The 115,343-nt window shown below is 38.4% G+C and carries 98 protein-coding genes and 1 tRNA gene (2 of these 99 cut by a window edge); 62 read left to right on the top strand and 37 right to left on the bottom strand.

Annotation, left to right across the window (positions count from 1 at the left end):
• The 9 genes from GTH25_RS15875 to GTH25_RS15835 all read left to right on the top strand — a co-directional run.
• A protein-coding gene (locus GTH25_RS15875) for an EscR/YscR/HrcR family type III secretion system export apparatus protein (protein ID WP_075673511.1) crosses the window boundary here: on the top strand, window positions 1-409 show its 3' portion. Its footprint begins 251 nt before the window's first position; 409 of the gene's 660 nt are visible here — the last part of the coding sequence; the start codon falls outside the window, past its left edge; it ends in the stop codon at window positions 407-409.
• Window positions 409-666, top strand: coding sequence for an EscS/YscS/HrcS family type III secretion system export apparatus protein (locus GTH25_RS15870; protein ID WP_075673510.1), 258 nt, complete (start codon window positions 409-411; stop codon window positions 664-666). Before GTH25_RS15875 ends, GTH25_RS15870 begins: the two co-directional genes overlap by 1 nt.
• Window positions 667-671: 5 nt before the next feature.
• A complete protein-coding gene (gene sctT / locus GTH25_RS15865) occupies window positions 672-1,445 on the top strand; it encodes a type III secretion system export apparatus subunit SctT (protein ID WP_164530741.1) in 774 nt (257 codons plus the stop codon).
• Complete coding sequence (locus GTH25_RS15860; RefSeq protein ID WP_156734195.1) at window positions 1,438-2,499, top strand: EscU/YscU/HrcU family type III secretion system export apparatus switch protein; 1,062 nt, start codon at window positions 1,438-1,440, stop codon at window positions 2,497-2,499. The genes sctT and GTH25_RS15860 overlap by 8 nt, the downstream gene beginning before the upstream one ends.
• Before the next feature lie 149 nt (window positions 2,500-2,648).
• Window positions 2,649-3,155, top strand: coding sequence for a type III secretion system translocator chaperone SicA (sicA, locus tag GTH25_RS15855; RefSeq protein ID WP_075673505.1), 507 nt, complete (start codon window positions 2,649-2,651; stop codon window positions 3,153-3,155).
• 1 nt (window position 3,156) lies between these two features.
• Entirely contained in the window at window positions 3,157-5,373 is a 2,217-nt protein-coding gene (sctE, locus tag GTH25_RS15850) for a type III secretion system translocon subunit SseC family protein (protein ID WP_164530740.1), read from the top strand.
• 37 nt (window positions 5,374-5,410) lie between these two features.
• The gene (locus tag GTH25_RS15845) at window positions 5,411-6,244 is read left to right on the top strand and encodes a type III secretion protein (protein WP_099660482.1); all 834 of its coding nucleotides are present in this window, start codon (window positions 5,411-5,413) and stop codon (window positions 6,242-6,244) included.
• Window positions 6,245-6,248: 4 nt separating this feature from the next.
• Window positions 6,249-7,472, top strand: a complete 1,224-nt coding sequence (locus GTH25_RS19265; protein ID WP_223673892.1) for an IpaD/SipD/SspD family type III secretion system needle tip protein — start codon at window positions 6,249-6,251, stop codon at window positions 7,470-7,472.
• A 106-nt stretch (window positions 7,473-7,578) separates the two neighbouring features.
• Complete coding sequence (locus tag GTH25_RS15835) at window positions 7,579-8,637, top strand: IpaD/SipD/SspD family type III secretion system needle tip protein (RefSeq protein ID WP_164530739.1); 1,059 nt, start codon at window positions 7,579-7,581, stop codon at window positions 8,635-8,637.
• 104 nt (window positions 8,638-8,741) lie between these two features.
• Here GTH25_RS15835 and GTH25_RS15830 read toward each other — a convergent pair whose 3' ends face one another.
• From GTH25_RS15830 to GTH25_RS15805, 6 genes are all read right to left on the bottom strand, one after another.
• On the bottom strand, window positions 8,742-10,694 hold the full coding sequence (locus GTH25_RS15830) for a TonB-dependent receptor plug domain-containing protein (protein WP_164530818.1): 1,953 nt from the start codon (window positions 10,692-10,694) through the stop codon (window positions 8,742-8,744).
• Window positions 10,695-10,967: 273 nt separating this feature from the next.
• Window positions 10,968-11,816: a ModD protein gene (modD, locus tag GTH25_RS15825; RefSeq protein WP_159363597.1), complete on the bottom strand. Its 849-nt coding sequence runs from the start codon at window positions 11,814-11,816 to the stop codon at window positions 10,968-10,970.
• A complete protein-coding gene (locus tag GTH25_RS15820; protein ID WP_075673499.1) occupies window positions 11,813-12,637 on the bottom strand; it encodes a class I SAM-dependent methyltransferase in 825 nt (274 codons plus the stop codon). Before GTH25_RS15820 ends, modD begins: the two co-directional genes overlap by 4 nt.
• Entirely contained in the window at window positions 12,624-13,418 is a 795-nt protein-coding gene (locus GTH25_RS15815) for an ABC transporter ATP-binding protein (RefSeq protein ID WP_164530738.1), read from the bottom strand. The genes GTH25_RS15820 and GTH25_RS15815 overlap by 14 nt, the downstream gene beginning before the upstream one ends.
• Window positions 13,418-14,413 carry a FecCD family ABC transporter permease gene (locus tag GTH25_RS15810; protein WP_075673506.1) on the bottom strand — a complete coding sequence of 332 codons (996 nt, stop codon included), beginning with the start codon at window positions 14,411-14,413 and terminating at the stop codon, window positions 13,418-13,420. Before GTH25_RS15810 ends, GTH25_RS15815 begins: the two co-directional genes overlap by 1 nt.
• Window positions 14,410-15,441, bottom strand: coding sequence for an iron ABC transporter substrate-binding protein (locus GTH25_RS15805; protein WP_164530737.1), 1,032 nt, complete (start codon window positions 15,439-15,441; stop codon window positions 14,410-14,412). Before GTH25_RS15805 ends, GTH25_RS15810 begins: the two co-directional genes overlap by 4 nt.
• A gap of 232 nt (window positions 15,442-15,673) precedes the next feature.
• On the opposite strand from GTH25_RS15805, the gene gntR reads away from it, so the two are divergent.
• The 4 genes from gntR (at window position 15,674) to GTH25_RS15785 (ending at window position 19,964) form a co-directional block, all read left to right on the top strand.
• Window positions 15,674-16,669, top strand: a complete 996-nt coding sequence (gntR, locus tag GTH25_RS15800; RefSeq protein WP_109419979.1) for a gluconate operon transcriptional repressor GntR — start codon at window positions 15,674-15,676, stop codon at window positions 16,667-16,669.
• A 316-nt stretch (window positions 16,670-16,985) separates the two neighbouring features.
• Complete coding sequence (gene gntK, locus GTH25_RS15795; RefSeq protein WP_075673495.1) at window positions 16,986-17,540, top strand: gluconokinase; 555 nt, start codon at window positions 16,986-16,988, stop codon at window positions 17,538-17,540.
• Window positions 17,537-18,874 carry a gluconate transporter gene (gene gntU / locus GTH25_RS15790; RefSeq protein WP_075673494.1) on the top strand — a complete coding sequence of 446 codons (1,338 nt, stop codon included), beginning with the start codon at window positions 17,537-17,539 and terminating at the stop codon, window positions 18,872-18,874. The genes gntK and gntU overlap by 4 nt, the downstream gene beginning before the upstream one ends.
• Before the next feature lie 151 nt (window positions 18,875-19,025).
• Window positions 19,026-19,964, top strand: coding sequence for a methyl-accepting chemotaxis protein (locus tag GTH25_RS15785; RefSeq protein WP_075673493.1), 939 nt, complete (start codon window positions 19,026-19,028; stop codon window positions 19,962-19,964).
• A 68-nt stretch (window positions 19,965-20,032) separates the two neighbouring features.
• Here GTH25_RS15785 and GTH25_RS15780 read toward each other — a convergent pair whose 3' ends face one another.
• The 7 genes from GTH25_RS15780 to GTH25_RS15750 form a co-directional block, all read right to left on the bottom strand.
• Window positions 20,033-21,265 (bottom strand): SGNH/GDSL hydrolase family protein, encoded by a 1,233-nt coding sequence (locus GTH25_RS15780; protein ID WP_099660475.1) that lies wholly within the window; start codon window positions 21,263-21,265, stop codon window positions 20,033-20,035.
• Window positions 21,240-22,442, bottom strand: coding sequence for an SGNH/GDSL hydrolase family protein (locus GTH25_RS15775; protein WP_075673491.1), 1,203 nt, complete (start codon window positions 22,440-22,442; stop codon window positions 21,240-21,242). The genes GTH25_RS15780 and GTH25_RS15775 overlap by 26 nt, the downstream gene beginning before the upstream one ends.
• Complete coding sequence (locus GTH25_RS15770) at window positions 22,429-23,847, bottom strand: MBOAT family O-acyltransferase (RefSeq protein WP_075673490.1); 1,419 nt, start codon at window positions 23,845-23,847, stop codon at window positions 22,429-22,431. The genes GTH25_RS15775 and GTH25_RS15770 overlap by 14 nt, the downstream gene beginning before the upstream one ends.
• A 163-nt stretch (window positions 23,848-24,010) precedes the next feature.
• Window positions 24,011-24,805 carry a protein bax gene (locus GTH25_RS15765; RefSeq protein WP_075673489.1) on the bottom strand — a complete coding sequence of 265 codons (795 nt, stop codon included), beginning with the start codon at window positions 24,803-24,805 and terminating at the stop codon, window positions 24,011-24,013.
• A gap of 275 nt (window positions 24,806-25,080) precedes the next feature.
• Window positions 25,081-26,235 (bottom strand): DUF4056 domain-containing protein, encoded by a 1,155-nt coding sequence (locus GTH25_RS15760; protein WP_075673488.1) that lies wholly within the window; start codon window positions 26,233-26,235, stop codon window positions 25,081-25,083.
• Window positions 26,235-27,377 (bottom strand): BamA/TamA family outer membrane protein, encoded by a 1,143-nt coding sequence (locus GTH25_RS15755; RefSeq protein WP_164530736.1) that lies wholly within the window; start codon window positions 27,375-27,377, stop codon window positions 26,235-26,237. Before GTH25_RS15755 ends, GTH25_RS15760 begins: the two co-directional genes overlap by 1 nt.
• Window positions 27,377-28,366 (bottom strand): hypothetical protein, encoded by a 990-nt coding sequence (locus tag GTH25_RS15750; RefSeq protein ID WP_164530735.1) that lies wholly within the window; start codon window positions 28,364-28,366, stop codon window positions 27,377-27,379. The genes GTH25_RS15755 and GTH25_RS15750 overlap by 1 nt, the downstream gene beginning before the upstream one ends.
• 356 nt (window positions 28,367-28,722) lie before the next feature.
• Between GTH25_RS15750 and GTH25_RS15745 the strand changes: the two genes are divergently transcribed.
• The 4 genes from GTH25_RS15745 (at window position 28,723) to caiF (ending at window position 32,273) form a co-directional block, all read left to right on the top strand.
• Window positions 28,723-29,178, top strand: coding sequence for a regulatory protein RecX (locus tag GTH25_RS15745; protein ID WP_075673485.1), 456 nt, complete (start codon window positions 28,723-28,725; stop codon window positions 29,176-29,178).
• A gap of 319 nt (window positions 29,179-29,497) precedes the next feature.
• Complete coding sequence (locus tag GTH25_RS15740) at window positions 29,498-30,109, top strand: lytic polysaccharide monooxygenase (RefSeq protein ID WP_164530734.1); 612 nt, start codon at window positions 29,498-29,500, stop codon at window positions 30,107-30,109.
• Window positions 30,110-30,401: 292 nt separating this feature from the next.
• Complete coding sequence (gene fsa, locus GTH25_RS15735) at window positions 30,402-31,064, top strand: fructose-6-phosphate aldolase (protein WP_164530733.1); 663 nt, start codon at window positions 30,402-30,404, stop codon at window positions 31,062-31,064.
• 816 nt (window positions 31,065-31,880) lie between these two features.
• Window positions 31,881-32,273, top strand: coding sequence for a carnitine metabolism transcriptional regulator CaiF (gene caiF, locus GTH25_RS15730; protein WP_164530732.1), 393 nt, complete (start codon window positions 31,881-31,883; stop codon window positions 32,271-32,273).
• Window positions 32,274-32,345: 72 nt separating this feature from the next.
• Here the strand turns inward: caiF and caiE are convergent, their stop codons facing one another.
• The 6 genes from caiE to caiT form a co-directional block, all read right to left on the bottom strand.
• A complete protein-coding gene (caiE, locus tag GTH25_RS15725; protein WP_075674369.1) occupies window positions 32,346-32,939 on the bottom strand; it encodes a carnitine operon protein CaiE in 594 nt (197 codons plus the stop codon).
• 39 nt (window positions 32,940-32,978) lie between these two features.
• Window positions 32,979-33,764 carry a crotonobetainyl-CoA hydratase gene (gene caiD, locus GTH25_RS15720; RefSeq protein WP_098941836.1) on the bottom strand — a complete coding sequence of 262 codons (786 nt, stop codon included), beginning with the start codon at window positions 33,762-33,764 and terminating at the stop codon, window positions 32,979-32,981.
• Window positions 33,765-33,840: 76 nt separating this feature from the next.
• Window positions 33,841-35,397, bottom strand: a complete 1,557-nt coding sequence (caiC, locus tag GTH25_RS15715) for a crotonobetaine/carnitine-CoA ligase (RefSeq protein WP_075673856.1) — start codon at window positions 35,395-35,397, stop codon at window positions 33,841-33,843.
• Window positions 35,398-35,469: 72 nt separating this feature from the next.
• Complete coding sequence (caiB, locus tag GTH25_RS15710; protein ID WP_075673857.1) at window positions 35,470-36,690, bottom strand: L-carnitine CoA-transferase; 1,221 nt, start codon at window positions 36,688-36,690, stop codon at window positions 35,470-35,472.
• Window positions 36,691-36,759: 69 nt separating this feature from the next.
• Window positions 36,760-37,902 carry a crotonobetainyl-CoA dehydrogenase gene (caiA, locus tag GTH25_RS15705; RefSeq protein WP_164530731.1) on the bottom strand — a complete coding sequence of 381 codons (1,143 nt, stop codon included), beginning with the start codon at window positions 37,900-37,902 and terminating at the stop codon, window positions 36,760-36,762.
• 41 nt (window positions 37,903-37,943) lie between these two features.
• Window positions 37,944-39,458 (bottom strand): L-carnitine/gamma-butyrobetaine antiporter, encoded by a 1,515-nt coding sequence (gene caiT, locus GTH25_RS15700; RefSeq protein ID WP_075673858.1) that lies wholly within the window; start codon window positions 39,456-39,458, stop codon window positions 37,944-37,946.
• Window positions 39,459-40,058: 600 nt separating this feature from the next.
• Here caiT and GTH25_RS15695 point away from each other — a divergent pair.
• The 16 genes from GTH25_RS15695 to GTH25_RS15620 all read left to right on the top strand — a co-directional run bounded on the left by GTH25_RS15695 (window position 40,059) and on the right by GTH25_RS15620 (window position 57,517).
• On the top strand, window positions 40,059-40,832 hold the full coding sequence (locus tag GTH25_RS15695) for an electron transfer flavoprotein FixA (protein WP_099659736.1): 774 nt from the start codon (window positions 40,059-40,061) through the stop codon (window positions 40,830-40,832).
• 11 nt (window positions 40,833-40,843) lie between these two features.
• A complete protein-coding gene (locus tag GTH25_RS15690; protein ID WP_164530730.1) occupies window positions 40,844-41,782 on the top strand; it encodes an FAD-binding protein in 939 nt (312 codons plus the stop codon).
• A 57-nt stretch (window positions 41,783-41,839) separates the two neighbouring features.
• Window positions 41,840-43,132, top strand: coding sequence for an FAD-dependent oxidoreductase FixC (gene fixC, locus GTH25_RS15685; protein ID WP_075673861.1), 1,293 nt, complete (start codon window positions 41,840-41,842; stop codon window positions 43,130-43,132).
• Complete coding sequence (gene fixX, locus GTH25_RS15680) at window positions 43,129-43,416, top strand: ferredoxin-like protein FixX (RefSeq protein ID WP_075673862.1); 288 nt, start codon at window positions 43,129-43,131, stop codon at window positions 43,414-43,416. The genes fixC and fixX overlap by 4 nt, the downstream gene beginning before the upstream one ends.
• Before the next feature lie 84 nt (window positions 43,417-43,500).
• Window positions 43,501-44,823, top strand: a complete 1,323-nt coding sequence (locus GTH25_RS15675) for an MFS transporter (protein ID WP_164530729.1) — start codon at window positions 43,501-43,503, stop codon at window positions 44,821-44,823.
• A 470-nt stretch (window positions 44,824-45,293) separates the two neighbouring features.
• Window positions 45,294-46,931, top strand: coding sequence for an AMP-binding protein (locus tag GTH25_RS15670; protein ID WP_159241816.1), 1,638 nt, complete (start codon window positions 45,294-45,296; stop codon window positions 46,929-46,931).
• Between the two features lie 66 nt (window positions 46,932-46,997).
• Window positions 46,998-48,233 (top strand): CaiB/BaiF CoA transferase family protein, encoded by a 1,236-nt coding sequence (locus tag GTH25_RS15665; protein ID WP_164530728.1) that lies wholly within the window; start codon window positions 46,998-47,000, stop codon window positions 48,231-48,233.
• A gap of 36 nt (window positions 48,234-48,269) precedes the next feature.
• Window positions 48,270-49,097: an acyl-CoA dehydratase activase gene (locus tag GTH25_RS15660; RefSeq protein ID WP_075673866.1), complete on the top strand. Its 828-nt coding sequence runs from the start codon at window positions 48,270-48,272 to the stop codon at window positions 49,095-49,097.
• A complete protein-coding gene (locus GTH25_RS15655; RefSeq protein ID WP_036934372.1) occupies window positions 49,094-50,335 on the top strand; it encodes a 2-hydroxyacyl-CoA dehydratase subunit D in 1,242 nt (413 codons plus the stop codon). The genes GTH25_RS15660 and GTH25_RS15655 overlap by 4 nt, the downstream gene beginning before the upstream one ends.
• Window positions 50,335-51,468, top strand: a complete 1,134-nt coding sequence (locus GTH25_RS15650) for a 2-hydroxyacyl-CoA dehydratase subunit D (RefSeq protein WP_164530727.1) — start codon at window positions 50,335-50,337, stop codon at window positions 51,466-51,468. The genes GTH25_RS15655 and GTH25_RS15650 overlap by 1 nt, the downstream gene beginning before the upstream one ends.
• A gap of 131 nt (window positions 51,469-51,599) precedes the next feature.
• Window positions 51,600-52,868, top strand: a complete 1,269-nt coding sequence (locus tag GTH25_RS15645; RefSeq protein WP_238795294.1) for a GntP family permease — start codon at window positions 51,600-51,602, stop codon at window positions 52,866-52,868.
• Window positions 52,869-52,963: 95 nt separating this feature from the next.
• Window positions 52,964-54,103, top strand: a complete 1,140-nt coding sequence (locus GTH25_RS15640; protein ID WP_109420078.1) for an acyl-CoA dehydrogenase family protein — start codon at window positions 52,964-52,966, stop codon at window positions 54,101-54,103.
• A gap of 53 nt (window positions 54,104-54,156) precedes the next feature.
• Window positions 54,157-54,933 (top strand): putative electron transfer flavoprotein FixA, encoded by a 777-nt coding sequence (gene fixA, locus GTH25_RS15635; RefSeq protein ID WP_164530726.1) that lies wholly within the window; start codon window positions 54,157-54,159, stop codon window positions 54,931-54,933.
• A gap of 11 nt (window positions 54,934-54,944) precedes the next feature.
• Window positions 54,945-55,886: an FAD-binding protein gene (locus GTH25_RS15630; protein ID WP_156734153.1), complete on the top strand. Its 942-nt coding sequence runs from the start codon at window positions 54,945-54,947 to the stop codon at window positions 55,884-55,886.
• Window positions 55,887-55,949: 63 nt separating this feature from the next.
• Entirely contained in the window at window positions 55,950-57,236 is a 1,287-nt protein-coding gene (locus tag GTH25_RS15625) for an FAD-dependent oxidoreductase (RefSeq protein ID WP_099659729.1), read from the top strand.
• Window positions 57,233-57,517 (top strand): ferredoxin family protein, encoded by a 285-nt coding sequence (locus GTH25_RS15620; protein WP_075673872.1) that lies wholly within the window; start codon window positions 57,233-57,235, stop codon window positions 57,515-57,517. Before GTH25_RS15625 ends, GTH25_RS15620 begins: the two co-directional genes overlap by 4 nt.
• A gap of 73 nt (window positions 57,518-57,590) precedes the next feature.
• Here the strand turns inward: GTH25_RS15620 and GTH25_RS15615 are convergent, their stop codons facing one another.
• From GTH25_RS15615 to aspA, 11 genes are all read right to left on the bottom strand, one after another.
• Window positions 57,591-58,556: a helix-turn-helix domain-containing protein gene (locus GTH25_RS15615; RefSeq protein WP_075673873.1), complete on the bottom strand. Its 966-nt coding sequence runs from the start codon at window positions 58,554-58,556 to the stop codon at window positions 57,591-57,593.
• 667 nt (window positions 58,557-59,223) lie between these two features.
• The gene (locus tag GTH25_RS15610) at window positions 59,224-64,158 is read right to left on the bottom strand and encodes a DNA repair ATPase (RefSeq protein ID WP_164530725.1); all 4,935 of its coding nucleotides are present in this window, start codon (window positions 64,156-64,158) and stop codon (window positions 59,224-59,226) included.
• 90 nt (window positions 64,159-64,248) lie between these two features.
• Window positions 64,249-66,444 (bottom strand): flotillin family protein, encoded by a 2,196-nt coding sequence (locus tag GTH25_RS15605; protein WP_099659727.1) that lies wholly within the window; start codon window positions 66,442-66,444, stop codon window positions 64,249-64,251.
• An 86-nt stretch (window positions 66,445-66,530) separates the two neighbouring features.
• Entirely contained in the window at window positions 66,531-67,166 is a 636-nt protein-coding gene (locus GTH25_RS15600; RefSeq protein WP_075673427.1) for an OB-fold-containig protein, read from the bottom strand.
• Window positions 67,167-67,468: 302 nt separating this feature from the next.
• Window positions 67,469-68,116, bottom strand: a complete 648-nt coding sequence (locus tag GTH25_RS15595) for a CPBP family intramembrane glutamic endopeptidase (protein ID WP_164530724.1) — start codon at window positions 68,114-68,116, stop codon at window positions 67,469-67,471.
• A gap of 310 nt (window positions 68,117-68,426) precedes the next feature.
• The gene (locus GTH25_RS15590; RefSeq protein ID WP_075673429.1) at window positions 68,427-68,900 is read right to left on the bottom strand and encodes a type II toxin-antitoxin system YhaV family toxin; all 474 of its coding nucleotides are present in this window, start codon (window positions 68,898-68,900) and stop codon (window positions 68,427-68,429) included.
• A 6-nt stretch (window positions 68,901-68,906) separates the two neighbouring features.
• Window positions 68,907-69,242, bottom strand: a complete 336-nt coding sequence (locus GTH25_RS15585; protein WP_075673430.1) for a type II toxin-antitoxin system PrlF family antitoxin — start codon at window positions 69,240-69,242, stop codon at window positions 68,907-68,909.
• Between the two features lie 275 nt (window positions 69,243-69,517).
• Window positions 69,518-69,593, bottom strand: a tRNA-Phe gene (locus GTH25_RS15580).
• 295 nt (window positions 69,594-69,888) lie between these two features.
• Window positions 69,889-70,461, bottom strand: a complete 573-nt coding sequence (gene dicD, locus GTH25_RS15575; RefSeq protein WP_075673431.1) for a division control transcriptional repressor DicD — start codon at window positions 70,459-70,461, stop codon at window positions 69,889-69,891.
• Window positions 70,462-70,644: 183 nt separating this feature from the next.
• Window positions 70,645-71,970, bottom strand: coding sequence for an anaerobic C4-dicarboxylate transporter (locus GTH25_RS15570; protein WP_036934359.1), 1,326 nt, complete (start codon window positions 71,968-71,970; stop codon window positions 70,645-70,647).
• Window positions 71,971-72,128: 158 nt separating this feature from the next.
• On the bottom strand, window positions 72,129-73,553 hold the full coding sequence (aspA, locus tag GTH25_RS15565) for an aspartate ammonia-lyase (RefSeq protein ID WP_072069056.1): 1,425 nt from the start codon (window positions 73,551-73,553) through the stop codon (window positions 72,129-72,131).
• A gap of 374 nt (window positions 73,554-73,927) precedes the next feature.
• Here aspA and GTH25_RS15560 point away from each other — a divergent pair, with 374 nt between their 5' ends.
• From GTH25_RS15560 to GTH25_RS15540, 5 genes are all read left to right on the top strand, one after another.
• Window positions 73,928-74,434 carry an FxsA family protein gene (locus GTH25_RS15560; RefSeq protein WP_075673432.1) on the top strand — a complete coding sequence of 169 codons (507 nt, stop codon included), beginning with the start codon at window positions 73,928-73,930 and terminating at the stop codon, window positions 74,432-74,434.
• A gap of 169 nt (window positions 74,435-74,603) precedes the next feature.
• The gene (locus GTH25_RS15555; RefSeq protein ID WP_036914050.1) at window positions 74,604-74,897 is read left to right on the top strand and encodes a co-chaperone GroES; all 294 of its coding nucleotides are present in this window, start codon (window positions 74,604-74,606) and stop codon (window positions 74,895-74,897) included.
• A gap of 52 nt (window positions 74,898-74,949) precedes the next feature.
• Window positions 74,950-76,596: a chaperonin GroEL gene (gene groL, locus GTH25_RS15550; protein WP_036934353.1), complete on the top strand. Its 1,647-nt coding sequence runs from the start codon at window positions 74,950-74,952 to the stop codon at window positions 76,594-76,596.
• A gap of 189 nt (window positions 76,597-76,785) precedes the next feature.
• Complete coding sequence (locus GTH25_RS15545) at window positions 76,786-78,417, top strand: Na+/H+ antiporter (protein WP_075673433.1); 1,632 nt, start codon at window positions 76,786-76,788, stop codon at window positions 78,415-78,417.
• A gap of 324 nt (window positions 78,418-78,741) precedes the next feature.
• Window positions 78,742-79,086 (top strand): DUF4156 domain-containing protein, encoded by a 345-nt coding sequence (locus GTH25_RS15540; RefSeq protein WP_023582946.1) that lies wholly within the window; start codon window positions 78,742-78,744, stop codon window positions 79,084-79,086.
• A gap of 106 nt (window positions 79,087-79,192) precedes the next feature.
• On the opposite strand, the gene epmB is transcribed toward GTH25_RS15540, so the two are convergent.
• Complete coding sequence (epmB, locus tag GTH25_RS15535; RefSeq protein ID WP_075673434.1) at window positions 79,193-80,221, bottom strand: EF-P beta-lysylation protein EpmB; 1,029 nt, start codon at window positions 80,219-80,221, stop codon at window positions 79,193-79,195.
• Window positions 80,222-80,265: 44 nt separating this feature from the next.
• Between epmB and efp the strand changes: the two genes are divergently transcribed.
• The 14 genes from efp (at window position 80,266) to hycI (ending at window position 94,685) form a co-directional block, all read left to right on the top strand.
• Complete coding sequence (efp, locus tag GTH25_RS15530) at window positions 80,266-80,832, top strand: elongation factor P (RefSeq protein ID WP_036934346.1); 567 nt, start codon at window positions 80,266-80,268, stop codon at window positions 80,830-80,832.
• A gap of 730 nt (window positions 80,833-81,562) precedes the next feature.
• Window positions 81,563-82,039: an RpiB/LacA/LacB family sugar-phosphate isomerase gene (locus GTH25_RS15525; RefSeq protein WP_075673435.1), complete on the top strand. Its 477-nt coding sequence runs from the start codon at window positions 81,563-81,565 to the stop codon at window positions 82,037-82,039.
• A 156-nt stretch (window positions 82,040-82,195) separates the two neighbouring features.
• The gene (locus GTH25_RS15520; protein ID WP_164530723.1) at window positions 82,196-83,092 is read left to right on the top strand and encodes a pirin family protein; all 897 of its coding nucleotides are present in this window, start codon (window positions 82,196-82,198) and stop codon (window positions 83,090-83,092) included.
• A gap of 318 nt (window positions 83,093-83,410) precedes the next feature.
• Window positions 83,411-84,031: a 4Fe-4S dicluster domain-containing protein gene (locus GTH25_RS15515; RefSeq protein WP_075673437.1), complete on the top strand. Its 621-nt coding sequence runs from the start codon at window positions 83,411-83,413 to the stop codon at window positions 84,029-84,031.
• A 1-nt stretch (window position 84,032) separates the two neighbouring features.
• Window positions 84,033-86,048 (top strand): hydrogenase 4 subunit B, encoded by a 2,016-nt coding sequence (gene hyfB / locus GTH25_RS15510; RefSeq protein WP_088494541.1) that lies wholly within the window; start codon window positions 84,033-84,035, stop codon window positions 86,046-86,048.
• Window positions 86,049-86,060: 12 nt separating this feature from the next.
• Window positions 86,061-87,011, top strand: coding sequence for a respiratory chain complex I subunit 1 family protein (locus tag GTH25_RS15505; RefSeq protein WP_069369756.1), 951 nt, complete (start codon window positions 86,061-86,063; stop codon window positions 87,009-87,011).
• 6 nt (window positions 87,012-87,017) lie between these two features.
• On the top strand, window positions 87,018-88,469 hold the full coding sequence (locus tag GTH25_RS15500) for a hydrogenase 4 subunit D (protein ID WP_075673439.1): 1,452 nt from the start codon (window positions 87,018-87,020) through the stop codon (window positions 88,467-88,469).
• 12 nt (window positions 88,470-88,481) lie between these two features.
• The gene (gene hyfE / locus GTH25_RS15495; RefSeq protein WP_036934333.1) at window positions 88,482-89,132 is read left to right on the top strand and encodes a hydrogenase 4 membrane subunit; all 651 of its coding nucleotides are present in this window, start codon (window positions 88,482-88,484) and stop codon (window positions 89,130-89,132) included.
• A 4-nt stretch (window positions 89,133-89,136) separates the two neighbouring features.
• Window positions 89,137-90,705, top strand: coding sequence for a hydrogenase 4 subunit F (locus GTH25_RS15490; RefSeq protein WP_075673440.1), 1,569 nt, complete (start codon window positions 89,137-89,139; stop codon window positions 90,703-90,705).
• A 1-nt stretch (window position 90,706) separates the two neighbouring features.
• Window positions 90,707-92,440, top strand: coding sequence for a hydrogenase large subunit (locus tag GTH25_RS15485; RefSeq protein WP_075673441.1), 1,734 nt, complete (start codon window positions 90,707-90,709; stop codon window positions 92,438-92,440).
• An 11-nt stretch (window positions 92,441-92,451) separates the two neighbouring features.
• Window positions 92,452-93,006: a hydrogenase 4 subunit H gene (hyfH, locus tag GTH25_RS15480; RefSeq protein WP_075673442.1), complete on the top strand. Its 555-nt coding sequence runs from the start codon at window positions 92,452-92,454 to the stop codon at window positions 93,004-93,006.
• The gene (locus GTH25_RS15475; protein ID WP_072069032.1) at window positions 93,003-93,785 is read left to right on the top strand and encodes an NADH-quinone oxidoreductase subunit B family protein; all 783 of its coding nucleotides are present in this window, start codon (window positions 93,003-93,005) and stop codon (window positions 93,783-93,785) included. The genes hyfH and GTH25_RS15475 overlap by 4 nt, the downstream gene beginning before the upstream one ends.
• Window positions 93,778-94,188 (top strand): formate hydrogenlyase maturation HycH family protein, encoded by a 411-nt coding sequence (locus GTH25_RS15470; protein WP_088494545.1) that lies wholly within the window; start codon window positions 93,778-93,780, stop codon window positions 94,186-94,188. Before GTH25_RS15475 ends, GTH25_RS15470 begins: the two co-directional genes overlap by 8 nt.
• Entirely contained in the window at window positions 94,185-94,685 is a 501-nt protein-coding gene (gene hycI / locus GTH25_RS15465) for a hydrogenase maturation peptidase HycI (RefSeq protein ID WP_164530722.1), read from the top strand. The genes GTH25_RS15470 and hycI overlap by 4 nt, the downstream gene beginning before the upstream one ends.
• Window positions 94,686-94,806: 121 nt before the next feature.
• Here hycI and GTH25_RS15460 read toward each other — a convergent pair whose 3' ends face one another.
• Together GTH25_RS15460 and GTH25_RS15455 are read right to left on the bottom strand one after the other, a co-directional pair.
• Complete coding sequence (locus GTH25_RS15460) at window positions 94,807-95,184, bottom strand: helix-turn-helix transcriptional regulator (RefSeq protein ID WP_098941871.1); 378 nt, start codon at window positions 95,182-95,184, stop codon at window positions 94,807-94,809.
• The gene (locus GTH25_RS15455) at window positions 95,181-96,554 is read right to left on the bottom strand and encodes a type II toxin-antitoxin system HipA family toxin (protein ID WP_098941872.1); all 1,374 of its coding nucleotides are present in this window, start codon (window positions 96,552-96,554) and stop codon (window positions 95,181-95,183) included. Before GTH25_RS15455 ends, GTH25_RS15460 begins: the two co-directional genes overlap by 4 nt.
• Before the next feature lie 382 nt (window positions 96,555-96,936).
• Here GTH25_RS15455 and GTH25_RS15450 point away from each other — a divergent pair, with 382 nt between their 5' ends.
• From GTH25_RS15450 to GTH25_RS15425, 6 genes are all read left to right on the top strand, one after another.
• Window positions 96,937-97,926 carry a glycosyltransferase gene (locus GTH25_RS15450; RefSeq protein WP_156734136.1) on the top strand — a complete coding sequence of 330 codons (990 nt, stop codon included), beginning with the start codon at window positions 96,937-96,939 and terminating at the stop codon, window positions 97,924-97,926.
• Between the two features lie 405 nt (window positions 97,927-98,331).
• Entirely contained in the window at window positions 98,332-99,915 is a 1,584-nt protein-coding gene (locus tag GTH25_RS15445; RefSeq protein ID WP_164530721.1) for an ABC transporter substrate-binding protein, read from the top strand.
• Window positions 99,900-100,883 (top strand): nickel ABC transporter permease YntB, encoded by a 984-nt coding sequence (locus GTH25_RS15440; RefSeq protein WP_075673449.1) that lies wholly within the window; start codon window positions 99,900-99,902, stop codon window positions 100,881-100,883. The genes GTH25_RS15445 and GTH25_RS15440 overlap by 16 nt, the downstream gene beginning before the upstream one ends.
• Complete coding sequence (locus tag GTH25_RS15435; protein WP_075673450.1) at window positions 100,880-101,692, top strand: nickel ABC transporter permease YntC; 813 nt, start codon at window positions 100,880-100,882, stop codon at window positions 101,690-101,692. The genes GTH25_RS15440 and GTH25_RS15435 overlap by 4 nt, the downstream gene beginning before the upstream one ends.
• Window positions 101,686-102,483, top strand: coding sequence for a nickel ABC transporter ATP-binding protein YntD (locus GTH25_RS15430; protein WP_075673451.1), 798 nt, complete (start codon window positions 101,686-101,688; stop codon window positions 102,481-102,483). The genes GTH25_RS15435 and GTH25_RS15430 overlap by 7 nt, the downstream gene beginning before the upstream one ends.
• 59 nt (window positions 102,484-102,542) lie before the next feature.
• Window positions 102,543-103,187 (top strand): ATP-binding cassette domain-containing protein, encoded by a 645-nt coding sequence (locus GTH25_RS15425; RefSeq protein ID WP_075673452.1) that lies wholly within the window; start codon window positions 102,543-102,545, stop codon window positions 103,185-103,187.
• Window positions 103,188-103,263: 76 nt separating this feature from the next.
• Here the strand turns inward: GTH25_RS15425 and GTH25_RS19260 are convergent, their stop codons facing one another.
• From GTH25_RS19260 to GTH25_RS15405, 4 genes are all read right to left on the bottom strand, one after another.
• Window positions 103,264-106,668, bottom strand: coding sequence for an autotransporter domain-containing protein (locus GTH25_RS19260; protein ID WP_238795293.1), 3,405 nt, complete (start codon window positions 106,666-106,668; stop codon window positions 103,264-103,266).
• A gap of 151 nt (window positions 106,669-106,819) precedes the next feature.
• Window positions 106,820-107,686, bottom strand: a complete 867-nt coding sequence (locus GTH25_RS15415; protein ID WP_075672715.1) for a YjjW family glycine radical enzyme activase — start codon at window positions 107,684-107,686, stop codon at window positions 106,820-106,822.
• Window positions 107,658-109,199 (bottom strand): YjjI family glycine radical enzyme, encoded by a 1,542-nt coding sequence (locus tag GTH25_RS15410; protein WP_099660239.1) that lies wholly within the window; start codon window positions 109,197-109,199, stop codon window positions 107,658-107,660. The genes GTH25_RS15415 and GTH25_RS15410 overlap by 29 nt, the downstream gene beginning before the upstream one ends.
• 237 nt (window positions 109,200-109,436) lie before the next feature.
• On the bottom strand, window positions 109,437-110,153 hold the full coding sequence (locus GTH25_RS15405; RefSeq protein ID WP_075672713.1) for a YtjB family periplasmic protein: 717 nt from the start codon (window positions 110,151-110,153) through the stop codon (window positions 109,437-109,439).
• A gap of 109 nt (window positions 110,154-110,262) precedes the next feature.
• Here GTH25_RS15405 and serB point away from each other — a divergent pair, with 109 nt between their 5' ends.
• The 4 genes from serB to GTH25_RS15385 all read left to right on the top strand — a co-directional run.
• On the top strand, window positions 110,263-111,240 hold the full coding sequence (gene serB, locus GTH25_RS15400) for a phosphoserine phosphatase (protein ID WP_075672712.1): 978 nt from the start codon (window positions 110,263-110,265) through the stop codon (window positions 111,238-111,240).
• A 37-nt stretch (window positions 111,241-111,277) separates the two neighbouring features.
• A complete protein-coding gene (gene radA / locus GTH25_RS15395) occupies window positions 111,278-112,669 on the top strand; it encodes a DNA repair protein RadA (RefSeq protein ID WP_075672711.1) in 1,392 nt (463 codons plus the stop codon).
• 11 nt (window positions 112,670-112,680) lie between these two features.
• A complete protein-coding gene (nadR, locus tag GTH25_RS15390) occupies window positions 112,681-113,925 on the top strand; it encodes a multifunctional transcriptional regulator/nicotinamide-nucleotide adenylyltransferase/ribosylnicotinamide kinase NadR (RefSeq protein WP_075672710.1) in 1,245 nt (414 codons plus the stop codon).
• Between the two features lie 381 nt (window positions 113,926-114,306).
• Window positions 114,307-115,343, top strand: partial view of an ElyC/SanA/YdcF family protein gene (locus GTH25_RS15385; protein WP_083629087.1) — the 5' portion only. It continues 103 nt past the right edge of the window; only the first 1,037 of its 1,140 coding nucleotides appear in the window; the start codon lies at window positions 114,307-114,309; its stop codon lies off the right edge, out of view.

Genomic DNA, 115,343 nt, shown 5'->3' with positions numbered 1-115,343 from the left:
CCCTGATTCGTTTGAACGCTTTTCTGATGATGCATTAGCGGAATATAAGCGTTATTTGTACAAATATTCTGAGCCAGAACTATTAGATTTTTTTGAACAAGCACAAGGTAATCGGCCCAATGGTTATGGGGATCAAGAAAGTATAGAAAATTCTTTATTATCGTTGCTTCCTGCATATGCTTTAAGTGAAATCAAATCTGCTTTTATTATTGGTTTTTATCTCTACTTGCCTTTTATTGTTATTGATTTAGTTGTCTCTTGTATTCTACTGGCTCTAGGTATGATGATGATGAGTCCAATTACATTATCAGTACCTTTGAAATTAATTTTATTTATCGCTATGGATGGCTGGACCCTTTTGGCTAAGGGATTAATTAATCAATATCTTGATCTCATGGCGGTAAGATAATGGATATGGTTTATGCGGCGAATAAGGCGGTGTATTTAGTCATATTGCTTTCGGCTGCGCCTATCGCCATCGCAACATTTATTGGGCTGGCAATTGGCCTTTTACAAACTATCACTCAAGTACAGGAACAAACATTACCTTTCGGTGTAAAACTTGTCGGTGTTTTTGTTTGCTTATTAATTATGATGGGGTGGATGGGCGATAAAATATTAGTGTATGCCAAAGAGATGATGATGTTAGGATTAGCCGCAGGATAAATAACATGTTAATACTGCTAGGGTATATACAGGTTTATTTAATTGACCTTTTCTTATTGGTGACAAGATTATTTCCTATTTTTCTTTTTATTCCTTTTTTAAATAGCCGAGTGCTAAATAGTCAATTGTTAAAATATATTATTATTTTTTATATTGCGATGGGAATAAGACCAAGTATTACAATCACTGACGAAATAAGAAATACTTGGGAAATAGTATTATTGAGCGAATTAGTGCTTGGGATTTTAATCGGATTGTTATTTGCAACACCCTTTTGGATAGCCTCTGCATTTGGTGAATTTGTTGATAATCAGCGAGGAGCAAGTATCGGTGATACAATTAATCCAACAACAGGAATCGAATCTTCTGAATTTGCCTCATTAACAGGGTTATTTTGTGCTGCTTATTTTTTATCTAGTGGAAGCTTAACGTTGTTAATGAGCTCAATAAAAGATAGCTATGATGTATTTCCTATTGGTTATTTTAATAAAGAAATTGGCTATTCATTTATTGGTCATTGGCTTAATGACATGATCCGCACTGCTATCGTTTTAGTTTCACCCGTTCTTATTATTATGTTTTTGAGCGAAGTGGCATTAGGGGTTTACTCATTATTTTGCCCTCAATTAAATGCATTTTCCTTATCATTGTGTATCAAAGGTATTATTGCATTTATATCACTACTTCTTTTTTTTGCTCCAGCAATGACTTCAGAGCTTTATGAGTTTTTTAATGATAGATACTTTTATACAATTTTTATGAGTATTTATCATGGCTGAAAAAACAGAAAAACCAACTCAGAAAAAACTCGATGATTCTTCAAAGAAAGGGCAAAGTTTCAAGAGTAAAGAGTTAACATCAGGACTGGTTTATCTGATTGGTGTTATGTATTTATTCCATCAGGTTAACTTAGATGAGTTTAGCCGTTTTTATCAATCTCTTTTGTTGCATCCAACAAATATCACACTAAAAAGTTACGTCAATGTTATATCGAAATTATTCTTTGATATTATATTGCCAATACTTACAGTGACTTTTTTATCTGGCGCAATTCCTTCACTATTCGAATCTCGTTTTAAACTTGCTACGGAAGCGATTAAATTTGATCTTAACCATATAAATCCGATTTCTGGATTTAAAAAGATATTTAGTATAAGAACAATAAAAGATCTTTTAAAAACATTATTATTTATAGTTATATTTTTAGTTACTTGTTATGTTTTTGTTATTTTACATGGCCACGAAATATTTATATTATATCGCTCTAGCCTGAATGTTATTATTGATAAATGGTGTTCGCTTGTCATTGAATTTATATTTGTTTTTTTTATCCTCTCAATACCCATTCTTATTTTAAATATTATTGCCGACTTCTTTATTTTTATGAAAGATATGATGATGGAGAAACATGAAGTTAAGCAAGAAAATAAGAATATGGAAGGTGATCCTGAAATAAAATCAACACGCAGACAGTTACATCAAGAATTACTTGATGAACCCATGAAAAAAGTTATTCGAGATTCATCAGCTGTGATTGTTAATCCAACTCATGTAGCGATAGGTATTTATTTTGATCCCGATAATGGCATTATGCCACTCGTTTCCCTCAAGTGTATTAATGATAAAGCATTGGCTGTGAAAGCTTACGCTAAAAAAGTGGGTACACCTGTTGTTCGTTATCCTGAACTTGCGAGAAAACTTTATCATAAATATCATTTGTTTGATGTAATGATAGATCAGGATTTATTGGATGTTATGGATATTCTTATTTGGCTTAAGAAAATAGAAATTGAAGGTTTGTTGAGAGATGAAATGGATTATACGTGCCACTAATAGATCTATTATCCGCATTCACATATTAATTATAAAAATAATATATTTATATTTATAAATATAGACGTGTGTTTTATTAAAGTAATTAATTAATAATTACTTTAGAATTTTACTATTAATTATTCATCATAGATGAAAGGATTAACATTATGTCAGTATATGAAAAAATGTCAGAAAAAGAACTTGATCAATTAGCAAACTATATTGTTTCTATTGTTCAAAACGGGACATCACTAAAGGATGAAGGCGCTATCCCCGAAGGATTTATGGAAGGAATTTATTCATTTGCATATGACTTTTACCAGAAAGGAAAACTGGATGAAGCAGAAGCTATTTTTAAATTTTTATGCCTCTATGATTTTTATAATGTTGACTATATTATGGGGCTCGCTGCAGTTAAACAACTAAAAAAACAGTATCAAGCAGCAATTGATCTTTATGCATTAGCTTATTTAAACGCAAAGAATGATTACCGGCCTGTTTTTTATGCAGGACAATGTAATCTATCATTAGGTGAAAAAGAAAAAGCAAAATATTGTTTTGATCAGGTTTCAAAGAATATCAATGATACCGCTATAAAAGAGAGGGCTAATGTTTATTTAGAATCATTAAAAGATATTCCTCTTATTATTTTGAATACCGAGAAGGAAGAATAGTATGATTATTCATAATGAAAATTCAATTCTATCTACACCTTTAGTATCAAAAGAAGTAGATAAAGTTACTAAAGATACAGTACAGCAAGCCCAAAAAATTAATGCTGCAAGTGAACATCTTGTAGCATCTCAGCTTAAAGATAAAGAAAATAATTTTTTGGCACCTTTTCTTCGTGCACCTATTGAACAAAAAAGAAATAATCAACGAATTAATGTTCAAGATGATGCTCAATATAAAATAAATGTTTTTTTAACACAAAAAGAAAATGAAAGGTTAAACTCTAATGGGAATGATAGGTTAAATGAGGCGGAGTTAAATAAAACTGAAAGTGAAAACAAAAAGCTTGATATTCTTACTAATAAGAAGCACCTATATGATCAAAAATTAGAAAATAATATTAATATATCTGAAAATAAATCATTGTCATCTATACCTTTAGAAATAACTCAATCAGAAAATAAGAAAAAAAACAAAGACTATGATTTCTTATTTTTACAATTATCCTACCAAAATATTATTAATAAAAATGTTTTAGATAGAATTAAAGATCCTAATAAGTTTGATTATTACCTCAACAAGCTGAATGTTTTATCTAAAGGTGTTGATGGTTTAAGAAACCAAATGAAATCAATACTGGATGAAATTAAAAATAATAAAGGTGCTATCATTGACTATTGGATGGAAGTATATAATCAAATAAAAGAAAATAAACTAAAAACAGAATCAGAAGTTGAAAGTTTCTTAAATAATAAGGAGGTTCCTGCTTCCTTAATAAAAAAATTGCTTTCTGGAAAAATAAAATCTAAAGAGGAAATGGGAAAGTTACTTGAAAAGACTTTTCCATTTTTAAGTTTTCCTAATGATATTTCAAAAATATCATTAGATAATATAGATCTTTTATATGAAAAATTATCCAGTTTCTTTAATAATGCTTTCCAGTATATGCCTAATGTTCCTATGGATGACGATAAGATAAATAAAATTACGTCACATAAAGAGGAATTAAAGGCATTAATAAATAAGAAAGAAAATGAGTCAATAAAAGGTAAACTGGAAAAAGCGAAAGAAACCTATAGAACACTGTTTTCTTCACAAAGTGCATTAGAGATTGAAATAGTGTCTGATTCATTATCAGGAATAGCATTATTAACGTTTCTGTTAGCGAAAACAAGAGAATTAACATTACAAGTAATGTTGCAGCGAACTCAGAGTGAGCAAAAACTTTTTGAAGAAATGCAGGAAGTAACAGAAAAATCATTAAAAAATAAAATTGAAGAGCAAAAGGCTCAAATTAAAAAACAAGAGGAAATTCAATATTGGGCAGGCATCGGCTTAAAAATTTTAGGAGGATTGCTTGCACTTGTCGCAGGTATTGCTTCTATTTTTACGGCGGGTGCATCAATGGCATTAATGGCCGTAGCGGTAACATTATTTGTTGCTGATGTAGCATTAACGGTGGCTGATGAAGTGTATCAAGCTATACATGGCAAATCATTTATGGATGAAATCATGCAACCTATTTCTAATGCTATTATGGATGCAATAGATAAAATTGTTGATTTTCTGGTTGACGTGATAAATAGCACATTAGAAGGATTAAAAGTATTTGGTATAGATAAGAAAGTTATTGAGGATATGAAAAACTCAATTCAAGAAAAATTAAAAATGGCACTAAAAATAGCCATTACTATTATTCTATTTGTTGCCGCAGTGGCATTAAGTTTTGTTATTGGACCTGCAGTAAAAGGTCTTACAAATGTTGCAAAGAAAATATTTAATCAACAGGTAAGAGAGACATTAAAAAGAGTATTACATGATGCACTAGAAGTTATGCTTGGTAAAATGATCAAAGAGATAATTGTTCAGGCATTTGAAGAAGCAATAGAAAAAATTAATAAACAATTAGCTAAAGATATTTCACAAAAAGCAATTACCATGCTAAATCGTACAGTAGTTATTTCTCAATTGGCAAACTCAACAGCAACTAATGCAGTTAATATTTATAGTAGTGTCATTTCAGCTAAAATATTGCAGTCTATGGCAGACAGTAAAAAATTAGAAACTATATTAAATCTTATTCAAAAATTAATGGATAAGATAATGGAAAGTTATCATGAAAATATTGATACTTTAACTGAAATATTAAAAAATATGAGTGAAAAAACGTCCGTTAGTAATAAGTTAAGATCTGATGTAATAAAAAGTATATCTATTTAATTCTATTTAATAAAGTCTATTTTATTGAGGTTTTTATATGAACGTAAAAGTAAATGTTGATAATTCTAATTTGTTTAATAATTATAAGTTAGATAGTGATGAGGTTGGTGGTAATAAAGGTTCTATTGATAAAAATAAATTAAGAGAGTTAATTGAACCGAAAGTTAAAGCGTTTATAGAAAAAACGAAAAACAACATAAATCCTATTTTATCAGAACCTGAAATAAAAACGCCTAATATAAAAGAAATATTAAAATCACTTGAGGTAGATAATGATAATGATGTTTATGATAACATTAAAACGGAGAATTTAGGAACATTTAATTTTATTTCTGATGATATGATGAAGTTAATTAATTTAATGGTTAAATACCTCGTGTCGATGATTAAGAAGTTTGAGGTATCCAGAGATATGGGTATTATGCTAATGAATGTGGAGTTAAATATAGCAGAACAAATAAAAGATAATTTAAATAAAAAAGCGAATATTATGATAGGTGCTGCTATTACTAGCGCAGGTATTTCAATGGCAATTCATGGCATGGGGGCCTTTATTTCTATTAAAGGAATGGGTGAAAATCTAATAGGGCACTCTAATCCTACTATGGTCATAGGGAACCTAGTGACTTCAACAGCTGATCCTTTGGCAAGAGTTGCAGATCAAACTATGCAATCTCAAGGAATTATACTTGATGGTAAACAAAAAGTATTAGAAGCAAGAGGTAGTATTAATAATCATGTTATTAATAATAACAATGAAATGTTAAGAGAAATCACAGAAGTAATAAAGGCCTTATTGCAAGCTATTGAAGCTGTTATTCATGCTCAACAAGACGCGGCTTCTGTTATTGGTTCAAATGTAAAAGGATAATTTTATGAATCAGACTATTAATTCAAGAATGGCTGGCATAGCTCATTCTTTAACAAACCATCCTCCAACGGTGGAGCCGACTCTTGTTGAAGAAAATAAAAAAGAGTTTCTTAATGATATTGAGAATTTAATCATTAATATAAGACGGGAGCATAAGAATTTCGATCTTGATAGTTGGAAAAGTTGTAATAATTTAAATAGAAAAACAGAGAAGGAAATATTTATTTTACTCTCTGAACAATATAATAAAAATCTCATTGGACATAATAAATGCCTGAGTTTATTGGATAAATCTTCTCCATTAATAAAAAATAATTATTCTAATAAGAATTACCCCACTGATTCATTGAGTGATTTCTTTTCTGAGGTAAAACAATCCATTATTGTTGGTAAAAATGATTATTTAGATGTATTAAAAACAATCTTTTCAAATTATATGGAATATATAAGGGGGCTAAGAGAGAAATTAACATCTATAGGAAAATATACTAAAGCAGGTGATAAGGATGGGACTCTATCAGTTAATTTTTGTGACTTTAGACTGGAATTAGAAAATTTTAAAAAAGAGTACAATGAAAAATTAAAAGATGAGAAGTTTTTTTATATTGAGATGTTATTTGTACGTGAAAACAAAGGTAGTTATAGCAGGAAGATAGATAAACAGAAAATATTTTATAAAAATAAAGAACAGATTAATAGTGCAATCAGTGTGATGGAGAAATTTTTAAAGGAGATAAAGGGTATTAAAGTAGAGAAATCAGGTAAAGATATGAATTTTAATTTTATCGGCTCTATAGAATTTGCAGACTTTGATAAATTTATAAATATGATAAAAGAAAAAGAGTCGAAAGAAAAAAAACTGACAGAAGAAGAGTTACAACAAAAAAGAAAAGATTATATAAAAGATCTTAAGGATGATTTTTTTTACAAAATGAGTTATGGAATGACAAAAAAAATTCTGGAACAATCATTTGAAGCTCAGGCAGATGAAAAAATGAAAGAATGGAGAAAAGAGAATGATGAAAAAGTAATGAGTCATATTTTACAAACAGAGTTTGATCTCTTTAAAAAATCACTTGATGCATTAGAAAAGAAGATGAATACAAATCTTGATGAATTATCTAAAAAATACAGCTCAGCAAATAGTAATTATGATAATTTTGTAAAGATAGTCAGTAGTAGCATGAATACATTATTAGAAATGGCAAAAGGTTTCTTACGTTTCTAAACTATATTAAAAATAAATAAACGGTATTTTATAGAAAATAAACTAATATTTCTAATAGTATATAGCTTTATTTGTTACAGTTTTACTATGACAAAAGGTTAATATTATGGTTACTGTTAGTAATTTAATTAATATAAATGATAATTTAAATGTAGGGGAGCATTTTTATACTAAGGTTGATGTTAATAATCCCTCTAATAGAATAGAGAGCGAAAAGTTTTATAATGAAGTTGATTATTTATTAGCAAAAGTAAAAAGAGAGTACCAAGATATTTGTATTGACAAATATCAAATTAATAAAAATCTAGAAAATATATCAAATAGTAATATGGCTCTTTTTCTAAATGAACAATATGTAAAGAATTCTATTAATCAAAAGAACAGTCTGAATACAATCAGTAGTGTTGCTCGTTCTATTGCAAATGCACAACCGAGTAATAGCTATCCCACTGATTCACTAAATGATTTATTTAATGATGTAAAACAATCGATTACAGCTGGTAAGAATGATTATCTAGATGTTTTAAAGAATGTTTTTTCTCAGTATATGGACTTTGTAAAAATGGCGAGAGAAGCATTATCTAAACTAAGTGAGTCAGTAAATGCGGGTAGTAAGGATGGATATATAAACATAAGTACTTCTTTTATAATTTATAATTTGAAGAATCTAAGGACATCTTTTAAGGATAAGGATATTCTCAATCTTCAAACGTATTTTAAAAAACAGAGTGATGGTCGATTTTATAGGGAAATTAATGGGGAGAAAATATATTATAAAAATAATCTTGAAGTAGATAAGGCTGCTATTGCAATAGAAAAATTACTGAGTCAAATAAAAGGAGTAACTTCAGAAAAAATAGATAAATCATCATCTGTTCGGCCTGATATTTCTTTTTTGTTTAATGTAAATATAAATTCATTTGAATTAGATAATTTAATTCTTTATTTAGAAGGGATACCTGAAGATCCTCATGATATTTTACAAACGGAATTTGAGCTAATTAAAAAAACATTAGATACCTTTGAGAAAAATATTAATACTAATTTAGATGAACTTTCTAAAAAATACAGTTCAGTAAATAGTAACTATGATAATTTCGTAAAAATAGTCAGCAGCACTATGAATACATTATTAGAAATGGCAAAGGGGTTCTTGCGTTTTTGATTTTTTTGTAGAGTGATATTATGGAAAATAAATCTATTTTAGGGATAACAAAGAGCTGATATATTAATAATATCAGCTCTGGAATCTATAAATAATGGCTTAAATTAGAATTTATACTCGATACCTAACCAGTAATTACGACCATCTTCCATATAACCTTGAGTGTATTCATAAGACTTATCAAAAAGATTATTAACAGAAGTATTAGCAGAAACACCATAACCAAAATCATAATCTAAACGTAGATCTGTTTTAGCATAGCCTGCTAATTTGGCATTTTCATCGATACGGTTATAAGTCCAACTTTGCGCTTCTTCCATAATCGTAAAGCGAACTTGTTCAACAGGAATAAATGTTATCCACATATAGGCTTTATGTTTTGGTAAACCTTCAACATGTGCTACTTGTTTAGGATCACTATGGATATAGCTATAGTTTAAGCCAAGCTCTAACCAATCAGTCACGTTTCCTTTCGTACCTAAGTCAAGGCCAACATAGTCAATACGTCCGCTATTTTGGTTTTGGAAGAATGCGTTGCCACCACGATAAACGGTGTGTGCCATAATTGCATCACTGACGCGGTTATAGTAAATGCTGGTTTGGTAACCCCATTTATCCGTAATATGTCCTTCATAGGTTAAGTCGAAAGATAATGCGCGTTCAGGATCTAAATCGGGATTGATGATCCCTTTAGAGCCATCTTTAGGTTTTTCAGTTGTGTAACGCTCTTTTTGTGTAGGGAAACGGCTACGATCAGATATAGAAAAGCGAATATTATCATTATTCGCTAATGAATATTTCGCCATCATTTCCCAGTTAAAGGCAGTTTGTTTGTTATCATCAGCGCCTTTATCAGTCTCAATGCTATCGCGCCAGTCATAGCTAATTGCACCCACTAAATCGAGATCATTAGTAGTAGCCCATTGGTATTCTGTTGCTAAAGACCATGTTCTGTCTTTATAACGCATCCAATCACCATTTTTCTCTTTTTGAGAACGGTGAACGTCATCTTTCCAGTGCGCGGCAAAGGAGAGCAGATCATTTTCACGTGTATCGATACCTAATTGTAATGCTGCACCTGTGCTGTAGTCGTCATAGTGACTGTAATCGGGTGTATTACCTTTTTTAGGGTACATATAAAGGGTATTTTCGAACTTATCGTGGTATGCACGGCTTTGTAATTTCATACCATCAGTGATTTGTGTGATACCGCTATAGTAATAGCTCTCTTTGTTGTAATCCGGCCATGCCCAATATTTATATCTACCTTTAGCATTAGCAGAAGTATTTGGTGGGCTGTTTTTTTCACCGTTTTGTTTTACATAAGTTAGGGTATATTCGTCAGAAGCACGTGGCGTCCAACCCACTTTGATCATGCCACGTTTATCATCAGTTGCTGAATTATCACGACGTCCATGAGTACCCGCAGCCGCATTATTTTCATCAGTACCAGGAATTGGCGTAAAGCGTTGTTTTAATTGGCTACCACTGATTTGAATAAATCCTAAATCATTACGCGCACCTAAGCGTGCACTCATATTGTGTGCATAATCAGCACCACGAGCAAAACCTTGAGAATAAGCAATGCTTCCTTCTAGTGGTTTTTTCGGTGTCGCAGTAGTGATATTAATTGCGCCCCCCATTAAGTTAGGACCTTGCAGTAATGAGGTATAGCCTTTGTTAACTTCGATACTTGCCAGATCGTTTGTGGTAAAGCGTGCCAAGTCTAAATTGCCATCATAAGGAACATACGTTGGAATACCATCAAAGAATACAGGCACTTGACGGCTATCAAAACCACGCACTTTAATCGTGTATTCATTACGGTTGCCTGATTTTTGCATAACAATACCGGGTAATGTTGCAATGGCTTGTGCTGCATTCACTTTATTTTGTTCAAGCATCTGCTCTTGTGTTAATACGTCTGGATTTGCAGCAATAGGGCTACTCCAAACGGTTAATAAATCAGGCGTTGATTGTCCATAAGTGGTTTCAGCAAGTGCAATATTTGGCAATAGAGCAAGTGATAAACAGTAGCATAGAGGTTTTAATTTCATCATTCCAATCTCAGTTTATAACCACTATATAATTATTTATATAGCGATATACGTAAAAATAAATGAATAAAAAGAGCGCTAACAATCTGTTAGCACTTAGTTTTTATAAAATAAAGCAACAAACTTATATAAAAGAAGCTCAGCAAAGATGTTCCTCTATGCCACGACAACCATTTCCTTGTTATAACTTCTTTTACATTGAGTCGATGTTGTCTTTATTTATTATTGATTAAATATGTAAATACTCACTTACTTATAAGTTGTTATTTTTATTTAATCTTTTGGGTGAAGGCGAACTTTGATATCCGCCGGTGGTGCATAATAAGGTGCTGACGTCACCATTAAGGTGATGCCTGTTTGTGCATATTTTTCGATAGTATTGAGGTTTATACCACCCGCCACAGATAAGTGACAATAAGGTGCAATGTGGGGCGCTTCTTGTTGTAACTGTGCAATATCTTCAATCGAGAACTTATCAAGCTGTAAAATATCAGGCTGTGCTTTTAACGCCTCTCTTGCTTGTTCAATATCATCCGCTTCTACAACAATACATTTTTCAGGTGCTGCTTGGCGTAACTGCTTAACATGTTGCGCCCAATTATCAGGCTCTGATAAAAATCGACGATGGTTAGCAAAGAGCAAAATAGTTTCAGAGCAACCTTGACGATGAATAACACCACCGCCAGCAAGTACCGCTTGAGTTGCCAGTAATTTGGTATTAGGTATATTTTTACGCGTACACGCAATTTGCCCTTTAGGTTGATAGCGGTGATAGATTACTAGCATTCTTGCCATATAGTCACTAACGCCACAACTCCACTCAAGCACGTTTTGTACGACTTTCCAGCCTTGGTGTAGTGCATCAGCACGACCTTCAGCGGTGATTAAGCAATCGCCTTTATCGGCAAGTTCACCATCTTGTAGATGTGCTGTTACTACCAATCCTAATTTTTCTAGTAAACGACAACCTAGTGTGATCCCACTGACACAACCGGCTTTACGACGGGTAAATGTCATTGTACCTAGCTGATCACTGATATTGAGTGCTCGGCTGGTAAGATCGCCATATTGAATATCTTCCATCAATAAATTATCAAGAAAGGCATCAGGATAATAAATCATAGAGTTAGCTCACTTTCAGGAACAACATCCCAAGAAACCATCGCCCAATCACGAGTGGGTGAAATCAGTGAAACGCCTTTTTCAATGCTTTCATGATAGTAATTTGTTAGGCGTGCAATTTCGTCTTCGCTTAAAGGCCCTACGGAGAAATTAATGCCCTCAATAAATTGCTCAAGGCTATTGAAATTACTCTGACAATTACGGCTACGGATATAATCCACTTTAGGGTGAATACCCATTTGGTTTAGCATATTTACAGCATAAATGTACGTTGGAAGCGTGGGTACATCACGACCCAATAAGCGAATAATACGTTGGTCAACAAAGGTTGGAGAAACCGTGTGAGTGGTATAAACACGTAATTTAGCTTGGCGATTCAGCTTTAAGAGAGCGGCTTGCAAATCCATCACTAAAGTTGAGCGTGAAGCAACGGCGATATCACAACGAGGAAGAGCATCCCAACTATCTTCCCATGAACAAGTGATAAACTCAGCGTGGTTGATACCAGCTTGTTCAGCTCTACGTTTAGCAACAGCTAACATGCCTGTACTGTAATCAATACCAATTGTTTTCTTGAATTTATCTGCCACATGAATGCTGATAGAGCCAGGGCCACAACCTACATCTAATAGGGTTTCAGCACCGGTAAAATCCATCATTTCACGAAATTTTATTAAATAAGGATCATTAGGATTAGCACAAGTTTCTGCCATTTTTTCGGCACGTTTATCCCAATGTTCAGGCTCTTTTTTGGTTCTTTCCGCCTGTACCATGTGGTTTTTATAAAGTTCAGCAAAATCCGTGGTTTCAATAGTGTTCATATTCTTGCCTATGGTCATTTTTATTGTCAGAGTAGGCGTGAAAATGCGCCTGAATATCTGTGGGTTGTACACCATAAAGGTGCGCTAAATTATCGGGTGTTAGTAAAACTTCAGGGCTGTTTTGCAAAACAGGGGTATTAGGTGTCAGTAAAATAACATCATCCGCCAAAGAGGCAGCATGTTGAGGGTGATGTGTAGACATAAAAACACTGATCCCCAATGCTTTTAATGCCTTAACTTGGGTAAGCAGTTTGATTTGATTACCAAAATCAAGGCTTGCTGCAGGTTCATCCATGATCAGCAACTTAGGTTGTTGCACTAACGCGCGTGCAATCAAGACCATCTGTTTTTCACCACCACTTAAAGTATCAAAAGTTCGATGAGCAAGATGAGAAAGCGAGAGCATTTCTAAGGTTTTCATTGCCATCGCTCTATCTTGCGAGCTAGGCATAGAGAAAAAGGAGAGATGTGCACTTCGCCCCATCACAACCATATCGATGACATTGAAAGAAAAGGGGATATGTGTGGCTTGAGGAACATAGGCTACGACTTTAGCAAGCTCTGTTGGTGACCACTCACTTAATGTTTTGCCCGCAATATTAATCTCACCATCAATACACGGTATTAGCCCTAATAGTGTTCGCATTAGCGTCGTTTTACCGCAGCCATTGGCGCCTAATAAGCAGATGATTTGCCCTTGTTCGATATAAAATGAGAGATCTTTAATTAAAGTTTTGCCTTTATAACCAATGGCGAGCTGTTTCGCATTAGCAATGATCATCAGCCTTTCCTCGTTCTCAGTAACAACATTAAGAAGAATGGCGCACCAATGGCAGATGTTAAAATGCCTAGTGGAAGTTCAATATTGGCAATTGTGCGAGCTAATGTATCTGTAATTAACAACATTATGGCTCCCACCAGTAAGGAAACAGGGAGCTGTTGACTGAAGTTTGCACCCACTAACAATCTTGCAATGTGGGGAACAATTAAACCTAGCCACCCAATAATACCCGCGATAGAAACCGCACTTGCGGTGATTAATGTGGCTGACAAAATAAAGACAAGCCGGGTTACTTCGACGTTTAAACCTAACGCTCTGGCTTCTTCGTCAGATAAGCTGAGAATATTCATACGCCAGCGTAATAAAATGAGTGGAATAAATCCGACTAACATTAAAGGCGCAACAGAAATTAAATCAGAAGCCGTAATGGTCGAAAGCCCGCCTAAGAGCCAAAAGGTAATGGAAGGCAATTGAGTATAAGGATCAGCGAGAATTTTCATTAATGAGATTGCTGAGCCACATAACGCACTGATAGCAATACCAACCAACACAAGAGAAAGCACTGGATCGTGTTGTTTTGCAAGCCTTGCAATAAAATAGACTAGGGCAACGGTCGCTAAACCGCCAGCAAAGGCAAAAAGCTGGATCGACAACATGGAATGGCCAAGAAAAATACCTAATACAGCACCCACGCCTGCACCTGATGAAACCCCAAGAATATCGGGTGAGACTAAAGGATTACGGAACATACCTTGATAAGCAGCACCCGCAATTGCAAGTCCTCCACCAATTAAAATTGCCGCCAGAACGCGAGGAAATCTTATTTGCCAGAAGACAGTTTCAGTGCGGTTATACTCTACATTGCCCGTTAATTTATTACTTACCAGTGTCCACAGCTCACTAGTAGTAAGTGAATACTTACCACTAGTAATCGCAATTAACGCAACGATGGAGAATAATGCAAATAAAAGCGTGATGCGTACCGATTGACTCATGAATACCTCAGCAATTGCTGACATTGTTCAGCACTTAATTGCGTATGATAAAAATGAGCAAAGTAATTTTGCAGATCTTGAGCAGCTTGTTTTTCTATTCGAGCGTCAAAATGGCTTTGTAAGCGACGCATTCCCATTAAACGGTTGATCCCCGGAGGGCCATCTAACCAACCAAATGGTAAGCCTTTAAACAGGAGGACTTTGTTGTTTTTAACGGCTTGAATACTTTTCCATACAGAGTTTTGCATAATTTGCTGATAGGCATTTTCATCTTGTGTGATGATAATTTCAGGGTCCCACATCAGTAGTTGCTCTGGTGAAACATCCGTTAACCCAGTGAAATTCGGAATATCTACTACGTTTTTAAAGCCTAATGTTTCAATCGCTTCGGTATGAATAGATCTTTTTGCACCTGTTTGTAATCCTTTTGCTCCACGAGCAAGGTAAAAACGAGGGCTTATGTTTTGTGTAGAAGCAAATAAGGCTGCATCACTAAGATATTGCTCTGCAATCAGCGCTAATGTTTCTGCTCTTTCTGAAACGCCTAATAGAGCACCCGTTTGACGCAACTGAGCTGGACTATCTTTTAATGTGCCATCAATTAACAAATAAGGTACACCCGTTTGGTCAGAAACACGTTTAGCCAATGAGCGATAGGTTTCATCCACATTGCCACTGTCAATAATGATATCTGGCTCTAACGTCAGTAAAGCTTCTAAAGAGAGTGTACTTCCCCGTCCTGATAAACGTCCTAAATGAGGTAATTTACGTAGTTCATCTGAAAATAAAGGGTTTTTTTCTAAATTAAGTGAAGAAAATCCCAATAATTTTTCAGGCGCTAATGCAAGTAACAATTGATCAGTAGGAGGCCCTGCACTTATTACGCGATGGATCGCGGTTGATGCTGGAATATGACCGAATTGCGCTGCAATACGTGAGGTTATTGTGGCTCTTACAGAATGCGGAAGCGCTGATAATGCCGCAATTGTTGTGAGGTAAGTTAAAAATTGTCGTCTACGGATAGCCATAAGTTCACACTGTTTATTGTTTTATATTGGTATCGTTGTTTCATTTATTATATAGCGAGAAATACTATATTTCCTTTGGCTTAAGTCAAGGGATCATCAGTCAAAATCAAATCTAAGCACACATCTGAAAAACTTTATTCGAAATAGTGTATAACCTAGGGCTATAATCAGCGTTCTTGGAAAAATTAAAGCGCGTATTAATACGAATGTTTTTGGATAGTTGCGATATAAAATGAAGAAAAAACGCCCCTCATTACAGGATGTCGCTTCGCGAGTTGGTGTTACCAAAATGACGGTTAGCCGTTTTTTGCGTAATCCCGAACAAGTCTCGGAAGCTTTACGAGAAAAAATTGCGCGTGAATTAGATAGCCTCAATTATATTCCTAATCGCGCCCCTGATATTTTATCGAATTCGACCAGTCATGCGATTGGGGTATTGTTGCCTTCTTTAACTAACCAAGTTTTTGCTGAAGTTATTCGTGGCATTGAATCAGTAACCGATAAATACGGTTATCAAACTATGTTAGCGCACTACGGATATCGTGCTGAAAAAGAAGAAGAGCGCTTACTTTCATTACTCTCTTATAATATTGATGGGCTTATTCTCGCTGAAAGAACGCATACACCAAAGACAATGAAAATGTTAGAAACTGCAGGCATTCCTGTGGTGGAAATCATGGATAGTGTTTCACCTTGTTTTGATTCGGCTGTGGGATTAGATAACGTTGATGCTTCAGAACAGATGGTCAATGAGATGATCAAACGTGGATGTAAGCGTGTTATCTATCTTGGAGCAAGACAGGACGAACGAACCTTAATGCGTTTACAAGGTTATGAAAAAGCAATGCAAAATGCAGGCTTACCTATTGGAAATGTGATGACGCCAAAGAGCTCATCTTATTCGTTAGGGGCTGAGTTATTACATGCTGCACGTAAGCAATATCCTGATTTAGACGGGCTTTATTGCACTAATGACGATATCGCAATTGGTGCTATTTTTGAGTGTCAACGTTTAGGTCTTTCTGTGCCAGAGGATATTGCGATATCGGGTTTCCACGGGCACGATGTTGGACAAGTGATGACGCCTCGTTTGGCAAGTATCTTTACCCCTCGTGATGAAATGGGGCAACAAGCGGCTGATTTATTACTTAAACGAATGAAAGGTAAAATTGCTCGTGGCCAAGTGATTGATGTTGGTTTCCGTATTATTACTGGTGAGAGTATATAATAAATTAACTTATTGATAATTTAGAAAATAATGTTTTTAAAACCCTATTGTTATGTTTTTAACAGTAGGGTTTTTTATTGAGATGCCTTCTTTCAGCGCTATTACTCCCAATTTGGCTGTGAATAAAAAGAAGTTGGTCAGATATTTTGTTGTCATTTTGTAGATCATCTTACTTTCATTTGAGAGTCGCTTCACATTTTCACTTCTTAGTTAATCTTCGTTGTTGTATTTACCTTGCCACTTCGGATATGTTACCCGTAACAGTTACGGGTAACATTACAAAAAAGACTTAATATCTGCCTTAAAGGAGCATTCTATGAACGATACCCAATCCCTACACCATGTTTTCATCTTAATGGGGGTATCAGGCAGCGGTAAATCTGCGGTCGCAAGTGGTGTAGCACAACGCACAGGTGCTGCATTTTTGGACGGTGATTTCCTCCATCCTCGCTCAAATATTACTAAAATGGCATCAGGCCACGCTTTAAATGATGAAGATCGTAAGCCTTGGCTACAAGCATTAAATGATGCCGCATTTGCGATGCAACGAACCAATAACGTTTCGCTAATTGTTTGTTCTGCATTGAAAAAACAGTATCGCGATATGTTAAGAGACGGCAATCAATGCCTACACTTTTTATATTTAAAAGGTGACTATGAGCTGATTGAAAGTCGTTTAAAAGCACGTAAGGGGCACTTTTTTAAACCTCAAATGTTGGTAACACAATTTGAGACTCTAGAAGAGCCAACAACAGCTGAAAACGATGTGTATGAAATTGACATTTCAATGCCACTTGATGATGTGATTGAAAGTGCAATTAATAAGATAAATTCAGTCACGCAAGGGACTTTTGAAGGGGAAACAGTATGAGTACATTAACACTTGTGCTAACGGCAGTTGGCTCTGTTTTATTACTGCTCTTTTTTGTTATGTATGCGCGTTTACATGCTTTTATTGCATTAATGATTGTTGCCATTGGTGCGGGTATTTTCTCAGGCATGCCCTTGGAAAAAATCACACAAACCATGCAAAACGGAATGGGGGGAACATTGGGTTTCCTTTCTATCGTTGTCGCACTGGGTGCAATGTTTGGTAAGGTGTTGCATGAAACGGGAGCATTAGACCAAATCGCAGTACGATTATTAAAATATTTTGGTGAGAAAAGAGCTAATTATGCCTTAGGTATCGCTGGGCTAATTTGTGCTCTACCTCTGTTCTTTGATGTGGCCGTTGTCTTATTAATTGGTGTTGTATTTGCGGTTGCTCGCCGTACAGGTGGCAATGTAGTGAAAATGGCAATTCCTCTGTTTGCGGGTGTTGCAGGTGCTGCAGCCTTCTTATTACCGGGGCCAACACCGATGTTGTTAGCTGACCAAATGAATGCAGATTTTGGTTGGATGATCTTAATTGGTCTGTGCGCGGCTATTCCGGGAATGTTATTAGCTGGTCCTATCTTTGGTAACTTTATCAGCCGTTACGTGACGTTAGAATTACCAAAAGATTTAACTGAACCAAGTTTGGGCCAAAACAAAATGCCTTCTTTTGGTTTTAGCCTTGCACTGGTGTTATTACCTTTAGTGTTAGTGGGATGCAAAACCATTGGTGCACGTTTCGTTGAGAAAGGCACAGATCTGTACAATATTCTTGAATTTGTTGGCCATCCTTTTATCGCTATTCTTGTCGCTTGTTTAGTTGCTATTTACGGCTTAGCAATCCGCCGAGGAATGAGCAAAGAAAAAGTGATGGAAATTTGTTCCGCTGCAATCCAACCTGCGGGGATCATTTTACTGGTAACAGGTGCTGGCGGTGTCTTTAAGCAAGTATTAGTAGATTCAGGTGTTGGTCCTGCATTGGGGAATGCTTTAATTGGTGCTGGTATGCCAATCGCAGTCGCATGTTTTATTCTGGCTGGTGCAGTACGTGTTATTCAGGGTTCAGCAACGGTTGCTTGTTTAACCACGGTAGGTTTAGTTTTACCTGTTATCAATGAGCTGGGTTACAGCGGTGCTCAAATGGCGGCATTATCAGTTTGTATCGCGGGTGGCTCTATTATTCTTAGCCACGTTAATGACTCTGGTTTCTGGTTGTTTGGTAAATTTACGGGTGCAACAGAAGCTCAAACCTTAAAAACATGGTCATTAATGGAAACTATTCTTGGCACAACAGGTGCTGTAATCGGTATGATTTTCTTTGCATTTCTTTGATATCTAATCTTTATTTTTTTAATTATTAGCGCGTCCTTTGACGCGCTTTTTTCATTGCTATAAATGACTATCAAATATGACAGAAAATACCTCGTGTCTCATTAACCTATAGGTTTCTCTATTCTGTGGGGCACATTGGGGTTGTCATATTATGGTTGACTATAATTCACTTTTTATTAAACACACGGATTGTAATATTCACACAATCACACTGATACGTGATTCGATTTTATCATCAAGCAATAAGCTACAAGATAAGCTTAATTTGCTCGATGAGATGGAACATCTATTTAGCAAGATGCTAGATAATTCCCGCTTATTAACTCAATTCTTAAATGAAGTTGATACACATTTTACGCATAGCCGAGAAGAGATAGAAAATTTCTCTAGCTGGCTAAAAAAAATTAAAGAGAGCGCCAGCAATATCGATAGGCTTTCCAGTCAGGCGAATATTTTATCGATAAATTCAGCAATTGAAGCAGGGCACATAGGACGAGAAGGTGCAGGTTTTTCAGTCTTAGCTCAAGAGATGAAAAAATTGTCATTAGAGATCCAGAAACAGGCATTTTCTATTGCTAGCATTAACAATAATTTAGGTGCTCGCTTTATTCCCGTTAAAGAAACCACAGAAAAAAACCAAGAACAGGTTCAACAAATCAAAATACAGGTAGAAGAAGGGCATCAAAATTTAACGTCATTATCAGAGCAAGTGAGCGAGCTTAAACATATTTTTACTTTTATTTCGATGCAACAGTTTTTTAATACCGTCAAACTCGATCATGTTTTATGGAAAGAAGCTATTTATATTCATTTATTAAATAATGATGATGAGCACTGTGTTAATCAACACACCGAATGCCGATTAGGGAAATGGTATTACCAAGGTGATGGTCGGAAATTTGCAGGCACAGAGGCTTTTCGTCGTTTAGAAGAGCCACATAAGTTAGTCCATGAATGTGGCCGTTTAGCGCTAAGTGCCAACATAAATGGTGATCAAGAAGCCGTAACACAATATATAGAACAAATGGAACAAGCCAGTGTTGGTGTTATCAAATATGTGGATGCGTTATTAAATTCAGAGTCTTATTAATTAAATAATAAAAATAAGAAAAGCAAAAAGGAGCGATAAGCTCCTTTTTGTATGTCGGAAAGAGTGAATTATCCTTTATTCATTAATGTGCTCAGTTGGCTATAAAGTGTGTTGGCACTGCTTTCATAACCTTCTCGAGAAAGGTGAACACCATCAGGTCTTGCTAAATCATACAATGCCCACGCTTTTATTGAACATTCTCCCCCCATATAGTCACGCCAATCCCAGAACAGCGTTTTCTCTTGTTGGGCAACTTCTTTTTGAATTCTGACTATATCACTTAGCCATTGAGGCTGTTGTGAACGACAGTCAGAGGCTTCTTTATTCTTGATTGAGTCAGAAGGCCCAATTAATAAAATAGCGCTATTAGGTGCTTGCTGGCGAATTTGGCGAATTTTATCCGTAAGTTGCTGGCGATAAGCATTTAAATCAAAAGTATCATTAAAGGCTTCGTTCGTACCATAAGCCAAAATCACCATATCAGGATGTAATTGCCCTAATGTTTCGGTCCACTGTGTACCCCATCTATCCATCATATTAATAGTGGCACCGTTAATGCCTAATGAGGAAAGCATAACTCCGGGTTGTTGATTGGTGATCAACCAACCGCCTAATTTAACTGGCTGATTTTTGCTAACTGTAATGCTGACGGGGAATGTCATGGCTGTTGGATTCGAAAATTGCCATTTACCATGTGTTTGCGACAGTGAAAGAACTTTGCTTGTCGATGACTGTACATTCACTTGCGCTGTTGTTGGCGTTTTATAAAGTGCTTGTAATTGATAGCGTTGCTGAGTGACTGGGTTTTCAGATAACTGCAATTTTGCCCATTTAGCTTGAGGTTCACTAATAAAGCCCCCTAATGGGAAATCAGGATCGCTATCTTTCCTGCTTGAAAGCAGTGTCCAAGCTTTTTTGTCACTTTGGTATTGTACGTTCGCAATACGCTGACCTGCGATATTCGTCGGAGGAATAAAACCAATACCACCATTACCATAGTCGGCCTGAAAACGTTCACGCAACTTACCACTGAAAAAATCAGCTGCAGTATGAGAATCCCCTAATTGAACGATATGCACAGTTTGGCGACCTTGCTGTAATTTCTTAACAAAGCCTGCAAAATGGGGATCATGGTAGTTATAAAGCTGTCTTGAACCATCAGCAGGTAATACTGTGGGAGTTGGGAGCTTTACTGTTTTTTCAGAGTCTTGGTTACAAGCAACTAAGAGCGAAACTAAAGCCAGTATGATCGAGCTACTGACTAAAGTTTTACGCTCAAGGATGTGCGTTATTTGTTTCATTTACAATAACCGTGTTTTTATCTTTTACATCATCGACTGCATTATCTTCTTTAATTTCTTCTTGAAGATGAATACGTGAGAATACGTGTTGAGCAATAATTTGCTGACCTTTTAAGCTAAAATGAATGCCATCACCGGCTCTTAACTTAACACGACTGCTACCATCACCCATATAATCAGAATAAATATCTTTCTCATATTTAAACATATCATTGACGGAAAGGTAAATTTCGCCCATTTTCTCAGCTTCTTCACGGTAAAGTTTATCAAGATATGCCATACCTTCAGATAATTTCTGTTTACGCATATTAGGAGGCCCAACCCAAATCACCGTGACATTATTCTGTCTCGCATTTTCTATAATGCCTGCAATACGTGATCGGTAGGTAGATTCCCATGCTTCACTGGCAAATTTTAAGTAGCGTCCTCCACCATCAGGCGGCATATCCCAAGGATCGTTAGGGCCTAAAAAGACCACTAATAATTTGATGGAGTCGTCACTGGCTAAACGTGTCGCAATGGTTTGTGGCCAATTGAAAAAGCGTGGATAGGCAAGTCCTGTACTTTGTTTACTTAAATCGATACTGCTGATGTTGTAATCCGTTTGCAGTTGACGTTTAAGTAAAGGGGCAACACCTTGCATCATTGAATCGCCTGCAAATAACACTTTATCTTTTGGTGATAAGATAATTTCTGTTTTTGGAACAATAGGTTTTAAGGCTTCTAATGCCGCATCAGAGACGTCAGTAACAGAATGGTAAGGTAATCCACCCATTGCTTGCTTGCGCTCTAATAATTGAGGAAAGCGTTGCGTTAATTGAGTCGCTGGTCGTGTGTACCCATTAAAGAAGTGTAAGCCAACAGCAAAGCCTTCAGGAAGCTGCTCAGGGGCTGAGATTGGCACTATTGGTTTAGCTTGATTATCCGGATGATTAACTTGTAGGTAATTTTCATAACTTTCTACTGCAACGAATACGCCATCCCGCAGTTGTCCACCCACTTGCCAAGCATAATAGTGAGAAAGCCCAGACCAAGGTGCAGGGCGATGATATTGTTGTTGCCAAAAACGCTCTAGTGATGATTGGTTTAGCCAAATCAGAAAGAGGGTGCTAAATAGCACCATTAAGGCAACTTTTGCTGTCTTTTTTAAGTTTGAGCAGAAATCAAAAGCTGGCATAAATAAATCCTGGCACCCCATCTGGAGACAACATGAAAATAATTGTGAGGATCAACGCAAGTGGTAGTGGATAAACATACCACGGTACTCTTTTCTCAAAACGAGCCACAATATCCCTTAATGTGACAAAGCAAGGGTAAAGTAAGAAAAGTCCCCAGAACATAAAGAGGGTTAAGCCTTCAGCTTGTAATGACGCCCAAGCACCCACACTAAAGAGTTGCTGTATTAAAACTAAAGCATCTCCCACGGTTTGACTGCGGAAAAATATCCAAGCAAAGCAAACAAAGTGGAAAGTGATTATCCATGACAACAACATATTTAATGACGATAACGCGCTTGGTGGGGCATTTTTCTTCGCTGGGAGGAGGCGGTGTTTAATATTTAATAACACGACTCCAATCCCGTGAATAGCACCCCAAATAATAAAGGTCATAGCAGCACCGTGCCATAATCCGGAAATTACCATCGCGGCAAAGGCATTAAAATTTTGTCTAATCACCCCTTTACGATTACCCCCTAAAGGAATATAGACGTAATCACGAATAAAGGTAGATAAACTGATGTGCCAGCGACGCCAGAAATCAGCTAAATTTATCGCTAAATAAGGCGCATTAAAGTTGCGAGGGACAACAAAGCCCAGCAATAAGGCAATACCTGTAACAAGATTGGTGTAACCAGAGAAATTGAAATAGATATGCCATGCATAGGCATAAATTGCCGTCAGCACTTGTCCGCTTTGCGCTAAATCGGGCGCATTAAATACCGGATCAACATAGTTTGTTGAGAACCAACCACTTAACCAAAAGAGTTTTGCGATAGCTAAAACAATCAGCATTATCGCCCCTTTATAATCAATGATTTTTCGTGTTGGAGCCTGAATTTGTGGAAGAAACTCTTTAGCGCGATTAATTGGTCCCGCGACTATGCTAGGGAAAAAGCATAAATAAAGAACGACATCCAAAAACGGTGCTTTAGGGATCTCTTTTCGGCAAACAGAAACCACGTAACTAACCGAATGGAAAATATAGAAAGAGAGCCCTAATGGCGCAAGCAATTCAATAAGAGGCAACTCAATACTGAGCCCCCATTGTTGGAATGCTTGTGTCAGCGTTTCTTGGAAGAATGAGTAATATTTAAAGGCAGTAAAATAGATCGCAACTAATAATCCTAATAGCCAGTATATGACTTTAGAAGATGTGTACTTAGTTAATATATTCGCCAGTAAATAAATAAAGAGAGTGTAACTTAATAAGATAATCGCAGGACGATAATCCGCATAAAAAAGAAAAGCGTAACTTACTGTTATCAGTAAGATATTTTGGATCTTAATATGCTTTTGGAAGAGCCAGTATAGAACAAAAAAACTAACAAAGGCTCCGAGAAACTCGAATGAAAAAAAATTCATAAAGGGCTCTAAGGGTGTGATTTAAAAGTCATACCAAATGTGTTACCCCATATATTATGAATTCTAAGCAGGCTTTCAATCAAAAGATTATCTTGTGATAAATAAAAGCCACTTTTCTCTAGAAAGAAAAGTGGCTTTTTGTCAGATGAAAGCCTGTAAAGGCTTAACTATCTTGTTTCGACTGCAACTGAACTTGAGTAATCAGCTTTTTATTTGAGTCGAACATTTCGGTCAGATAATCGTTATAACTTGAACCCAATTCTGAGTAACCTTTCAAGTCAGTGATTAACTGGCGAGAGTCGAGTTGTTGCTGCGTCATTCTTTGCTGTGCTCTTGAGGAGCGCAATGAATTATAGGCGCGGTGCGTATTAAGATTACGCATATAAGCAATCACTGAGCCTTCAATATCAGGGTAGGCTGCATAGCCTTTGGTTTTCCCTGGAACGTTATTGCAAGACTGACTCCCACATCGCATACCGAATAGATTATTATTTTGTTGTGCCAACTTCGATGTTCCCCAGCCAGATTCCGTTGCAGCTTGCGTTGCGACAAAGTGTGTCGGAATAATGTCAACGCGAGTTAATAACGAATCCCAATTTACTTTTTTGGGGCTGGTACATGTGACGCCATAGTATTGACAGATTTCACGCAGTTTTTTTAAATCTGCGCTGCCCCAGTGCTGGGCTTTACGTTGAGCAGTTAACCACTCACGATCTCTCATTATCTTATTATTAATATTATCAATAATAGGAACTATGACATTTAAAAACGCTTTCTTACGCTGTGTTCCCGAAGGGTATCTTTTCAAATCTGGCAACGGTGTTGACGTGTTTTTGAAAGAATACGCCTGCAGTATCTGGGAACTGCTGGTACTGGTTGAAGCAAAACTTACACCAGTAAATAGTAGTGAAATCAAGAAAGCGAAGACGGCACTTGTCCTCATCAATTGAGAGGGCATTGCTTCTCCTCGTTTAACTGGATAAAAATCGAACGAATACTAGCAAATTACTTTTTTCATAGCTACAAAATATCGTCTCACATTAGGATAACTACGAGTGATTTGTTAAATAAATGTATAAGGTTTACTGGAAAGCCACGTTTTATAATCGCTTTTCTCCTTTAACAAAAAATGCTTTTTTGGCGCAATCTTAAATTTATCTTATGTAAAAAGACATGACTTAACCTAAATTTAGTAAAATTAAGCGTTTTTAATGTGTCAATTTTGTTGGTTATTTAGTCAATTTTTGTTGTTTTTGGTCTAGTTTTATTATCAATTTCACGCGCTTTTTCTGTTAAATCAGTAAAATCCGCTTCACTTAAATAGGTTTGGGTATGAGGCAAATTTCCCATCTCCTTTGTTGGCCAAAGCTGAAATTCTGCTAATTGTTCTAAAACGTAACCAGAATAAGCACTAGGTAAAGTGAGGTAGTGAGGGGCCGTTATTTCCTCGAAAGGTAACACTGGATACCGTTGGTCTGAGATATGATAATCACGCAATAAAACTAAGAATTTATCAGGTACACGTTGCTGACTATCCCACCATTGCCCATCAATCACATCAAACCATTGTTGCGTTAATTGGCGAGGTTGAGCTTCTAATTGGTAGAGCGCAGAGGGAATAATACCTTGCATTGATTGATTATATTGTTCAAGGCTGGTGGCATGACCCTTTAAGATAAGCGTAAGAGAAAGCCTTGCCCCAATTAAGTTGGAATAGAGATCTTCGGGTGAAAATGCAGAAATACCTTCTGAAAAACCGGGAACAGAACGAAAACCATACCATTGTGCAATTTCATGCCATACCGCAAGGCGATAACCGAGATGTGCGGCAAGATAGGCACTTAAGGTATAACGTTCTAATTCGTTTTTAGGTGGAGTGAATGTATTAAAGTGGATTTTACGTTGTGCCAACTCATCACTTAGCGTTAGCGTCCACTCTTGCCCTAATTTTGGGTAGATATGGCTAAAAAGATAATAAGTATAATCCGCCGTATCACGAATATGGGCGATATCAAGAAATCCCCCTTTATGAGAATAAATTAAGCCAGATTTTTCACTTCCTAAGCCCAATACTGCACCTGCACCTAACCAAAAACTGTCGTTATAACGATGATTACCCAATGCTGAGGCCTCAACAACGTTATCAATACGATAAAAAGGAATAGGGATTTCGAACGCTTTAACTTTTAAGTCGTAACCAAAGGCGCAACAAGGTCTTAAGCCGTTGGGTGCGGTTAATGGTGTGGGGGTTTGCCAAAGCTGTGTTGCTTCTTCATCGGTAACACTATCAAGATTGGCATGCAGAGATTTTACAGGAGTGACTTGAGTGCAACCTGCAATAAATAAGAAGAAGACAAAGGTGTTGATAAAAAGAAACCGCTTAAACATCAAAATGCTTCACCTACTTGAAAATAGAATCCTGTACTTTCTTTACCTATACCAAAATCGAGGCGCACATTCATACGTGGTTTAAATTCAAATCGATAACCCACACCGACACTCGGTAGCCAATGGCTTTTACCTAAATCACGCGCTTGGTCGCTTAACGTACCACCACCAACCCAAAGTGCAATGCCATGACGCCAATCGAGTTTTTGGCGGTATTCTAATTGGGTTGAAAACACATGATTATCTTGATATCGCCCTTCATAATAGCCTCGCATTTGGTGACCATTACTGAGTTTAGATAATTGGCTCCAAGGCACATCACCTGATGTAAAACGAGCATAATTATCAAATGCTAATACCGCATTATCACTTAAAGGATAATAGTAGTTATATTGTATCTGCGTCGCATTAAAACGATTATTACTGCCCGTATCCGGTGAATAATGGGTATAGCTGATATCAAAAGCCTGACCTTGATAAGCATTAGGCAAAAAGTCACGACTATCATAAGTAAAGCGAGCCGTTAATCCCGAACTGGTTGAACGCAAAGGTAAATTACGTGCATTCATATAGTTTTTGAAGGGAGCATCTGGAGCCGCGGCTTGTAGGTTGGAGTAATCCCACCCTAATCCTATATAGGTGTTTTTGGTAATTTGGCGCAATAAAGTGGGAATTAGACGCAATTCTTGAGAGCGAAATTCGCCGAAATGATCTTTTACACGCCCTTCGTGATAACCCTTTCCCCAATAATTAGTGGGGACATTATTTAGTGTTCCAGTGAGATAAAAGCGCCATGTATCATCAGCCAGATAAGTGTAGTTGCTAAAGGTCATACCGAAAGCACCAGTTGATGAACCAAAGCCACTTAACGAAAGAGACGAGATTTTGCTATCAGGGCGACTATCCGCTTGATAAAGACCAACAAGGGCGATACCTACACCCAATTCAAGTTCTGGTGTATAAAATGGGCCCGGTAATACGCCCCAGTCAATAGTTTTACTGCGGTCGAAGTTATTTTCTCCCCCTAATCCAACTAGCCATTGGTCTATTTGTTGTCTATCGGGAAAGAGTTGAGCTTGTGCTGTATGCGAAATAAATAGGCTGGCAAATGCCAGCCCAAAAATAAAGGGGTATTTAACCATTAAAAACGGAACTCACCTGAAACAAAGAAGCTATTACGGTTGTTGAAACCAAGCTCAGTGATCACATTAAAATTACGAGTCACTTCTAAACGCGCACCTACAGTTTGGTTCCATTTATGGGCAAGATGCTGTTCAACATCGAATTTCATATTAGGATCACCCATTTCTTCAATAAAACCAGCAAAATCTGGTGGGAGATTTAAACCATTAATATTCCCTTTAAAGCGTTGGGTAATATCTTGATACATTGCACCTGTCCAAATTTGCAATTTAGTATTACCTTGGCCTGATATTAAAGGCTCAAAAACAAACTCATAACCTACACGAGGTGAGATTATTAACGCTTTAATATCACCGTCTAAGATATCTAGATTTGTTTTGGTATAGTTTAAGTCAAAAGTAGTAAAGAATTGGTTATAGCCACCCGCTAAAGTAAAGCCTGCACCATAAGTTTTACCTTCAAAATCTAATTTAAAAGGCTTATCTTTAAGTAGAAAATCTAATGGGATAGGACCCAAACTACCGCCTGCTAGTATAGTATTGGAGGTTCCTTTAGTTTTTCCATATAGCCCATAAACATTCAAAAATGGAAAGACCCAACTATCCAGTTTTAGCATATGGGTTTCACTTTTTTCACGAGTATGACCTGCATCTATTTTTAGTGCTTTTGCTGTTTCTGGGTTTGCTGGCATGATAAAACCGATCTTATCTACAATAATATCTTGGCGTAGATTCATATAACTATAGCTAGCACCAAAAGGCTCTGGAATATCATAACCACGGGAACGAGCTTCATCGCCCCAAATGGGTAAAACACGAGATTGGCTTGCTGGGGTACGAGTATCTAATGAACCTTCATTATTTAAAGCAGTACCACCAGATTGGCTAACACTTAAAGACAACAGTGGACGATCGCTATCCGCATAAGAGAAGCCAGTCGCAAGAAGGGAGGCGGTCAACACCACCTTATTTAAATTGGAAAAGTTCATACATAACCCACAGAAAATTAAAAAAGTAAGTAGTAAAAGAGTAGCCGGAAATTTTAATCTTTTTCTAATAGATGGTCACCAGCTATAAGTGCGATATACAGTAATTGATGCTTGTATTTCGCATTATTGTAGTATTATTAAGGGATTATTAAGTTAATACCCCTATTTTCCCTAAGAAAATCTCAATAAAACTGGTCGATTAAAATTCTAAAAGAGAATAGTAACTCTTCTTTTAATTATTATTGTTTTATTTCTCTCGATATTACTGATGAAATTAACACTGAAATAAGCTATTTCGGTGATAAACCGTTAAGATAATAGTCGTTTTATATGGACTCTTTTAATAAAGGAACGTTATGACCTATCAAGAGCTTTATCAGTACGCTATTTTTATGCTGTCTCGTCGTGATTACAGTACAAGTGAACTACAACGTCGAATCGAACGCCGAATTCGCGAAACTGAGAAAGATTCACCGACGGCTCCCGAATGTTTGCCTCAAGTGATCGAACGTTTACTTGAAAGCCAGTATCTCGATGACAATCGAACTATTTATAGTTTCTTTCGTAGTTATTTAAATAAATCCTATGGGCCGTTACGTATTCGCCAAGAGTTACGACTAAAAGGATTTCCTAGCGAAATTATTGAACGCGTATTAGAAGAAACAGATACTGATTGGTACGCACTTTGCCAAGATCTTAAAGAAAAAAAATTCGGTACAGCTAAACCCAAAGACTTTAAAGAGAGAGCCAAGCAAATTCGCTATCTACAATATCGTGGATTTACCTCTGATTATATCAATGCGCTGTTTTAACTTTTTATTGTAAGATTTTTTATAATAAAATTTATCTTAATAATTAAGCAGTTCGTAAATATTCTATTTAAGTGTTTATTTGCGACTTTATTTTTAATAATATTAAGAAATTATTTTTATTTATTATTCCAGTAAAATATCATCATCTAATAAATATTAAATTACCGTGTTAGTTCCATTTTAATATTAAATTAAATAGCGATATTGCTCACAAATATAAATAAATCAATATTTAATTATCTTTTTTTGACTAGTATATATTGTGATTGATGCAATCATTATATTTAAAAACACTTATTAATAATTATGAGGCTTTATTATGAAGAAAAATAAACTTATGGTATTCACTGCAACATTATTATTATCATCAGCGGGTTTTATTTCAACAGCGTCAGCTGATGTGACGTTAAAACATGGCTATATTGATGTCCCTCCCAGTAGAGCTTTTCTTTGTTCAGCAAAAGGGAAAAATTTAAATAAAGATTGTGGTCCAATACAGTATGAACCTCAATCAATTGAAGGGAAAAAAGGATTTCCTAATGGCGGGCCTGCTGATGGTCAAATTGCCAGTGGTGGAAAAGACGCTTTTTCTGCTTTAAATGAACAAAGTGCTGATCGCTGGCATAAAGTAGTAATGAAAAGTGGAGAAAATACCTTTAAATGGACATTAACCGCTAAACACAGTACAGCTTCATGGCAATTCTTTATTACCAAACCAGAGTGGGATGTAAATAAACCACTGACTCGTGCTGCTTTTGATTTAACACCATTTTGTCAACAAGATGATAATGGGAAAATACCAACAGAAACCGTAAAATTAAATTGTAATATACCAGAGCGTTCAGGTTATCAGGTTATTTTAGGTGTTTGGAATATTGCAGATACAGGCAATGCATTTTATCAAGTCATTGATGCTGACTTTAAAAAATAATCAATTTAACGTAATAGAAGAAATTATTTAATATTAATAATGGCATTGTACTCAATCTTATTTATTTTTAAATTATAAATAGATCATAAATCCGAATTATAAATTTGGAACAGTGCTAATGTCTTTTATTAAATAAAAAACATGACTATTTATTATCGTTATTTAATTAATAGCGCCTTTACTCGGGCGCTATTTTTATTGGAACCACTAGAAATCCATCGCGCACAATGCTACTTTTTACGTTATACCTATAATTATTTAGCTTAAAAACCAACATTATTGAGGCGCGATTATGGAAATATATTTAGATACAGCGGATATCGAAGAAGTCAGAAAACTCTCTCAAGTTCTTCCTATTGCAGGTGTCACCACCAATCCGTCTATTATTGCTAAATCCGCACAAGATATTGAAATACTGTTACCCGAATTAAAAGCAGCAATGGGCGGTAAAGGCCGCGTATTTGCACAGGTCATTGCCAGTGATGTCGATACCATGATTGAAGAAGCATTGCGTATAGGAAATATTGCAGATAATACCGTGATTAAAATTCCTGTTACAGAAGCAGGGCTTGTCGCTATTAAACAATTAAAGCAAAAAAATATGCTGGTATTAGGCACTGCAATTTACAGTGTGTCTCAAGGGTTAATGGCGGCATTAGCAGGTGCAGACTATATTGCTCCTTATGTGCATCGAATGGATAGACAAGGCTCTGATGGTGTAAGAGTGGTAAAAGAGTTACAAACTCTAATTACTATGCATAATTTACCCACAAAAATCCTAGCAGCGAGTTTTAAAACACCACGACAAGTGGTCGATTGTTTATTAGCAGGCGCTTCTTCAGTGACATTACCGATTGAGCTTGCTTACTCTATTATTCGTTCCCCGGTTGTGGATGATGCGGTAAATAGATTCGCCGATGACTGGCAAACTGCATTTGATCGTCGCCTTCTTTAGTAGGATCTACTTAGACATTATATGATCAGCGCTATTCTATTTATATAGCGCTTAATTGATGTTTATTTGAGATAAGCGTAAATGAGTCTTATTTGAAATAATATTTGATTATTTTTAAATGAAGATAAATAGATAATTATTATTGAAATAATCTTCTTTTATTAGTGATTATAAATAGAGCGATCATCTGCTTATTTTTGCTAATTTTATAGGATTATATTATAGATACATGATTTTTAATTATTATTATCTGGGTACATTATTGATAATGTAATAGGGAAATGAGTATTAAAATTAAATTCTTTCCTATCACTCTATTTAATCTTTAATTTTTCTAATGAATTTTTTATAGACCTATCAGCAAGTGAAGATAAACGATTATTGATTTATATCTAATAATAAGCCACCTTTCTGGCAATCTAAATTAAAATCTATTACTATAATCTTAGTCTATAAATGGATTATTAATATAATCTATTTCTTTTTTTATTTTGTTTATTAAAACTCCTTTAAAATCAATTTGATAAGTGGTTCTTTAAAAGGTGTGTTTTATATTTTAATATTTAATTAATTTTTTGTTTTTACTCGGTTTAATTGTTATTACTTTGGCTTTAATAACAAAATAATAAATTGTGACGGGTGTGTTAATTAAAGAGTTTGGTTGTTAAAAGTAAACTAAATATTATTTTGATTAGTTTGTTAACTTCTCAAATTAACAGGGAAAACCGATACTCCGCGGTGCAATGATAATTAACATATATAGTTATTATCTTTATTTAGCAATAAATAAATTTCATTTGTGATATTGGAGTAATTATGTGTGAAGAATACATGAGTAAGCCACTTTATCTGTCAATTGCTGACTGGGTTCAAGAGCAAGAACGTTGGGTAAGTGCAAAGGAAATCGCAAAAAAATTCGATATTCCTCAATGCAATGCGATTAATATCGTTTCTTACATTCTTTCTGATGTAAAAGAAATTGAGTGTGAAACGAAAAGTGTACCTAACCAACTAGAAGGTAGAGGCTGTCAGTGTCAACGAATGATCAAAGTGAGTCATATCGATCCTCAACTTTATTCACGCTTAAAAGGCCATGTTCAAGGTAAAAGTAGTCAAAGTTCTCCTGAAAAAATAGCGGCAATGATCCCTCATGGGTTGAACCATGAGCAAAAATGGCAATGGATGTTGTCAAAATCTCAACGTCGCTAATTACGTGACTTCGTTTCATACTAAACAATTTGAACAATGACGACAGGCGCTTGCAACGCCTGTCGTAGTTTGTCACTGACCTTTCGGCTTTACATCTGTTGTACCGCGTAAACGCGGGCGATTAGGTTCAGGTGCAGTTAAAGGTGTGGTTTCAACTAAGCTTTGGCGACAACGAACCGCCAAGTCTTGATATTCGCGTGTGTTCATACGCTTCCATTCCATGTCATTGTCAGTAATATCTCGCACATGTTTTGCAGGGCTACCAATCAGCATTTGCCGAGGTTGCCCTTGAAAGCCTGCTTTTACAAAGCTCATGGCGGCAACAATACTTTCTTCGCCGATTATTGCACCATCCATAATCACGCTATTCATGCCGACTAAACTGTCACGCCCGATAATACAACTATGAAGAATGGCACCGTGTCCGATATGCCCATTTTCTCTAACAATGGTATCCATATCGGTATAGCCGTGCATGATACAACCGTCTTGAAGGTTAGCACCTGCTTCAACAATCAAGCGCCCATAATCCCCTCTTAGTGATGCCAAGGGGCCGATATAAACACCCGCACCGATAATCACATCACCAATTAATACAGCAGATGGATGAACATAAGCTGTTGGATGAACCACAGGAATAAGACCTTCAAACGCGTAGATACTCATCAGTTTTCCTCTTTGTTGTATTATCGAGATTAACGATAATTACCGGCCTTTCCACTCAGGCGCGCGTTTTTCAGCAAAGGCTAGTGGGCCTTCGGTGGCGTCTTCTGAATGTAAAACACTTGGGTAATGTTTTAACACACCACTGCGCATAAGTTTGTAACCCTCTTCAATAGAAAGCTCGCTAGTAGCGCGGTAAATCTCTTTTAATGCAGCAACAGCCAGTGGGGCACTGTTGGCAATTTGGTCTGCAAGTTCGCGTGCGCTGTCCATAAGTTCAGCGGAGCTGACAACACGGTTTGCAATACCCCAACGAAGCGCTTCGTCGGCATTCATGCGACGACCTGTCATCAGCATTTCATTGACGATAGCGGGTGGTAAACGTTTAGGTAAACGCAGAACACCGCCACTGTCAGGTACAATGCCTAACTGTGCTTCAGGTAAAGCAAAAGAAGCATTGTCTGAACACACCATCATGTCGGCAGCGAGTGCTAATTCAAAACCACCACCAAAAGCATAGCCGTTAACTGCAGCAATGACAGGTTTATCCAGATTGAAAAGCTCAGTTAAACCAGCAAAACCACCGGCACCAAAGTCAGCATCAGGTGCTTCACCTTCAGCTGCAGCTTTTAAATCCCATCCTGCAGAGAAAAAGCGTTCACCTGCACCTGTAATAATCGCAACACGTAAGTTGGGATCATCACGAAAACGCAGAAAAACTTCGCCCATTTCATGGCTTGTTTTCGCATCAATGGCATTCGCTTTTGGTCTATCTAATACAATTTCAAGTACTGAACCACGAGTTGTTAGGTGTAATGACTGGCTCATGTTGTATTCCTTTTCGTCATCAAAAATAAGCATTTATGATTGAGGTTATTAATTTGTGGTTAAATCTACCTATGTCTTATTTCAAATGCTTTTTAATCACTTTTCCTGAGCAGTTACGAGGCAAACCGTCTCTAAATTCAACTTCAGAGGGGACTTTGAATTTCGCCATATTTTGCTCACAGAAATAGAAGAACTCTTCTTCACTCAAGGTCTCATTTTCAACCAGTACAACAAATGCTTTGATCGCTTCATCGCGAATGTTGTCAGGAACACCAATTACAGCCACATCTTGAACTTTAGGATGTGAAGAAATGATGTTTTCAATCTCAACACAAGAGACATTCTCGCCACCGCGTTTGATCATATTGCAGCTACGATCAACGAAATAGAAAAAGCCTTCATCGTCACGATAACCATAATCGCCAGTATGTAACCAACCATCGGGCTCTAATGCTTTTGCTGTGGCATCAGGTCGGTTGTAATACTCTTTAAAAATGGTTTTTCCAGGCTCGCCTTTTACGCAAATTTCACCTACAACTCCATCAGGGACTTCATTATTTTGTTTGTCCCTGATTTGAGCTTGATAGCAAAAACCAGGTCTACCAATTGATGGCCAACGGCGTTTATCACCGGGTCTGTCACCAATTAAACCAACAATAGTTTCTGTCATGCCATACGAGGTGAGTAATCGCACATTAAACCGTTCAAGAAAGGCATCTTTTTCTTCGTCGGCAAGATTGAGGTAAAACATCACTTCACGTAATTTGTGCTGCTTTTCTTCTGATGAAACAGGTTGCGCCATTAAGGTTCTCATCATCATTGGAATACATTCCGCGACCGTTGCTTGGTATTTAAGGATCTGTTTCCAAAAGGCTCTGGCACTGTATTTTTCTAACAATACAAAGGTGGCACCCACAGAAAATGCGGCGAGCGATGCAGTGCATTGGCAGTCAATATGAAAGGCAGGCATAACCGTAAGATAAACGTCGTCTTCACGTAATGCGTTTTGCCATGATGAGTAATAACCCGCAAAACGTAGGTTATAGTGTGTGATAACTACGCCTTTAGGTTGAGATGTTGTTCCTGAGGTAAAAAGAATTTCAGCAGTGTCATCCACACTTAATGGTGTGTGATGATTAAGCGTAGCAGGGTGCTTGGCTTTCTCTTTTAAAAAGTCGATAACGCCTTTTTCAGCAGGCAGACTGTTTTCTGTTATTAAAAACAGTTGTGTTAAAGGGCATTGTTCATCCTGCAACATAGGTTGGTAAATAGGATAGAAATTATCGCGAGTAACCACGTAATGAGCTTGGCAGTGATTGATTATCCATGCGCTCTCTTCATACATAAAGCGCGCATTAATTGGCACCATAACAGCGCCAATTTTTGCCAAGCCAAACCAGCAAAAGAAAAATTCAGGACAGTTATCAAGATGTAAGGCAACGTGATCGCCTTTTTTTATGCCACCAGCATGAAAAAGATTTGCGGTTCTATTTATCTCTTCATTTAATTCACTGTAGCTAAATTGTCTCACTTGTCCTTGTGCGGATTCAAAAATTAGCGCTGTTTTTGTACCATAAACCTCTGCCAAATCATCCCACATCTGACGTAAGTTTTGTTTGCCAATCACATCCATTAAACTGTTACCCTATCTTTTGCTGTAAATTCAGACGTGCTTTATGTCTATAAACGTCTGAATTTTACAGTGTTATTTTACGATTTTAGCCAGCCCCTTATCGACCAGCCCCCTGATTTGTTCTTCGCTATAACCGATATTTTTTAAAATCGCGTTTGTATCCATGCCGTGAGAAGGCATTCCACGCCATATTTTTCCCGGATTATTTTTGAATTTAGGCATCACATTTGGCCCTTTGCAGGTTTCGCCATTCATGGTTTGCCATTCGGTAATCGATTCACGCGCGACATATTGCGGATTGTCTTCAAGCTCTGGAATAGTCAGCACTTTGGCGCTGGCAATATTGAGCTCTGAAAGACGTTTGAGTACTTCTGTGATGGGTTGCTTAGCTAACCATTCATCTAATTTGTCTTCAAATAATTGACCATGAGGGCAATTAATGCGGTGAATAAGTTGAGTGCCTTCAGGAACTTCAGGTGTACCAAGCAGATGAGCAAGTCCGATATCTTTGAAAATTTCTTCAATTTGAGTGATACCGACAACTTCCATCACGATATAACCATCTTGGCAACGGTAAAGCCCACAGCCTGCGTAGTACGGATCTTTCCCTTTTGTCATACGAGGGCAGATCTCACCACCATTGAAATAGTCCATCATGAAGTATTGCCCCATACGCAACATCACTTCATACATAGCAATATCAATACTTTCGCCTTTACCTGTTTGTTGAACTTTATACAGCGCAGCTAACGCAGAAGTGGTTGCGGTCATCCCTGAGAAGTAGTCTGCGGTATAAGGGAAGGCTGGCATTGGCTGATCTTTGTCACCGTTTTGAATAAGGTAACCACTGAAAGCCTGAGCAATGGTGTTATAAGCGGGTAAGTTGGTGTATTGCGGATCGCCATATTGACCAAAACCCGATAAATGAGCGATAACTAACTTAGGGTTATGTTCCCATAATACTTCATCTGTAATACCGCGACGTGCAAAGGCAGGGCCTTTACTCGCTTCGATAAAGATGTCGGTTGTTTCCATTAATTTTAGGAACGCATCACGACCTTCGTCTTTAAAGATATTTAACGATAGTGCATGAAGATTACGGCGAGAAAGTTGAGGGTAGTGAGGTTGAACGCGAATGGTGTCAGCCCATGCAACGTTTTCAATCCAAATCACTTCAGCTCCCCATTCTGCGAACATTTGTCCTGCGAATGGCCCTGCAATTTCAATTCCTGAAAACACAACACGAACCCCTGAAAGTGGGCCGAATTGTGGCATTGGTAAATGTTCTGTCATAGCGTCACCTCGTAAGTGGTCTGAGTGAAAACTCTCTCATCATTGGATGAGAGAGTTATTCGTGATTAATTAGCGATACTGTTTAAGTACTGAACGTCCTAATGTCAGGATCTGCATTTCATCTGAACCACCAGATACACGGTCAACACGAAGGTCACGCCAGAAACGAGAAATACGGTGCTCGCCAGCAATACCGACACCACCAAGCACTTGCATTGCACTATCAACCACTTCAAACGCCGCGTTTGCACAGAAGTATTTACACATAGCTGCATCACCAGAAGTGATTAAGTTGTTGTCACTCTTCCATGCAGTTTCATATAACATGTTGCGCATTGAATTGAGTTTGATCGCCATATGAGCGAATTTTTCTTGAATAAGTTGGAAGCGACCAATTGTTTCGCCAAATTGCACACGTTGGTTGGCATAACGCGCAGCATCTTCAAATGCACACATCGCTGTACCGTAGTTAGTGAGTGCCACTAAGAAACGCTCGTGGTCGAACTCTTCTTTCACACGGTTAAAGCCGTTACCTTCACGACCAAACATGTCTTTCTCTTCAAGCTCAACGTTGTCGAAAGTGATTTCACAGCAGCTATCCATACGTAAACCTAGTTTTTCTAACTTGTTGACTTTGATACCTGGTTTGCTCATATCCACAAACCATTCAGTGAAGATAGGTTTATCTGGAGACGCTGAATCACGGCTCATCACAACAACGTAAGGGGTATAGGCACTACTAGTGATAAAGCACTTGCTACCATTGAGGTAAACTTTGCCATCTTTACGGGTATAAGTGGTTTGTAAGCTACCTACGTCAGAGCCTGCGCCGGGTTCTGTGATAGCGGAGTTCCACATCTGTTTACCAGTACCGCGAAACGCCATAATTTTATCAATTTGCTCTTGAGTCCCTTCACGCAAGACGGTGTTAAATCCACCCGGCAATTGATAAAGAACGTAAGTTGGCGCACCTAAGCGACCTAATTCCATCCAGATTGCAGCAACAGTAACAAAACCTGCATTTAAGCCACCGTGCTCTTCAGGAATAAGCAGATTGTCAATTTCCATATCCGCTAAGGCTTTGACAAAACGTTCTGGGTATTTACTTTCGCGATCACACTGTGCGAAATAAGCTTCCCAGTTTTCACTGGCCATTAATTCGCGGACACCGTCAACAAACAGTTCCTGCTCATCATTCAATCTAAAATCCATGTTAATAACCTCTTAATATGTCATTCTTTGCGTATAGCGGATCAGTCTTTCCAATGTACTTTGGCATCTTTAATAAAGGACAAGGTGACCATGATATTGACGAAAAATAGTGGACATCCTCCGGCGATAATGGCGGTTTGAATTGGTTTTAAACCCCCAAGTGCGAGCAGAATGATGCCGATAATACCGACCAGCACAGACCAGCCAATACGCACTAATAAAGGTGGCTCAGAGCCTTCTTTCATAGAGCGACAAGTGGACATTGCTAGTGTGTAAGAACAGGCGTTAATTAAGGTGACAGTGGCAATAAAGCAGAGGATAAAGAAGCCCCACATTGTCGCTGTGCTCAACGGTAATGCCGCCCATGTCTCGATGATTGCGCGAGGTACACCGTATTGTTCAATCAGTTGTGGAATATTGAGAATATTTTGGTCAATCAGTTGTATGGTGTTACCGCCAAGGATTGTCCAAATTAGCCAAGTTCCTGCGGTTAAACCTGAAACCATCCCTAAACATAATTCACGAACAGTACGGCCTTTAGAGATACGTGCTAAGAAGATACTCATTTGGATGGCGTAAATAACCCACCATGCCCAATAGAAGACAGTCCAACCTTGAGGGAATCCGCCTTTACCGATTGGGTCTGTATAGAACAGCATACGAGGCATATACATCATCAATGTCCCCACAGAGTCTGTGAAGTAATTGACGATAAAGCTCGCACCGCCGACGATAAACACCCAACCCAGCATTAAGAAGCTCAGGTAAGTACGAATATCACTGGCGATTTTCACCCCTTTTTGTAGACCAAATGCCACGCAGATTGCGTTTAATAAGATCCAGCAAGAGATAATGATGGCGTCTAATTGCAGGGTATGAGGAATACCAAATAAATATTGAATACATTCGGTGACTAACGGTGTTGCTAAACCGAGGCTAGTTCCCATCGCTAAAATCAGAGCAACTAAATAGAAGTTATCAACAATGGTACCGAATAAGCCATTAACGTGTTTTTCACCGATTAATGGGGTTAAGGTACTACTTGGACGGATAACTTCCATTTTGCGAACAAAGAAGAAGTAAGCAAACGCAACAGAAAGGAAACTATAAGTTGCCCAAGGCAAAGGACCCCAATGGAACAAGCTGTAAGCAAGACCAATTTCTTTAGCTTGAGTTGAGTAAGCTTCCATCCCAAAAGGAGGGCTTGAAATGTAATAGTATATTTCAATCGAACCCCAGAAGAGGACGGCAGCCGACGTACAAGACGCAAACATCATAAAGATCCAGCTTGCGGTACTAAATTCAGGTTTATCTTCCCCAAGGCGTTTATTGGCATAACGACCGAAGACTAACCAAAACCAACCTCCGAACATAATGACCATATACCATTCGAAGGCCCAACCCCAGACATTGGTAACATAGCTGAATACGGCATTAATCACTTCATTTGAAGCGTCAAGATCACGTACCGTTAGCCAGCATAAAATACCAACAATGATTAATGGCGGAAAAAAAACCTTCGGTTCTATTCCTGCCTTTTTATTATCTTTGCTCATAGGTAAATTTTCCAAATATATTTAACGCAGAAGTTTAAGTAGTGTTAATTCCTAATATCTAATAAAGCATTTGAGTTTATTTATGAGTGTTTCGTCTATTGGTGTTTCATCATAATAGATAAATAAACTTATTGGCTAATCCACAAATCGATTAATGATGATGAATAATGGATATTATAAGAAATCCATTCTGTTATTCACTTCACACTATTCTTTTTGTCGATTTTATGTTACGTTTTATAACGTTTCGTTTTCATTGTAACTGATTGATAATTATATCTATCTATTTGTATGTAATAGGGTTGTTATATTCTGTCTTTCAATATTGTTGATCTTGGTGGCAATATTGAACGTTAAATACCGTTATATTTATTATGTTCAATATTGTTGATCGATGTAGCAATATTGAAAGTTGTTCACTTCAATTAAAACTAATTTCAATATTGGTGATATGTTTAGCAATATTGAAACCTATCTATTCTTTATTTAGTAATGTTCAATATTGGTGACCTAGGTTTAATTTTTTAATCTCTTAATTGTGTTAATTCTATATTACATTGCCAGAGCAAATGACATTATTTATTAATTTCAGGAGATGTAATGAATATTATTACATGTTACAAGAGTGTTCCCGATGAGCAGGATATTACGGTAAATAGCGCAGACAGTTCGCTGGATTTTTCTCGTGCTAACACCAAAATCAGCCAATATGATTTAAATGCAATTGAAGCCGCTAATCAGCTAAAGTCTCAGCTTGATGGCATTCAAATCACGGCAATGAGTGTTGGTGGTAAAGCACTGACAAATGCGAAAGCACGTAAAGACGTTCTTTCTCGTGGTGCTGACGAACTCGTAGTTGTGGTTGATGAGCAATTTGAAGCCTCTTTACCTTACCAAACAGCGGTAGCATTGGCGGCGGCAGCGACTAAAAAAGGTTATGACTTAATTCTTTGCGGTGACGGCTCTGCGGATCTTAGCTCACAACAAGTTAGTTTGCTGGTGGGTGAATTATTAAATGTTCCTGCGATAAATGGTATTAACAAAATTGTTTCTCTTTCTAATGACTCAATTACGGTTGAGCGCGAGTTAGAAAATGAAATCGAAACACTGACCATTCCATTACCTGCTGTTATCGCCGTTTCTACCGACATTAACACACCTCAAATTCCTTCGATGAAAGCCATTCTTGGCGCGGCCAAGAAACCTGTTCAGCAATGGAGTGTTGCCGATCTTGGTCTGGATGCGATTACTGCGCGTTCAGAGCAAAAAGTGGCGGCACCAAAACAGAAAGTACGTCAACGCATCATTATTGAAGGTGATGGCGATGATCAGATTGCTGAGTTGGCAGAACATTTACGTAAAATTCTTAAGTAATAGGGGGAGTTATGAGCCAGTTTTCAACTGTTTGGGTATTTAGTGATGCACTTTCCCGTTTACCAGAATTAATGGGTGGCGCTTTTTCATTAGGGCAATCTATCAATGTATTTACATTGAATGATGAACAAAGCGTTGCTGCTTTTAAATTAGGGGCAACAGAGGTTTTCCAATTAGAAGGTAAACCTGACGATCGCATTATTGAAGACTATGCACAAAGCATGGTTGAAACCATTAAACAAAAAGGTGATGCAGGATTAGTGCTACTGCCTAATACACGTCGCGGAAAATTATTAGCTGCACGTTTAGGCCACCGTTTAGAAGCAGTCGTTTCTAACGACGCCCAATCTTTAAAAGCAGAGGGTGATGCATTAGTGGCAAAACACATGGTTTACGGCGGTCTTGCTTTTGGTGATGAAACCCTGAAAACCCCTTACTGTGTGGTAACTGCAAGCGTGGGTGCTTTTGATGTTGCATCAGAAACTGGCGCTACAGGTAATGCACAAAAAGTCGCATGGATTGCTCCAGCTCAAACTATCGTTCGTAATTCAGTTCAACCACGCGCAATCAACACAGTTGATTTAGATAAAGCGCGTTTTGTTGTTAGCGTTGGTCGCGGTATCGGTAGCAAAGAAAACATCGTTATTGCAGAAGAGTTAGCGAAAGCCATTGGTGCTGAAATCGCCTGTTCTCGCCCTGTTGCTGAAAATGAAAAATGGATGGAACACGAACGCTATGTTGGTATTTCTAACCTAATGCTAAAGCCTGAACTCTATTTAGCAGCGGGTATTTCAGGACAAATTCAACATATGGTTGGCGCTAATGGCGCACAAACCATCGTTGCTATTAATAAAGACAAAAATGCACCTATCTTCCAATTTGCTGACTATGGCATTGTCGGTGATTTAATGAAGATTTTACCTGCATTAACTCGTCAATTATCTAACTGATTTATTTAAGCAGGGAAGGAAACTTCTCTGCTGTTTATCGCAAATTCTGGAGATGTTATGTCCGATTCCGAAGATATTTTCGATGCCATTATTGTTGGCGCAGGATTAGCCGGATCTGTGGCTGCACTTGTTTTGGCAAGGGAAGGCGCACAAGTATTGCTAATAGAAAGAGGTAACTACGCTGGCGGGAAAAATGTAACCGGTGGTCGTATGTATGCACATACCCTTGAGCGCATCATTCCTGAGTTTGCGCAAGAAGCGCCTGTTGAACGGGTTATTACTCATGAAAAATTGTCATTTATGACTGAAACAGGCGCAATGACCATTGATTACCAAAATACAGAAGGGAAGAGCCCAAAAACCGCCTCTTGGTCTGTATTACGTGGTGAGTTTGACCAATGGCTAATGGAGCAAGCGGAAAACGCAGGGGCGCAATGTATTACGGGTATTCGTGTTGATAAGCTCGTTGAGCGTGATGGCAAGATTGTCGGCGTCGAGGCAGACGGTGATGTGTTAGAAGCCAAAGCGGTGATCCTCGCCGATGGTGTGAATTCTATCTTGGCTGAACAGTTAGGGATGACAAAACGTGTTGCGGCTGAAAATGTAGCCGTGGGTGTAAAAGAGATCATCGAACTGCCTGAAAGTGTCATTAAAGATCGTTTCAACCTAAAAGATAACGAAGGTGCGGCTTGGTTATTTGCAGGTTCGCCTACCGATGGACTAATGGGGGGCGGTTTCTTATATACCAATAAAACCACGCTTTCTTTAGGTCTTGTCTGTGGGCTTCACCATATTAAAGATGCGAAAAAATCAGTACCACAAATGCTGGAAGATTTTAAACAGCATCCCGTTGTTGCTCCGCTCATTGAAGGCGGAAAAATGGTGGAATACGGCGCACACGTTGTTCCTGAAGCTGGGTTAAGAATGCAAAACGAATTAGTACGTGATGGCGTATTGATTGCCGGTGATGCAGCAGGGATGTGTATGAATCTAGGCTTTACTATCCGTGGCATGGATTTAGCAATGGCATCAGGCGAAGCCGCTGCAAAAACCGTGCTCTCTGCCATGGAGAAAAATGATTTTAGCAAGCAAACGCTAAATGAATATCTCAAACATTTAGAAGATGGCCCATTACGCGATATGAAAGCCTATCAGCGTATGCCTGATTTACTTGATAACCCTCGTATGTTCACCGCTTACCCTGAAATGGTAGTTGGTATTGCAAAAGATCTCTTCACTGTAACGGGTGAAGCGCCAGTACCGATGCGTAAAACCATGATGCGTCATACCAAAAAAGTGGGCTGGATGAATCTGATCAAAGATGGGATCAAAGGAGTAAAAGCAATATGAGTTCTTCCGTAAATGTCGATGTCAAATTAGGCATCAATAAATTTAATGTCGATGAGGAAAATCCACATATCGTCGTTAAAGAGCAGCCTGATATGCAGGTATTGGAAACCTTAGTCAAAGCATGTCCAGCAGGCCTTTATAAAAAGCAAGAAGATGGCACCATCAGCTTTGACTATGCTGGGTGCTTAGAGTGTGGAACTTGTCGAATTCTTGGTTTAGATAGTGCGCTTGAAAAATGGGAATATCCACGTGGAACGTTTGGCGTGGAATATCGTTACGGATGATGTATCGCTACTTTTCTCCCAGTGCTACTCCGGCCTGGGAGCTTTTCTTTTTGCTTTATTTAGAAAAAATACCAGGACGCAGTCATGCAACCCAGAAACTTTGATGATATTCGTTTTACCTCTGTACATCGTCGAGTGATGTTATGGGGGAGTGGCGGCCCTTTTCTTGATGGCTATGTATTAGTGATTATTGGTGTGGCGCTAGAGCAACTCACACCGTTATTACAGCTTAATACACAATGGATTGGTCTGCTTGGTGCGGCAACATTAGCAGGGCTTTTTATTGGTACGTCACTTTTTGGTTATATTTGTGACAAAGTCGGTCGCCGTAAAATGTTCCTTGTGGATATTGTGGCTATTGCCATTATTTCGATTGCGACAATGTTTGTTTCCACGCCTGTGGGTTTGTTGGTGATGCGATTCCTTATTGGGATTGTGATTGGTGCTGATTATCCTATTGCGACCTCGATGATCACTGAATTTTCCAATAAAAAACAACGCGCTTTTGCCGTCGGTTTTATTGCTGCAATGTGGTATATCGGAGCGACTTGCGCCAACTTAGTCGGTTATCTTTTATATGATGTTGCAGATGGTTGGCGTTGGATGTTGGGTAGTGCTTTTATCCCTTGCGTGATTATTTTAATTGGTCGTTTTGATTTACCTGAATCACCGCTGTGGCTAATACGCAAAGGGCGTCTTAAAGAGTGTAATGAGATGATGATAAAACTCTTTGGTGAACCCGTAGTATTTGAAGCGGAAGATGCCAAAACAACGCGTTTTATCGAGCTATTTAATAAACGTCACTTCTCTTTTGTTCTGTTTGTTGCGGTCATTTGGACTTGCCAAGTTATCCCGATGTTTGCCATTTATACCTTTGGGCCACAGATTGTCGGTTTATTGGGATGGGATGCAGGAAGAAGTGCGGCACTGGGGAATGTGGTGATTAGCCTGTTCTTTATGTTTGGGTGTATTCCTGCCATGTTTTGGTTAAATCAGACAGGGCGACGTCCACTATTGATTGGTAGTTTTGGCATGATGACATTGGCATTATTAGTGTTAGGTGTCTTTCCTGATTTACCTATCTTATTTGTTATCTTAGCCTTTGCGACTTACGCCTTCTTTTCTGGTGGCCCCGGAATTTTACAATGGCTCTATCCTAACGAATTGTTTCCGACTGATATTCGTGCATCGGCAGTGGGGATCATTATGTCAATAAGCCGTATTGGTACGGTTATTTCAACGTGTGCTCTTCCTGCCTTTATCGCCACTTATGGTATTAACACCACGATGCTGGTGGGGGCTGCGATCTCTTTATTCGGCATGCTAGTCTCTGTGTTGTTTGCACCAGAAACCAAAGGATTAACACTCAATCAAACTTCAACCATGCCAATGCGACGGGGTAAATAGCTCCTTTAATTAATAAACAAGAAAATAAGTTAAATCATTTAAATCGTTTTTTATTTAGATGTTATAAATTTAAATCGTTATTGTATTTATTTTTATACTATTTTAATTTAAATTATCACATCAATGGTTATTGATAAGATTTATTTATATCTTTAAGTAAACTGAGTGTATTTATATTAAAAAGAGAGTGGTTTTATTTTTTATTTAAATAAAGTGACTCTCCTTTTTCTTTATTAAAAATAACACCTTTATAACGCCTTAGTTTCAAATTTATCTCATTGTTATTAATTACTCCTCAATTACAAAATATATTTAACCCACCAAATCTAGACCTCAATCACAAATCTCTCTCAGACTATTCAAATGACGAAAAACAGTTCGTTATTTACCAAGAATGAATAATTTCCCCTACCCAGAATAAGGTCATTACAGACGTAAACACCAGCAAAGAAGCGGTTGAGTAGGTATTTATGACCTTATTAGAAATGACAGTTAAAGAATGTCTAAACAATGTAGTAAAGCAACATGCTTTACAAATAGCCTTGATTGAAAACCAAAGTAAAAAGACACTTTCTTGGCAACAATTACAACAAGAAGTAGAAAGTGTTGCGCGTGGTTTTTTAGCGATTGGTTTAAAAAAAGGTGATCGTTTAGGTATTTGGTCTGCCAATAGTAAAGAGTGGATAATTTGTTTTCTTGCTGCTGCTCAAATTGGTGTTCCTGTTGTTTGTATTAACTTTCATTTTAAGAAAAGAGAGTTATTAGATTTATGTCGATTAACCGGAATTAAAGCACTCTGTTTTTCTGATGGTTTTAAAAGTAATCATTTTATTGAGGTTATTAATTGTCTTTCTAAAAAGGCATCTGAAAATAAAGATGTATTACCTCAGTTATTTATTAGCATGGGAAATGAACATGCAGAAAAAAGTGTCTCTTTATCTCAATTAAAAGAAGTTAGCCCAAAAATATCAGATAAAGAATATCAACATGCGGTTGCACAAGTCAGTGTAAAAGATTTGCTGACCATCCAAATGACCTCTGGCAGTACAGCAATGCCTAAAGGTGTCATGCTAAGCCAATATAATGTCATTAATAATGCCATGCTGTCAGCACAGCGCTTAGGTGTTATGCATGACGATGTAATTTGTCTAGCCGTTCCTCTGTTCCACTGTTTTGGGCTCTCTTCTTGCCTCTTTTTTGCATTAACAACCGGATGCCAATTAGTTCTTCTTGATAACTATTGTGCTGAAGATGTTTTAAAAGTCGTCCAAGACTATCGTTGCACTGTTATGCATGGCGTGCCAACGATTTTTAGCCGTTTAATGAAGCATGAACAGTTTTCTCACTACGATTTATCGAGTCTTGATAAAGGTATTATCGCAGGGGCGAGTTTTCCTCCTGCGTTAATCGATGACATTGAAAATATCCTCGGCATGAAAGGGATCACCGTCTCTTATGGCCAAACAGAAGCTTCACCTTGTTGCACTCAAACTCTCCCTAATGATGCTTTAGAGATCAAACGCAGCTCTATTGGTAAGCCTTTACCTTTTGTTGAAATGAAAATTATCAATCCAAAAACAGGCAAACCTGTGCCAGTGGGCACTTTAGGTGAAATTTGCACGCGTGGCTTCCATGTAATGATGGGTTATGACAATGCGCCAGATAAAACTAAAGAAGCGTTAGACGAAGAGGGTTGGTTACACACGGGTGATATTGGTTATGTCGATAAACAAGGAAATTATCACTATGCCTATCGCATGAAAGAGATTGTGGTACGCGGCGGTGAAAATATCAGTCTTTGTGAAATAGAAGAAGCGATTGCTGAATATCCCGGTGTTGATGCGACAAAAGCATTTGGGATCTCGTCTGCTGATTTAGGCGAAGAAGTGATTGCCACCATTTGTGTGCAAAAAGGCCACAGCATTGGTGAAAGTGCATTACGTGAATTTCTACAAGAGCGACTGGCTCGCTACAAAATCCCCAAAGAACTCCATTTCTTTACAGAATTTCCTCATACCCCTTGCGGAAAAATTGATGTGCAAGCGCTGAAATTGCAACTGGGTTATAGCGTTTCAATCAAGGATGAAAAAACCAAAGTAGCGGGTTAAGTGACAACGGATTTATCCACATTCTGACAACAGCAGTATGAAGTCTAAAAATAATTAGGAGAAGAAATGACAAGTCATAAAGCACTGGAAGGCGTCACCGTAGTTGAGTTGGCGACCTTTATCGCAGTACCCGCAGCGGGTCGTATTTTGGCTGATATGGGTGCGAATGTAATCAAAATCGAATCTCCAAGTGGCGATAACTTACGCTATACCGCACCAACAGAAGGCCGCCCGTTAGATCAACATGAAAACACCAGTTTTGATTTAGAAAACGCCAATAAACGTGGGATCGTGTTAAATACGAAAACAGAAGCAGGGAAAAAAATCCTGTTTGAACTGTTAGAAAAAGCAGACATTTTCTTAACTAACTGGCGTCCCGGTGCAAGAGCGCGCGCAGGTTTAGACTATGAAACGTTAAAACAACGTTTTCCAAAATTAGTTTACGCTAGCGTGACAGGTTATGGTGATGAAGGCCCAGATAAAGACTTACCGGGATTTGACTACACCGCATTCTTTGCGCGTGGTGGTATTTTAGGCTCGCTGTACCAAAAAGGCACAGTACCTATGAACGTGATCCCAGGACTTGGCGATCACCAGTGCGCATTAGGCTTGGTTTCAGGTGTGTTAGCTGCTTATATTCGTGCTAAAAATATCGGTCAAGGTGAGTATGTTTCAACTAACTTGCTGCATACCTCAATTTATACCCAAGCAATCATGATCCAAGCGGCACAATACCCTGATTATGGTCAGCCGTATCCAATCGATCGCCGTAATACCACCAGCCCATTTATTCTGGCTTATAAAACAAAAGATGACCGTTTTATTCAAGTCTGTATGCCTGTTTACGACGCTTATTATCCAACCTTTATTTCTTGTATTGGTCGCCCAGATTTAGCGGAAGACGCACGTTATACCTGTCTACAAGAAGTGGCAAAAAATAATCGCTCTCCTGAATTATATGACCTGATTTGGCAACAAGTTGAGCAAAAAACAGCGTCAGAGTGGGCAGATATTTTCACCAAAAACGATATCCCATTCAGCATTGCACAAACTTGGGAAGAAGTGTTGGAAGACAAACAAGCTTGGGCAATCAACACTTTCTACAACATGAAATACAAAAATGGCAGTGAAAAAGCCTTAGTTCGTCCACCAATTGATTTCTTAGAGAGTGGTTTACCTGAATATCGCCGTGGTCCTTTGTTAGGTGAAGACACACCGTCTGTATTAGCTGAATTAGGGTATAGCGCTGAAGAGATAGCAAACCTTGAAGCCAATAAAGACGTGATGACGTGGAAAGAATAATCCACTTACTTTTTTAATTTTCAGGAGAGCAAAGGCATGCAACAAGACATTTTCACAATGGGCGTTGATATCGGATCGTCTGCATCAAAATGCATCATCATGAAAAATGGTGACGTTATTGTCGCGAAGTCGTTGGCATCAGTCGGTGCTGGGACATCTGGCCCTGAAAAAGCGATCTCTGAAGTATTGCGCCAATTTGGTGGCGATCTCAGTCAGATCAGCTGGATCTGCGCAACAGGATATGGCCGTAATTCTCTGAAAGAAGCCAATAAAGAAGTGAGCGAACTGAGCTGTCATGCGAAAGGCGCACACTTTCTTTTCCCGGGCGTGAAAACGGTGATTGATATCGGCGGTCAAGACGTTAAGGCACTTCATATGGATGGTGCTGGCCGTTTATTAAACTTTGTGATGAATGATAAGTGTGCTGCTGGTACCGGACGCTTTCTCGATGTGATGTCGCGAGTATTAGAAACCAAAATTTCCGATCTCGCTCAAGAGGGCGCTAAGTCCACTAAAAAAGTCACAATTAGCTCAACCTGTACCGTGTTCTCTGAATCGGAAGTTATCTCCCATCTCGCAAATAACGAAACAATACCCGACGTGATTAATGGTATTCACCGCTCTGTCGCTAGTCGTATTGCTGGTCTGGCAAAACGGGTTGGTGTTGAAGCTCCTGTTGTTATGACAGGCGGTGTTGCCAGTAATTTTGAAGTTGTTCGTTATGTTAGCGAAGAGTTGAACGCCTCTATCGCCACCTCTCCATTATCACAATACAACGGGGCGATAGGTGCCGCCATTTATGCCTTTGAAGCGTACCGCCATCAACTGGAAGACGATGCGTTAACAATAGGAACATCAAAATGAGCAATGTAGATATGAATGCGCCGGATTATATTCCTGCGAAAAAACGACTGCAAAAAATCGCTGCTGATGCTTATCAGCGTGCGTGGGATGCGAAAAATAGCGGTGAAAAAATAGGGTGGTGTGCCTCTAACTTCCCTCAAGAAATCGCTGAAACATTAGGTTTATGTGTGGTGTACCCTGAAAACCAAGCCGCTGCAATTGCAGCGAAAGGTGCGGGTTTAAAAATGTGTGAACACGCAGAAAGCATGGGATATTCCAACGACATCTGTGCTTATGCTCGCATCAGCCTCTCTTACATGGATATTAAACAGTGTGAAGAGATGGATATGCCACAGCCAGACTTCTTACTGTGCTGTAACAACATCTGTAACTGCATGATCAAATGGTATGAAAATATCGCTTATGAGCTGAATATCCCGATGATCCTTATCGATATTCCTTATAAAAATGACTATGACACCGATGATGTCACGGTGAAATACGTTCAAGCTCAATTTGATGATGCGATTAAACAACTCGAAAAGGTCACTGGCAAAGTTTTCTCCGAAGAGAAATTCAAAGAAGTTTGTGAGATCTCACAACGTACAGGGCGCGCATGGTTGAAAGCGGCAGAATATTGCCAATATGAACCCTCTCCAATGAATGGTTTTGATCTCTTTAATCACATGGCTGTTGCGGTTTGTGCTCGCGGTAAATTAGAAGCTGCACTGGCTTTTGAGCAACTGTGTGAAGAGATGGAACAAAACATCAAAGAGAAAAAATCGACTTATCGCGGAGAAGAAAAATACCGTGTTCTCTTTGAAGGTATTGCCTGCTGGCCTTATTTGCGTGCCACATCGACTCCGTTAAAAGAGCAAGGTATCAACGTTACCGCTACTGTTTATGCCACCGCGTTTGGTGTGATTTATCAAAACAGCGACGAGATGATGCGCGCTTACTCTTATGTTCCTAACTGTGTCTCTGTTGAGCGTGCTGCGGATATGCGTATTGACGTTAGTCGTCAAAATAAAGTGGACGGCGCGATTATTCACGTTAACCGCAGTTGTAAGCTCTGGAGTGGCATTATGCCTGAAATTGAGCGCCGTATTCGCCATGAACTTAAGATCCCAACAGTGACTTTTGATGGCGACCAAGCTGATCCTCGTGTTTTCTCTGAAGCGCAGTATGTCACCCGTGTTGAAGCATTGACTGAAATTATGGCTGCTAACAAAGCAGAAATGAAAAAGGGAGACATCTAATGAAAACATTAACGGAGTTGTTTGATGAGTTACAAGCCGTGGTGGATAACCCTATTGCTCAATTAGATGGTTTTATTCGCAGTGGCAAAAAGGTTATTGGTTGTTTTCCTGAATATACCCCAAATGAGATTGTCTATGCGGCGGGTATGGTGCCTTTTGGTATTTGGGGTGCAGAAGGACGTGAGATCTCAGAAGCGAAGAAATATTTTCCTCCTTTCTATTGTGCGTTAGCACTTTCTTCTCTTGAAATGGGGTTAGATGGTGCGCTGAATAACCTATCAGCAGCCATAATTCCTTCTTTGTGTGACACCTTAAAATGCTTAGGGCAAAACTGGAAAGCCGGTGTGCCACAAGTGCCTTTTATCCAACTGGTGCATCCACAAAATCGTAAAACCCCAGCAGGTATTGCTTTCTTAACCGAACAATACAAAAAAATCGCACTGCAATTAGGGGAAATTTCAGATCAGCCGGTGACAGATGATGCACTGAAAAATGCGATTCATCTGTTTAATCAGCGTCGCGCCGTGTTACGTGAGTTTTCAGAGATGGCTGCGCTTCATCCAAACTTAATCACACCACAACGCCGTAATACCGTGATCAAAAGTGGTTACTTTATGGATGTCGTTGAACATACAAAAGCCGTTGAAGCCATTGTTGCACAATGTAAAACCTTATCCCCAGAACCTTGGAAAGGGCACAAGATTGTTGTAACAGGCATTATTGCGGATAGCCCTTCAATTCTACAAATTTTGGCTGATAACAAGATGGCGATTGTGGCAGATGAAGTCGCACATGAGTCTCGTCAGTTCCGCCAAGATATCCCTGAAAACAAAGCACCTTATGAAGCGATGGCAGAGCAAATCGCTCAGCTTGAAGGGTGTTCACTTTTGTATGATCCAGAGAAAAAACGTGGTCGTTTAATTGCCGATATGGTGAAAAACACAGGCGCTGATGGTGTCGTCTATTTACTGACGAAGTTCTGTGATCCCGAAGAGTTTGATGCCCCTATTGTGAAGAAATTCCTCGATAGAGAAGGCATTCCTTCCATCATTATCGAAATCGATCAGCAAACTAAAACATATGAACAGGCGAGAACGGCACTGCAAACTTTTGCAGATGTGCTTTCTGCTTAACAACATTAATCAATAGTCACAAAAGACCTGCGTCATGTACGCAGGTCAATTGAACCCTAACACATATAAGTGGGGCAATCATGGGTATTATTTGTTTAATCATCGGGCTAGCGATATTAATGATTATGTGTATGAAAGGAATACATATTTTCATTTCTGTCTTTACCACCAGCCTGTTTCTTGCTGTGACTGCATGGCTTGTATCGCCAGATATGCTTAATCCTGTCGATGCACTATTACAAGTGTATACCGGCGGATTAGGTGGTTATTTTGGCAGCTTCTTCTTCATTTTCGTACTCGGTGCGATTTTTGGCAAACTAACCGCTATCAGTGGCGCTGCTGATAGTGTTGCCTCTTTTATTATTGGTAAATTTGGTGAAAGAGCCGTTATTCCTTCATTAGTTGCGGCTTGTGCCATTTTAGCCTACGGCGGTGTTTCAGTGTTTGTTGCGCTGTTTACCGTTTATTCAATGATGGTGAGTTTATTCCGCAAAGCGAATCTTCCTCGCAGACTTATTCCGGCTGTCTATTTTGCAGGTGCGGGTACGTTTGTGATGATAATGCCGGGATCTCCTCAAATTCAAAACCTTATCCCAATGAAATTCTTAGGTACTTCGGCTACTGCTGGTTTAGTACCAGGGATGTTGACTGCACTGTTCCAAGTCACCTTAGTCATTATTTATCTCACTTGGTTATTTAAGCGTGTAAAAGCAAAAGGTGAAGGCTGGGTTGAAGACGAAAAAACAGCAAAAGCAGAGGAAGGTAAGAAAGATCGCCAACTACCTAATGTGTTAGTCGCATTACTCCCTATGCTTATTCTGCTTGTCGTGCTGAATATCCTGAAGTGGGACCCTGCTATTGCGTTGTTCTGCGCGATTATTGCCGCCTTAATTGTGTATTTACGCTATCTCGATTGGAAAAAACTCGTCCCTAATTTAGCCGCAGGAACGATGGAAGGGGTGACCTCCCTCTTTAATACGGCGGTTATTGTTGGGTTTGGTGCGTTAGTCATGACCTTACCTGCGTTCAAAGAATCATTCCAAGCAATTGCTCAATCGGGTCTTAATCCACTTGTTGTGACTGCCATTTCAGTCGGTGCCTTGGTGTTTATCAGTGGTTCAGGTTCTGGTGCGTTAAGTATTGCTATGCCAATGATTGCTGCAATGTTCCCTGCAACTGTGGTTGATCAAGGCTCCTTACACCGTGTAGCCACAATGGCATCTATGAGTACAACACCTCCATTTAACGGATTGATTATTACTGTCTTTAGCGTCTGTGGTGTCAGCCATAAAGAGGGATACGGTCCTGTGGGTACATTAACCCTCGCTATCCCATTGTTAGCCATGATGTTTATGTTGTTGCTGTACACCTTTTTACCTGCATCTATAGCGACGATGTAGAAATAACGTTAACCCATTAATGCGTGCGATAAGACGACAAACGTGAAATCGCACGCCATAGAGATAACCATAAATATTCTCAGAGGAAAATAAACATGGATTTTCAGCTAACAGAAGAACAAGTCCTGATCCGCGATATGGTCAGAGAGTTTGTTGAAAACGATATTAAACCAATTGCGGGTGCAATTGATAAGGAGCACCGTTTTCCAAGTGAAAGTGTCGCCCCGATGGCTGAATTAGGACTCTTTGGTTTCAATATTGACGAAGCTTATGGTGGTACAGAGGCGGATGCAATTAGCTATGTATTAGCAACAGAAGAGATGGCAAAAGTCAGTGCCTCTCACGCGATGATCATGGGTTCACAATGCTCTTTAACGGGCCCAATTATTCAAAAATATGCTGATGAAGAGACTAAAGCACGCATTTTACCAGGCGTAGTGTCTGGCGAAAAATTAGGGTGCTTCTGTTTGTCTGAACCTAGCGCGGGTTGTGATGCTGCTGCTCAAGAAACAACCGCTGTTCGCCAAGGTGATAACTATGTGATTAATGGCTCTAAATTGTGGATCACCGCGGCACCTCAAGGTGCGTTCTTTATCGTGTTTGCTATGACAGATAAAAGCAAAGGCGTTAAGGGGATCACCGCATTCTTAGTTGAGCGTGATAACCCGGGTATCAGCATTGGTTTACCTGAAGATAAAATGGGTATGAACGGCTCTGAAACCTGCTCTGTGAGTTTTAGTGATTGCGTTGTTTCAGCCAACGCTATGTTAGGCGAAGAAGGTAAAGGCTTTAATATCGCAATGGAAACCTTAGATGGCGGGCGTTTAAGTTGTTCTGCGCTTGCATTGGGGATCGCGCAAAGTGCATTAGATGCCACGATTGCTTACACCAAAGAGCGTATTCAATTTGGTAAACCAATTGCTGCTAATCAAGGTATTCAATGGGTATTAGTGGATATGGCAACCCGTGTTGATTGCGCTCGTATGCTGGTTTATCGCGCGGCTGCTGCCAAAATGGCAGGTCTTCCTTATACCCGTGAATCTGCTCAAGCCAAACTTTATGCAGCAGAAGCTGCCACTTATGTGACTCAAAAAGCCGTCCAATTACATGGCGGCATGGGTTACACCAAATCCTATCCTGTTGAACGTCTGATGCGTGAAGCAAAACTTACCGAAATTTTTGAAGGCACAAGTGAAGTGCAACGCATGGTTATCGCTAAACATATTTTAGCGTAATGAGATTTGAGCTTATTAATTTGTTGCATTGTGCAAAACGGAGAATGTGAATTATGAAACTTATTGCCTGCTGTAAGGTTGTTCATGACGAACAAGACATCACAACAAGGCCTGATCGTACACTCGCAACCGATAATGCGGGTTTAAAAATTAGTTTGTATGACTTGAATGCCATTGAAACCGCAGTAGAAATTGCCACCACCCTTGGTGATAGCACCGTAACTGCATTAAGTGTGGGTACAAGTGCAATGGTTGAAAACGCGAAGATCAAAAAAGATATTTTATCGCGTGGCCCTGATGCATTAACACTGGTTTCTGATGATGCATGTAGCGCTCTTTATTCAACGGATACTGCCAATATTATTGCGCAAGCGGCACAAAAAGTTGGTTTTGACTTATTAGTTTTCGGTGAAGGTTCTGGTGACTTATACGCTCAACAAACAGGTTTAGCGGTAGGTGAATATTTAGGTTTACCTTGCGTCAATGCAGTAAACAAAATCACCGTTGAAGGTGAAAAAATCATTGTTGAACGTGACTTAGAAAATATCACGGAAGAACTAGAGCTGACATTACCTGCCGTTGTGTGTGTCACTTCAAGTATTAACACACCAAAACTCCCTTCAATGAAAGCCATTTTAGCTGCGAATAAAAAGCCTGTTGAAAAGTTGGATTTGGGAGATATCGGTGTTGATATTTCTGCTCTGACCGTTGTGCAAACACAAGTGTGTGCACCAGAACAGACTGACCGCCTCGGTATTATTTTAGAAGGTGATTCAGATGAAAATATTGCCACTTTTGCTGAACATTTACGCCAAGCGGTTAATCAATAAGGAGATTAAAAATGGCTAGTTTACTACCTACTACCTTTGTTTATGCCGAAAAAGCGGATGATTTAGCAAAGCTGATTGCGTTTGCTCGTGGTCTTGGTGAAAAGGTTAATGTGCTGTTTATTGGTGATGATGAAAGTACGCGTGAATGTGTCAATTTAGGCGCTGACTGTGTTTATTGCTTCGCACCACAAGAAGGTGTAATTGCTGAAGATTATGCTGCCTCTTTTGCCGCCATTATTAAAGAAGCGGGCGCGAATGCACTGGTTCTCCTTGCTTCATCAAAACGTGCAAAAGCGATAGCAGCTCGCCTTGGCGTGACGTTAAAAGCTGGTGTTATCAGTGATGCATTAAGTCTTGCTATTGAAAACAATACCGTGATCGCGACACACCAAGTCTATGGTGGTTTAGCACATGCGAAAGCAGAAATTCGCTCACCTTATGCGATTGCTACCGTTGGTAGTGCATTAGATGTGGAGGCCATTACAGATGCTCCCAATGCACCTGTGGTGCAAAGTGCCTTTATCGCCCCCGCACATACATTAAAAGTGTTAGCACGTAAGCCAAAACAAGGTAGTACCGTTGATTTAGGTAAAGCGCATTGTGTTGTTGGTGTCGGACGTGGTTTTGCTAAGGCAGATGATATTGCATTAGCGTCAGCATTAGCGAAAGCTCTTCAAGGTGAAGTGGGTTGTTCTCGTCCAATCGCTGAAGGTGAAGGCTGGATGGAACACGATCGCTACATTGGTGTTTCAGGCGTGACCTTAGGTGCAGATGTTTATGTCGCTGTCGGCATTTCAGGGCAAATCCAACATATGGTTGGTGTGGATAGAGCGAAAATCATTGTTGGTATCAACAAAGATAAAAATGCCCCAATTTTTAATATGGTGGATTACGGTATTGTTGGTGACCTCTACAAAGTGTTACCTGCATTAACCGCGAAGCTTGGCGGCTAATCACCGTAGGTCGCTTAGTGATGATTTGCTAAGCGACCACACATAATAAAAGGATAGAAAAGTATGTCAGACGATATTTTTGACGCCATTATTGTGGGTGGTGGACTTGCTGGTGGTACTGCTGCCTATGTATTAGCACAAGCAGGGTGTGATGTTTTAGTCGTAGAGCGAGGTAATTTCGCTGGCAGTAAAAATATGACTGGTGGGCGCTTATATGCACACAGTCTTGAAAAAATTATTCCTAATTTTGCCCAAGAAGCCCCTGTTGAACGGCTTGTGACACGCGAAAAAATTTCCATGCTAACGGAAACCGATGGAGTCACTTTAGATTATCAACACACTCAGCAAGAAGAGGAAGCCGCGCGCTCTTATACTGTATTGCGTTCTTCATTTGATCAATGGTTGATGGAAAAAGCAGAAGACGCTGGCGCACAAGTGATCACGGGGGTTCGTGTCGATGAAGTGTTGGTAAAAGATGGCAAGGTGTGTGGCGTAAAAGCGGGTGATGATGAAATTGAAGCCCACGTTGTTATTCTCGCTGATGGTGTTAACTCATTATTAGCAAAACAGTTAGGTATGACACAAAAAGTTAATCCCCATACCGTGGCTGTGGGTGTTAAAGAGTTATTGGAATTCACGCCACAACAAATGGAAGACCGATTTGGTTGTACTAATGATGAAGGTTTAGCTTGGCTTTTTGCTGGCGCGCCATCAGGTGGATATTTAGGTGGTGGATTCTTATATACCAATAAAAATACCGTTTCTTTAGGTCTTGTTTTAGGGCTGCATAACGTCGATAAATTCGAAAAAACGGTTCCTCAATTATTAGAAGATTTTAAACAACACCCTGTTGTTGCACCACTTATCAAAGACGGCAAATTATTAGAATATTCAGCGCATATGGTGCCCGAAGGTGGCATGAATATGGTATCTGAATTAGTTAAAGATGGCGTATTAGTTGCGGGAGATGCTGCTGGATTTTGCCTTAATGTTGGCTATACCGTAAGAGGGATGGATCTAGCAATTGCCTCTGGTGAAGCGGCTGCAAAAGCAGTCTTGATGGCGAAAGAGCAAAACAGCTATAACCAAAAAGAATTAAGTTGCTACCAATCTTTATTAAATGACAGTTTTGTTATGAAAGATATGAAGTTATACAAAGGCTTACCTTCTTTCCTTGATAATACAAGATTCTTTACGGATTACCCGCAAATGGCTGCCAATGTCATGCATGATTTATTCGTGATTAATGGCCCAGAAAAACCTGTGCGTAAGAAAATACTGTCTCAAGTTAAGAAAGTCGGTGTGATGAACTTAATTAAAGATGGATTTAAGGGGGTACGTTCTTTATGAGTCAAGTAAACGTAGACGTTAAATTAGGCGTCAATAAATTTAATGTGGATGAGGAAAATCCACATATCGTTTTAAAGGATGATATCGATCCTGCACAATTTGAAATCTTAATGAAAGCTTGCCCCGCAGGGTTATATAAAAAAGATGAAAAAGGACAATATCTTTTTGATTATGCAGGATGTTTAGAGTGTGGTACTTGCCGTGTTTTATGTGGCGATACCATTTTAAAAAAATGGGAGTATCCGTGTGGCACATTAGGCATTGAGTTTCGTTACGGCTGATGTGATAACTTTTATCTTCTCCCTCTAGAATAACCTCCAATATGTAAACTAGGGGAGGAGATAATTAGTCTATTTATCTTAATGAATGTATTTTCCGATATTCGGAAGGGGTCATAAAAAATTCAGATTTAAATTTTCGACTCAAATTAGAAATATCGCTAAATCCACATTCATAAGCTAACTGTGTAATATTTTTCTCTGCCAAGAGAGGATTAACCAAAGCCGTTTTATAATTCTCAAGACGTTTTTGGTAGATCCAACGAAGTACAGACGTATTTTGTTCTTTAAATAACATCTGTAAATAGCGTACGGAAATCCCACAAGCATTTGCACATTCATTGACGCTGAGATCAGGATCAGAAAGATGTTGCTCAAGATAATGCTGAGCAAAATAAAATAGCGTTGATCTTCCTAAGCTTTGTGGTGGTGTCGCAATACTGTATTCACTGAAAGCAGATGTAATTAGATTCAATAAAATATCGGCAAGTTGCTGTGCATGTTGTGGTGGCATTGAATCTAAGAACGGAATATAGCGCATCACAAAGCTATAAACGAGAGAGCCGGTAATGCTATTACCACGTATTGCTCTTGCGGTGAGGTTTTGGGTATTACCTAAGCGTGGTGCCAGTTTTTCTCTTGGGATCAAAATTTTAAATAATGAGTAATCGTTATCAAAAGACCATGATACAGGTCTTGCCATATCAAAAATACAAAAATCACCTTGCCGTAGAAAGGCGGTTCTCCCATCTTGAGTCAGATGGCTGGTGCCTGAACGCTGTATCTCAATTTGAAAATGCTCTTCTAAGCTAAGCTTATGCGTTAAAGGACGGCTACTTGCCCAGTGTCCATTAGACTCTAGCTGAATAAAGCGAATATTTTTTACCTTCTGTTCGACAATATTGGCATAAAACCGAGAATGAGGAGGCAATTCAACTTCATTGCATTCATAAGACGATAAAAAGCGGTCTTTTATTGTATCCCTGAATACGGAAAACCGATCTACGTCAGGGAGTTCCCGAGTCGTAAACATGCTTTTCATAGTACGCCCACTTTTATTGAAAGTATTTTGTTGTGTTGCTACCTGTCGAGTATAAAAATGGCTTAAACAAGACAAAAATAGAATAATTTTTTCAGTAACTTTAATCTAAAAATTAGAATAGTAGGTTTAAATAATAATTAAGGAAAATATCTACTCTCTTCATTGTTAATAAATTGAAGACAATATATTTAAATTTTTTTAATTTATTTAAACTTAAATTATATAATTAATTTATAGCACTTTTAATGCTATCATTTCTATAATATTAATCCTAAGTTAATTTTCTATCTTTAGAGAGAGATCTCATAAATAGATTAAGAGTGATTCTTATTAATATCTCGTTTATTTCATTCTTTTCAGAGTGTGAGTTAATATAGATTTTATGTACTGAATAAGTATAGTTGTTAAAATATTTTATAATTTATGGTTAAAATATAATACGTTATTAATTTTAATAATATAATTGGTTTGTTTATGAATTTTGATATTAATATAGTGATATATTATGTACAACTTTGTATTTTATATCTTTAACTATTAATAGTAATGAGTATTTTAAATTTCTATTTTTGTTAACTATATTGATTTATTAAATTGTTATAATTTATAAAACACTCGAAATAAACACAGCCCACTAAAATCAGTGGGCTACGACAATTCTCTATCTTTAACGTAGACCTTGCACACTTTCCACCAAATTGGCTAACTGTGATACTACACGGTCACCAATATCGGCGTTATCACCACCTAATGCTTTATTACGCATAAAGTCTTTCTTGATTTGTGCCCAACGAATGGTGTCTTTTGCGGTTAATTTTCCACGTAATTCTGCGAGTTTTAATAAATTCTCCTCAGCACCCGTTGTTAGCAGTTGTGCTTCACCAAGATAGTGATCGTCTAGCAAGCGTTCAATTTCTTCATCATTCATTACCGCAGATACTTTCTCACTTAATTTATTCATATTGCGGTAACTACCTTGCAAACGGAATGCTGGCTCTGTGCGATATTTATCTGATTGCGCTGCGCTGGCAATATATTGCTGATTCACTTTTAAGATAACGTTTCGTAAGGTAATTAAGTGCTTAAGTACCATCACTATTTCGTTAATTTCAGCATCTGAATATGGGTAACTTAATGTGTTGGTAGAAACGGATCTCCCCATTGCTTTATCCACTAAAACATAGAGATCGTTAAGATCACGCAGAGCCAGTGGTGCTAATACCGCATTAGATGTTAGGCTGTTTTCGATATAACTGAGCGCAAAGGCTTCATCCATACCACCTAATACTTCACCTAAGTTATAAATATCAGCACGGTTAGCTAGCATATCAGGAATACGGAAGACTTCGCCTGATTCGGTATAAGGGTTTCCTGCCATTACGACACAGAATTTTTTGCCACGCATATCATAGGTTTTGGTTTTTCCTTTCCATACCCCTTCAATACGTCTTGTTCCATCACACAGTGAGATAAATTTTTGTAAGAATTCAGGGTGAGTATGCTGAATATCATCCACATACAGCATAACGTTATTACCCATTTCTAGTGCTAAGTTGAGTTTCTCAAGCTCTTGTCTCGCTGTTGCGTTGGGCGCTTGCTCCGGATCGAGCGATAGCACGTTATGTCCTAACGCAGGACCATTGATCTTCATAAAAATAAGACCTAAACGTGCGGCCGCATACTCCATCAATGTGGTTTTGCCGTAACCCGGAGGGGAGATCATTAATAATAATCCCATTAAATCGGTGCGCTTACCTTCTCCTAAAGCACCAATTTGTTTTGCCATATTGTCGCCAATAATCGGTAAATAAACATCATTAATCAGCTTGTTTCGGACAAAAGAGCTTAACGGTTTGGCTTTAAATTCATGTAGTTTTAAGCGCTCACGTTCATCACTGACTATTTTCTGACGCAAGGTGAGGTACTGTCGAAATGCAGGAATAAAGTTCTTTCTCTGCCCACGCATTCGACTGAAATAATCATCTAAACTGAGTGATAACGCTTGATTTTCAATCGTTGGATGAGAGCCTAATAGTCCCGTTACTGTAAAGTATAAATCGGCTTCACTATAACGGGCTGATGCGACTTTATCTAAAATAATGATAGCGATAGCACCCGGAATATAAGGCGTAAGATCGGCATAATCAGGTAAAGAGCATAACCCTTGTAGCCAATTTTGGATCAGTGCCCAACGTTGTGCGTATCGCGTACCTAAATTTTGTTGTGAACGATTAAAGTCTATCCACATATGAGCTTCTTCTAATCGACTTTGCAGTGCAATCACTAGCTCTTTAGCGTATTTGCTATAAACCAATTCAATGGGGGTTCTCGCCAAAGCAAAGCTTAAATATTCAGAGGCTTGTATCGGAATATAGTGTTCGCACTCAATCGGATTATCATGAAGGAATAGGCGTATATCCGCTTCAATTTCGGCTTGTAGGTCGGTTAATGCGTCATCTGTATGGAATAATTGTTGAATATTCAGTGCTGTTCTTGCACGTTCAGGCCACAGGGCAGGGTATTGCTCATTTTGTTTGGTTTCCCAAAATAGTGCGGCTACTGCGCGTGCAGTGGGGTTATAACGTAGAAGATCGGCACTTTCACCTATTGGGATCAGCTTTTTCAATATAGCGATCGCATCGTGATCGTGGATCCCTTTTTCATAACCTTCTTTATAACGTGGCGTTGCGAAATCACGCACAAGCTTTTCCAGCTTTTCTGGAATAGGGAGTGCTTCTTTTAGCGTTTCGTAATCAAGACCATCTTGACGTTTTGCTGCCGCATAAATAATCGAGTAAGCAAGGTATTCTGCGCGATAAACCGTATCCGATTCTGACTCAAGTGAAGCATTCCAATAAGGCTGTAATTGGGCAAGTTCTGCATTTTCAATCGGCTCTTGGTAATCCGTTCCTGTTAGGTATAACCAGAGTTTATCTTCTTTAGGTAAGATAGTGAGATCAAGCTCTTGCGTATTAACACTAAAACGATGGCGAGGCCCTAATTTAATGACATTGCCGCCGTCTTCAAAAATATCAGTTTTATCTCGCAGAATACGAATGGCTTGATCACGAGAGGATTTTAGACGCGCATCAATATCATCAGCTTTGACGTTATCATTGATTTCTCTTAGTTTTTCAATGATTTCCCGTGTTTTTAATGATAGTGGATCGGATGCAAAGAATGCATTTAACTCATCTTGTGATTGCAAACGAGAGGTTCGGCGTTGCAGATTTTCCAGCAAGCGGTTTGCCGCAGTAAGCAGGCTTTGTGATCGACGTTGACGATCATCAAGCAGTACTTGTTTGTGAGATTCAAAGGTTTCAACTAACTCTTCACGTTTAGCGAGAATATCATCAAGAAATTCATCATGATGACTAAATTGGCTTTCCAGCTCTTCTAATTGAAGCAATAAGCGAGAAAGTTGATCATCACAACGCTCAGGATCGGTTGCAAGGGATAATGCATTGGTGATCCCTTGGCTAAACAAGCGAAATTGTGCACCAAATTGGGCCACGCTTTCGACACTACTTTGTGATTTGCGTTTTTGTTGTAGTCGAGCGCGGGATTGGTTTAGTTGAGCATAGATCTGTGAAATCGCATCAATAATATGCGTTTGTTGAGTGACATCTTGGAATGTTAAAGATGCCATTAAATTAGAAAGCATATCCAAATCAGCAGACATTTTTTCCATGTCATTCATCGGGATATCTAACTGTGCGCTGTTTTGTGCTTTTTCAATGAGATTTTCAAAGGCAACAAGCTGAGTTTTAAACGGTTGTAATGCTTTATCACTGGCAAGAAAAAGCGCTGTAGCTTGAGAAACGCGTTGCTGAGTTTCCGTAATTTCCGTTTCCATCGCGTTGAGCTTGGTTAAATCCATATAACGGAATTCACGTAATGAAATCAGATGCCCTCGATGAGCATTCAGTGAATTTAAACTATCAACAAATTGTTGTATATCAGTCCAACTATCAGGCAGTGTTAAGGCGAGTAGTGATTTTTGGCGATTAACCGCTTCAAGCATGGATTTCGCAGATTGCTGACGAATACTTTCTACTTTTTCATATTCATCAAGGACTAACTCGCTGGTTTGAGCGATATCTTTGAGGAGCTTTCCAATACCTAAACAGTGTTCATCATTAAACCAATAATAGAGATCTAATAAATTTTTAGGTTGTGAACTGAGTTGCTCATAACGAGCAATAGAAACTTGATTACCTTCAATTTCTTTTGCGACATGCAATATTTCAGAGATCCCTCGTACTAAATCGGCATTACCAATGCGTCCATAGAAACCATTACGAGGCGGTTGTTTATCGGCAAATTCTTCAGAATAGAAGGGAGTTTGCCAAACTTGCATTGGATGAACACGTGTTGCCTCTTCGCCTTCACCTTCAAAGAGTACCATTTTTCCGTCTTCTAACATCGCATAGCCGTGGCCAACTAGAGGCACAGCAAGTTTGCGTTCAATCATATTGTAATTGAAAAGCGCAAGGCGACCTTGTGAAGGCGAGTAGAAAACATATAACACGTCTTCACCATTAGGTGAACGGCGTAGGCGGCGGAAATACATACCTTCCATAGGTTGATCAAAGGTTTTGTATTCACCATTTTGCAGGTAATAACCGCCAGGGAAAATAATGCCATGATCTTCAGGTAGTTGAACACAAGCTTGCCCAATTGCATCAATGCGTTGGACAGTTTGCGTCAAAATGTTGTAGACCAAATAACGCCAATTTTCTTCTCGATACGGTAAGATTTTTAATAGAATTAAACTGCCTGTTTGAGCATATTCAATTTGTGCATCATCAAGAGATTGGTTTTTATCTAATACGGCTTCACGATAAATACCTAAACCGTCTTCTGTATTATTTTCACATTTGACTGTTAGATCGCCACCGGTTGTTTCGACAAAAACGGTATCAAGAATATTGATATGAGGAAAACGACCATTAACCGTATCTTCACGTTGGGTTTTCGTCCATTCAAAATCATAAGCAGGGGGAAGAGCGATATCTCGCTCACCACGATTATCAATATATTCAATACGCTGCTTATCACTTGAAATTGACCAACGAAAAACACGCACATCAGTAATACGGGCACCAATCTGGAAACTGGCGAGTAACTTTCCGTCACGCTCAACTAGCTGTAATAGTTGCGTATTTTTATAGTAAGTATAGAGCTCAGTAAAATCTTGAATAAAGCGATTATCGTTTAAGAACGTATTTTCATAAGGTACGGCTTCAACATCAAATTCGCCCTCATTTTCAATTAAACGATAAAGCGAAAAAACATCTTCAAGATGTATTTCACGTTTTAATCCAAGGAAAACGTTATAACCAAATAGTAACCACTCACCTACACGAACAATATCTCGGGCTTGGCAGTTATTTTCAGTGCGAATACGAATACGGCCAATAATATCCATTTGGCTTTGACCAAATTCATTTAAGCGATGCTGATTGAGCTCAGTAGCTTTTTGATGAAGTTGTTGACCTTGCTCAGTGAGGCGTTTGCGTAAAATTTCATACGCACCACCTTGTGCAACGGCGCTATCGAGTATTTCCTGCTCACGATTCGTATCCAGAATTTCAGACATGGTATAACGGATTTCCTTGGCTTAAACGATAAAAACAAAAGAAAAGACACAGAGATAAACGCTATGTCTTTTCACCTCCTTTAAATAAAATTATTCTTCTTTAGAGGAGTCTGATTTAGTTGTCACATCTTTAATTAGCTGACTGGCGCCTTTTGTTGCCATAAATCCATTAAGTAAATCTTGAACTTCAGGATTTTTTAATAAAGAAGCGATATCGAGTTTTTTATCTTGTTGAGTACGGTTAATCAGCTTTTCAACGTTCTCTTTGGCAAAACTGCTTTTATCCATAAAACCATCAACAGCTTTACCTAAGCTTAATGCTTTAGAGAAGGTATTAAAGAAGTTGCCATCACCGCCCACAATTTCAATATTGGTTTTGCTTAGAGCGGCTGCCAATACATCAGCTTGTTCGCGTGCAATTTCTTTGTTGGCTTCAATAGATGCCATTGCCTGTTCAAATTGTTTTTCAAGACGCATACGGAACTCTTCGTGCGAACGAGCCGTATCGCTAAGGTGATCCATCGATTTAAATTTATCCGTTAAACCATCGGCTTCTGCTTTCAAGCGTTGGCGAATAACTTCGGCTTGTGCTGAACCTAATTGCCCTTCACCACGTGCTTGAGCTGCGAGTTTCTCTTCAAGAATTTTCGCATCAGCAAGACCTAATTTTTCTTTTGCGTTGGCTTGTTGTTCTTCACCACGCGCTTGGGCGGCTAATTTCTCTTCTAAAATTTTCGCTTCTGCAAAGCCTTGTTGTTGCTGGGCTTGTGCTTTAGCTTCCATCACTTGCGCTTCAGTTAAGCCTTTTTCTTTCATGCCTCGTGCTTCTGCTAATAGTTTTTCAGCAGTGACATTAGCAAGCACTAAGCCTTCTTTCTCTTCAGCTTCCGCGGTTGCTTGGCGTACACGAGCTTCAGCAAGACCTAATGCTGCATGCTCTGCTTCAATACCTTCAGCTAAGCGTTTTTTCGCTTCAGCTTGTTTTACTGAGGCTTCTAATTCCGCTTTCGCCATGGTGCTGATTTCTTCAGCTTTATGCTTAGCACTAGATTCATCGGCCTCTGCTCTTTTTACTTGGCGAACTAAAGATTCTTCTGCTTCCGCTTGTGCATTAATTACAGTGACTTGGCGCATACGTTCAGCTTCTGAAACTTCACGTACTTCTTTAATGCGTTCTTCTTCTTGAGCTACGGTTTTTTCTACGGCAACACGTTCACGGATAACATTTGAGATGTTTTTACGTTCTTCTTCTAACGCTTTTTCTTTCTCAATACGTTGCAACTCAACTTCACGTTCACGAGCAACAATTTCTAATTCACGCGCACGATTAACACGCTCTTGTTCAATAGTAACTGCGCGAGTGCGATTTTGTTGTGCAACTTCCACTTCGCGCATACGATTTTCTTCGCGGATCTCAATTTCTTGTTGAGTCTGAATACGAGCCTGTTCGGCTTTAAGACGTTCTTCTTCTTGAACACGTAAGGTTTCCGAATTTTCACGAGCACGAATATTATCAATTTCTCTTTTTTGACGGGCTTCTGCATCGGCTTGTTGGCGCTCTAAAGCCAGACTTGCTTCACGAGTTTCAACATTTTTCTTTTGAATCGCGAGTTCTTGATCGCGCTCTTTTTGGTTGGTTTCAATATTATGAATGGCGGTAATTTCCGTTATTTTACGGATACCTTCAGAGTCAAAAATATTATTAGGATCAAGCGCTGATTTTGGTGTTTGTTCTAAATAGTCAATCGCAACGTCTTCTAATGCATAGCCGTTGAGATCTTTACCGATGACATCAACAATACGATCACGGAAATTTTGTCTATCTTCAAAAAGTTTCGACAGTTCAAATTGTTTACCTACGGTTTTTAATGCTTCAGAAAATTTTGCACTAAAAAGAGTACTGACTGCTTGATGATCAGAAGCTCTATCAACACCAATGGCTTTCGCGACTTTTAGTACGTCTTCGGTGGTTTCATTAACACGTAGATAGAAAGCAACTGTGATATCTGCACGTAAATTATCCTGACAAATCAAGCCATCTTTACCACGACGGTCTACTTCTAACGTTAAAAGAGAAATGCGCATAAACTCTTTTTTGTAGATAACAGGATAAACCAAGGCACCCGTAAAATGGACTTTAGGTTGTGAGGTCATATCGTTGACAATTAAGGCTGTGCCTTGAGGCACCTTAATATAGAAAGCCTTAAATAATCCAAATAGCCCTAAAATAATTAGGATTGCGAAACCAACGACAGTTAAGAAAGGCATAACGAAAGCCAAATCCATACTTTTTTCTCCATAGGTTCAGACGATACCGTCATTTTTTAATAGTGTTTGTCTGTTAACTAAATTGTCTTTCATCAATGTGGATATTAACGATGAAATTCATCTTCCGTTACGACTTGATAACTGTGAGTGAGCGCGTCATAACTAATAATAACTACGCTATCCCCTCGTTTAATATTTTCTTTTTCAGGCGCTCTAATTTGTAAAATTAAACCCGCACCTCCATCTTCTAAAACAGCTTCACCTTTGTTTTCTGTTACATTCGCTGATCGTACTATGGCTAATTTACCTATCAGTTGGTGTACTGATTTAGGCTTATTACGTGACATCAGTTTTTTACGGATCGGTTTTAAACAAACCGCAGTAAGATTAAGTGCAATAAAAGAAGTAATGATAAAGGCAATAAAACCCGTTAAATAACGAATAAAACTTGTTTCAATAGCATTGATAATCCAATAATTAGTAAAGTAACTGATAAACCAGCCAAAAAGGGTGAATAAAGTTAAAATAATGGTGACAGGAATACCCGCTAATCCTAATTTAGTTAACCAACCAGCAAGCCCTGTTGCATCAACATTGATATCTAATTCACTATCAATATTAAATAAATCAATATCTAATAATCCAAAAGCAGCGCAGAGCCAATAGAAAGAGATAATAATAAGTAATGCACTAAAAATAATGCTGGGAAAAGCTAGGCTATTTTGGAAAAACAAATTCATAAAGGTTCTCTTAATTTAAGAAAATGGCAATGTTATTGTCATATTAATATCTCTTATCATACTTTAAAACGTTGAAAAAGCATGTAGTTATAATCACATTCTCTATTTGTTTTTCAATTTTATTTTTTATAGAATTTAATATAACTTATTGAGATGATTATAAATAATATTCGGTATTATTGTGTATAGAATCAGATCATTCTCTAAAAAATAATAAAAACATTTTCATCTATTAAGTATCATTTCTTTTTAAGTTAATAAGTTTTTTATTATAAAAAATAGAAATATACTAAATAAAAACTCTATAACATTAAAAAAACGATACTGATTGTGTTGTGTATTCCATGTAACACTATCGGCGCGATTAATGAACGAGTTCCTATTCTGATTTGGCAAAAAACAACACCCACAACAAAAATAAGGATAAACGTAGTGATTGACTCATATTGAGTGTGCATCGCTGCAAATAGAAGTGACGAGAGAATAATGGCAATCCATTTGCCTATATTGCCATACCACATACCTGCATTTAGTAGAAAACCTCTAAAAATGATTTCTTCAGTAATTGGAGCAATAAAAATAACAGAAAGAGCAAATAAGAAGAAGGCAAAGCCTGTAATAGATTCGATTTCTGTAATCCATGAATCATCTTCAGAGCCTAAAAATAAACTAATAAAATATAATCCCACTAAGGCTAAAAAAGGGGCTTTTAGTGTGTTCCATTGAAGGCGACCTAATGGCATTAATTTAATATGTTTTTGATAGGCAAGCCAAATAATCAAGCAGTAGGGGAGATAAATAAAAAAACTTACCAATGAGATGATATAAGGCGATTGAAATAGTGCAACAGGAGAGGGAGTCAGCAATAGACTAAACGATGAGAAAAAATAACCTACAAAGGCAAGTGCGCAGATAAAGGAATGAGAGATCCGGTCTTTGGGAAATTCCATTTTTGGTGATCCTTGGGTGATAAATCATACCGTTTAGAGCGATATTATAGAAAACAGAGTTTAGATATTAATTATATCTAATGAAAATGATATTACTCTACTTTAATAATTAAGATGAAAATCAATAATTATAAAATATTTTGTATATTCTATTTTTCATTTCCAAAAAATGATAATGTTCTTCACTAAGAGATTTATTGTATTTCTAAAAATTATAGGCAAATATTCAATCGATTATTGACTTAATAAGAATTATCTTTTTTTGTAAACAAAAACTTATCACATTAAAAAGGTGATAAGAGATAGAAATTTAAGGATCCTGACAGTCAGCTTCATTTATACAGTCACTAAATAAATCATTCCAATTTTTAGGTGGATGACCTTTCTTTAGTTTTTTCTCAAAGACTCGGTAAGCATCAGTTTTATTGCCATAAGTTCGCAAAGTATCATTATCATTTATCCATGCCAGAATGATGATCTTTTCCTTAAAACTGAATCTAAAAAATAAACGATATCTTCCATTTACTAATTTAATTCGTGACCAATTTTTATTTTCTTCTCCTAAAGTATTACCCAACCTAAACTCTGGTGCCCGTGGGTCATTTGTGATGTTTACTATAGATTTCAATACATGAGCAAAAATTTTTGTATCTGCTTTTTTCTGATAATCTTCGGGATATTTTTTTTTCAGAGCTTCGACTTTTTGTAGTAATTCATCATATTGTTGTTTAAAGCAAGGATGTGCGTAGATTGTCCATCCATTCAAATCTGTAGGGAAATCCATATTATTTTATTCGTTATCGGTGATGTCATCGTCAAGGTTGATATCCATACCTTCAACTAATTCAAAACCACGAGATATATCGAGAGGTTGAATGGTTTGAGGATGATTAGTTATATCTTGAGCGAGAAAATTAAGAAACGATGCCATAACAGGATCTTCAGATCCATCGCTGTGACGTGAGATAAGTACATCACCAGTGCTTAGTAATTTGTAGTGAATACGATCTCCACCACTAAGATGTAGAGCTTCTCTAATTGACGCGGGAATTGTGGTTTGATGACGTTCTGTTATTTTTGAATCAGCTTCAAGAGCGATGTTGTCAGTGCAAACGTGGGTTAGCATGATTTGCTCCTTTTACTTACGGTGTATGTTTTATGAACTGATTATAGATAATAGAAGAAAACAATGCAAATGCATTGCAATGTGATTGCATTGTTTTTTGCTCTAAAATTAATTGAAAATCTATGAATACGACTATGTTTTTAATGTATGAATTGATGTGAGATTACGTCAGTGTTGTTAAATATAGTAAGAAAAGAAAATAGCTAGGATCTTGAGAATGATTTTCAAACCGCTAGAAAGCAAAAAACCAGCCCTAAGGCTGGTTTTTCTAAATATGGTGCCCGAACTCGGAATCGAACCAAGGACACGGGGATTTTCAATCCCCTGCTCTACCGACTGAGCTATTCGGGCTAACGAGGCGCATTAAACCGTATTCAGCGTGATGCGTCAACGTCTTTTTAATAAAAAATGCAAAAATAAGTTTGTTTGCTTTCTTTTTATTCTATTCGAGTTTAAATTTTCATCATAAGCTGTTTTTTAGTAAAAAATGCTTAAATAACAATCAGTAAAGATATTCACTTTTTTGCATATCAAAGAGAAATCTTTCTCTTTTTTTGATGATTTAATTTATTTTTGCTACTCAATAGATAGAAATTGAGCACAAGCGAAAAAATAACTCATTTCTTTCGTTTTTCAACACTCAAAACTAACTTAGCGCACCATTTTTACGGCATTGAGCAATCTTAAGAATATCTTCCGCCAATAATTTTGCTGTAATAATATCATCAGCGTGATGATTCACCATTAAACGGCTTAAACAGCCTTCTAAGATGAGTTCCATCTGTTTAGCAACTAACTCACTATCCTCGATATCAAGCTCGCGTAGTAGCGTTCTAGAGTAATCGAATGAGCTTTGTTTTTGACGTTGGCTTAATTGGTGAATTTGAGAGTGCTCATCAGGGTATGCGCTACATGCTGCAACGAATAAACAACCAGGAAAACGGTTTTTCTCTAAACGTATGGCCAACTGATCATAACGGGCAAGTAATTTTTGTTCGATAGTCAATTCTTCATCTAGCATGACTTGGCGTTGCCAAATATCAATTTGCTGTCCGTGGTGGCGAAGACAATCAAAAATCAATGCGTCTCTATCAGGCCAAAAAGGGTGAAGGTCAGATTCATTGATACCCGAATCTTGAAGAAGCTCGGGTAAAGTCGCCGCTAAGCCATATTGCTCTAGCTGGATAAGTACGTGGTCTAATAACGCTTCACGTTGCACGGAAATCTCCTTAAATCACGTTGTCGCGAAAACATCATAATTAGCAGACTTTAACTAAAAATGAAAGCAAGAGGCGAGAGGGTAAAATGAAAATACCCCATCTTGCGATGGGGTATTTTCTTGTTTTTTTATTTCTTGTCAGCGCAAGGCGCTTTTTGCAATGTTTTAATTTTTTACTTCAAACTACAGGATCATACCGCCGAAGAGGAAACCAAATCCGACAGCTAATACCACACCAATAGTACCTGGGATAAAGAATGGGTGGTTGAAGACTAATTTACCGATACGGGTTGTACCTGTGTCATCCATTTGAACTGCCGCAACCAGTGTTGGGTAAGTTGGCAGAATGAACAGACCAGAAACTGCAGAGAAAGAAGCTATTGCAGTTAATGGAGATACACCTAGTGCTAAAGCCATTGGCATTAACGCTTTCGCTGTTGCTGCTTGAGAATATAACAGCGCAGAACAGAAGAAGAAGATAACGGCTAATAACCAAGGATGGCCAGTGATTAAATCACCTGCAGTCAGTTTGATCCAATCGATGTTGCTTGAAACGAAAGTATCACCTAACCATGCAACACCCAGAATACAGATACATGCACTCATACCTGCTTTAAAAGTACTTGAATTGAGGATAGTATCCGTTTTCACTTTACAGAAGATAGTGATAAGGGTTGCAACACTCAGCATGATGATAAGAATAGCGTTAGTGGTATTCATTAACGGCTCTTTCACGATACCTAAACTTGGGCTGTTGATAACAGCATAAGTTACAACGCCGATAACACCCAGTAGGAACAGCATTACAGATGATTTAGCACCAGGTAATGTTTCTCTACGTTCTTGGCTACCACGTAACTCAACCAGACCTTGTTCTAAACGTTCACGATAAACCGCATCATCTGATAGTTTTGAGTTAAATACCCAGGAGATGATGAATGACATCAGAATGATTGCAAGGAAAGTCGCTGGTAATAAGATAGACAGCAGAGTGATGTAGCTTACTGTATTACCTTCACCGACCATTGCTGGATTTTCCATGACAGAGGCCATGTAAACAACAGCAGCAGAGATTGGAGATGCAGTAATACCGATTTGAGCTGCAACAACACCTGTTGATAAAGGACGGCAAGGTTTGATGCCTTGTTCTTTTGCAACTTCTGCGATAACTGGCAGTGTTGCTAAAGAGATGTTCCCTGTACCTGCAAATAGAGTTAAGAAATAAGTCACAATTGGCGCAAGAATTGTGATGTATTTTGGATTACGTCTTAACAGTTTTTCAGTTTGGCCAACAAGGTAATCCAAACCACCAGCAACCTGCATCGCAGAGATTGCGGCAATAACAGCCATAATGATGGAGATAACATCAAAAGGGATTGAACCAGGTTTAACACCGATAGCAGCTAAAACCAAAACCCCTAAACCACCGGCAAACCCGATACCAATTCCCCCAAGTCTCGCACCGAGGAAAATGGCCAGCAGAACGATAATCAATTCTACGGCTAACATAGCGTTTACTCCTTGAGATAATTAAAAAAATGAGAAAGATAAGTTAAATTTTTGTTTTTACAATCAAGTAAAAAGGCACGTCTCTTAAAGAGTCCGTGCCTTGTATTTTTAAGAGCTCATTCTTATGTTTAACAGTGTCATGTTATAAAACACAATTATTAATCATCGAAGCGTTTTGCTTTGTAAGCCGGGTTTTTTAAGTTCTCAACAGAGAAGATATCATCCAGTTGTTCTTCGGTTAATAAACCGCGTTCTAGAACAACTTCACGTACACTCTTACCTGTTTCAGCACAAATCTTACCAACGATGTCGCCGTTATGGTGACCGATGAATGGGTTCAGATAAGTAACGATACCGATTGAATTGAATACGAAGTGTTCACAGATTTCTTTATTCGCAGTGATACCATCAACACATTTTTCTACTAAGTTACGGCAAGCGTTGCTTAACAGAGAGATTGATTCGAACATTGCTTGACCGATTGCTGGTTCCATTACGTTTAATTGTAATTGACCTGCTTCAGCTGCCATTGTTACACATGTGTCATTACCGATAACTTTAAAGCAAGCTTGGTTAACAACTTCTGGAATTACTGGGTTTACTTTAGCTGGCATGATTGAAGAGCCTGCTTGTAGTTCTGGAAGATTGATTTCTTTCAGACCTGCACGAGGACCAGAGGACAGTAAACGTAAGTCATTACAGATTTTAGACATTTTCACAGCTAAGCGTTTTAATGCACCGTGAACCATTACATAAGCACCACAGTCAGAAGTTGCTTCAATTAAGTCTTCTGCTGGAACACAAGCTAAGCCAGTTACTTCTGCTAGTTTTTCAACAGACAGTTTTTGGTAACCCGGTGCTGTATTCAGACCAGTACCGATAGCTGTTGCACCTAAGTTCATTTCTAACAGTAACTCAGCAGTGCGTTTCAGGTTTTTGATTTCTTCTTTCATCAGTACAGAGAAAGCGTGGAATTCTTGACCTAAAGTCATTGGTACAGCATCTTGTAATTGAGTACGACCCATTTTCAGGATGTCTTTGAACTCAACCGCTTTTCTATCAAAACCTGCTTTCAGCAGTTCGATAGATTCAGTTAATTTGATAACAGAGTTATAAACCGCTACACGGAAACCACAAGGATAAGCGTCGTTTGTTGATTGGCTCTTATTGACGTGGTCATTTGGGTTTAAGTATTGGTATTCACCTTTTTGGTGGCCCATTAATTCCAGACCGATGTTTGCGATAACTTCATTGGTATTCATATTTAATGAAGTACCAGCACCGCCTTGGAATACATCAACTGGGAATTGATCCATGTGTTTACCTGTTTCTAATACTACGTCACAGGCTTTGATAATCGTATCAGCGATTTCACGAGGAATAGTGTGAAGTTCTTTGTTTGCTAATGCAGCAGCTTTTTTCACCATTACCATACCGCGGATGAATTCTGGAACATCATTGATGGTACGATCACTGATGTAGAAGTTTTCAATTGCACGTAAAGTGTGGACGCCGTAGTAAGCATCAGCAGGAACTTCTCTTTTACCTAACAGGTCTTCTTCGATACGAGTTTTATTTGACATGAGAACCTTCTTATTAAAATTTTAACTGTCTAGTTATGCGCTTGTTAATAAAATATATCGTTAACGGTTAATAATGTAATATAACTTACCGTTTTGCTTGGTACTGGCATGATCATATTCGGGTTGTGAACAAATACCTTTAAGCTGGATCACTTTATAAGTAAATAACGTCTAAATATTTTCTTTTTGTGATCTATCTCATGGATTTTACAGTTCTACTGCTCTTTTTAACGCCCCTTGAAAAGGAGTGTTAGGCTCCCCATTATTATGTAGATAAACTAAGAAAAAGCGAGTTCGTAAACCATCACCTTAGATGTAGTTCACACTCCTTTCTATTAATAATATGAATCTTTTTTTATAAAAAGGAGAACCAAGTGCGTTGGCTCCCATTAATTATTATCTGCCTTCTTATCTACGTAGAAGCTGTTATTTTCGTCAATGTGGCATCTTCTATTGGCGTTCTTACAACACTATTCCTTGTGGTGCTAACTTCTTGTGTTGGTGTCTCACTGGTAAAAAATCAGGGCGTAAAAAATATTGCTTCAATGCAACAAAAACTCGCAGTAGGTGAAGTCCCCGCAGCAGAAATGGTGAAAAGCGTTTCGTTGATACTGGCGGGTATTTTATTGTTGATCCCAGGCTTCTTTACGGATTTCTTGGGCTTGCTGTTGTTATTACCACCATTGCAAGCGCTATTAGTGACGAAACTGATCTCTCGAATTCGAGTTTATTCAGCAGGTCATGGTCAAAGTGGATTTTCTTCTAATCAGAATGGAACAACATTCGAAGGTGAATTTCAGCGTAAAGAGGATTCACCGAGTAACCAGCTGAATAATAAGGCTGAAGATCAGGATAACGACCATTTTTCTGATAAAAAATAATTAGCCCAAAGCATAATCAACTGAAATGGGGAAAATTTGAAAAAAAATCACACTTCTCCCCTTGAAGTTTTACCGGATGCCCCCACCTGTATCGTCATGGTACTGGTTCATCTTGGGCACTGGTATCAACCTTAATCCTGATATGGACTTTTTTATAGGAGCACTATTAATGAAGATTCGTCCATTACATGACCGTGTTATTGTTAAACGTAAAGAAGTCGAAGCTAAATCAGCAGGCGGTATCGTACTGACAGGCACAGCGGCGGGTAAATCTACTCGTGGCGAAATTTTAGCCGTAGGTCAAGGCCGTATTATGGAAAACGGCGACGTTAAACCGCTAGATGTTAAAGTTGGCGATATCGTAATTTTTAACGACGGTTATGGCGTTAAAACAGAAAAAATTGATAACGAAGACGTGCTTATCATGTCTGAAAGCGACATTTTAGCAATTGTAGAAGAATAATTTTTCTCTTTTAAGATCTTCTTAAACTGAACGAATTCAAAGGAAATATACGATGGCAGCTAAAGACGTCAAATTCGGTGTAGATGCTCGTAATAAAATGTTACGTGGTGTTAATGTTCTTGCAGATGCAGTTAAAGTAACTTTAGGCCCTAAAGGTCGTAACGTTGTTTTAGATAAATCTTTCGGCGCACCTGTTATTACTAAAGATGGTGTATCTGTTGCACGTGAAATTGAACTCGAAGATAAATTCGAGAACATGGGTGCACAGATGGTGAAAGAAGTTGCTTCTAAAGCCAATGATGCGGCAGGTGATGGTACTACAACTGCAACAGTATTAGCACAATCAATCATTGCTGAAGGCTTAAAAGCAGTTGCTGCTGGCATGAACCCAATGGATCTGAAACGCGGTATCGATAAAGCTGTTATTGCAGCAGTCGAAGAACTGAAAAAACTGTCTGTTCCATGTTCAGATACTAAGGCGATTGCTCAGGTTGGTACAATTTCTGCTAACTCTGATGAAACCGTCGGTACTCTGATCGCGCAAGCGATGGATAAAGTTGGTAAAGAAGGTGTTATCACCGTTGAAGAAGGTACTGGCTTAGAAGATGAGCTAGACGTTGTTGAAGGTATGCAGTTTGACCGCGGTTATCTGTCTCCTTACTTCATCAACAAACCAGAAACGGGTACAGCAGAATTAGAAAACCCATTCATTCTGTTAGTTGACAAAAAAGTTTCTAACATCCGTGAATTACTGCCTGTATTAGAAGCCGTTGCTAAAGCTAACAAACCTCTGCTTATTATTGCAGAAGATGTTGAAGGTGAAGCACTGGCAACATTAGTTGTGAACAACATGCGTGGTATCGTTAAAGTTGCTGCTGTTAAAGCACCTGGCTTTGGTGATCGTCGTAAAGCAATGTTGCAAGATATTGCAACATTAACTAACGGTGCTGTGATTTCTGAAGAAATCGGCATGGAGTTAGAAAAAGCGACATTAGAAGACTTAGGTCAAGCAAAACGCGTTGTTATCAACAAAGATACAACAACAATTATTGATGGTTTAGGTGATCAAGACGCAATCAGCGGTCGTGTATCTCAAATCCGTCAACAAATCGAAGATGCAACTTCAGATTATGACCGCGAAAAATTACAAGAACGCGTTGCTAAATTAGCTGGCGGTGTTGCAGTAATTAAAGTTGGTGCAGCAACTGAAGTTGAAATGAAAGAAAAACGTGCTCGTGTTGACGATGCTCTGCATGCAACTCGCGCAGCAGTTGAAGAAGGCGTTGTTGCTGGTGGTGGTACTGCTCTGGTTCGTGTTGCTAACGCTCTGCGTGAGATGGTTGGTGATAACGAAGAACAAACAGTAGGTATCCGCGTTGCATTACGTGCAATGGAATCTCCAATGCGTCAAATCGTTGCTAACGCAGGTGAAGAACCATCTGTTGTTGTAAACAACGTGAAAGCGGGTGAAGGTAACTACGGTTATAACGCTGCAACTGATGCTTACGGCGATATGATTGATATGGGTATCTTAGATCCAACTAAAGTTACTCGTTCTGCACTGCAATTTGCTGCGTCTATCGCAGGTCTGATGATCACAACAGAAGCGATGATCACAGATTTACCTAAAGACGACAAAATGGATTTAGGTGGCGCTGGTGGTATGGGCGGCATGGGTGGAATGGGCGGCATGATGTAATTCATCAGCTAACTGTTTTACACGAAAAACCCGAGCTTAGGCTCGGGTTTTTTTATATCGTTTTATTTCAGAATTATCAGATAATTTATTTTTTATATAATTAGAAACAACTTATTTCTTTACAACTAGACAACAGATCGTTTTTACTGCACAGCTTAAAAAATAATTAAATAAATTGGGGTGTTCACCATGTCTGTTGTCGCCATTGTGCTTATCTTTCTTTTTGCTGTGATTGTGAGTGTATTTATCTCTCGATTGCTGTCAGAAAAAATTCCTTTGCCATTAATTCAAATTGCTGTCGGAGCCTGTTTATCTATCTTTGGCTTTGAAGTTGATTTTGATCCGCATCTTTTCTTATTCCTATTTATTCCTCCATTGCTCTTTTTAGATGGTTGGCGTATTCCCAAAGAGGCGTTATTCCAAGAAATTAAACCGATTATGTCGCTGGCAATTGGTTTAGTTGTGGTGACAGTGATTGGTATGGGCTTTTTTATTCATTGGCTTATTCCTTCAATTTCGCTTGCTATCGCTTTTGCATTAGCAGCAATTTTGTCACCAACCGACCCTGTTTCAGTCTCAGCAATGACTGTCAACTCGCCACTTCCTTCGCGTATGACGCATATTTTAGAAGGCGAATCATTGCTTAATGACGCCACAGGTTTAGTCTGCTTTAGCTTTGCTGTTGTGGCTGCATTAACCGGCTCTTTCTCTATTGCATCAGCAACAGGGCAATTTTTATTAGTGGCTTTAGGTGGTGCAGCAATTGGTTTGATTGTGGCTGGCGTGATTGGTCGATTAAATCAGTTTTTGGTTAAACGTACTGGTGAAGATCCGGCTATCCAAATCTTGATAAGCTTATTGATGCCATTTATTGCTTATTTATTGGCTGAGCATTTCCATGTATCGGGGATCTTAGCCGCAGTTGTTGCTGGTATTGCAATGCACTACGAAAAAATTGTGGGTCGTATGCAAGCCGCTACACGTATGCAAAGTAAAGCGGTTTGGGATACTGTTCAAGTTGCACTTAATGGGATGATTTTTATTTTATTAGGTGAACAACTTCCTGCGATGTGGAAGGTGTTACCTGAAGTGACGCAATCAGCAGGTGCGACTAATCCTTGGGCGGTGGTAGGTTACATCATCGTTATTACAATAGGGCTTGCCGTATTGCGTTTTACATGGGTGTGGATCTCTATGTCACTGACGGTATTCCGCTCTCCTGATAAACGTTTATCTCGCCATGATCTGCGTTTAATGGCCATTATGGCAACTGCAGGAGTACGAGGTGCAATTACACTAGCAGGTATCTTAACCCTTCCTTTATTAATGACAGACGGTTCACCTTTCCCAACCCGTGATCTCGCTATCTTTATTGCTATGGGCGTTATTCTTTGTTCATTATTAATTGCAACTATTGCATTGCCGATTTTAACCAAAGGGCTATCAGAAGATTTACCTTATGAGAATGATGAAATTCGTACACGTCTGGCATTAAACGAAGCGGCGATTGCGCATATTAATGAGTTGATGAACCAGCCTTGTGAAGATCTTGATGAGATGTCACTACGCAATGAAGCGGGTTCGCATTTATTAGAAATCTACAGTCGTCGTCTTGATAGTGAAGACAGTGTGCAAGAAGGCGCACTTGATCTGAAACGCTTGTTTAGCATGGAACGCCAGTTGTCGCGTAGTGCGTTAAAAATAGAGCGTGATACATTACAGCAGTTACGTAAATCACGTCATATTAGCGAGCATATTTTTCATCGTTTACGCCATGAATTAGATTTAAAAGAAGAAGCGTTGAATCATCATTTGAGTTAATTTGGCCAATATTATCTTCAGATAGCGGTTTGCTGTCTGAAGATTTTTAAAAAATGAACTAATTGTGTGTTCATTCTCGCACTGTACAGACCGAAAATAAGGCAGATCGTTTTAAAAGCATAAAAGCAGTGTAGAATAAGGGCATTGTTGCTTTGTCTATCTCAAAGCCGAATTTGTACGTTAAAATAAGTTTGAAGCGAAAATAATATCTTAAGGCTATTGGCTAATGTGAGATAGTGATGATGATTTATTTTTGCGCATAATAGGGATGACAAGGTATATTGTTGTCGTGACTAAACGGACACTCAAATAAATGAGGGGATCATGCGAATTAAATTGTTATTGGGAGCTGCTGCAGCGTTGTTACTAGCAGGCTGTTCTGCAACAAACACATTAAGCACTGCTGGCTCACAGGTACAAATCACTGATACGCAACCAGGCAGTGAATGCCAATTATTAGGAACAGTGACAGGTGTTCAAAATAACTGGTTATCAGGTTCCCGTACTGAAAGCCAATCACTGCGAGGTGCTGCTAACGACTTACGTAATAAAGCAGCCGCAATGGGTGGTAACGTTATTTTTAACGTTGGTACTGGCGCAGGTAGCTTTGTTGATAGCTTTGCACCATTAGATAGCAAAATGAGTGGGCAAGTTTATAAATGCCAGTAAGGGCATTTAATTTATTCACTATTTATTAGTCTGCTAATAGATAAAAAGCTGTAGTCACTTCATCTGTTTGAACTGAGCTACAGCTTTTTTGTTTTTGTGATATTTATTATTGCTGGCGTAACCCAAGATCTAACAAAGTTTTACTCGGTTCACCGCCGATTTCACGTGTGAGTTTGGGCACCATATAACCTGATACTAAGCTCATCAGTCCTTTCATAATTTCTCTAGCTTCACTGTCTGGCACCATAAAGTGAGCCGCCCCTTGTACTTTATCTAGAACATGTAAGTAATAAGGCATAATACCTGCATCAAATAAGGCGCGACTTAAATCTGCAAGGACTTCAGCACTGTCGTTAACCCCTCGTAATAACACACCTTGATTCAATAAAGTGACATTGGCATTTTTTAGCTTTGCACAGGCTTCTCTCAATGCATCATCAATCTCATTGGCGTGATTGGTATGCAATACCATGATATTTTGCAAACGTGATTGTTGCAGGCGTTTACATAGCGCATCAGTGACGCGAGCAGGAATAACCACAGGTAAGCGAGAGTGGATACGTAAACGTTTAAGATGTGGGATCGCTTCTAGTTGTGTTATTAACCAATCAAGCTCATCATCTTTCGCCATAAGAGGATCGCCCCCAGAGAAGATGATTTCATCGAGTTTTGAGTTATTTTTGATATACTCTATTGCCTTTTGCCAATTCGCCTTGTTTCCTTTGTTATCTTCATAAGGAAAATGACGACGAAAACAGTAGCGACAATTGACAGCGCAACCACCTTTGACCAGAAGCAATGCACGATTCTGATATTTATGTAATAAACCTGGCACCGCATTTTGTTGCTCATCTAACGGATCCGTAGAAAATCCCGGTGTTATGGTAAATTCAGCATTTGCAGTTAATACTTGTAAAAGTAATGGATCGTTAGGATCGCCTTTTTTCATGCGTGCAACGAATTCACGGGGAACCCGTAGCGGAAAAAGCCGTCGCGCCTGAGCCCCTTTTTGGAGATCAGCGTGATGTTCCAATGCTAAAAGTTGGAGTAATTCAACAGGATCACTGATTGCCTGCGCGAGTTGTGTTAACCAGACTTCTCTGGTGGGGTGATTATGAGTTACAATGTGTGCCATTTTTTGGCTATGCCATTTTAAATTAAAAAAGTTAGAGGATATTCATGGCTTCTTATAATACCAACGATTTTCGTTCAGGTCTTAAAATCATGTTAGATGGCGAGCCAGCCGTCATTACTGAATGTGAATTTGTTAAACCAGGTAAAGGTCAGGCATTTGCTCGTGTGCGTCTGCGTAAACTGATTTCTAACAAATTACTGGAAAAAACATTTAAATCTACCGATTCTGCAGAAGGTGCAGATGTCATGGATATCAACTTAACTTACCTGTATAACGACGGTGAGTTTTGGCATTTCATGAACAATGAAACATTCGAACAACTCGCTGCAGACGAGAAAGCCGTTGGCGAAAATGCTAAATGGTTGATCGACCAAGCTGAGTGTATCGTAACACTGTGGGATAATCGTCCTATTGCTGTTATTCCACCAAACTTTGTTGAATTAGAAATCGTTGATACTGATCCAGGCCTGAAAGGTGACACCGCGGGTACAGGTGGTAAACCAGCAACATTAAGCACTGGTGCTGTTGTTAAAGTTCCACTGTTTGTACAAATCGGTGAAGTTATTAAAGTTGATACTCGTTCAGGTGAATATGTATCGCGTGTAAAATAATCGCATAGATTATTTTACTGAGTGTAGCGTTAAGCACAATAAATAATTACCGCAGATAATGTTAAATATCTGCGGTATTTTTTTATTTTAATTTATAAATATTGATTAATAGGCAGTGTTTTCTTTCTAAAAATTTGAGTGATTTGTATTACTGCATTATTTAATTTTTTGTGTTATTATTTTGTTTCTGATTTATTTATCCTTTTATTATTCTGATGCCAAAATAGAATGCCATATTCAATATTGGAATTGGTAAAAAATAACCGTTTTCTTAGAATGGGTGTGTAGGTTGTTTTGGTAAAGATAATCCACAGCAATATTTATTTAAGTTATTTTGACTTTCCTTTAAGAGATATTGAAGAGTATAGATAAAAACATTAATCCTGTAATATTATTGATCTTTATTTTATATTTTAGTTGTACTAGGGAAACCCTTTCAATATAGACATTTACTTTGATATATCTCTTTTGTTTTTTTATTAATTCAATTTATGAAATAATAATTTAGCGATATTCTATAGGTTAATTACCTTCTTTATGGAATGAATTTCCATTTCTTTACTTCTTCTTGTTTTTTATAAATCCCTCATACTTAAACACAAATAACAGAATTTTAATCTATACTTTATTTAGGTTAAATATAAATAATAGTCTTTGATTTTATTTTTAATTTCAATTTTATCAACGGTTTATGTTTGCCTGTAGTGCTTGAATTAATTTAGGAGGCTATATGGAAAATAGAACGATTATTATGGGCGCTGATCCTTCAGGATTTGAACTTAAAAATACGATTAAATCGTATTTGTTAGAAAAAAATCACACAATAAAAGATCTCACTGAATCAGGGCCTATTGGCTATTGTGATGTAGGTGATAAAGTTGGTTCAATTATTTCTGAGCATCCTGAATATATTGGCTTTGTGTTCTGTGGTACAGGAATGGGCGTGAGTATTAGTGCGAATAAACATAAAAATGTTTATTGTGGTGTATGTGAAAGTATCACAACCGCCCGTTTTTGTAAGGTCATTAATAACTGTAATATGATGGCAATGGGTGGATTATTAATAACACCGTTTAAAGCTAAAATGATGGTTGATGCTTATTTATCAGCAAATTTTACAGAAGGTTTTTCTGAAGCAACACCAGAAGATTTGCAATCTGGCTTAAATTCAATGAGACAAATAGAAAAGAAAATTTATAAAATTTAAGTCATTATTATTCACTTTTATAAGCCTGAATTATCAGGCTTATTTTTTACTTAAGTAATATATTTTGCTTATTAAATAGATAAAGGTTTAGTCTCTATACTAGGTAATAAATAAAGCATTTTTATGGCTTAACAATAAATTAAAAGTAGGTGAACAATGGAACATCAACACGCTGATACAGTAAATGCCCCATTACGTATTACCTCTAAAACCCGTGATGTTGGAGGAATTGAAACTTATCGTGCTTTACCTGATAAAAAACAACGATTAGTTGGACCTTGGTGTTTTCTCGACCATTTAGGCCCCACTGTTTTTAATGACACTGTCGATAAATTAGCTATTTCTCCACATCCCCATATTGGCTTGCAAACTTTTACTTGGATGTTAGAAGGGGAGATTTTGCATCGCGATAGCCTCGGTTTTCAGCAAGTTATTCGACCTCAACAAGTGAATTTAATGACAGCAGGTCACGGTATTAGCCATTCAGAAGATAGTCACGGTGATAAAAAAGAAGTCCATCTAGCACAATTATGGATAGTGCTACCAAACGATAAAAGAAATATGCCACCGCGCTTTGATCACTATCCTGATCTCCCTAAATGGCAAGCCGATGGCGCTGACTTCACGTTACTAATTGGTGATTATCAAAACTACAATTCCCCAGTATTACGTTTATTACCCATGATTGGCATGGATATTATGGCAAAACATGCCACTCGCATTCCTTTATCATTAAATCCTAAATATGAATATGGGCTTTTTGTCTTAACTGGAGAAATGACAATAGAAGGGGAAAGCTTTGCTGCGAATGAACTTGCTTATATTGGAATACAACACACTGAATTATTAACGATTGCTCTAAGTGATAATGCTCAAATTCTTTTCTTAGGTGGCGAACCTTTAAATGAAAAAATTTTGATGTGGTGGAATTTTATTGGTCGTAGCAAAGAAGAAATTCAACAAGCAATCACCGATTGGAATGCAGGCAGTGAGCGTTTTGGTAAAGTGGTTAATGATGAAAGAATACCTCTGGTATCGCCTTTAATGCCTTAATCTTATGTTATAAAAAATATCAATATTACGTATTTAAACTTAGCTGAGTTACCTAAAGATAATTCAGCTATTTTTTTCTTTGTGCTCCGCCATTTTTGATACCTAATTATAGTGACGACGAAATTACTGTTTAGAACTCACCACTTACTGTCAACGTCATTATTGTCGACACGTCATTCTTAATCCTTTCTTGTATTTCTATCTCAATGATTTTTATCACAAATAAATTAAATTCTCTCTTGGCACGAAATATGCTTCATCTAAAGAAAAATTGACGACAGTAATGCTGTTAAACGTTTTTCTCGGAGGATGTGGCGAATGAATCGCTTTGTAATTGCAGAGCCACAACGATGCATAGGGTGTAATACCTGTATGGCAGCTTGTTCAGAAGTTCACCAAGCTGTGGGTTTACAGGCGCATCCGCGTCTTACAGTGGTAAAAGTGGAGGATCAGACAGCACCGATGCTTTGTCGGCACTGTGAGGATGCTCCTTGTGCTCGCGTGTGCCCAGTCAATGCCATCACTCATGAAGATAATATGATCTTTCTTAATGAGAGCCTGTGTATTGGCTGTAAGTTGTGTGGTCTGGTTTGCCCTTTTGGTGCAATTACACCATCAGGCAGTAAACCCGTTAACTTACCGGCTGTTTTTGAACACTTTGTGCCTGAAGAAATGTTGGCTGATGTACCAGCAAGCCTTCCAACAACCAACCCATTCCTTGCATGGAATGTGGGTGTCCGCGCAATCGCAGTGAAATGCGATTTATGTGCTTTCTCAGATGAAGGCCCTGCTTGTGTCAACGTATGTCCAACCGATGCATTGCATTTAGTTGAAGAAGACAAACTTGAAGAGCAGATGAAAACGCGTCGCTTAGGCTCAGTGATGGAACCAATTACCAGTCTTGACGATTTATCTACTTTGACACAGGAGCGGAAGTAATATGGAACCTCTTCAGTTACTGCTGTGGTCAGTCATCCTGTATGTTGTTGGTGGCGTTATTGCACTGTTTTTAAAAAAACAGGAAGGGTTGGCAATCCTTATTTCAGGGATCAGCGCAATCATTGGTGGTGTCTTAGGTATTTTAAGTGCATTACCAGTTATTTTTGGTGGTGAAATCGCCACTTTTACCGCCGCAGGGCCTTTCGATTTTGCCGCCTTTGTGGTGCGTATGGATATGTTAGGCGCCTTTATGGTGTTCGTCATTTCATTACTGGTCAGCGTGTGTGCACTTTATTCTCTTGCTTATGTACAAGAATATAAAGGACGTGGCGCTTGGAGCATGGGATTCTTTATGAATCTGTTTATTGCTTCTATGGTTGGCTTAGTGGTGATGGATAATGCGTTCTACTTTATTATCCTATTCGAAATGATGTCACTGGCTTCTTGGTTCTTAGTGATTGCTGACCAAGATGACGAATCTATTCACGCAGGTTTACTTTACTTTTTTATCGCTCACGCAGGCTCCGTGTTAATCATGATTGCCTTCTTCTTGATGTGGCGTGAAAGTGGTAGCCTTGATTTTGATTCATTCCGTCAACTCTCTCTTTCTCCTGCAATGGCCTCTGTGGTGTTCTTACTGGGTTTCTTTGGTTTTGGTGCCAAAGCCGGTATGTTGCCATTACACAGTTGGTTACCAAAAGCTCACCCCGCAGCACCTTCACATGCATCGGCATTAATGTCTGGTGTGATGGTTAAAATTGGTATTTTCGGGATAATCAAAGTCGGTATCGATTTATTAGGTGCCACAGAAATGTGGTGGGGAATTGTTGTCCTCGCATTCGGTGCAGTTTCTTCCGTACTGGGTGTTATGTACGCATTAGCAGAGCACGATTTAAAACGTTTACTTGCATGGCATACCGTTGAAAATATCGGCATCATCTTAATGGGTGTGGGTGTTGGCATGGTAGGAATGGCAACCGACCATCCTGTTATTGCTGCACTTGGTCTGTTAGGTGCTTTATATCACTTATTAAACCATGCGGTGTTCAAAGGGTTATTATTCCTTGGTGCTGGCGCCATTATTAACCAAATTCACACTCGTGATATGGATAAGATGGGTGGATTAGCCAAACTGATGCCTTACACTGCAACAGCATTCTTAATTGGTTGTATGGCAATTTCTGCGTTACCGCCATTAAATGGTTTTGTGAGTGAATGGTATACCTATCAGTCTCTATTCACGATGAGTCACGAAGGTAACTTTGTGATGCGTTTGAGTGGTCCTATTGCCATTATTATGTTGGCAATTACAGGGGCATTAGCGGCAATGTGTTTCGTGAAAGTTTATGGGGTTAGCTTCTGTGGTGGCCCTCGTAGTGAGCAAGCAACAAAAGCAAAAGAAGTACCACTACCAATGACGATTGCGATGGGTTTATTAGCGCTTTTCTGTGTTGTGTTAGGTGTGGGTGCTGCTTTTGTCGCACCGATTATTGCAAATATTGCAATGTCTCTTAGTGAAACCAGTGCATTAACTGTAGCTCAAGGCTCAATGCTTGTTCCTGATGCTGCATCGCAAGCAATGTTCTCTCCAGCATTAACATTTGTTTTATTAATTGCTCTACCGCTTATCCCATTCCTGATTTACCTCGGCCTGAAAGGCAATCAACCAGCGTTTCGTCGTAAAGGTAATCCTTGGGCGTGTGGTTATGTGTGGGAAAAAGATATGGCAGTGTCAGCAGGTGGCTTTACTCAAGCATTACGTAGCATGTTTGCACCACTTTATCGTATGCGTAAACAACTTGATCCATCTCCATTGCTGTCTCGTGGTTTTAATAAAACACAGCTCGGTGCTGAAAAGGTCGAACCATTCTGGGATGAACGCATTATTTATCCTCTGGTTCGTGGTATCCAACGCTTTGCAAAACGTATCCAATGCCTACAAGGCGGGGATTTCAGACTCTATTGTCTATACGTTGTCGCAGCGCTGGTCATCTTGCTTTTAGTCATCGCAGCGTAAGGAGAGGGACTTATGACTTTCCAAGAAGCACCTACGTTAATGATGGGAATATTCGCGCTAATACAAGCACTCTTTTTGTTGGCGATAACCCCATTATGTACAGGTATTTCGCGCACAATTCGCGCTAAGATGCATTCGCGTCAAGGCCCCGGAATTCTGCAAGATTATCGAGATATCTTTAAGTTATTTAAACGTCAATCAGTAGCACCTGAGCAATCTGGTGTGATCTTCCAAGTGATGCCGTATGTGTTACTTGGAAGCATGCTGGTGGTTGCTATGGCGTTGCCTGTCTTTACAGCAACATCACTGTTTGCAGGTGCGGCGGATCTTATCGCACTGATTTATCTATTTGCACTTTATCGTTTCTTCTTTTCTTTATCTGGTTTGGATTCAGGAAGCCCATTTGCTGGCATTGGTGCTAGCCGTGAATTAACACTGGGGGTGTTAGTTGAGCCTATCTTAGTGTTATCACTGATTGTGGTGGCTTTAATTGTAGGCTCAACCAACGTTGGCACTATCAGTGCAACACTGGCTCAAGGTTGGGTATCACCCACTGCAACACTGTTAGCTTTATTAGCTTGTGCTTTTGCCGCATTTATCGAAATGGGCAAAATGCCATTCGACGTTGCGGAAGCTGAACAAGAGTTACAAGAAGGGCCATTAACTGAGTATTCAGGCTCTGGTTTTGCGATGGTGAAACTGGGTCTTGGTTTAAAACAAGTGGTAGTGGCTGAACTGTTCTTAGCCATATTTATTCCTTTCGGTAAAGCAACAGAATTCACCTTTATTGCATTGCTCATTGCGCTAGTTTTAATGGCAGTGAAATTGTTAGTGGTGTTTGTATTAGCGTCATTGGTTGAAAACAGTTTAGCGCGTGGTCGCTTCTTACTGACTCACCATGTGACATGGTTAGGATTCGGTGTTGCGGCACTGGCTCTTGTTTTCTATTTAACCGGTCTATAAGGAGCGATGATTACAATGGAAAATATAGCTCTTGCGACCTTACTCATCCCATTTGCGGGGGCGTTGATTACGTCCTTAATGCCAAATCGGATGGCGAAGTGGTTATGTACACTGTTCGCTTTATTAGCCACATTAGGAACGGTTGTTTTAGGTTGGCAGTTCCTCGCTGAAGGTAAAGTCGATACCACAATTACGCTAGTACAATATGGTGATGTTGCGCTCTTTGGTTTTACCATTGACCGTGTCAGTACATTGATTGCTTTCGCTGTTGTGTTCTTAGGATTGTTAGTAAGTTTTTACTCTACTGGCTATCTGACCAATGGCAACCGTGAGCATCCACATGATGGTACTCGTCGCTATTATGCCTTCTTGCTGATTTTTATTGGTGCAATGGCGGGTTTAGTCCTTTCATCGACTATTTTAGGGCAACTCCTGTTTTTCGAAATCACCGGGGGATGTTCTTGGGGATTAATCGGCTACTACCAATCTGAAAAATCACTTCGCTCAGCAATGAAAGCGTTGTTGATCACTCACGTTGCTTCAATAGGTCTTTATCTTGCGGCAGCAACCCTGTTTGTGAGTACAGGTACCTTTGAGTTAACCGCAATTGCAACCTTAGATGAACCAACCAAATTGATTGTGTTTGGTGGAATTCTCTTTGCTGCTTGGGGTAAATCAGCTCAATTACCACTGCAAGCTTGGTTACCTGATGCGATGGAAGCACCAACTCCTGTGAGTGCTTACTTACACGCAGCATCAATGGTAAAAGTCGGTGTTTACATCTTTGCTCGTGCGATTATGTCAGCAGATGGTAATGTCCCTCATCTTATTGGTTGGGTGGGTATTACCATGGCGGTTATCACGTTGATTTATGGCTTTATGATGTATCTGCCACAAAAAGATATGAAACGCCTGTTAGCATGGTCAACCATCACTCAGCTCTCTTATATCTTCCTTGCATTATCTATTTCTATCTTTGGACCGCGTGAAGCGTTTGAAGGTGGTATCGCTTATATCTTTAACCATGCCTTCGCTAAAAGCTTGTTCTTCTTAGTTGCGGGTGCGTTGAGTTATAGCTGTGGTACTCGTATGTTGCCTCGCTTAAAAGGGTTAATTAACAAATATCCATTATTGGGTGTCGGTTTCTGTGTTGCTGCACTGGCAATCGCAGGTGTTCCACCAATGAATGGCTTCTTTAGTAAATTCCCAATTTTTGCCGCAGGTTTTGAACTGTCGAGTGTTTTCTGGGTGATGACACCAATTATGGTGCTAGTACTGATTGAATCTGTTGCTAGCTTCACTTGGTTTATCTATTGGTTTGGTCGTGTTGTTCCTGGCAAACCAAGTACAGAAGTTGCACAAGGGCAACCTGTTCCTATGGCAATGCAAATTGTGATTGGAATACTGATTGTGATGTCCTTTGCATCCAGTGTTATCGCAGTCACTTGGCTAGGATAAGGGAGATAAATCATGACTGGAGCACTTATCGTAAACAATCTAGCGGGGTTAATGATGATCACCTCGCTGCTGGTAATTGGCGCTAAAAAGCCGATTGCTTCATGTTGGTTCTATGCATTGCAATCTTTCGTTTTAGTGATGATCTTCGTCACTTTAGCCAATACATTAGATGCACACCAACTCACACTTTGGGCGATCACCGCCTTCTTTACTAAAGTTCTGCTTGTGCCACTTATTTTAGGATTTGCATTCCGTAAATTATCCGATCCTAGTGCGAATATCAGTGTTATTAGCCCTGCACTTTTAATGTTGTTGGCTGCTGTTATCGTTATTTTAAGTTGGTTTGTGGTTGAGCCAATTCAAATACCAATGGTTGTTGATTTGAAACCTGCACTCGCAGTTTCTTTAGGACATTTTATGTTGGGTCTGCTTTGTATCGTGACTCAACGAAATATCCTAAAACAAGCTTTTGGTTACTGCTTAATGGAAAACGGCTCTCACTTAACACTGGCACTATTAGCGTGGAGAGCACCAGAACTGGTCGAAATCGGTATCGCCACTGACGCCATCTTTGCTGTGATTGTTATGGCAGTGTTGGCTCGTAAGATTTACCGCACGCTCAACACACTGAACGTGGATCAACTGACCGCGCTGAAGGGGTGAGGAGATGAACCAAACAACCATGTTAACAATTTTAATGTTTGCACCGTTGGTATTTTCAATACTGGCGTTTCTAAGTCCGTTATTAAAAGCGGGTGCGCGTCCTGTTGTGACGGGGATTCATGCTATTGGTATCACCGTATTGTTAATCGCTGCATTAGGGACTGTGGCAGATGTCATGTCTCATGGCGAAATATTGGCTGCTGCTAATTGGGTTCATGTGGATAGCCTAGGCGCATTATTCCTTGCCATCTTAGGTATTATCGGCTTTTTAACGGGGCTTTATTCTATTGGCTATATGAATCACGAAGTGGATGAGGATGAAATCTCAGTACGCACTTTGTGTAACTACTATGGATTCTTCCACCTCTTTTTATTCACCATGTTATTAGCAATCACGAGTAATAACTTGATCTTAATGTGGGCGGCCATTGAAGCAACAACTCTAAGCTCTGCATTCTTAGTCGGAATTTATGGTCAACGTTCTTCTCTGGAAGCTGCGTGGAAGTACATCATCATTTGTAGTGTGGGGGTGGCGTTTGGTCTTTTTGGTACTATTTTGGTTTATGCCAATGCCGCAAGCTTTATGCCTGATCCAGATCAGGCCATCTTCTGGACTGAAGTGTTGAAATATACAGACCAGTTAGACCCAACACTGATGCATTTAGCTTTTGTCTTTATTTTAATCGGTTTCGGTACCAAAACGGGTTTATTCCCAATGCACGCATGGTTACCCGATGCGCACAGTGAAGCGCCAAGCCCAGTCAGTGCGCTGTTATCAGCTGTACTACTGAATTGCGCGCTATTAATCATCATTCGTTACTACATTATTATTGATGCGGCAATCGGTACTGAATTTACACGTAACTTACTGTTAATCTTTGGCTTCCTCTCTGTTGCTATCGCGGCGTTCTTTATTCTTATTCAGCGTGATATGAAACGTCTTTTAGCGTATTCCAGTGTGGAAAACATGGGATTAATTGCCGTTGCGTTAGGAATTGGCGGACCAATTGGTATTTTGGCCGCTTTATTCCACACCTTAAACCACAGCCTGGCGAAAGCACTGTTGTTCTGTGGCTCCGGTAACGTGTTATTGAAATACGGTACTCGTGATTTAAATGTCGTGAAAGGCATGTTTAAAGTGATGCCATTAAGTGCCGCTCTTTTTGCTGGTGGTGCTTTAGCGTTAGGCGGTATGCCTCCTTTCAACGTCTTTATCAGTGAATTTATGATTGTTGTAGCAGGTTTAGCTTCTCAGCACATTGGCTTAACTATCCTATTATTATTGTTATTGACAGTAGTATTAGGTGGGTTAGTTCGTATGGTGGCTAAAACTGTCTTTGGTCCAAAACCTGATGTTGTTGCTAAAGGTGAACTGGGAATTTTAACCACATTACCAATGGTCATTCTGATTGCACTTATGCTGTTAATGGGAACTCACATTCCTAAGCCTGTCAGCGAGTTGTTAGAAAATGCCGCTAATATCGTGATGAATATTGATAAAAGTGAGTCACCTACTTATGCATGGCCAACGGCTTTAATCAGCAATCCATCCACATCGGTTCAGGAGATGTAACGTGAGCTACCAAAATTATGTCAGTAGAAAAGAGGGAAAAGAACTAGGTGGAGATTATGTTGCCAAAGTTCGTGAAAAATTCCCATCAGCTGTTCTTGATGAAGAGCGACAAACCGCTGATCAATTGACGATAACAGTAAAAACGGAATCACTTCCTGAAGTGGTGGAATACCTGTATTACGGCTTAGGCGGTTGGTTACCTGTTTTATTTGGTAACGACGAACGTAGTTTAAACGGGGACTATGCTGTTTACTACGCATTATCAATGGAAGAGGGTGAAAAATGCTGGGTGGTTGTAAAAGCCCACGTTAGCCCAATCACTTTAGAATTCCCGTCAGTAACACCGCGTGTACCCGCTGCTGTATGGGGGGAACGTGAAATCCGTGATATGTATGGCCTTATCCCAGTTGGTTTACCTGATGAACGCCGTTTAGTGCTTCCAGATGACTGGCCTGAAGAGATGTATCCACTGCGTAAAGATGCGATGGATTATCGCCAACGTCCAGCACCAGCGACTGAAGTTGAAACTTATCCTTTCTTGAATGAAGGTAAGCAAGATGCGCGCGTTGTACCAATTGGTCCTATGCACATTACCTCAGATGAACCAGGACACTTCCGCTTATTCGTAGACGGTGAAAATATTGTCGATGCTGATTACCGCATGTTCTATGTTCATCGTGGTATGGAAAAACTCGCTGAAACCCGCATGGGTTATAACGAAGTCACATTCTTATCAGACCGTGTGTGTGGTATCTGTGGTTTTACTCACAGTGTGGCGTATGTGACTTCTGTTGAAAATGCGTTAGGCATTGAAGTGCCTCGTCGTGCGCATACTATTCGTTCAATCTTATTAGAAGTTGAACGTCTTCATAGCCATTTATTGAATATTGGTTTAGCTAGCCACTTTACAGGCTTTGATACTGGCTTTATGCAATTTTTCCGTATTCGTGAAAAATCAATGCAGATTGCAGAAATGCTGACCGGTGCGCGTAAAACGTATGGCTTAAACTTAATTGGTGGTATTCGTCGCGATATTTTAAAAGATCAGCGTCTGAAAACAATTCAATTAGTTAGAGAAATGCGTAAAGAAGTCACTGAATTAGTGGATATACTTCTGTCTGCGCCAAATATGGAACAACGTACTGTCGGCGTAGGTATCTTAGATAAGAAAGTCGCTCGTGATTTTAGCCCAGTAGGTCCAATGATCAGAGCGAGTGGCTTTAAACGTGACGTGCGTTTTGATCACCCATTTGCAGATTATGGCAATCTTCCATTAACTCTCTTTAGTTATGAAGGCGGCGATGTCTTCTCTCGTGTGATGGTGCGTATCAAAGAGGTTTTAGATTCAATGGCAATGATTGAATACGCCTTAGATAACTTACCAGAAGGCCCATTATTAACCGAAGGCTTTACTTATCAACCCTATAAATTTGCATTAGGCTTTACTGAAGCGCCACGAGGCGAAGACGTTCACTGGAGTATGTTGGGTGATAACCAAAAATTATTCCGCTGGCGTTGCCGTGCTGCAACTTATGCTAACTGGCCTGTATTACGCTATATGTTGCAAGGAAATACTGTCTCTGATGCACCGTTAATTATCGGTAGTCTTGATCCTTGTTATTCCTGTACTGACAGGGTAACGCTCGTCGATGTGAAAAAACGTAAATCTAAAACAGTTTCTTATAAAGAAATTGAACGTTACAGCATCGAACGTAAAAATTCGCCGCTCAAGTGAGGGAATGAACGATGTTAAAATTGTTTAAAACCATAATCAAAACAGGCGAAGCAACGACCAAATATCCATTTAAGCCTCTGGATTTACCTGATGGTTTCAGAGGAAAGCCTGAATATGATGCACAGCAATGTATTGTCTGTGGTGCTTGCACCGCAGCCTGCCCTGCTAATGCGTTAACGATGGAAACGAATTTGGAAACAGGCGAGCGTCATTGGCAATTATTCATTGGTCGCTGTATTTACTGCGGTCGTTGTGAAGAAGTTTGCCCAACAAGAGCGATTGTTTTATCCGATATGTTTGAAACGGCAGTGACTAAAAAGTCAGATCTTTATATTAAAGGGACTTTTAAATTATTAAATTGCCGTGAATGCCATCAACCATTTACGCCTAGAAAATCAGTTGAATATGCGATGGAGCTATTAGTGCAATCAGGTTGGGATGAGCAAACAGTAGAAGCAATGCGCCCACAATTTGAAACTTGCCCTGAATGTAAGCGTAAACATAACTTGTTATCTGATGGTCGTGAAAATATTAGTGTGGGCGAAATTGGGAGTACAATAAAATGAGTCTACCAGAAATTCCCATTAATCATCATGTTAGCCAACCGATCACCCTTGATGATCAGGTACAAAAGCTAAAACAGACATTGTTGAAAGATATTCAGCGTTCAGCTTATGTTTATCGTGTTGACTGTGGTGGTTGTAATGGTTGTGAGATTGAAATTTTCTCCGCAATTACACCGGTTTTTGATGCTGAACGCTTTGGTATCAAAGTGGTAGCCTCACCTCGTCACGCTGATATTTTATTATTCACTGGCGCAGTAACGCGCCAGATGCGTGTTCCTGCATTACGTGCTTATGAATCAGCGCCAGATCCAAAAATTTGTATCTCTTATGGTGCTTGTGGTTGTGGTGGAGGTATTTTCCACGATCTGTATTGCGTATGGGGTGGTAGCGAATCTATCGTACCTATTGATGTGTGGATCCCTGGTTGTCCTCCAACGCCAGCTGCAACGATTTATGGTTTTGCTGTTGCATTGGGTTTGTTAGACCAAAAATTAAAAGGCGAATCACATATTGAAGTAGAAAATGAGAAAGCATCTCTAATTCTGCCTTCTATTCCTCTAGATGCTCGAGTGATGATTGAGCGTGAAGCACGTCGTCTTGCTGGTTATTATCAAGGAAGACAAATCAGTGATCATTTCCTTACCTTATTAGAAGGTGCCACTATTCAAGAAGTGAGTGGACGTGTTGATGAATGGCTACGACAAGCTAACGATCCTCGTTTATCAGAGATTGTAAAACGTCTTGTCTATTCATTAAGCCAAGGGGGAATTTATGCCTGATGACGCTAAAGTTTACTTTTGGTCACTAAGACAAAAGTTTGTTGATAGCGACGATGATATTCCTGAGCAAGCGCAACAGGTGATGTACTATTCGCTCGCGATTGGTCACCACGTGGGTATGATTGATTGTCTAAAAACAGAGCTAGTCTGTCCTTTAGAAAAATATAAAGCATGGATTGATTTATTACCTGAAGGTGAAGCAAAACGCAAAATGCAGGGATTGCTGACATTTGGTGAAATCAATATTAACTCGGAGCATACTCACTTATTAGCGTTAGCATTTGATCCTATTATTAAAAATGACGATCCTATTTTTAGTGAATGGAGTCAAACGCTGATTAAATTACTGGGTGAGATCCACGCAGAACCTGCTATTTATTTGATTGTGAAGAGAAAACCATGAGTAAAACAATGACAGCACCTAAAGTGGTATTAACGGTCGGTAACAGCATGATGGGCGACGATGGTGCAGGCCCTCTGCTTGCTGAGTTAATGGAAGCAAACCCAATTGATGGATGGATTGTTATCAACGGGGGAAGTGCGCCTGAGAATGTTTCTTACCAAGTAAGAGAGTTACAACCGCAATGTGTTGTCGTTGTTGATGCTGCTGACATTGGTTTAAATCCAGGTGAGATCAGGGTGATAGATCCTGATTATATAGCGGAAATGTTTATTATGAGCACCCATAATATGCCGCTGAATTTTCTTATTGATCAATTAAAAGATGATATTCCTGATATTACTTTTCTAGGGATCCAACCTGATTTAGTCGGTTTTTATTACCCAATGACTGAAGCCGTAAAAAATGCCGTTGATAAAGTGTATCAAGGGATCAAGTCTTGGCGAGTTGATTACTTTCCAGAGCTTGAAGTTTGTGATGAAGAAGATATCGAAGAATAAAAATAAAACAAGTATCCAAAGTTTATAGATAAAAATTAAAACATCCGCTTTGCGGATGTTTTTCATTAATGACACCTATATTACTCATTAGCTACAAAAAAAAGCGTTAATGACACTTATATTACTCATTAATTGGAGGGGATTCTTTTAATAGTGAAGATAAAATATGTGGTGAAGAAGGAACAAGTCCTACTTTTAAGCCAAAAGGTTTGAATACTTTATTAATGATATCAGCAGAGTAATTACCTCTATCATTTTCTATTTCAGACAAGGTTTTACGTGAAACATTGATGAGTTTTGCATAAAGATCTTGATTCAAACCTAGAACTTTAATCCTTAACATTTTCAATGCTTCTCCTTGAGTTATTTCTCCGAATAACAGATGAGCCATGATCTTGCTAATAACTTGTTTTCTATCAGTTGTTGCTACAAACTGATGCTTTCTAGAAGCTCTGGTGGGAAATTTATCTATGTGATTTTTATTTTCAACATTGTTCATGGTAATAATCCCCAGCGTTCTAATTTGTTAGGTATGAAATCAAAGCCAAATGAAGGCATGGTTAAAATTTGCGTAGGTACACCCCTCATTTCTAATCTTTCTTTTAAAGTCAGCAATTGTTGTGCTGTTTCTTGTAATGCATTAAGTAATTGTTCTGGTGCTATTAAATCAGATAAAGAATCTGCGATATTAATAAAATTGTACTCGCCGCCAATTTCACTGTGAGAGCCCCATTTTGTCGTTCTAGCAATACCTTCTGGATCCGCTTTCATCGGTGCAAAATCATAAATAGGTGCGAGATAAATTGCGTTGTTATATCTTATTAAAGAAGTATTTCGCCCATGATTATCACTATTACCAAAAATAATATTTAATAAATCTCGCCTTACCCACTCGATAATAAAATTTGCCGTATTAAATTGAAAACCAAACTCAGTAACCATATTGCTTTGGTTAATTTTATCTATTAATTCTTTGATAACAGTTTCATGATATAGCGTTGTACCTGGTGCTTTATTCAATATGGAATAGACAGACTCCATAGCTAAACGAATAATTTTATTATTTTCTATTTTTATATCAAACCTAGGTAACCATAAAGAAGGATAATTATCACCTTCTTCTAAACGCATATCTTTAATTGGGATCGTATCGAATCCCATATCTGTAAGTTCATGATAAAAATGATATTCTGTTCTTAAAATATTACAATCTACAACTGAACGGCTCCCTCTAGGAAATTTAACTAAATAATATTTATCAAGATTAGATATATCGTCTTGATAAGTATCAATCCAAACTTCCTCATTATCATTGCACCTTAATAATAATTTGGGGGCCTCACCTCCAGCACCTGTTGCACCACCAGCTGCCGCTCCTTTACGTTGAGCATAATCTAAAAAGTCACTCGCACGATTCTTTACATCATTAATAGTGAAAAAAAGATTTCTATTTAAGGGAGACGGTGCGGGTAATGACTCTTTTACTCTTAAGTTTCCAATGGGAGAAATAGTACCGTGATGAAGTAATTCATAATTTTGTTGCTCAGTGCTAAGTTCAGCAATATCAAGATATTGGAGCCAATATCGTCGACTTGCTCCACTAGGCACAATATCATCTAAGAATTTAAGCCAGCCAGGTGAGCCACTATCATCAAAATAAAGTTCAACAGGATGATTAATAGAAACGGCATGTTGATCATCTTGATAAAGATGCTCTATTGAATAACTTGTTTCATATTCCAACTCAGTAATTGGATAAGTAATATCATATTTACTGGCATATAACATACGGTCATACTTAGGAAAATTAATAATGGCAATATCTACCCATTCTTGGTTCAGGAAAGCTTGTAATGTTATCTTTTCCATATCAATTATCCTTCATATCTTAATGAGTGCTATATTACTCATTAAAGCATAAAAAAGAACTTAATGACACTTATATTACTCATTAAAATAAAGTTGTGGCTAATAACATGCTTTTTATGCACTAACCTTAATTTTTCCTTTAGTAATTTCTTTTAAAAAACAATCCTGCTTAACCTGTTCTTCATAGGGTATCTTAAAAGTTAATTATACTTATTCTTTATTAATAATGATTTTTACTTCAAATTAGCAAAAAAGTAGCTTTTTACTTAGGCATAACGAGTGAATAGCAAGAATAGCTCCATATTGAGGCTAGTATCTTTGCTATCCTTGCCCAATATGTTCAGAACGAAAGTTGCTTATTAGAAAGAATAAAAGGTTGGTTATGTCTTCTTTTGTACCTCAATTAAGTATTGTGGTCGCCGTTTATAATGGCGAGAAGTTTTTATCAGAATTTTTTAGTTATTTACAAGCGCAGAAACTACCAAGTTGGGAGCTTATTCTTGTTGATGATGGTTCTAACGATAATTCATTAAAATTACTTTATGAATGGAAGGATAAATTTCCTGATGTCACTATTTTGACACAAGAAAACCAAGGTGTTTCCGTTGCTCGAAATACAGGGTTTAAAATAGCTCGTGGCCAATATGTGGCGTTTCCTGATATTGATGATGTCATTGATGCCAGAATGTATCCACGTCTACTTGAAATCGCGCTTGCTGATGATTTAGATATTGCAACTTGTAATGGTAATTATGTCTATGCAGATGGGCGCCCTTCACGACCTATATTTCCATCTAACCGCTTACAGACAACAGATGTTTTAACGGGGCCTCAATGGCTTGAGCGTGCTCTTGAATCGAAAAAGTTTTTACATGTAACTTGGTTAAATATTTATCGTCGCGATTTTCTACTTGCTCATGGTTATTATTTTGAGCCAGGTTTACATCATCAAGATATTCCGTGGACAACAGAAGCATTATTAACCGCTAAACGTGTTAAATATATTGATGAGCGTTACTACGATTATTTTATTCACTCTGGATCTGTTTCTCATACAACACCGGATGATGCTATTCATGTTCGAACAATTCATAATTACATGAAAATATTAGAGATGCTTGATGCTATTAATCAAAAGCATAAGGATGTCACTAAAAATATCAATGCATGCTATTGGCAAATTGCCAAAGAAGGTTTAGGCATTATTCACTCAATCGGTTCTATTCAATCTATTGAAGTTAAAAAACAAATAGTTAAAGAATTTTTTGATAGAGGAATTTGGACACTTATCTGGCAGAATGCGAAAGATTTTAGATTGCGTTGGCGTTTAGGACGACGCTATTTCAAATTAAAAAGAATATTAAATACATGATCACAAGAGGGCACAATAATGTGCCTTTTTTATTTTCAGTGTAAATTAAATAAAAAGAAATAATTTAATTTCGTTAAAAAGTCACTTTATTTCGTTTTACGCTCACTGATAAATTCAATGATAAATATATAACTTATTTATTAGAAAAATACTGTGCACTTGCTAGAAGTTTGCCATAATGAGTATTACTGCTTAATAAAAGTTTATGTGAAATCAATAAACTGTCGAATATTATTCGAGTAGTTGAATAAAAAAACTTATTATGATGTCGCTGGTTTAGCCTTTATCTGTACCAAGTTGCAGAACATCATAATTATTATTGTTATTTATCTTGTTTCAGCCTCTTCATCTTATTTAGATAGAGACTGATGATAAGTTGTATCTAAAAAAATCGGAGAATGTTTTATGTCTATTCGGTTTGGTTGGCGTCAATCATTAATTACGTTGACTTGCTTAGCTGCATTAAGTGCCCCTTTTGCAACATCTGCTCAAACGTTGAAATTAGCCATTGGTGAAGAGCCAACCGAAGGTTTTGACCCAATGCTGGGATGGAGCCATGGTAGTTATTTACTTCTTCATAGCCCATTATTGAAGCAAAAGGCGGATCTCTCTTGGTATAGCAATATGTTAAGTGACTATCAGCCAAGTGAAGATGGTAAAACATGGAAATTAACCTTAAAACCTGACTTAAAATTCTCTGATGGCTTGCCACTTACAGCAAAAGATATCGTCTTTACCTATAACAATGCGGCTGCCAGTGGCGGTAAAGTGGATATGGGTAACTTCCTTTCAGCCAAAGCCGATGATGATTTAAATGTCACTATTACGTTAAAAGCACCACAAAGTACTTTTGTGAACGTACTAGGCTCTTTAGGTATTGTTTCTGCTGATAAGTATGATGAAAAAACCTACGCACAAAAGCCGATTGGTGCAGGCCCTTATCGGATGGTAAGTTTCCAACCTGGTCAGCAATTAATTGTTGAAGCTAACCCTTATTATGCGGGGCAGAAAAATGATTTTGAAAAACTCATTTTTGTTTTCCTAGATGAAGATGCAGCTTTTGCTGCTGCTCAAAGTGGGCAACTGGGTATTGTGCGTATTCCACCAGCAACGGCTACAATGGCTAAGAATTTGCCCAATACGAAATTGTGGGAAAGGCCGAGTGTTGAAAACCGTGGTATTGTTTTTCCAATGGTAAAATCAGGCGCAAAGAATGCACAAGGTTATGATATTGGTAACGATATCACCGCAGATATCGCTATTCGTAAAGCGATTAACTATGCTCTTGACCGCAAATTGTTATCAGAGCAAGTGCTTGATGGTTATGCCGTTCCTGCGTATACCGGTGTAAAAGGGCTTCCTTGGGATCAAACTGAGGCTGCATTTAAAGATGGTGATGTTGAAAAGGCAAAACAAATTCTTGAAGATGCCGGTTGGAAACTCAATAAAAATGGTATTCGTGAAAAAGACGGTTTAGAGGCGAAACTCACCTTATGGTATACCAGTGGTGATGCAACTCGTCGCGATTTAGCCGAGTCAATTCGTGCGCTAGTACAACCTCTCGGCATTCAAATGGATCTTAAATCAGGCAGTTGGGATACTGTAGAGCGCTATATGCACTCAAATCCGACTTTATTTGGCTGGGGTAGTCTTGATCCTATGGAGTTATATCATCACTACAGTGCGAATGCTGCTGGTGTTGGTTATTATAATCCGGGTTATTATAAAAATCCTGAAGTCGAAAAACATCTACAAGCCGCACTTGATGCCCATACATGGCAAGAAGCCGTTCCTCATTGGAAAGCAGTGGAATGGGATGGTAAAAATGGCGTTGGTGTAAAAGGTGATGCTGCTTGGGCTTGGTTGATGAATGTGCAACATACTTACCTAACTAATCCTTGTGTTGATCTGGGTACAGGAACACCTGAAATCCATGGTTCATGGTCATTATTAAATAGCGTAGATACTTGGAAGTGGACTTGTCAGTAATACGTCAAAGTGTAGGTTTTTTCCTGCGATTACTCTGCCTGCTGTTGGTGACAACAGCAGGTGTTTTTATTTTATTAAGTTTTTCACCGATAGATCCTATTAAGGCCTATATCGGTAGTGATCTACTGAATGTTCCTCCGGAACAATATCCTTTAATTGCGGCACGTTGGGGAATTGACCAGCCTTTATGGATGCGATTTTGGCTTTGGTTTAGCCAAATCATTCAAGGGGATTTTGGCTATTCCATGTTGTATAACATGCCCGTTATTGATGTTATTCGTGAACGTGCAGGACCTTCGTTTATCTTGCTTTTTTCAGCATGGGTATTTTCAGGTGTTATTGGCGTTGTGATGGGATTAGTCGCTGGTCGATATCTTAATCGTTGGCCAGATAGAATTATCTCTACTTTATCTTATCTATTAGCGGCATTACCGACGTTTTGGGTGGGATTACTGCTGCTATCTCTGTTTTCTGTCACTTTACATTGGGCACCAATTTGTTGTGCTTGGCCGATGGGAAGTAGTGCTGAAACGGCAACATTAAGCCAGCGTCTTTCTCATCTTATCTTACCTATGATTGCGCTTGGATTATTAGGTACCGGGAATATCGCTTTGCATACTCGTGCGAAAGTCGCTGAAGTGATGGGCAGTGAATTTATCCATTTCGCTAAGGCCCAAGGTGATAAAGGTTGGGCTATGATGCTATTTCATGTTCTACGTCATGCCATTACGCCTGCACTTTGCTTACAGTTTGCATCAATTGGTGAATTACTTGGTGGCTCTCTTTTAGCTGAAAAAGTATTTGCTTATCCAGGCTTAGGACAAGCAACGGTTGATGCAGGATTACGAGGCGATATTCCTCTGTTAATGGGAATTGTTGTTTTCAGCACTATTTTGATTTTCTTTGGTAATAGTATTTCTAATATCTTATTAAGACGTATTAATAAAGGAATTTTACGAGACTCATGATTTACGATCCGAACAAGCCTTTGCTACGACTTTTATTAGTTACCCTCGCGTTAATTGGGCTAGTTGCATATGGTTTTTCTGTTTCTCATACTGATATCGTAATGGACTTTTTGGCTAGAAATCAGGCTCCGTCAGATCAATATTGGTTCGGTACTGATAACTTAGGTCGCTCTTTGTGGCTACGTTGTTTTCAAGGCATGTTAAGTAGTTTAAATATCGGTGTAACAAGTGCGATTGTGAGTGGTGCAATCGCTTTAATTTTTGCTGGTATCTCCTCAATTAATCGTTATTGTGATTTTTTTGTAAGAGGCGTTGTTGATGCGCTTTTAGCATTACCTCATTTATTACTGTTGATTTTAATTTGTTTTACCTTAGGTGGTGGGCAACAAGGGGTGATTTGGGCTGTGGCATTAACCCATTGGCCTAAATTAGCTTTAATTTTACGAGGTGAAATTCAGCGTATTAGAGAAGCTGATTATGTAATGTTATCGCGTCGTATTGGCAACACGCCTTTTGAGTGCGTAAAAAAACACTATATTCCTATGCTGTTACCTCAGTGGATCGTGGGAACCTTGTTAATGTTTCCTCACGCAGTATTACACAGTGCAGCGTTAAGTTTTCTCGGTTTTGGTCAGGCTGCTCATGAACCTTCTTTAGGTTTATTGTTATCTGATGCATTACGTTATTTAAGTACAGGCTCTTGGTGGATGGTGGTGTTTCCTGGATTGATTTTGATGTGCTTAGTATTGATTTTCGATCAATTTGCTAAAGCAATGCAACAATTATGGTTAAGAGGGGCAGGATGTTAAGTTTTGAACAGCTTTCCATTGATATCGCACAATTTCGTTGGTTAGGAAAACGAAATTGGCAACCGTTGCTAAAATCAATCTCACTGGATATTAAGCCCGGAAAAATGCTGGCATTAGTAGGCGGCAGTGGTGAAGGAAAAAGCCTGTTATTACAAAGTGCGTTAGGCCTTTTACCTGCCAACATGCGAGTTCGTGGTGCGATTAAATTAAATGGGCACACACTAAGTGAACGGGAACTGATTGCTTATCGTGGGAATACCTTTTGTTATATTCCTCAAGGTGTCAGCGCTCTCAATCCGTTGATCTGCATCGGTGATCAATTAAGTCGCTCTGCGCGTTTAAGTGGCGCAGATGTTTCGTCTGATGATATTGTGCAACAGTTAGGGCTTTATCACCTTTCGGGCTCATTAGTAAAAACGTATCCGGCAAAATTGTCTGGTGGAATGGCAAAGCGAGTATTAGCCTGTAATGCAACACTCTCTAATGCACAGTATATTTTGGCGGATGAGATCACCTCATGGCTTGATGATGAACATGCCTGCTTGTTATTAGGCCATTTAAGAGAGTTATGCAATCAAGGTAAATCAGTGCTTTGGGTTACACATGATTTAGCCTTAGCCGCAAGATTTGCGGATACGATAGCGGTGCTTAATCAGGGTGAAGTTAACGAAGTCATTCCTGCTAATGTGCTTAATCGTCATGAAGGTAGTGAGTGGTTAAAGACACTCTGGAATGCATTACCTGAACAACAATTTATAAATACAAAAGAAGCATCACTTAATCCATTATAATATTGAGCTCTTAAGTTTTATTTTTATACATTTCATTTGTTATTTCTGGAGTTATCTTTATGCCACTTTTAGAGTTAAAACAGTTATCTGTGGAGCAAGCAGGTAAGGTGTTATGGCAAGATCTCTCCTTTTCGTTAGATGCGGGAGAGCGACTCGGTATTTCAGCGCCAAGTGGCACAGGAAAAACGACATTAGGTCGCGTTTTAGCACAGTGGCAAAAACCCACTCAAGGTTCAATTCTTATTAATGGCAAGCCATTATCTAATAAGGGTTATTGCCCTATTCAATTAGTCCCTCAACATCCTGATAAATGTTTTAATCCATTTCGAACAACAGGGGATAGTGTTCGTGATGCTTGGTCACCTGATGAATATTGGCTCGAAAAACTCAAGATCAAGCAAGAGTGGTTAACGCGTAGACCTAATGAATTATCTGGTGGCGAGCTTGCACGTATTGCGTTATTGCGCGCGTTAGATCCTCGTACTCAAATATTGATTGCAGATGAAGTCACGGCGCAGTTAGATGCACAAATTCAAGCCGATATTTGGCAAGTATTAATCGATGAAAGTCAGAAACGTCCTTTAAGTTTGATTATTTTTAGTCACAATAAAGCACTACTTGAGAAAGTTTCTACCAAAGTGTGGTGGGTTAATGAAGAAAAAAACAATTCTATTATTTCAAATTTGAATTATTCAATCAGTTAATAAAAAAGAGCTCCCTATATCTTTATAGGAAGCTAAATATACAGCTAAAAGTAACCCCAAATATAACAATAAGGAATTAGAAGCGATAAGTGTAACTTACACCAATTTGCATATCGTGATTGCGATAGGTTGTCATTTCCCAATTTACAGATGTAGTGACAGAAGATTGCTTATCAAACTGATAAGTGATCCCAACATTAGCAAATGGGCGTTGTTTTACCTGTTTTTTATTTTCTGAATAATCAATTTGTTGTTGACCTAAATAGTCAATATGGCTACGAAAATCCCCTTGATAATGCGATAAGTTCCACAGTAAGCCCGCTTTTGTATTAAGTATGAAAGAAGAACCTAATAAATGCTCCATACCTAATCCCATTTTGGCGAATAATGAATGCGTTTTAAGGGCATCATAGTGTGCTGCAAATTGGGCATTTTGAGTTTCACTATAAGCTGAACGTGATATTTGATTAAAAGTAATTCCTACAAATGGCGTTAGCAGTAAATTATCTGATAATGAATAAGGGTAATAAGTTTGAAAATCAATATGATAACCAGATATTCTGGCGTTTCCTTTACCCGATTCAGTACCTGCTAATGCAGGTCTTTCAATAGAAACTTTACGATTTAAATAAGCACCTTTTAAAGAAAAATGTGGTGCATTATTATTTAATTCAGCATTCAATGACGGTATTAAATCTAAACTAAAACCAATTAAAGGTAATGCATAGCCTTGATATTGATAACCTTTAGGTAATGAAGAGGAGACATCGGTATCAATGGCCAAACCGACAACGAGTGGAATATTTTTGATATCAAAACGATAAGCTCCACTCAATCCTGTTTGGGTTGCATTAGTTTTATTTAGATTTTGATAATGTGTAAAACCACTAATACACGCATTTTCAGCACCTACAGAGCAAGTTGCAGAAGCTAGATAACGCAATTGCCCTTGTTGCATATCCATAAACTTATAGCCGTTTTCAGCCATTAATTGCATTGATTTATAGGTGTTTTCAATGTCGATAGGTTTGCTGATAATGATCGATGGTTTTGTTATTTCTTTCTCTTTTTCTTTAGCTTTAATATCAGCTTGCTCTTTGGCTAAGCGCTCTTGCTCCGCTTTGGCTTTATCGGCTTGCTCTTTGGCTAAGCGCTCTTGCTCCGCTTTGGCTTTATCAGCTTGCTCTTTGGCTAAGCGCTCTTGCTCTGCTTTGGTTTTATCGGCTTGCTCTTTAGCTAAGCGCTCTTGCTCCGCTTTGGCTTTATCAGCTTGATCTTTGGCTAAGCGCTCTTGCTCTGCTTTGGTTTTATCGGCCTGCTCTTTAGCTAAGCGCTCTTGCTCTGCTTTGGTTTTATCGGCTTGCTCTTTAGCTAAGCGCTCTTGCTCCGCTTTGGCTTTATCAGCTTGCTCTTTGGCTAAGCGCTCTTGCTCCGCTTTGGTTTTATCGGCTTGCTCTTTGGCTAAGCGCTCTTGCTCTGCTTTGGCTTTATCAGCTTGCTCTTTGGCTAAACGTTCTTGCTCCGCTTTGGCTTTATCGGCTTGCTCTTTGGCTAAACGTTCTTGCTCCGCTTTGGCTTTATCGGCTTGCTCTTTAGCTATGCGCTCTTGCTCCGCTTTGGTTTTATCGGCTTGCTCTTTGGCTAAGCGCTCTTGCTCCGCTTTGGCTTCGTCATCCAAACGTTGTTTTTTATCTACTTCTATTGTCGCATTTTTTTGTGTTAGTGCATTAAGAGTGGTTTTACTCTTTTCATATTCATACTCTGTTAATTTTAACTCTGTACTTTGTTCTCCTTTGTCGAAATTAGCTATTTTAGTATTAAGGTCTTCGACATTTTTTTGATATTCTTCTTCTTTATATTTATTTCTATGATATTCATCTGAGTACCTGTTAAATATATCTTGATCGCCATTTTCTTCACCTTTATCAATGATATTTTCAATTCTTACTCTTTCCTTATTAGCCTTATGCATTTCATTTTTAGTTGTTTCTAATTTATTTAATAATTCCTCTCTTTGTGTGTTGATGTTTTCTTTAAGTAAAGCGATTTTCTCTAATAATAAATTAGAGTTATCTGTAACTTTTTTAATATCGTTATTTGCTAATAATGTGTCAAACTTAATATTTATTGCTTCTTTTCTTTGGTTTTTTTCTATTTCTTGATCAGTCTTTCTTCCAAGGTTCCATGCAACCATTCTCCATGTGCTATCGATGTCTTTTGATATTCCAAATACAGTATTACCATCTTTAGAAATAGAATGAGCTTCTGATTCTTTAATATCGTTATTAAGATTTAGTAATAATTGGGATTTGTTTTCTTCAACGAAATAGATGAAGGCATTTCTAAGATATTTTGATAATGGAGACGTTTTATTTATAATGTTGTTACCGTACTCTACCCAGCCAACAAAAAATTCACCATTTTCTGAAATAGCAGTTGCTTCTGAATTATAATAACGATCATATCCAGTATTATTAATTATTGGTTTTCTAATTTTATTTTTAGTTGGATCATAGATAAAAGCCTCACGAATTAATCTATCATTGCTTTCATTTCTGCGTTTAATACGTGATTCAATCCAACCAACGGCTAGATCATTTTTAGAGAATTGATTGATTTTTGATGAGCCATAATCTGAATCCGAAATGATTTTTACATCATCGTTCGATTTATCATAAATAAATGCTAATCTAACACTTTTTGATTCTTGGTTTTCCCGTTGTAAAGTACCATAAAGATATTTTCCACTAAAGGATGGAGCAGTAATATTAGGTTTTAATTTGATTAATTTATTAATAAAAGCTAAATCTTCAAATAAAATAAATTTATTTTTTTCTATGTGATTATTGATTTTTGTTTTATTCCACTCACTGAGTGAAATGCTTTTTTTATTTTCATTATCAAAGATAAAAAATTTCTTTTCGCTAGGTGAAGTATACCTTGCATAAGGATCGTTATCCTCAGAGTAAAGGCTAAATAATCCATCATTAGTAGTAAAGTAATAATCATCTTCAATATAATATGAAATATCATCTTTATGATTAAATAATTTTATTTCTTTTAAAAAAACATCATAAACAAAAAACACACTGTTGTTATTATACTCACCATGAGCAGTCAAATAATGACCATCTTCTGAAAGTGAAAGAGCACTGATGTTATTAAAATCTTTTATTTTCAAAGAAGTAAAGGTTTTACCAATATCATGGCTGATATTAGTGTTATATTTATCTGATGTTATTATTATATTATTATATTTAGATGCTAAGATTGTTGGAAGATTTCGTGGGAACATTCTTCCATGAATTTGCCTATTGCTGTCATATCTTAGAAGGGAATCTTTATCAACAGATTCAAAATTAAATTCAATATTTTTTGTGGAGACTAGCTCTGATGGATCGTTTAAAGCATAGCTACATGTAGAATTAATTATAATTGAAATAATAATCGATAGCTTTAGCTTCTTTTTATTCATAAACATAAAATATCATTCCGTTTATTTTGGCAGGTTTTTTTGAAGACTAATTTGAACTTCTTTTTCTGTCAATATAAATGAATTTTATTTTAAAATGCATTTCTAATTATATTCATAATAATTAGAAATTATTGTTTTTATTTTACATTGATTTTTATTATGAATATATCCCTGGGGTGTTAATATTTGTAATATTTCTTTTTCTCAATTCTTTACTAAATATATCAATATGTTGTTTTTGTGCCGACACCCATTTACTCGCTTCACCATAAATACCATGTTGATGAAATGCATTAATACGGACTAATACAGATTCACCAAGTGAATTAATAAACTGGGAAAGTAATTCAATATTCTCTAAATAATCTGTTTTTTCTGGAATATATAAAAGGCGTAATTCTGTAAGCAAATTATTATTAGCTAACCATTTGATTGAATCTTTAATTCGTTGGTTACTACGCCCTGTTAAATAAATATGAGTATCTTCATTCCAACTTTTTAAATCAATCATAGCACCGTCCATATAAGGGGCGATTTTTTGCCAGCCATTAAGTGAAAGTGTGCCATTACTGTCGATTAAACAAGTAAGGTGTTTAAGATCCGGTGCTTTCTTGATTGCCTTAAAGTAATCAATTAAAAAAGGAAGTTGTAATGTAGATTCACCCCCACTTACAGTTATGCCATTAATAAATGCTGCATATTTACGTGTAATAACCATTAATTCATCAACGGTATAGGTTAAGGTCATTGGGCTTGATTGCCGTGGGCATTGTTGAATACAAGTGTCGCATTGTTCACAACTGGTACTGTTCCAACTCATTACGCCATTTTGTAATGAAAGTGCTTGCTGTGGGCAGGTAGGAATACAGTCGCCACAATTATCACAGATCCCCATTGTGTAGGGATTGTGACAATTCTTGCAGCGTAGATTACACCCTTGCAGAAAGATGGCCAGGCGATTGCCTGGGCCATCCACGCAAGAGAAAGGGAGTATCTTATTTATCGAAGCGCATCTGCTGTTCATGACTGATAACTCGTGGTTTACGTTCAGCAATATGACAATTTGCCGTGGCTTCATCACCTAACCAAGTAGTGTTAAGGCGAGAGCCTTCATCTTTATACTTTTTCAAATCAGATAAGCGAACCATATAACCAGTCACACGGACGAGATCATTTCCGCCCACATTGGCGGTAAATTCTCTTAATCCAGAAGAGAACGCGCCTAAGCAGAGTTGCATTAGGGCATCAGGGTTTTGTTTGATGGTTTCATCAACCGTTAAAATATCGCTGATCCCTGAGGTATAAAATTGATGGTGAGGAGCAACGGTCATTAAGTGCGTAACAGGATCTGGCTCTTTACCATAAGGAATACGAGTCGCAGGTGTTGTGCCAATATCAGAGCTAATACCTGATTGAGCATGTAACATTGCTCGGTGGTTCCAGCCGTATTTTACTGGTGTTTCGGTAACAAATTGAGCCAATTTTTCACTGATCATATAGCTAAGTTTATTCGCTGATTCATTATCACCATAAGCAACATTTTTACCTTCTTTTTCAAGTAAAAGCGCTACGGCTTCGGCCATTCCATAAATACCAAACATAGGAGCAAAACGATCAGGTGAGATTAATCCTTCTTCAACTAAGAAGCTCTGTTTAAAGAAGTTAGATTTTTCATAGAGAAACTCACAACGAGCATCAATGATCTCAATCTGTTTTTGCATATAAAAAGGCAATACATTATCAAGAAAATCTGGGCTATTTTGGCTACGCTGTGCAACCTCTTTGAGGTTTATACGCACTAAGGTGCTACCACCACCACTTTGAGGCAGAGAGTTATAACAACTCACAATCCCGTATTCATCTTTGCCAAATACCACATCTTGCAAAGCACCATTAGCAATATGCGGTTTACTACTGTGGCAAATATTGGTGATAGCTTGGTGAAGTAAATCAGCAGGTGTTGATTTCGCATCATAAATAAATGTGAGATTAGGCGCGACTTGCTGAAGCTCAACATCTACTTTAAGAATTAGACGTGTAAGAACAGAGTCTTCTGGGCCAATATTGGCGTGCATAAAGGCATCTGGTAGCGTTCTATCAAGATAGCGCCAGAAGCGTTTTAATTTAGGGTAAAGCTGTTCTTCAGTCAGTTCACCAACATAAGGCAGTAAGATTTTATCAATGCGGCCTAAATAAACAGGCATAGAGGTTACAGAAGGAACATGATGATAAAGAATAGTCAGCATGTTTAAGGCATCGTCAAAATCTTGTGCAGGTTCAAGTTCTAAATAGCGAGAGCCTTTTGCTAAAAATTTCGCGTAATCAGGTAACACATAACGCGGTTTATAAGGGGCGTGACCTTCATACATATCACAGATAACCCGTTCATTCAGTGCTTTAGCCGCATCCTCAGGAAGTGAGGGATAAGGCAACATATTTTCAGCTTCTAAAGCGAGAAAATGACGTTTTTGTTCAGGGGAAAGGGTTGGGTTTTCTACGATTTGTTGACAACGTTGGATAACAGATTGTTCAGTCATAACCACCTCAGTACTCAAAGAGCCAGAAAAAGATTTAAAACCTATCTTTTTAGGTTAATGACTTAGTGAAAATTTACCGTGATTTTAAACAAAACCCCTTTAAAGATTAAGGAAATAGCACGAAAATACGTATAAATTAGATATATCTAATTCAAATTATGGTTAATTAGAAATAAAAAAGTGAGTTCAGCTAATGAATAACTCAACCCACTTAGTGACTCCTCAATAGAATAAAAATTATGACTTCTCTATTTTATTCTCCGTGTCGTTATCTTCCTCAATAGATCCTTTTTCTTCATTACTCTCGTTTTCTTCAGTCTCTTCTTTTTCAGTACGTGGCGGTAAATTGGCAGTTAATAAATAAGGAGATTGTTGCCAATGAACGGGGGTTAGTTGAAGAAGGTTATGAGAAAGCAAAAAGCCAATCGCAAGCGCAACTAATAACATGACACGTAATAAATTTGTTGTGTTATCGACTTGGCTTGATTCAGTGACAAGCTGATGAGTATCCAGCGTAAGCCTTAAAAAACCTTTAGGTTTATCTTTGCCCGGTACAGGCACAACAAGTTGATGATTAAAAGAACCGCCACTTTTTTGCCCTTCTAGTGCTAATCGCTCTTTAACAGTGACATTTTCACCGCTATGCGCTATTTGTGTACCATCTTCTAAATAAAGACTGGCATCAAGCACCCGACTATCGTGAGTCAGATGATTTAAATTAGCCATAATGAGGGGATTTACGTTATCTTTGCTACTGTCATCTATATAAGTGGATAAAGAGAACGCAACTTGTTCTGCCAGCGTTTTTGCAAGCTCTTCAAACTGAGTAATACGGGCGTGCTGGTTTGCACGGCTAAAATAAGACGCGCCTTGCATAAGAAATGCCAATAGTGCGATACAAATCAGTATAATCGCCGTTTTTTGTAGTTTGAATTTTAGTTTGTCTTTAAGCATGTTCATCCTTTTGCGTAAGCAAGTATGTGCATGTTGCCAGATGAGCCAGAGATAGAATAGGCTGAATAACGATTATTTTGTTCAGACAGGGGAAAACAGGAGAATAAGTATGTCAAATAGTCTGACCTATTGCTATTTACCGGATGAAATCCGTAAATGGCCAGGTCTGCCGTTATCACTCAGTGGTGAAGAGGTAATGCCACTAGATTACCGTGCTGGAGATAGTGGGTGGTTACTTTATGGACGTGAACTTGATAAGAAAAGAATAAGTGAGTTCCAACATAAATTAGGTGTGGCAATCGTCGTGGTTTCTTCATGGCGCATTGATGATTACCAAGTTGTGCGTATTGCAGGTAGCCTAACTCGCCGGATCCGCCGTTTATCCGATGAATGTGGCCTAGATGTCGTTCCTCTAGGTGAAATTCCTCGTTTACGTTCTCCTGGGCTTTTAGTGATGGATATGGATTCAACGGCAATTCAAATTGAATGTATTGATGAAATCGCTAAATTAGCAGGAGTGGGGGATAAAGTTGCTGCGATAACAGAGCGAGCAATGCAAGGTGAAATGGATTTTAGTGAAAGCTTAAAACTGCGTGTTGCTGAACTTAAAGGTGCTGACGCTTCTATTTTACAAAAAGTGATGGATGATTTGCCTCTTATGCCGGGGTTAACGAGCTTAGTTCGAAAACTTCAGGCGATGGATTGGCATATTGCTATCGCATCTGGCGGTTTTACGTATTTTGCTGATAACTTAAAACAAAAATTACGTTTAGTAGCTGCTGTTGCTAATCATCTTGAAATTAAAGATGGCAAACTAACGGGTAAAGTTAAAGGCCCTATTGTTGATGCGAAATATAAAGCACAAGTCCTTGCACGTTTAGCTAAAGATTTAGAGATCCCAATAGAGCAAACAATTGCCATTGGGGATGGTGCAAACGATCTTAAAATGTTGAGAAAAGCAGGGCTTGGTATTGCTTATCATGCAAAACCTAAAGTGTATGCTCAGGCAAAAGTTGCGATCCGCCACGCCGATCTAATGGGTGTATTGTGTATTTTAAGTGGTGGTTTAAAACACGAAGAGCGCTAAGGGTGTTTTTCTAAATAGTTATTGTTGGGAGAGAAGTGTGGCAAAAGCAGCAAAAAGAGCCTTTGTATGTAATGAATGTGGTGCAGATTACCCTCGTTGGCAAGGGCAATGTTCTGCTTGTCATGCGTGGAATACAATTACAGAAGTACGCCTTGCAGCAGCCCCTTCTTCCCGCAACGAGCGTTTTAGTGGATTTGCGGGTGATGCGAAAGGGGTTAGCCGAGTTCAAAAATTATCGGAAATTAGCCTTGAAGCATTACCTCGATTTTCCACAGGGTTTAAAGAGTTCGACCGCGTACTAGGTGGTGGCGTTGTTCCCGGAAGTGCCATTTTAATTGGGGGAAGCCCCGGTGCAGGTAAAAGTACTTTATTGCTACAAACTATGTGCCGTTTAGCGACTGAAATGAAAACACTGTATGTCACGGGTGAAGAGTCGCTACAACAAGTCGCTATGCGCGCTCACCGATTAGGTTTACCGACAGCCGAACTGAATATGTTGTCAGAAACCAGTATTGAACAGATTTGTTTAATTGCCTCACAAGAACAACCTAAATTAATGGTGATTGACTCTATTCAAGTGATGCATATGGCAGATATTCAATCTTCGCCAGGCAGTGTTGCTCAAGTCCGCGAAACAGCCGCTTATCTGACCCGTTTTGCTAAAACTAATGATGTTGCCATTATTATGGTAGGTCATGTAACAAAAGATGGCACATTGGCTGGGCCTAAAGTGCTGGAACACTGTATCGACTGCTCCGTTATGTTGGATGGTGAAACAGACTCTCGTTTTCGTACTTTACGTAGTCATAAAAACCGTTTTGGCGCCGTTAATGAATTAGGCGTTTTTGCCATGACAGAGCAAGGATTACGGGAGGTGAGCAATCCCTCAGCTATCTTTTTAAGCCGAGGTGATGAGATTACCTCAGGCAGTTCTGTGATGGTGGTGTGGGAAGGTACAAGACCTTTGCTGGTGGAAATCCAAGCGTTAGTTGACCACTCAATGTTGTCTAATCCACGGCGTGTTGCGGTGGGATTAGAGCAAAATCGCCTTGCCATTTTACTTGCCGTTTTACATCGCCATGGCGGATTACAAATGTCTGATCAAGACGTTTTTGTGAATGTAGTTGGTGGAGTAAAAGTCACAGAAACCAGTGCAGATTTAGCCTTGTTATTATCATTAGTATCAAGTTTTCGTAATCGTCCTTTACCGCGTGATTTAGTGATATTTGGTGAAGTGGGACTTGCGGGAGAAATTCGACCTGTACCTAGTGGGCAAGAGCGTATTGCAGAAGCAGCAAAACATGGATTTAAACGTGCAATTGTACCTAGTGCAAATATGCCGAAAAAGAATCCCCCTGATATGAAAGTGTATGGTGTGAAGAAGCTGTCAGATGCGTTATCTGTCCTTGATGATTTGGAAGATTTCTAAAGGAGAAAAGTATGGGCTCTTTTGATTATATCAAACAGGCTATCAGAAAAAATGGATATACTTTACAAAAAGTTGCTGATGAAAGTGATATGACGAAAGGCTATCTTAGCCAATTGATTAATAATAAAATCAAGAGTCCCAGTGCTCAAAAGATGTCGGCATTACACCAATTTTTAGGGTTAGAATACCCAGTGAAAAAGAAAACCATTGGTGTGATTTTTGGCAAATTTTATCCTCTTCACACCGGGCATATTTATTTAATTCAACGTGCTTGTAGTCAAGTAGATGAATTGCATGTCATTTTATGTCATGACGAGCCTCGTGATAAAAACCTTTTTATCAACAGTGCGATGTCACAACAACCTACGGTCAGTGATAGATTGCGCTGGTTATTACAAACCTTTAAATATCAAAAGAATATCCGTATTCATGAGTTTGATGAACACGGTATAGAGCCACAGCCTCATGGTTGGGAAATGTGGAGTGATGGGATCAAAACATTTTTGCGTGAAAAGCAGATAACCCCTGATTTTATCTATACTAGTGAACGGGAAGATGCGGATCAATATAATGCTTTCTTGGGTATTGAAACGGTTCTGATTGATCCTGAACGTTCATTTATGAATATCAGTGGCAGTCAAATCCGCCAAGCGCCTTTTAAATATTGGGAATATATTCCAACAGAAGTAAAACCTTTCTTTGTGCGTACAGTAGCGATTTTAGGTGGCGAATCCAGCGGTAAATCAACGTTAGTGAATAAGCTTGCCAATATTTTCAATACGACGAGTGCATGGGAATATGGTCGTGATTATGTATTTTCTCACCTTGGTGGTGATGAAATGGCATTACAATATTCCGACTACGATAAAATTGCATTAGGGCATGCTCAATATATTGATTTTGCTGTTAAATATGCAAATAAAGTTGCTTTTGTTGATACGGACTTTGTCACAACACAGGCATTTTGTTTACGTTATGAGGGTAAAGAGCACCCCTTTGTTCAAGCTCTGATTGATGAATACCGTTTTGATTTAGTTATTTTGCTAGAAAATAACACGCCATGGGTAGCCGATGGTTTGCGTAGTTTAGGGAGTGATAAAGATCGTCGTCGTTTCCAAACCTTATTAATGGAAATGCTCGATAAAAACAATATTGAGTATATCAAAGTTAACTCCCCTGATTATGACGAACGTTTCTTAAGTTGCGTTGAATTAGTCAGAGAATTATTGATGATGCAATCAAAACATATTGAGTAACATTATGATTAAAAAACGCCATTAGTGGCGTTTTTTTACATTGAAGAATGATAATAATCGCTTGTCTCAAAACTTAATGTTTTTCTTCCTGAGTAAATTTCTTTTATTCTTTACTACTAATGACCTATCAGAACAAAATCTCTTGCCAAAAGATAAAAATATATAAAAAAATCTGTCAAATAAGCTATCTACGTAATAATGCTATTTTTTTCAATAAGGTGAAAAAGGTTACTGAAAATTAATTCAGGGATCTCTATTATAGAAAATAGGTATAGATTTATCGGTGTGTATTTCTTTTGCCATTAGGTGTGAGGAGTCACACTCTCTATCTTCATTCGCTTAGGTGAAGAAGCAGACTATTTTTCGTAAAAGGACAAGATAATGGCGCAACCTTCCCGTGTTTCACTTCATATCAAGAAAACAGTCATTTCGTTAGCGATTGCTGCTTTAGGTTTTACCGTCTCATCAAATGCATTGGCTTATCAAAAAGTCCATCAACCTGATAATAGTTATCAGCAGTATGTCTCTCAGCGCCAAACGGTTGATAGTTTGATCCAAGATGCATTAGATGCTTTTAAGTCACCAGCGCGTGTCTCTGATGCTGGTTTTACGGGAAAACTGCCATCAAATATGGAAATTGTGGCGCAAAAACTGCAACAAGCTTATAAATTAGAGCCTTACCGCCTTGATTTATTATTTAGTACTGCCAGCGCTTATATCTATAACAATGATGTTCCTCGCGCAATTACGATTTATAAACAGATTTTAGAAGCCGCTCCTGATGATATTGATGCGTTAATTTATGTGACTTCGTGGACACGTTTCGAAGGTAAAGATAAAGAAAGTGAAGCCTATTTCAATAAATTAAAATCATTAAATCCGGCGAAAGCGGATGAACTCAAACGTTTCTTTGCTGAGATAGATCGTGTCAGCAAAATGCCGTTAAGTGATAAATTAACGCAAACAGATTTGGCAAAACTAAATAAAACCAAAGATAACAATGCGATTGTGACATTGGGTTATGCATTAAATCCTGATGGTACAATGAATAAAATTTTAATTGAACGTCTAAATAAAACCTTAGAAGTCGCTAAACAATTACCTGAAGCCATGATTATCGTGACGGGTGGTGTGCCTAAAGCACATCAAACAGAAGGAAAGTTAATGGCGGATTGGTTGGTGAAAAATGGTATTGCACCAGAGCGTATTTTCCAAGAGAACTATGCACGTACAACAGTCGAGAATGCGTTATTTAGCCGCTATGCCTTAACCAAACATCGTATTAAAACAGCTGTTATTATTAGCTCTGGTAGTCATGTTCGTCGTGCCGATGCGATTTTCACACTTGCAAGCTGGCAAAGTGGCCCAAGTGATATCTCTTACCTAACAGTTGTTGCACCAGATAAGCCATTAGCTGA

Origin of the sequence: Proteus terrae subsp. cibarius (assembly GCF_011045835.1) — a bacterium.
Classification (GTDB): domain Bacteria; phylum Pseudomonadota; class Gammaproteobacteria; order Enterobacterales; family Enterobacteriaceae; genus Proteus; species Proteus cibarius.
The sequence above is the reverse complement of the archived record's forward strand: the minus strand, read 5'-3'. Positions and strand labels throughout refer to the sequence as shown.

Coding starts and splice junctions, on each gene's coding strand:
- aspA (WP_072069056.1), bottom strand. CDS start 73,553: ATGTCAAATAAAACTCGTATCGAAGAAGACCTGTTAGGTAAAAGAGAA.
- GTH25_RS15410 (WP_099660239.1), bottom strand. CDS start 109,199: ATGACTGAACAATCTGTTATCCAACGTTGTCAACAAATCGTAGAAAAC.
- GTH25_RS15505 (WP_069369756.1), top strand. CDS start 86,061: ATGACTTTCCAAGAAGCACCTACGTTAATGATGGGAATATTCGCGCTA.
- fixX (WP_075673862.1), top strand. CDS start 43,129: ATGAGTTCTTCCGTAAATGTCGATGTCAAATTAGGCATCAATAAATTT.
- GTH25_RS15740 (WP_164530734.1), top strand. CDS start 29,498: ATGAAGAAAAATAAACTTATGGTATTCACTGCAACATTATTATTATCA.
- efp (WP_036934346.1), top strand. CDS start 80,266: ATGGCTTCTTATAATACCAACGATTTTCGTTCAGGTCTTAAAATCATG.
- GTH25_RS15475 (WP_072069032.1), top strand. CDS start 93,003: ATGAGTCTACCAGAAATTCCCATTAATCATCATGTTAGCCAACCGATC.
- GTH25_RS15765 (WP_075673489.1), bottom strand. CDS start 24,805: ATGCCCTCTCAATTGATGAGGACAAGTGCCGTCTTCGCTTTCTTGATT.
- GTH25_RS15450 (WP_156734136.1), top strand. CDS start 96,937: ATGTCTTCTTTTGTACCTCAATTAAGTATTGTGGTCGCCGTTTATAAT.
- GTH25_RS15640 (WP_109420078.1), top strand. CDS start 52,964: ATGGATTTTCAGCTAACAGAAGAACAAGTCCTGATCCGCGATATGGTC.
- GTH25_RS15675 (WP_164530729.1), top strand. CDS start 43,501: ATGCAACCCAGAAACTTTGATGATATTCGTTTTACCTCTGTACATCGT.
- GTH25_RS15760 (WP_075673488.1), bottom strand. CDS start 26,235: ATGTTTAAGCGGTTTCTTTTTATCAACACCTTTGTCTTCTTCTTATTT.
- GTH25_RS15870 (WP_075673510.1), top strand. CDS start 409: ATGGATATGGTTTATGCGGCGAATAAGGCGGTGTATTTAGTCATATTG.
- GTH25_RS15775 (WP_075673491.1), bottom strand. CDS start 22,442: ATGCCAGCTTTTGATTTCTGCTCAAACTTAAAAAAGACAGCAAAAGTT.
- GTH25_RS15695 (WP_099659736.1), top strand. CDS start 40,059: ATGAATATTATTACATGTTACAAGAGTGTTCCCGATGAGCAGGATATT.
- modD (WP_159363597.1), bottom strand. CDS start 11,816: ATGATTTATTATCCTGATGCCTTTCTTGATAATTTATTGATGGAAGAT.
- GTH25_RS15585 (WP_075673430.1), bottom strand. CDS start 69,242: ATGCTAACCCACGTTTGCACTGACAACATCGCTCTTGAAGCTGATTCA.
- GTH25_RS15615 (WP_075673873.1), bottom strand. CDS start 58,556: ATGAAAAGCATGTTTACGACTCGGGAACTCCCTGACGTAGATCGGTTT.
- caiA (WP_164530731.1), bottom strand. CDS start 37,902: ATGGATTTTAGATTGAATGATGAGCAGGAACTGTTTGTTGACGGTGTC.
- sicA (WP_075673505.1), top strand. CDS start 2,649: ATGTCAGTATATGAAAAAATGTCAGAAAAAGAACTTGATCAATTAGCA.
- GTH25_RS15405 (WP_075672713.1), bottom strand. CDS start 110,153: ATGCTTAAAGACAAACTAAAATTCAAACTACAAAAAACGGCGATTATA.
- GTH25_RS15770 (WP_075673490.1), bottom strand. CDS start 23,847: ATGAATTTTTTTTCATTCGAGTTTCTCGGAGCCTTTGTTAGTTTTTTT.
- GTH25_RS15620 (WP_075673872.1), top strand. CDS start 57,233: ATGAGTCAAGTAAACGTAGACGTTAAATTAGGCGTCAATAAATTTAAT.
- GTH25_RS15690 (WP_164530730.1), top strand. CDS start 40,844: ATGAGCCAGTTTTCAACTGTTTGGGTATTTAGTGATGCACTTTCCCGT.
- gntR (WP_109419979.1), top strand. CDS start 15,674: ATGAAGAAAAAACGCCCCTCATTACAGGATGTCGCTTCGCGAGTTGGT.
- sctE (WP_164530740.1), top strand. CDS start 3,157: ATGATTATTCATAATGAAAATTCAATTCTATCTACACCTTTAGTATCA.
- GTH25_RS15810 (WP_075673506.1), bottom strand. CDS start 14,413: ATGAGTCAATCGGTACGCATCACGCTTTTATTTGCATTATTCTCCATC.
- fixA (WP_164530726.1), top strand. CDS start 54,157: ATGAAACTTATTGCCTGCTGTAAGGTTGTTCATGACGAACAAGACATC.
- GTH25_RS15670 (WP_159241816.1), top strand. CDS start 45,294: ATGACCTTATTAGAAATGACAGTTAAAGAATGTCTAAACAATGTAGTA.
- GTH25_RS15755 (WP_164530736.1), bottom strand. CDS start 27,377: ATGGTTAAATACCCCTTTATTTTTGGGCTGGCATTTGCCAGCCTATTT.
- GTH25_RS15595 (WP_164530724.1), bottom strand. CDS start 68,116: ATGGAATTTCCCAAAGACCGGATCTCTCATTCCTTTATCTGCGCACTT.
- groL (WP_036934353.1), top strand. CDS start 74,950: ATGGCAGCTAAAGACGTCAAATTCGGTGTAGATGCTCGTAATAAAATG.
- GTH25_RS15845 (WP_099660482.1), top strand. CDS start 5,411: ATGAACGTAAAAGTAAATGTTGATAATTCTAATTTGTTTAATAATTAT.
- GTH25_RS15630 (WP_156734153.1), top strand. CDS start 54,945: ATGGCTAGTTTACTACCTACTACCTTTGTTTATGCCGAAAAAGCGGAT.
- GTH25_RS15490 (WP_075673440.1), top strand. CDS start 89,137: ATGAACCAAACAACCATGTTAACAATTTTAATGTTTGCACCGTTGGTA.
- GTH25_RS15780 (WP_099660475.1), bottom strand. CDS start 21,265: ATGAAACAAATAACGCACATCCTTGAGCGTAAAACTTTAGTCAGTAGC.
- GTH25_RS15540 (WP_023582946.1), top strand. CDS start 78,742: ATGCGAATTAAATTGTTATTGGGAGCTGCTGCAGCGTTGTTACTAGCA.
- GTH25_RS15750 (WP_164530735.1), bottom strand. CDS start 28,366: ATGAACTTTTCCAATTTAAATAAGGTGGTGTTGACCGCCTCCCTTCTT.
- gntK (WP_075673495.1), top strand. CDS start 16,986: ATGAACGATACCCAATCCCTACACCATGTTTTCATCTTAATGGGGGTA.
- GTH25_RS15555 (WP_036914050.1), top strand. CDS start 74,604: ATGAAGATTCGTCCATTACATGACCGTGTTATTGTTAAACGTAAAGAA.
- GTH25_RS15470 (WP_088494545.1), top strand. CDS start 93,778: ATGCCTGATGACGCTAAAGTTTACTTTTGGTCACTAAGACAAAAGTTT.
- nadR (WP_075672710.1), top strand. CDS start 112,681: ATGGGCTCTTTTGATTATATCAAACAGGCTATCAGAAAAAATGGATAT.
- GTH25_RS15525 (WP_075673435.1), top strand. CDS start 81,563: ATGGAAAATAGAACGATTATTATGGGCGCTGATCCTTCAGGATTTGAA.
- caiE (WP_075674369.1), bottom strand. CDS start 32,939: ATGAGTATCTACGCGTTTGAAGGTCTTATTCCTGTGGTTCATCCAACA.
- hyfE (WP_036934333.1), top strand. CDS start 88,482: ATGACTGGAGCACTTATCGTAAACAATCTAGCGGGGTTAATGATGATC.
- hyfB (WP_088494541.1), top strand. CDS start 84,033: ATGGAACCTCTTCAGTTACTGCTGTGGTCAGTCATCCTGTATGTTGTT.
- GTH25_RS15460 (WP_098941871.1), bottom strand. CDS start 95,184: ATGAACAATGTTGAAAATAAAAATCACATAGATAAATTTCCCACCAGA.
- GTH25_RS15665 (WP_164530728.1), top strand. CDS start 46,998: ATGACAAGTCATAAAGCACTGGAAGGCGTCACCGTAGTTGAGTTGGCG.
- GTH25_RS19265 (WP_223673892.1), top strand. CDS start 6,249: ATGAATCAGACTATTAATTCAAGAATGGCTGGCATAGCTCATTCTTTA.
- hycI (WP_164530722.1), top strand. CDS start 94,185: ATGAGTAAAACAATGACAGCACCTAAAGTGGTATTAACGGTCGGTAAC.
- GTH25_RS15650 (WP_164530727.1), top strand. CDS start 50,335: ATGAAAACATTAACGGAGTTGTTTGATGAGTTACAAGCCGTGGTGGAT.
- GTH25_RS15785 (WP_075673493.1), top strand. CDS start 19,026: ATGGTTGACTATAATTCACTTTTTATTAAACACACGGATTGTAATATT.
- GTH25_RS15745 (WP_075673485.1), top strand. CDS start 28,723: ATGACCTATCAAGAGCTTTATCAGTACGCTATTTTTATGCTGTCTCGT.
- sctT (WP_164530741.1), top strand. CDS start 672: ATGTTAATACTGCTAGGGTATATACAGGTTTATTTAATTGACCTTTTC.
- GTH25_RS15830 (WP_164530818.1), bottom strand. CDS start 10,694: ATGAAATTAAAACCTCTATGCTACTGTTTATCACTTGCTCTATTGCCA.
- GTH25_RS15625 (WP_099659729.1), top strand. CDS start 55,950: ATGTCAGACGATATTTTTGACGCCATTATTGTGGGTGGTGGACTTGCT.
- caiD (WP_098941836.1), bottom strand. CDS start 33,764: ATGAGCCAGTCATTACACCTAACAACTCGTGGTTCAGTACTTGAAATT.
- caiB (WP_075673857.1), bottom strand. CDS start 36,690: ATGACAGAACATTTACCAATGCCACAATTCGGCCCACTTTCAGGGGTT.
- GTH25_RS15500 (WP_075673439.1), top strand. CDS start 87,018: ATGATTACAATGGAAAATATAGCTCTTGCGACCTTACTCATCCCATTT.
- GTH25_RS15820 (WP_075673499.1), bottom strand. CDS start 12,637: ATGAACACTATTGAAACCACGGATTTTGCTGAACTTTATAAAAACCAC.
- GTH25_RS15445 (WP_164530721.1), top strand. CDS start 98,332: ATGTCTATTCGGTTTGGTTGGCGTCAATCATTAATTACGTTGACTTGC.
- GTH25_RS15520 (WP_164530723.1), top strand. CDS start 82,196: ATGGAACATCAACACGCTGATACAGTAAATGCCCCATTACGTATTACC.
- GTH25_RS15425 (WP_075673452.1), top strand. CDS start 102,543: ATGCCACTTTTAGAGTTAAAACAGTTATCTGTGGAGCAAGCAGGTAAG.
- GTH25_RS15660 (WP_075673866.1), top strand. CDS start 48,270: ATGCAACAAGACATTTTCACAATGGGCGTTGATATCGGATCGTCTGCA.
- hyfH (WP_075673442.1), top strand. CDS start 92,452: ATGTTAAAATTGTTTAAAACCATAATCAAAACAGGCGAAGCAACGACC.
- GTH25_RS15815 (WP_164530738.1), bottom strand. CDS start 13,418: ATGATCATTGCTAATGCGAAACAGCTCGCCATTGGTTATAAAGGCAAA.
- GTH25_RS15805 (WP_164530737.1), bottom strand. CDS start 15,441: ATGGCTATCCGTAGACGACAATTTTTAACTTACCTCACAACAATTGCG.
- GTH25_RS15590 (WP_075673429.1), bottom strand. CDS start 68,900: ATGGATTTCCCTACAGATTTGAATGGATGGACAATCTACGCACATCCT.
- GTH25_RS15610 (WP_164530725.1), bottom strand. CDS start 64,158: ATGTCTGAAATTCTGGATACGAATCGTGAGCAGGAAATACTCGATAGC.
- GTH25_RS15655 (WP_036934372.1), top strand. CDS start 49,094: ATGAGCAATGTAGATATGAATGCGCCGGATTATATTCCTGCGAAAAAA.
- fsa (WP_164530733.1), top strand. CDS start 30,402: ATGGAAATATATTTAGATACAGCGGATATCGAAGAAGTCAGAAAACTC.
- GTH25_RS15455 (WP_098941872.1), bottom strand. CDS start 96,554: ATGGAAAAGATAACATTACAAGCTTTCCTGAACCAAGAATGGGTAGAT.
- gntU (WP_075673494.1), top strand. CDS start 17,537: ATGAGTACATTAACACTTGTGCTAACGGCAGTTGGCTCTGTTTTATTA.
- GTH25_RS15430 (WP_075673451.1), top strand. CDS start 101,686: ATGTTAAGTTTTGAACAGCTTTCCATTGATATCGCACAATTTCGTTGG.
- caiT (WP_075673858.1), bottom strand. CDS start 39,458: ATGAGCAAAGATAATAAAAAGGCAGGAATAGAACCGAAGGTTTTTTTT.
- GTH25_RS15435 (WP_075673450.1), top strand. CDS start 100,880: ATGATTTACGATCCGAACAAGCCTTTGCTACGACTTTTATTAGTTACC.
- GTH25_RS15645 (WP_238795294.1), top strand. CDS start 51,600: ATGAAAGGAATACATATTTTCATTTCTGTCTTTACCACCAGCCTGTTT.
- GTH25_RS15835 (WP_164530739.1), top strand. CDS start 7,579: ATGGTTACTGTTAGTAATTTAATTAATATAAATGATAATTTAAATGTA.
- GTH25_RS15570 (WP_036934359.1), bottom strand. CDS start 71,970: ATGTTAGCCGTAGAATTGATTATCGTTCTGCTGGCCATTTTCCTCGGT.
- GTH25_RS15860 (WP_156734195.1), top strand. CDS start 1,438: ATGGCTGAAAAAACAGAAAAACCAACTCAGAAAAAACTCGATGATTCT.
- GTH25_RS19260 (WP_238795293.1), bottom strand. CDS start 106,668: ATGTTTATGAATAAAAAGAAGCTAAAGCTATCGATTATTATTTCAATT.
- epmB (WP_075673434.1), bottom strand. CDS start 80,221: ATGGCACACATTGTAACTCATAATCACCCCACCAGAGAAGTCTGGTTA.
- GTH25_RS15515 (WP_075673437.1), top strand. CDS start 83,411: ATGAATCGCTTTGTAATTGCAGAGCCACAACGATGCATAGGGTGTAAT.
- serB (WP_075672712.1), top strand. CDS start 110,263: ATGTCAAATAGTCTGACCTATTGCTATTTACCGGATGAAATCCGTAAA.
- caiC (WP_075673856.1), bottom strand. CDS start 35,397: ATGGATGTGATTGGCAAACAAAACTTACGTCAGATGTGGGATGATTTG.
- GTH25_RS15415 (WP_075672715.1), bottom strand. CDS start 107,686: ATGAACAGCAGATGCGCTTCGATAAATAAGATACTCCCTTTCTCTTGC.
- fixC (WP_075673861.1), top strand. CDS start 41,840: ATGTCCGATTCCGAAGATATTTTCGATGCCATTATTGTTGGCGCAGGA.
- caiF (WP_164530732.1), top strand. CDS start 31,881: ATGTGTGAAGAATACATGAGTAAGCCACTTTATCTGTCAATTGCTGAC.
- GTH25_RS15605 (WP_099659727.1), bottom strand. CDS start 66,444: ATGGATTTGGCTTTCGTTATGCCTTTCTTAACTGTCGTTGGTTTCGCA.
- GTH25_RS15600 (WP_075673427.1), bottom strand. CDS start 67,166: ATGAATTTGTTTTTCCAAAATAGCCTAGCTTTTCCCAGCATTATTTTT.
- GTH25_RS15545 (WP_075673433.1), top strand. CDS start 76,786: ATGTCTGTTGTCGCCATTGTGCTTATCTTTCTTTTTGCTGTGATTGTG.